The 114029-nt window shown below is 64.0% G+C and carries 104 protein-coding genes and 2 tRNA genes (2 of these 106 running past the window's edge); 57 read left to right on the forward strand and 49 right to left on the reverse strand.

What is annotated here, in order from left to right:
• The 7 genes from CLU93_RS15550 to CLU93_RS15580 all read right to left on the reverse strand — a co-directional run.
• A protein-coding gene (locus tag CLU93_RS15550; protein WP_180287863.1) for an ABC transporter permease crosses the window boundary here: on the reverse strand, window positions 1–521 show its 5' portion. 244 nt of this gene lie to the left of the window's left edge; 521 of the gene's 765 nt are visible here — the first part of the coding sequence; the start codon lies at window positions 519–521; the stop codon falls past the left edge of the window.
• Window positions 522–523: 2 nt separating this feature from the next.
• On the reverse strand, window positions 524–1768 hold the full coding sequence (locus tag CLU93_RS15555) for an ABC transporter substrate-binding protein (RefSeq protein ID WP_099762177.1): 1245 nt from the start codon (window positions 1766–1768) through the stop codon (window positions 524–526).
• A gap of 17 nt (window positions 1769–1785) precedes the next feature.
• Window positions 1786–2580 (reverse strand): ABC transporter ATP-binding protein, encoded by a 795-nt coding sequence (locus tag CLU93_RS15560; RefSeq protein WP_099762178.1) that lies wholly within the window; start codon window positions 2578–2580, stop codon window positions 1786–1788.
• Window positions 2577–3656: an acyl-CoA dehydrogenase family protein gene (locus tag CLU93_RS15565; protein WP_099762179.1), complete on the reverse strand. Its 1080-nt coding sequence runs from the start codon at window positions 3654–3656 to the stop codon at window positions 2577–2579. The genes CLU93_RS15560 and CLU93_RS15565 overlap by 4 nt, the downstream gene beginning before the upstream one ends.
• A 1-nt stretch (window position 3657) precedes the next feature.
• Complete coding sequence (locus CLU93_RS15570) at window positions 3658–4212, reverse strand: carboxymuconolactone decarboxylase family protein (protein ID WP_099762180.1); 555 nt, start codon at window positions 4210–4212, stop codon at window positions 3658–3660.
• Window positions 4213–4341: 129 nt separating this feature from the next.
• Window positions 4342–5262, reverse strand: a complete 921-nt coding sequence (locus CLU93_RS15575; protein ID WP_099762181.1) for an AraC family transcriptional regulator — start codon at window positions 5260–5262, stop codon at window positions 4342–4344.
• A gap of 93 nt (window positions 5263–5355) precedes the next feature.
• Window positions 5356–6195, reverse strand: a complete 840-nt coding sequence (locus tag CLU93_RS15580) for a symmetrical bis(5'-nucleosyl)-tetraphosphatase (protein WP_099762182.1) — start codon at window positions 6193–6195, stop codon at window positions 5356–5358.
• Between the two features lie 440 nt (window positions 6196–6635).
• On the opposite strand from CLU93_RS15580, the gene CLU93_RS15585 reads away from it, so the two are divergent.
• The 4 genes from CLU93_RS15585 (at window position 6636) to waaA (ending at window position 10757) form a co-directional block, all read left to right on the forward strand.
• Window positions 6636–6944 (forward strand): H-NS histone family protein, encoded by a 309-nt coding sequence (locus CLU93_RS15585; protein WP_099762183.1) that lies wholly within the window; start codon window positions 6636–6638, stop codon window positions 6942–6944.
• A 99-nt stretch (window positions 6945–7043) separates the two neighbouring features.
• A complete protein-coding gene (locus CLU93_RS15590) occupies window positions 7044–8438 on the forward strand; it encodes a phosphomannomutase/phosphoglucomutase (RefSeq protein WP_099762184.1) in 1395 nt (464 codons plus the stop codon).
• A 4-nt stretch (window positions 8439–8442) separates the two neighbouring features.
• Complete coding sequence (gene waaC / locus CLU93_RS15595; RefSeq protein ID WP_099762185.1) at window positions 8443–9465, forward strand: lipopolysaccharide heptosyltransferase I; 1023 nt, start codon at window positions 8443–8445, stop codon at window positions 9463–9465.
• A gap of 17 nt (window positions 9466–9482) precedes the next feature.
• On the forward strand, window positions 9483–10757 hold the full coding sequence (gene waaA / locus CLU93_RS15600; protein ID WP_099762186.1) for a lipid IV(A) 3-deoxy-D-manno-octulosonic acid transferase: 1275 nt from the start codon (window positions 9483–9485) through the stop codon (window positions 10755–10757).
• 132 nt (window positions 10758–10889) lie between these two features.
• On the opposite strand, the gene CLU93_RS15605 is transcribed toward waaA, so the two are convergent.
• From CLU93_RS15605 to miaB, 11 genes are all read right to left on the reverse strand, one after another.
• Window positions 10890–11813, reverse strand: coding sequence for a M48 family metallopeptidase (locus tag CLU93_RS15605; RefSeq protein ID WP_099762187.1), 924 nt, complete (start codon window positions 11811–11813; stop codon window positions 10890–10892).
• 44 nt (window positions 11814–11857) lie between these two features.
• The gene (locus tag CLU93_RS15610) at window positions 11858–12598 is read right to left on the reverse strand and encodes a lysophospholipid acyltransferase family protein (protein WP_099762188.1); all 741 of its coding nucleotides are present in this window, start codon (window positions 12596–12598) and stop codon (window positions 11858–11860) included.
• A 16-nt stretch (window positions 12599–12614) separates the two neighbouring features.
• Window positions 12615–13202 (reverse strand): D-glycero-beta-D-manno-heptose 1,7-bisphosphate 7-phosphatase, encoded by a 588-nt coding sequence (gene gmhB / locus CLU93_RS15615; protein ID WP_099764412.1) that lies wholly within the window; start codon window positions 13200–13202, stop codon window positions 12615–12617.
• A complete protein-coding gene (gene glyS / locus CLU93_RS15620) occupies window positions 13202–15304 on the reverse strand; it encodes a glycine--tRNA ligase subunit beta (protein ID WP_099762189.1) in 2103 nt (700 codons plus the stop codon). Before glyS ends, gmhB begins: the two co-directional genes overlap by 1 nt.
• A 39-nt stretch (window positions 15305–15343) precedes the next feature.
• Window positions 15344–16261 (reverse strand): glycine--tRNA ligase subunit alpha, encoded by a 918-nt coding sequence (gene glyQ / locus CLU93_RS15625; RefSeq protein ID WP_099762190.1) that lies wholly within the window; start codon window positions 16259–16261, stop codon window positions 15344–15346.
• Between the two features lie 146 nt (window positions 16262–16407).
• Complete coding sequence (gene lnt / locus CLU93_RS15630) at window positions 16408–17934, reverse strand: apolipoprotein N-acyltransferase (RefSeq protein ID WP_099764413.1); 1527 nt, start codon at window positions 17932–17934, stop codon at window positions 16408–16410.
• 79 nt (window positions 17935–18013) lie between these two features.
• Window positions 18014–18892 carry an HlyC/CorC family transporter gene (locus CLU93_RS15635; RefSeq protein WP_071075558.1) on the reverse strand — a complete coding sequence of 293 codons (879 nt, stop codon included), beginning with the start codon at window positions 18890–18892 and terminating at the stop codon, window positions 18014–18016.
• 117 nt (window positions 18893–19009) lie between these two features.
• Window positions 19010–19429: a DUF4259 domain-containing protein gene (locus tag CLU93_RS15640; RefSeq protein ID WP_099762191.1), complete on the reverse strand. Its 420-nt coding sequence runs from the start codon at window positions 19427–19429 to the stop codon at window positions 19010–19012.
• Window positions 19430–19433: 4 nt separating this feature from the next.
• Window positions 19434–19898: an rRNA maturation RNase YbeY gene (gene ybeY, locus CLU93_RS15645; RefSeq protein ID WP_099762192.1), complete on the reverse strand. Its 465-nt coding sequence runs from the start codon at window positions 19896–19898 to the stop codon at window positions 19434–19436.
• Entirely contained in the window at window positions 19882–20946 is a 1065-nt protein-coding gene (locus CLU93_RS15650; protein WP_096237787.1) for a PhoH family protein, read from the reverse strand. Before CLU93_RS15650 ends, ybeY begins: the two co-directional genes overlap by 17 nt.
• Window positions 20943–22310, reverse strand: a complete 1368-nt coding sequence (miaB, locus tag CLU93_RS15655) for a tRNA (N6-isopentenyl adenosine(37)-C2)-methylthiotransferase MiaB (RefSeq protein ID WP_099762193.1) — start codon at window positions 22308–22310, stop codon at window positions 20943–20945. The genes CLU93_RS15650 and miaB overlap by 4 nt, the downstream gene beginning before the upstream one ends.
• A 664-nt stretch (window positions 22311–22974) precedes the next feature.
• Between miaB and CLU93_RS15660 the strand changes: the two genes are divergently transcribed.
• Window positions 22975–23301 (forward strand): hypothetical protein, encoded by a 327-nt coding sequence (locus CLU93_RS15660; protein WP_034746769.1) that lies wholly within the window; start codon window positions 22975–22977, stop codon window positions 23299–23301.
• 141 nt (window positions 23302–23442) lie between these two features.
• Here the strand turns inward: CLU93_RS15660 and CLU93_RS15665 are convergent, their stop codons facing one another.
• The gene (locus CLU93_RS15665) at window positions 23443–24288 is read right to left on the reverse strand and encodes an HDOD domain-containing protein (protein WP_071075563.1); all 846 of its coding nucleotides are present in this window, start codon (window positions 24286–24288) and stop codon (window positions 23443–23445) included.
• Window positions 24285–24623, reverse strand: a complete 339-nt coding sequence (locus tag CLU93_RS15670; protein ID WP_257224980.1) for a hypothetical protein — start codon at window positions 24621–24623, stop codon at window positions 24285–24287. Before CLU93_RS15670 ends, CLU93_RS15665 begins: the two co-directional genes overlap by 4 nt.
• Window positions 24624–24829: 206 nt before the next feature.
• Here CLU93_RS15670 and CLU93_RS15675 point away from each other — a divergent pair, with 206 nt between their 5' ends.
• The 3 genes from CLU93_RS15675 to CLU93_RS15685 are packed head-to-tail and all read left to right on the forward strand — an operon-like array spanning window position 24830 to window position 27191.
• On the forward strand, window positions 24830–26395 hold the full coding sequence (locus CLU93_RS15675) for a sensor histidine kinase (RefSeq protein ID WP_099762195.1): 1566 nt from the start codon (window positions 24830–24832) through the stop codon (window positions 26393–26395).
• A 15-nt stretch (window positions 26396–26410) separates the two neighbouring features.
• Window positions 26411–26992: a DUF1697 domain-containing protein gene (locus CLU93_RS15680; RefSeq protein ID WP_099762196.1), complete on the forward strand. Its 582-nt coding sequence runs from the start codon at window positions 26411–26413 to the stop codon at window positions 26990–26992.
• 19 nt (window positions 26993–27011) lie between these two features.
• Complete coding sequence (locus CLU93_RS15685) at window positions 27012–27191, forward strand: hypothetical protein (RefSeq protein WP_099762197.1); 180 nt, start codon at window positions 27012–27014, stop codon at window positions 27189–27191.
• A 60-nt stretch (window positions 27192–27251) separates the two neighbouring features.
• On the opposite strand, the gene CLU93_RS15690 is transcribed toward CLU93_RS15685, so the two are convergent.
• Window positions 27252–27638, reverse strand: coding sequence for a hypothetical protein (locus CLU93_RS15690; protein WP_099762198.1), 387 nt, complete (start codon window positions 27636–27638; stop codon window positions 27252–27254).
• Between the two features lie 331 nt (window positions 27639–27969).
• Here CLU93_RS15690 and CLU93_RS15695 point away from each other — a divergent pair, with 331 nt between their 5' ends.
• From CLU93_RS15695 to CLU93_RS15710, 4 genes are read left to right on the forward strand one after another with little or no spacing between them, the layout of a single operon-like run.
• Window positions 27970–28323 carry an ArsR/SmtB family transcription factor gene (locus CLU93_RS15695; RefSeq protein WP_099762199.1) on the forward strand — a complete coding sequence of 118 codons (354 nt, stop codon included), beginning with the start codon at window positions 27970–27972 and terminating at the stop codon, window positions 28321–28323.
• A gap of 8 nt (window positions 28324–28331) precedes the next feature.
• Window positions 28332–28757 (forward strand): YeeE/YedE family protein, encoded by a 426-nt coding sequence (locus CLU93_RS15700; protein WP_099762200.1) that lies wholly within the window; start codon window positions 28332–28334, stop codon window positions 28755–28757.
• Window positions 28754–29185, forward strand: coding sequence for a DUF6691 family protein (locus tag CLU93_RS15705; RefSeq protein WP_099762201.1), 432 nt, complete (start codon window positions 28754–28756; stop codon window positions 29183–29185). Before CLU93_RS15700 ends, CLU93_RS15705 begins: the two co-directional genes overlap by 4 nt.
• A gap of 42 nt (window positions 29186–29227) precedes the next feature.
• Window positions 29228–30085: a ChaN family lipoprotein gene (locus CLU93_RS15710; RefSeq protein ID WP_099762202.1), complete on the forward strand. Its 858-nt coding sequence runs from the start codon at window positions 29228–29230 to the stop codon at window positions 30083–30085.
• A 16-nt stretch (window positions 30086–30101) separates the two neighbouring features.
• On the opposite strand, the gene CLU93_RS15715 is transcribed toward CLU93_RS15710, so the two are convergent.
• Window positions 30102–30929 (reverse strand): IclR family transcriptional regulator domain-containing protein, encoded by an 828-nt coding sequence (locus tag CLU93_RS15715; protein WP_099762203.1) that lies wholly within the window; start codon window positions 30927–30929, stop codon window positions 30102–30104.
• A 165-nt stretch (window positions 30930–31094) separates the two neighbouring features.
• On the opposite strand from CLU93_RS15715, the gene CLU93_RS15720 reads away from it, so the two are divergent.
• From CLU93_RS15720 to CLU93_RS15800, 17 genes are all read left to right on the forward strand, one after another.
• Window positions 31095–31793, forward strand: coding sequence for a 3-oxoacid CoA-transferase subunit A (locus CLU93_RS15720; RefSeq protein ID WP_099762204.1), 699 nt, complete (start codon window positions 31095–31097; stop codon window positions 31791–31793).
• Between the two features lie 10 nt (window positions 31794–31803).
• Window positions 31804–32445, forward strand: a complete 642-nt coding sequence (locus tag CLU93_RS15725) for a 3-oxoacid CoA-transferase subunit B (protein WP_257224981.1) — start codon at window positions 31804–31806, stop codon at window positions 32443–32445.
• A 34-nt stretch (window positions 32446–32479) separates the two neighbouring features.
• A complete protein-coding gene (gene pcaF / locus CLU93_RS15730; RefSeq protein ID WP_099762206.1) occupies window positions 32480–33682 on the forward strand; it encodes a 3-oxoadipyl-CoA thiolase in 1203 nt (400 codons plus the stop codon).
• Window positions 33683–33772: 90 nt separating this feature from the next.
• Complete coding sequence (locus CLU93_RS15735) at window positions 33773–34468, forward strand: fumarylacetoacetate hydrolase family protein (protein ID WP_099762207.1); 696 nt, start codon at window positions 33773–33775, stop codon at window positions 34466–34468.
• Window positions 34469–34489: 21 nt separating this feature from the next.
• The gene (locus tag CLU93_RS15740) at window positions 34490–34810 is read left to right on the forward strand and encodes a thioredoxin family protein (protein WP_373629879.1); all 321 of its coding nucleotides are present in this window, start codon (window positions 34490–34492) and stop codon (window positions 34808–34810) included.
• A gap of 579 nt (window positions 34811–35389) precedes the next feature.
• Window positions 35390–36688 carry an MFS transporter gene (locus CLU93_RS15745; protein ID WP_099762209.1) on the forward strand — a complete coding sequence of 433 codons (1299 nt, stop codon included), beginning with the start codon at window positions 35390–35392 and terminating at the stop codon, window positions 36686–36688.
• 245 nt (window positions 36689–36933) lie between these two features.
• Complete coding sequence (locus tag CLU93_RS15750) at window positions 36934–37953, forward strand: ABC transporter substrate-binding protein (protein WP_099762210.1); 1020 nt, start codon at window positions 36934–36936, stop codon at window positions 37951–37953.
• Between the two features lie 203 nt (window positions 37954–38156).
• Entirely contained in the window at window positions 38157–40331 is a 2175-nt protein-coding gene (locus CLU93_RS15755) for an ABC transporter permease (protein WP_257224982.1), read from the forward strand.
• Window positions 40328–41413: an ABC transporter ATP-binding protein gene (locus CLU93_RS15760; RefSeq protein ID WP_099762212.1), complete on the forward strand. Its 1086-nt coding sequence runs from the start codon at window positions 40328–40330 to the stop codon at window positions 41411–41413. The genes CLU93_RS15755 and CLU93_RS15760 overlap by 4 nt, the downstream gene beginning before the upstream one ends.
• A complete protein-coding gene (locus CLU93_RS15765; protein ID WP_099762213.1) occupies window positions 41410–42243 on the forward strand; it encodes an inositol monophosphatase family protein in 834 nt (277 codons plus the stop codon). The genes CLU93_RS15760 and CLU93_RS15765 overlap by 4 nt, the downstream gene beginning before the upstream one ends.
• 112 nt (window positions 42244–42355) lie before the next feature.
• A complete protein-coding gene (locus tag CLU93_RS15770) occupies window positions 42356–43450 on the forward strand; it encodes a porin (RefSeq protein WP_099762214.1) in 1095 nt (364 codons plus the stop codon).
• 70 nt (window positions 43451–43520) lie between these two features.
• Window positions 43521–44510, forward strand: coding sequence for an inositol 2-dehydrogenase (gene iolG / locus CLU93_RS15775; protein WP_099762215.1), 990 nt, complete (start codon window positions 43521–43523; stop codon window positions 44508–44510).
• A gap of 12 nt (window positions 44511–44522) precedes the next feature.
• A complete protein-coding gene (locus CLU93_RS15780; RefSeq protein ID WP_099762216.1) occupies window positions 44523–46469 on the forward strand; it encodes a bifunctional 5-dehydro-2-deoxygluconokinase/5-dehydro-2-deoxyphosphogluconate aldolase in 1947 nt (648 codons plus the stop codon).
• Entirely contained in the window at window positions 46466–48295 is a 1830-nt protein-coding gene (gene iolD, locus CLU93_RS15785) for a 3D-(3,5/4)-trihydroxycyclohexane-1,2-dione acylhydrolase (decyclizing) (protein ID WP_099762217.1), read from the forward strand. The genes CLU93_RS15780 and iolD overlap by 4 nt, the downstream gene beginning before the upstream one ends.
• A 1-nt stretch (window position 48296) precedes the next feature.
• Entirely contained in the window at window positions 48297–49211 is a 915-nt protein-coding gene (iolE, locus tag CLU93_RS15790; protein ID WP_099762218.1) for a myo-inosose-2 dehydratase, read from the forward strand.
• A complete protein-coding gene (gene iolB / locus CLU93_RS15795; RefSeq protein ID WP_099762219.1) occupies window positions 49208–50005 on the forward strand; it encodes a 5-deoxy-glucuronate isomerase in 798 nt (265 codons plus the stop codon). Before iolE ends, iolB begins: the two co-directional genes overlap by 4 nt.
• A gap of 25 nt (window positions 50006–50030) precedes the next feature.
• Window positions 50031–51530 carry a CoA-acylating methylmalonate-semialdehyde dehydrogenase gene (locus tag CLU93_RS15800; RefSeq protein WP_099762220.1) on the forward strand — a complete coding sequence of 500 codons (1500 nt, stop codon included), beginning with the start codon at window positions 50031–50033 and terminating at the stop codon, window positions 51528–51530.
• Window positions 51531–51552: 22 nt separating this feature from the next.
• Here CLU93_RS15800 and CLU93_RS15805 read toward each other — a convergent pair whose 3' ends face one another.
• The 12 genes from CLU93_RS15805 to CLU93_RS15860 form a co-directional block, all read right to left on the reverse strand.
• Window positions 51553–53139: a histidine-type phosphatase gene (locus CLU93_RS15805; protein ID WP_099762221.1), complete on the reverse strand. Its 1587-nt coding sequence runs from the start codon at window positions 53137–53139 to the stop codon at window positions 51553–51555.
• Window positions 53140–53231: 92 nt separating this feature from the next.
• Complete coding sequence (locus CLU93_RS15810) at window positions 53232–54851, reverse strand: histidine-type phosphatase (RefSeq protein WP_099762222.1); 1620 nt, start codon at window positions 54849–54851, stop codon at window positions 53232–53234.
• 86 nt (window positions 54852–54937) lie between these two features.
• Window positions 54938–56338: an alkaline phosphatase family protein gene (locus CLU93_RS15815; RefSeq protein ID WP_099762223.1), complete on the reverse strand. Its 1401-nt coding sequence runs from the start codon at window positions 56336–56338 to the stop codon at window positions 54938–54940.
• Window positions 56339–56573: 235 nt separating this feature from the next.
• Window positions 56574–57560 (reverse strand): LacI family DNA-binding transcriptional regulator, encoded by a 987-nt coding sequence (locus CLU93_RS15820; protein ID WP_306594753.1) that lies wholly within the window; start codon window positions 57558–57560, stop codon window positions 56574–56576.
• 185 nt (window positions 57561–57745) lie between these two features.
• Complete coding sequence (locus tag CLU93_RS15825) at window positions 57746–60229, reverse strand: TonB-dependent siderophore receptor (protein WP_099762225.1); 2484 nt, start codon at window positions 60227–60229, stop codon at window positions 57746–57748.
• A gap of 83 nt (window positions 60230–60312) precedes the next feature.
• The gene (locus CLU93_RS15830) at window positions 60313–61302 is read right to left on the reverse strand and encodes a FecR family protein (RefSeq protein ID WP_099762226.1); all 990 of its coding nucleotides are present in this window, start codon (window positions 61300–61302) and stop codon (window positions 60313–60315) included.
• A complete protein-coding gene (locus tag CLU93_RS15835; protein WP_218968342.1) occupies window positions 61299–61826 on the reverse strand; it encodes a sigma-70 family RNA polymerase sigma factor in 528 nt (175 codons plus the stop codon). Before CLU93_RS15835 ends, CLU93_RS15830 begins: the two co-directional genes overlap by 4 nt.
• Before the next feature lie 182 nt (window positions 61827–62008).
• A tRNA-Met gene (locus CLU93_RS15840) sits at window positions 62009–62085 on the reverse strand.
• A gap of 60 nt (window positions 62086–62145) precedes the next feature.
• Window positions 62146–62222: transfer RNA gene (locus tag CLU93_RS15845), tRNA-Met, on the reverse strand.
• A gap of 91 nt (window positions 62223–62313) precedes the next feature.
• Complete coding sequence (miaA, locus tag CLU93_RS15850) at window positions 62314–63261, reverse strand: tRNA (adenosine(37)-N6)-dimethylallyltransferase MiaA (RefSeq protein WP_099762228.1); 948 nt, start codon at window positions 63259–63261, stop codon at window positions 62314–62316.
• A 96-nt stretch (window positions 63262–63357) separates the two neighbouring features.
• Window positions 63358–65262: a DNA mismatch repair endonuclease MutL gene (gene mutL, locus CLU93_RS15855; protein WP_099762229.1), complete on the reverse strand. Its 1905-nt coding sequence runs from the start codon at window positions 65260–65262 to the stop codon at window positions 63358–63360.
• 118 nt (window positions 65263–65380) lie between these two features.
• On the reverse strand, window positions 65381–66319 hold the full coding sequence (locus tag CLU93_RS15860) for a peptidylprolyl isomerase (RefSeq protein WP_099762230.1): 939 nt from the start codon (window positions 66317–66319) through the stop codon (window positions 65381–65383).
• A 248-nt stretch (window positions 66320–66567) separates the two neighbouring features.
• Between CLU93_RS15860 and CLU93_RS15865 the strand changes: the two genes are divergently transcribed.
• The gene (locus tag CLU93_RS15865) at window positions 66568–67218 is read left to right on the forward strand and encodes a VTT domain-containing protein (protein WP_071075583.1); all 651 of its coding nucleotides are present in this window, start codon (window positions 66568–66570) and stop codon (window positions 67216–67218) included.
• Window positions 67219–67317: 99 nt separating this feature from the next.
• Here CLU93_RS15865 and CLU93_RS28605 read toward each other — a convergent pair whose 3' ends face one another.
• Entirely contained in the window at window positions 67318–67509 is a 192-nt protein-coding gene (locus tag CLU93_RS28605) for a hypothetical protein (protein ID WP_257225150.1), read from the reverse strand.
• On the opposite strand from CLU93_RS28605, the gene CLU93_RS15870 reads away from it, so the two are divergent.
• On the forward strand, window positions 67508–68419 hold the full coding sequence (locus CLU93_RS15870; RefSeq protein ID WP_373629851.1) for a carbonic anhydrase: 912 nt from the start codon (window positions 67508–67510) through the stop codon (window positions 68417–68419). The genes CLU93_RS28605 and CLU93_RS15870 overlap by 2 nt on opposite strands.
• Here the strand turns inward: CLU93_RS15870 and CLU93_RS15875 are convergent.
• The 3 genes from CLU93_RS15875 to tsaE are packed head-to-tail and all read right to left on the reverse strand — an operon-like array spanning window position 68416 to window position 71115.
• Window positions 68416–69252, reverse strand: a complete 837-nt coding sequence (locus tag CLU93_RS15875) for a D-hexose-6-phosphate mutarotase (RefSeq protein WP_257224984.1) — start codon at window positions 69250–69252, stop codon at window positions 68416–68418. The two genes, CLU93_RS15870 and CLU93_RS15875, sit on opposite strands and share 4 nt — an antisense overlap.
• Before the next feature lie 13 nt (window positions 69253–69265).
• Complete coding sequence (locus CLU93_RS15880) at window positions 69266–70663, reverse strand: N-acetylmuramoyl-L-alanine amidase (protein ID WP_099762232.1); 1398 nt, start codon at window positions 70661–70663, stop codon at window positions 69266–69268.
• Window positions 70627–71115 (reverse strand): tRNA (adenosine(37)-N6)-threonylcarbamoyltransferase complex ATPase subunit type 1 TsaE, encoded by a 489-nt coding sequence (tsaE, locus tag CLU93_RS15885; RefSeq protein ID WP_034780043.1) that lies wholly within the window; start codon window positions 71113–71115, stop codon window positions 70627–70629. The genes CLU93_RS15880 and tsaE overlap by 37 nt, the downstream gene beginning before the upstream one ends.
• A 78-nt stretch (window positions 71116–71193) precedes the next feature.
• Here tsaE and queG point away from each other — a divergent pair, with 78 nt between their 5' ends.
• Window positions 71194–72285, forward strand: coding sequence for a tRNA epoxyqueuosine(34) reductase QueG (queG, locus tag CLU93_RS15890; protein ID WP_099762233.1), 1092 nt, complete (start codon window positions 71194–71196; stop codon window positions 72283–72285).
• A gap of 7 nt (window positions 72286–72292) precedes the next feature.
• Here the strand turns inward: queG and CLU93_RS15895 are convergent, their stop codons facing one another.
• On the reverse strand, window positions 72293–72637 hold the full coding sequence (locus CLU93_RS15895) for a DUF3052 family protein (RefSeq protein WP_165829540.1): 345 nt from the start codon (window positions 72635–72637) through the stop codon (window positions 72293–72295).
• A 146-nt stretch (window positions 72638–72783) separates the two neighbouring features.
• Here CLU93_RS15895 and CLU93_RS15900 point away from each other — a divergent pair, with 146 nt between their 5' ends.
• Together CLU93_RS15900 and CLU93_RS15905 are read left to right on the forward strand one after the other, a co-directional pair.
• Window positions 72784–73425 (forward strand): PadR family transcriptional regulator, encoded by a 642-nt coding sequence (locus CLU93_RS15900; protein ID WP_099762235.1) that lies wholly within the window; start codon window positions 72784–72786, stop codon window positions 73423–73425.
• Between the two features lie 22 nt (window positions 73426–73447).
• Window positions 73448–74275 (forward strand): siderophore-interacting protein, encoded by an 828-nt coding sequence (locus CLU93_RS15905; RefSeq protein ID WP_099762236.1) that lies wholly within the window; start codon window positions 73448–73450, stop codon window positions 74273–74275.
• A gap of 188 nt (window positions 74276–74463) precedes the next feature.
• On the opposite strand, the gene CLU93_RS15910 is transcribed toward CLU93_RS15905, so the two are convergent.
• Window positions 74464–75048, reverse strand: coding sequence for a response regulator transcription factor (locus CLU93_RS15910; protein WP_099762237.1), 585 nt, complete (start codon window positions 75046–75048; stop codon window positions 74464–74466).
• Window positions 75049–75066: 18 nt separating this feature from the next.
• Window positions 75067–77052 carry a sensor histidine kinase gene (locus CLU93_RS15915; RefSeq protein ID WP_099762238.1) on the reverse strand — a complete coding sequence of 662 codons (1986 nt, stop codon included), beginning with the start codon at window positions 77050–77052 and terminating at the stop codon, window positions 75067–75069.
• Between the two features lie 185 nt (window positions 77053–77237).
• Here CLU93_RS15915 and CLU93_RS15920 point away from each other — a divergent pair, with 185 nt between their 5' ends.
• The 7 genes from CLU93_RS15920 to CLU93_RS15950 all read left to right on the forward strand — a co-directional run bounded on the left by CLU93_RS15920 (window position 77238) and on the right by CLU93_RS15950 (window position 83772).
• Window positions 77238–78230, forward strand: coding sequence for a TRAP transporter substrate-binding protein (locus CLU93_RS15920; RefSeq protein ID WP_373629880.1), 993 nt, complete (start codon window positions 77238–77240; stop codon window positions 78228–78230).
• A 115-nt stretch (window positions 78231–78345) separates the two neighbouring features.
• The gene (locus tag CLU93_RS15925) at window positions 78346–78918 is read left to right on the forward strand and encodes a TRAP transporter small permease (RefSeq protein ID WP_099762240.1); all 573 of its coding nucleotides are present in this window, start codon (window positions 78346–78348) and stop codon (window positions 78916–78918) included.
• The gene (locus tag CLU93_RS15930) at window positions 78915–80195 is read left to right on the forward strand and encodes a TRAP transporter large permease (RefSeq protein WP_099762241.1); all 1281 of its coding nucleotides are present in this window, start codon (window positions 78915–78917) and stop codon (window positions 80193–80195) included. Before CLU93_RS15925 ends, CLU93_RS15930 begins: the two co-directional genes overlap by 4 nt.
• A 425-nt stretch (window positions 80196–80620) precedes the next feature.
• On the forward strand, window positions 80621–81121 hold the full coding sequence (locus tag CLU93_RS15935; RefSeq protein ID WP_099762242.1) for a methylated-DNA--[protein]-cysteine S-methyltransferase: 501 nt from the start codon (window positions 80621–80623) through the stop codon (window positions 81119–81121).
• Window positions 81118–82035 (forward strand): site-specific tyrosine recombinase XerD, encoded by a 918-nt coding sequence (xerD, locus tag CLU93_RS15940; RefSeq protein WP_373629852.1) that lies wholly within the window; start codon window positions 81118–81120, stop codon window positions 82033–82035. Before CLU93_RS15935 ends, xerD begins: the two co-directional genes overlap by 4 nt.
• Window positions 82036–82115: 80 nt before the next feature.
• Window positions 82116–82328, forward strand: coding sequence for a hypothetical protein (locus CLU93_RS15945; protein WP_099762243.1), 213 nt, complete (start codon window positions 82116–82118; stop codon window positions 82326–82328).
• Between the two features lie 289 nt (window positions 82329–82617).
• Complete coding sequence (locus CLU93_RS15950) at window positions 82618–83772, forward strand: acyltransferase family protein (protein WP_099762244.1); 1155 nt, start codon at window positions 82618–82620, stop codon at window positions 83770–83772.
• A gap of 137 nt (window positions 83773–83909) precedes the next feature.
• Here CLU93_RS15950 and CLU93_RS15955 read toward each other — a convergent pair whose 3' ends face one another.
• Genes CLU93_RS15955 through CLU93_RS15965 form a run of 3 tightly spaced genes read right to left on the reverse strand, consistent with a single transcriptional unit; the run spans window position 83910 to window position 89395 of the window.
• Window positions 83910–85187, reverse strand: coding sequence for a TolC family protein (locus CLU93_RS15955; RefSeq protein ID WP_099762245.1), 1278 nt, complete (start codon window positions 85185–85187; stop codon window positions 83910–83912).
• Entirely contained in the window at window positions 85174–88278 is a 3105-nt protein-coding gene (locus CLU93_RS15960; protein WP_099762246.1) for an efflux RND transporter permease subunit, read from the reverse strand. Before CLU93_RS15960 ends, CLU93_RS15955 begins: the two co-directional genes overlap by 14 nt.
• The gene (locus CLU93_RS15965; RefSeq protein ID WP_099762247.1) at window positions 88271–89395 is read right to left on the reverse strand and encodes an efflux RND transporter periplasmic adaptor subunit; all 1125 of its coding nucleotides are present in this window, start codon (window positions 89393–89395) and stop codon (window positions 88271–88273) included. Before CLU93_RS15965 ends, CLU93_RS15960 begins: the two co-directional genes overlap by 8 nt.
• 228 nt (window positions 89396–89623) lie before the next feature.
• On the opposite strand from CLU93_RS15965, the gene CLU93_RS15970 reads away from it, so the two are divergent.
• Both CLU93_RS15970 and CLU93_RS15975 read left to right on the forward strand, forming a co-directional pair.
• Complete coding sequence (locus CLU93_RS15970; protein ID WP_099762248.1) at window positions 89624–90304, forward strand: response regulator transcription factor; 681 nt, start codon at window positions 89624–89626, stop codon at window positions 90302–90304.
• A complete protein-coding gene (locus tag CLU93_RS15975; RefSeq protein ID WP_099762249.1) occupies window positions 90297–91694 on the forward strand; it encodes a HAMP domain-containing sensor histidine kinase in 1398 nt (465 codons plus the stop codon). Before CLU93_RS15970 ends, CLU93_RS15975 begins: the two co-directional genes overlap by 8 nt.
• Here the strand turns inward: CLU93_RS15975 and CLU93_RS15980 are convergent.
• The 4 genes from CLU93_RS15980 to CLU93_RS15995 form a co-directional block, all read right to left on the reverse strand.
• Window positions 91686–91994, reverse strand: a complete 309-nt coding sequence (locus CLU93_RS15980) for a hypothetical protein (RefSeq protein WP_143451752.1) — start codon at window positions 91992–91994, stop codon at window positions 91686–91688. The genes CLU93_RS15975 and CLU93_RS15980 overlap by 9 nt on opposite strands.
• Entirely contained in the window at window positions 91994–92713 is a 720-nt protein-coding gene (locus tag CLU93_RS15985; RefSeq protein ID WP_207781108.1) for an MgtC/SapB family protein, read from the reverse strand. Before CLU93_RS15985 ends, CLU93_RS15980 begins: the two co-directional genes overlap by 1 nt.
• A 363-nt stretch (window positions 92714–93076) precedes the next feature.
• A complete protein-coding gene (locus tag CLU93_RS15990; RefSeq protein WP_099762252.1) occupies window positions 93077–96190 on the reverse strand; it encodes an efflux RND transporter permease subunit in 3114 nt (1037 codons plus the stop codon).
• A 3-nt stretch (window positions 96191–96193) separates the two neighbouring features.
• Window positions 96194–97426, reverse strand: coding sequence for an efflux RND transporter periplasmic adaptor subunit (locus CLU93_RS15995; RefSeq protein WP_099762253.1), 1233 nt, complete (start codon window positions 97424–97426; stop codon window positions 96194–96196).
• A 393-nt stretch (window positions 97427–97819) separates the two neighbouring features.
• Between CLU93_RS15995 and CLU93_RS16000 the strand changes: the two genes are divergently transcribed.
• On the forward strand, window positions 97820–100354 hold the full coding sequence (locus CLU93_RS16000) for a sensor domain-containing protein (RefSeq protein WP_099764416.1): 2535 nt from the start codon (window positions 97820–97822) through the stop codon (window positions 100352–100354).
• Here CLU93_RS16000 and CLU93_RS16005 read toward each other — a convergent pair.
• Window positions 100351–101313, reverse strand: a complete 963-nt coding sequence (locus CLU93_RS16005) for an endonuclease/exonuclease/phosphatase family protein (RefSeq protein ID WP_099762254.1) — start codon at window positions 101311–101313, stop codon at window positions 100351–100353. The genes CLU93_RS16000 and CLU93_RS16005 overlap by 4 nt on opposite strands.
• 37 nt (window positions 101314–101350) lie before the next feature.
• Between CLU93_RS16005 and ybaK the strand changes: the two genes are divergently transcribed.
• The 13 genes from ybaK to CLU93_RS16070 form a co-directional block, all read left to right on the forward strand.
• The gene (gene ybaK / locus CLU93_RS16010; RefSeq protein ID WP_099762255.1) at window positions 101351–101842 is read left to right on the forward strand and encodes a Cys-tRNA(Pro) deacylase; all 492 of its coding nucleotides are present in this window, start codon (window positions 101351–101353) and stop codon (window positions 101840–101842) included.
• Between the two features lie 97 nt (window positions 101843–101939).
• The gene (plsY, locus tag CLU93_RS16015) at window positions 101940–102584 is read left to right on the forward strand and encodes a glycerol-3-phosphate 1-O-acyltransferase PlsY (protein WP_243420346.1); all 645 of its coding nucleotides are present in this window, start codon (window positions 101940–101942) and stop codon (window positions 102582–102584) included.
• Between the two features lie 90 nt (window positions 102585–102674).
• Complete coding sequence (locus CLU93_RS16020; protein ID WP_099762257.1) at window positions 102675–103355, forward strand: DsbA family oxidoreductase; 681 nt, start codon at window positions 102675–102677, stop codon at window positions 103353–103355.
• Window positions 103356–103424: 69 nt separating this feature from the next.
• Window positions 103425–103715, forward strand: coding sequence for a DUF427 domain-containing protein (locus tag CLU93_RS16025; RefSeq protein ID WP_099762258.1), 291 nt, complete (start codon window positions 103425–103427; stop codon window positions 103713–103715).
• Window positions 103716–103752: 37 nt separating this feature from the next.
• Entirely contained in the window at window positions 103753–104718 is a 966-nt protein-coding gene (locus CLU93_RS16030) for a DUF2157 domain-containing protein (protein WP_099762259.1), read from the forward strand.
• Window positions 104715–106376: a GDYXXLXY domain-containing protein gene (locus CLU93_RS16035; RefSeq protein ID WP_099762260.1), complete on the forward strand. Its 1662-nt coding sequence runs from the start codon at window positions 104715–104717 to the stop codon at window positions 106374–106376. The genes CLU93_RS16030 and CLU93_RS16035 overlap by 4 nt, the downstream gene beginning before the upstream one ends.
• Before the next feature lie 102 nt (window positions 106377–106478).
• A complete protein-coding gene (locus tag CLU93_RS16040) occupies window positions 106479–107711 on the forward strand; it encodes a metal-dependent hydrolase (protein WP_099762261.1) in 1233 nt (410 codons plus the stop codon).
• A gap of 110 nt (window positions 107712–107821) precedes the next feature.
• The gene (locus CLU93_RS16045; RefSeq protein ID WP_099762262.1) at window positions 107822–109573 is read left to right on the forward strand and encodes a cation:proton antiporter domain-containing protein; all 1752 of its coding nucleotides are present in this window, start codon (window positions 107822–107824) and stop codon (window positions 109571–109573) included.
• Window positions 109574–109665: 92 nt separating this feature from the next.
• The gene (locus CLU93_RS16050) at window positions 109666–110574 is read left to right on the forward strand and encodes an ion transporter (RefSeq protein ID WP_071075614.1); all 909 of its coding nucleotides are present in this window, start codon (window positions 109666–109668) and stop codon (window positions 110572–110574) included.
• A 32-nt stretch (window positions 110575–110606) separates the two neighbouring features.
• Window positions 110607–111587, forward strand: a complete 981-nt coding sequence (locus CLU93_RS16055; protein WP_099762263.1) for a 3-oxoacyl-[acyl-carrier-protein] synthase III C-terminal domain-containing protein — start codon at window positions 110607–110609, stop codon at window positions 111585–111587.
• 10 nt (window positions 111588–111597) lie between these two features.
• Window positions 111598–112635 carry an NAD-dependent epimerase/dehydratase family protein gene (locus tag CLU93_RS16060; protein WP_099762264.1) on the forward strand — a complete coding sequence of 346 codons (1038 nt, stop codon included), beginning with the start codon at window positions 111598–111600 and terminating at the stop codon, window positions 112633–112635.
• Window positions 112628–113458, forward strand: a complete 831-nt coding sequence (locus CLU93_RS16065; RefSeq protein ID WP_099762265.1) for an MBL fold metallo-hydrolase — start codon at window positions 112628–112630, stop codon at window positions 113456–113458. Before CLU93_RS16060 ends, CLU93_RS16065 begins: the two co-directional genes overlap by 8 nt.
• Window positions 113455–114029 carry the 5' end (the start) of a F390 synthetase-related protein gene (locus CLU93_RS16070; RefSeq protein WP_099762266.1) on the forward strand. The gene runs 721 nt beyond the window's last position, so 575 of the gene's 1296 nt are visible here — the first part of the coding sequence; the start codon lies at window positions 113455–113457; its stop codon lies beyond the right edge, outside the window. Before CLU93_RS16065 ends, CLU93_RS16070 begins: the two co-directional genes overlap by 4 nt.

Consider the following 114029-nt stretch of genomic DNA (forward strand, 5'->3'; position numbering starts at 1 on the left):
AAAATCACCTTGAAGACGATCTCGCTGCGCGTGGCCGACAGGCTGCGCGCCAGCAGCAGCCAGTTCGGATCGAGCCGCGCCACGCCGGCCGCCGTATTGAGCAGGATCGGCCAGACGGCCGCAAACGCCAGCAGGAAGTACACGGGCGCGTCGCCCACCCCCAGCACCATCACGGCAATCGGCATCCACGACAACGGCGAAATCATGCGCAGCAGCTGGAACAGCGGCATGGCCGCGCCGGAAAAGCTTTTCGACATGGCCACCAGCACGCCCAGCGGCACGCCGATGATGATCGCCAGCCCCAGGCCGACAGCCACCCTTTGCAGGCTCAGTACCACGTGCAGCCAGATATCCGAGCCGCCCAGCATTTCCCGGAACGCCAGCGCCGTTGGCAAGGGCGCGAAGGCGGTGGCGATGGGCGTGGATTTCTCCAGCGCCGTCACGCCCATGGACCACAACAGCACGGCACAGGCCAATCCCACCAGGGGCAGGCCGAACTTCGTCAACAACTTCTGTGCCATCGTCAGACCGCCACGGTTTCGCTGCGCAGCAGGTTGGCCGGCAAGCCGAAGGCGGCGGGGCCACCGACTGCGGTGATTGCCTTGCGCACGAAGCGGTCATCGACCAGGTCGCGTGCGGCGAATTTCGGATCGAGATTGGCCAGGAAGCGCGTATCGCCTTCGACCTTGGTGCGGCCGATGGCGCGCACCAGTTCTTCCGTGTACGAGGCGAACGGATACGGCTGGAAGTCGATGCGGCGCTGCTGCCAGTTCTTGTGCACGATCAGGCCCTGTTTTTCGTAGCTCGCGTAATCGGTGGTGGCCAGCACCTTGGTCAGCACCTGCAGCGGATGCGGCGTGTAGCGGTGCTCGCCCACGTTCGACAGCAGCTTGGCCGTGTCGACCTGGTTCGAGCGCGTCCACAGCTGCGCCTTGACGATGGCGTTGGTGACCTTCTGCGCCCATTCGGGACGCGTGTTGATGTCGCGCTCGGACAGGAAGGTGACGCAGCACGCATGGTTTTTCCACACGTCGCCTGAGAAGCGCAGGATCTTGCCGATGCCGGCGTTTTCCGCCGCCGCATTGAACGGCTCGGCCACGATGTAGCCGGCAATCGACTTGCTGGCCAGGGCCGAGACCATTTCAGCCGGCGCCAGCACGATCAGGTTCACTTCATTCGATTTAATGGTGGCGTTGCGCGCGCGCGTGACCGGGGTCAGGCCATTCGAGGACAGGATTTGCTGCAGCAGGATGTTGTGGATCGAGTACCAGAACGGGATGGCGACCGTGCGCCCGCCCAGCTCGGAGACCTTGTTGATCTCGTTGGCCACCGTCAGCGCGGAGCCGTTGACGTGGTTCCAGGCGACGACCTTCGCCGGGAACTTGGCGCCGTAGCGCACCCACAGGGTGGCCGGCGACAGCAAATGGATGACGTTGACCTGGCCGGCGACGAAGGCTTCGATGATCTGTGCCCAGCTGCGGAACAGGCGCGGTGTTTCCGCCTGCAAGCCTTCCGCTTCGAACAGTTTGCGGGCGTGGGCGACCAGCAGCGGGGTGGCGTCGGTGATCGGCAGGTAGCCGATTTTCACGGGCTGGTCGTCGCCTTTCGGGCCTTGCTGGGCCATGGCGTCGCCGGCGAACAGCAGCGGCGAAGCGACGCTGGCCGTGGCCAGGGCCGACATGCGCAGGAAGTCGCGCCGCGTCAGGCCGCAGTCGCAATCGGACGAGGCGCAGATGTGCAGGGGTTTGTTTTGATCTTCGAATGTCATGGGAAAGTTCCGGTCGTTTAATTGGGGGCGAAGGCGGGCGTTTGATCCTGCTTTTGCAGCGCCTGCAGCGCGTCGAGGATGTCCATTTTCAGGGCGATGACGTCGGCGCTGTGGCCGATGCGCGGCTGGGCGATGGCAACGGGCCATTCGCGCACGATGTTGCCGGGTTTGCCGCCCATCAGCAAGATGCGGTCGGCCACGAGGATCGCTTCATCGATATCGTGCGTGACGAGCAGCACGGCCGTATGCCAGCGGTGTACCACGTCGACCAGCAGCGACTGCATCTCGGCGCGCGTGATGGCGTCGAGGGCGGAAAACGGCTCATCGGCGAACAGCAGTTCCGGTTCGCGCGCCAGCGCACGGGCCAGGGCCACGCGCTGCGCCATGCCGCCCGACAGCGCGGATGGATACAGCTTTTCGCGGCCTTTCAAACCCACCGCTTCGATGGCTTGCGCCACGCGCGCCTGATGCGCTTCGCGCGTGAGCTGCGGCTGGTGCTTGAAATCCAGGCCGAAGCCGGCGTTGCCAGTGACGTTCAGCCACGGCAACAGGCTCGCCTGCTGGAAGACGAGGGCGCTGCGCGGGTCCGGTTCGCGCATGGGCGCGTCGAGAAACTGGATATCTCCCGTCGATGGCGGCTGCAAGCCGGCCAGCACGCGCAGCAGGCTCGATTTGCCGCAGCCGCTGCCGCCCAGCAGACAGACGATTTCGCGCTTGCGCACGCCCAGCGAGACATGCTGGAACACGGGTGCCGTGCCCGGATAGGCGTAGCTCAGATCCTGCGCCTGCAAGGCCCAATCAGCAACGCTCATGCCGACGCTCCCGCAGCCGCCTGCTGGCTGTCGAACAGCTGTAAGGCTGCCTGCAATTGCGTCAGGCTCGGGGTGACGATGGGGATGAACGACGACTCGCGCCAGCGGCGCGCAAAGCCCTGCTGCTCCGCGTTCAGGTAGGCACGCCCGCCCATCGCCTGCAGTTCCAGCATCAGCGCCTGCTGCAGCACGTCGGCCAGCTGTATGCGCAGGCGGAACATGGCCGGCGCCTGCGTCTTGAAGCGGCCATCGTGCACGCCGGCCAGCAAGGTGTCGACAGCTGCCTCCAGGGTCGCTTGCAGCGCTTCGATGCGTGGCGTGAGCGCGTTGCGCGAGCCGGCCGAGATCTGCGCCGCCTTTGCCAGGCTGGCGCGCGCCAGGCCGATCGACAGGCCGCACTGCATGCCGAGGAACGAGGGGCGCACCTGCGGCAGCCAGGCTGGCGCGTTGTCGCTGATGATGTCCGCAGCGGGGATGTGCACCTGCGTCAGCTTGACGGAGGCCGTATTGCTGCCGCGCAGGGCGATCAGGTCCAGGTCGTCGCTGCGCTGCACGCCTGGCGTGCCGCTGTCGAAGGCGACGATGGCCGGTGGCGCACCGTCGTTGGGCGCCACGGCGGCCGCCGCGACAAAGCCCGCCTTGCGCAAGTTCGTCACCCAGGCCAGGCCGCCGTCGACCAGCAAGCCGTCATTGTGGCGCACGCCCGTGATTTGCAGCTGCTCGATGCCGGACAAGAATTTCATGGCGTTCGACAGGCCGCTGGCGCCTGCCTGCGTGCCAGCCAGCAGGCCGGGCAAGCGGCGCTCGGCCAGCGCGCGGTTCTCGCTTTGCAGCAGGAATTCGATGAAGCAGCGCTGGCCCCAGAAGACAAAGGCCGCCGTGACCGATTGCTCGGCGACGTTGGCGATGGCGTCGATGGCGTCGCGCACGTCACCGCCCGCGCCGCCGTGCTCCTGCGGCACGCCGATGGTCAGCAGCTGGTCGCCGGCCAGCGCGGGAAGTACGGTTTCTGCCAGTTCCGACGATTGGTCGAGCTGGTCGGCATGCATGTGCAGCCAGTGATGGAGGTGGCCCATGTCAGACGGCGCCAGGCAGGTAGGGCGTCAATTGCGGATTGACGGGCGTGCCGGCCAGGCTGTTGGAAAAATTGCACAGGGTGGCCAGGCTGATGCCCAGCACGACTTCCAGCGCCTGCTGCTCGTTGTAGCCGGCGGCCAGGAAGGCTTGATATTCGGCGTCGCTGACGGCGCCGCGCGTGGCGATGACGGCCGTGGCGAAGGCGGCGACGGCGTCGAGTTTGACGTCGCCCGTCTGCTGGCCGTGCTGCAGCGCGCGCACGATGTCGGGCGTCTGGCCCGCTTTTTTCAGCGAGATGGCGCTATGGCCGGCGATGCAAAAATCGCAGCCGTGGATGCGCGCGGCCGTAATTTGCACCACTTCGCGTTCCATTAACGTCAGGCTGGCGCGCGCATTGATGCCGGAGACGGTCAGGTAGGTTTCCAGCGCCAGCGGGGCATTGGCCAGCACGCCGATCAGGTTGGGCAGGAAGCCATTGTTGGCGATGGCCTTTTCCACGAAGGGGCGGCTATCGGCCGGGGCGGTATCGAGAGTGTGCAGCGTCAGACGGGACATGGGGTACCTTGCTAAGTTGGTAAGTCACCCGGGCATTATATCGGCCATATCGCGCACGCAACAGACGTCAGCGTCGTCCTTTTGTGCTCGTTCGTCTGCGATTGTGTGATCCTTGATTCCGGCAGGCTCTTAGCTGGCCAGCTGGCGCAATCGCTGGTCGCGCCGGTAGGCACCCGGTTGCTCGCCCGTGACCCGCTTGAAGGCGCGCGTAAAGGCGGCGTGCGAGCGGTAACCCACCAGTTCGGCCGCGCGTTCGACGGAGACGCCGTCGTGCAGCCGGCGTGCCGCGATCTTCATGCGCAGCAGGAGCAGGAATTGGGCCGGCGAATGGCCGCTGGCGCTGGCGAAATGCTTGCAGAAGCTGGCGCGCGACATGCACGCTGCCTTGGCCATGTTCTCGATCGACCAGTCGTCGGCGGGGGCGTCGAGCATGCGTTCGAGCAGCGGCGAAAATGCGGGCTGGTGCAGCAGCGACAGCAGGCCGGCCGCCACCTGCTCGCCCTGCGCCACGTGGCGGATCAGGTAAAAGAACAGCAGTTCGACCAGGCGTGCGATGAGCGGCGACGGTTGCTCCGGATCGCCGCCCGCTTCAAGCAGAATCAGGTCGAACAGCGCGGCGGCGGCGCTGAAGGCGGGTGCGTCGCCGCGTATCAGCAGATATGGCGGGAAGGAGTCGACGATCAGCGCGGAAAGGGCGCCGCGAAATTGAAAGAAGCCGCAGGCCAGCGCCGTCGCCGGCTGCTGCGTGGGTGTTTGCAGCGGCAGCATGGCTTGCGCGCTGACTGCCTGCAGCGGATCGCTGTGCGGGCTGAGGAAATGCGGCAAGTCGCGCAGCAGGAAGACGCCGTCGCGCGGGCCGAGCGCTATCGGCGCGGCGCCATCGAGGTGCAAATAGCAGTGGCCATCGAGCACCAGGTGAAAGCTGCCCAGTTCCCGGCCCGCCGTGGAAGCGCGCCAGCGGCCGCAGTACTGGCCCACATGCAGGACGGCGGTGTCGAGTTCCAGGCTGCCGAGCAGCCAGCGCGCCAGTCTGTCGGTATCAGGATGCATGGGATGGCACAGGCAAAAGCTGCATCATACGGCGCCGGCGCGCCAGGGCCAACGACCGATTTCGATTAAGCATATGCGCGCCATGCGTAGCACTTACCGCTTGCCACTGTGCTGCTGAAAGGCGGGACAGTCGACTTGCAGCAGCGAGCGATCTTCCAGGCACACGGCCGACAGTTTCCCGCCCCAGACGCAGCCGCTATCGAGGCCGATCAGGTCGGGTCGCAACTGCAGTCCCAGCGCCGACCAGTGGCCGAAGACGACAGTGTCGCCCGCGCTGCGCCGGCCCGGCACGTCGAACCACGGCAGCAGACCGGAGCCCGGTGGCGCGCTGCCGCTCTCCTTCATCTTGAAGTCCATCACGCCGTCCGGCGTACAAAAGCGCAGCCGCGTCATGGCGTTGACGATACAGCGCAGCCGGTCGGCGCCCTGCAGATCGTCGCGCCAGGCGGCCGGCTCGTTGCCGTACATGCTGTGCAGGAACGCCACCCAGCCATCGCTGCGCAGCATGCTCGACACTTCCTCGCTCAGGGACAAAGCCTGGGTCGCGCTCCATTGCGGCAGCAAGCCCGCATGCACGAGCACATGTCCCTGGTGCTGCAAGGCGAGCGGCCGCTGGCGCAGCCAGGTGATCAACTCGTCGCGATCGGGCGCGTCGAGGATCTCGGCCAGCGTATCGGACGCATGCTCGGGCCGGATGCCGTTGGCCACGGCCAGCAAATGCAAGTCATGGTTGCCCAGGACACTGTCGGCCAGGCCTTGCTGCGCCAACGCGTAAATGTGGCGCAGGGTGGCCAGCGAGGCCGGGCCGCGGTTGATCAAGTCGCCCGCGAACAGCAGCCGGTACGGGCCATCCGCTGCCTCCTGGATCCGTTCGATCAGTTCGACGGTTTGTGCATGGCAGCCTTGCAGATCGCCGATAAAGTAAGTTTTCATAGGTACCAGGGTGAAGTGAACTACGCGCATGCATTATAAACATGGCTGCCCTTGGTCGTCGGGAGCTTTTCTGGCTGATGCCGGATTGCGCGCATGGCCGGTCGGAAGGGAAAGGCCGGACACGATTATTTTATATGGGCATTTACTTTAGCTGAATATTTCGCTGCTTTATCGCGATTATCGCGATAATCATTGCCTGGCATATTTTCTGGAATCGATGACCGTGCCATACCAGCCAGAATGTCATTTTATTCATGTTTATTCATGTTTCCGCACGTGGTTTCGACATATTCTTCATTTAATCTTAATGTTGAACCGGTAAATGAATCGCGGTCTGTCATTCAGGCAACGAGGAATTACGTTACCGTGCGCGGATTTTTATGCAATGTAGTATATTCCACGTGATTTTATTATTTAATTGAATATAAAGGATATACAGGATGGATCTGTCAATGATGACGATGCTGGAATTGCGCAAGCTGGAAGATAATGTGAAGCAGGAATTGAACAGCCGCGAGCGTGAAGATTTGAACAAGGCGCGCGAACAGATCATGGCCATCGCGCAGCAAGCGGGTATTCCGCTGAAACAGCTGATACTCGACGGCTTGCACCCGCGCACGGGCAAAGTCGCGGTACGTTATCGCCATCCTGACAATGCTACTCAACAATGGACAGGTCGTGGTCGCCAGCCGCTGTGGGTCAGGCAGTGGGTGGAATCGGGCAAGTCCATCGATCTGCTGCGCGTATAATTCGGTATACTCTTGGCGCAGTGGCAAGCTGCCAGCCACGCGCTGTACCTTGCCAGGCACCTTATCGATACCCTTACTTATACTGATAGCGCCCACACCATGCTTCCATTGTCCAGAACGATCTTCAAGGCCTACGATATTCGCGGCATCATCGCTAAAACCCTCGATGCCAGCGTGGCCTACAAGATCGGTCAGGCATTTGGCCAGGCCGCCCTGGCCAAAGGTGAGCAGCGGGTCGTGATCGGCCGCGATGGCCGCCTGTCGGGACCGGAACTGACGGCGGCGCTGGCGCAAGGCTTGCAAGCGGCAGGCGTCGACGTGATCGACCTGGGCGTGGTGGCCACGCCGATGGTGTACTTCGGCACGAATGTGCTCGACACGCGTTCCGGCATCATGGTCACGGGCAGTCACAATCCGCCTGACTACAATGGTTTCAAGATGGTGCTGGCGGGCGAAGCGATCCACGGCGAAGCGATCCAGGCGCTGTACCACAGCATCGTCGCCCACGACGGCAGCGCCAGCGCCAAGGACGTTGCCAACCCGGGAGCCTATGCGACCCACGATATCCGCGCCGCCTACCTGCAGCGCATCCTGGGCGACGTCAAGCTGGCGCGCCCGATCAAGATCGCCGTCGATTGCGGCAATGGCGTGGCCGGCGCCTTCGCGGGCGACCTGTTCCGCGGCATGGGCTGCGAAGTCATCGAACTGTTCTGCGACGTCGATGGCAATTTCCCGAACCACCATCCGGACCCGGCGCATCCGGAAAACCTGCAAGACCTGATCCGCTGCCTGGCCGAGACGGATGCGGAGATCGGCATCGCCTTCGATGGCGATGGCGACCGTCTGGGCGTGGTCACCAAGGATGGCCAGATCATCTACCCTGACCGCCAGATGATGCTGTTTGCCGCCGACGTGCTGACCCGCCATCCGGGCGCGCAAATCCTGTATGACGTGAAATGCACGCGCCACCTGGCGCCGTGGATCAGCAAGCATGGCGGCGTGCCGCTGATGTACAAGACCGGTCACTCGCTGGTAAAAGCCAAGCTGCGTGAGACGGGTGCGCCGCTGGGCGGCGAAATGAGCGGCCATATCTTCTTCAAGGACCGCTGGTACGGTTTCGACGACGGCATGTATTCGGCCGCGCGCCTGCTGGAAATCCTGACGCGCGAGGCAGATCCATCGGCCTTGTTGAATTCCCTGCCGCAGTCCGACAGCACGCCGGAACTGCACCTGGAATTGCAGGAAGGCGAGAACGTCGCGCTGATGGACATGCTGCGCCGCGACGCCGTCTTCCCGGGTAACGAACAGATCATCACCATCGACGGCTTGCGCGTGGAGTACGCGGACGGCTTCGGCCTGGCCCGTTCGTCCAACACCACGCCGGTGATCGTCATGCGTTTTGAAGCGGAAACGCCGGCAGCGCTGGCGCGCATCCAGGGACAGTTCAAGAGCGTGATCCTGGCCGCCAAGCCTGACGCCGTACTGCCGTTCTGACAGCATGGCCGGTCAATCTGGCGCACAGGCGCCCTTGAAAATCCTGCTGGTGAGGGTATCTTCGCTGGGTGACGTGCTGCATAACCTGCCGATGGTGGCGGACATCGCCCGCCATTATCCGCATGCGACCATCGACTGGGTGGTCGAGGAAGGCTACACCAGCCTGGTGCGCCTGAACCCGCGCGTGGGTACCATCTTCCCGTTCGCGCTGCGGCGCTGGCGCAAGGGCCTGGGCAAGAAGGAGACGCGGGCGGAAATCGCCGCCTTCTTCCGCAGCCTGCGCCAGACGCGCTACGATTACGTGTTCGATACCCAGGGCTTGCTCAAGACGGGCGTCATCATGGGCGCCGCGCGCCTGGCGCCGGGCGGGCAGAAGGTCGGCCTGGCGAATGGCAGCGAAGGCTCGGGCTACGAAGGTATCTCGCGCATCTTTCACACGAAAAGCATTCCGCTCGATCCACGCACGCATGCGGTAGCGCGCGGCCGCCTGGTGGCCGCCGCGGCACTCGGCTACACGCTCGACACGCCGGCCGATTTCGGCTTGCCGGAAGTGTCAGCCAGCGAGCCGCGCCCGGACTGGATGGGTGCGGCGCCATACTGCGTGTATTTCCACGGCACCGCGCGTGACGCCAAGAAATGGGCGCCGGAGCACTGGATCGCCCTGGGCCAGGCGCTCGCGCCCATGCCGATTTTGCTGCCCTGGGGTTCGCCCAAGGAAAAGGCCGAAGCAGAAGTGCTGGCGGCCAGCCTGCCACATGCGCGCGTGCTGCCGAAGCTGTCGATGGGCGAGGCCACGCTGCTGGCGCGCCACGCGGCCCTGGTGGTCGGCGTCGACACGGGCCTGACGCATATCGCTGCCGCCTTTGTGCGTCCGACGGTGGAAATCTATGCTGATTCGCCGCTGTGGAAAACGGAAGGCAACTGGTCGCCGAAAATCATCAACCTGGGCGACAAGGGTTCGCCGCCCGGCGTGCCGGAAGTGCTGGCCGCGGCACAGCGCCTGCTGGCCGACTATCCTCCCGCCTGACTTCAACGTTACCTATCATGCGACTTCTTTATACCCTTGCCTGGTGGCTGGCCTTGCCCCTGGTGCTGGCGCGGCTGTGGCTGCGCGGACGCCAGGAACCCGGCTACCGGCAGCACTGGGGCGAGCGCCTGGGCTTTTACCCTCGCCAGCTGGCACCTGCACCAGCCACGCTCTGGCTGCACGCCGTCTCCGTCGGCGAGACGCGCGCGGCCGAGCCGCTGATCGATGCGTTGCTTGCCGCATGGCCCGCGTGCCGCATCGTCCTCACGCATATGACGCCTACAGGGCGCGCGACCGGTAAAACCTTGTTTGCCAAACATGGTGCGCGCCTCGTGCAAAGCTATCTGCCGTACGACACGGGCGCCATGCCGGCCCGTTTCATCCGTCACTTTGCGCCGCGCATCTGCATCCTGATGGAGACGGAAGTGTGGCCGAACCTGATCCATCAATGCAATCGCTACAAAGTGCCGGTGGTGCTGGCCAACGCGCGCTTGTCGCAGCGTTCGCTGGGCAAGGCGCAGCGCCTGGGCAAACTCATTGCGGACGCGGCGCGCGGCATCACCCTGGTGGCGGCGCAGACGCAGGACGATGCCGAGCGCGTGCGCGTGCTGGGCGTGCAGAACGTGGTTGTCACGGGCAGCATCAAGTTCGATGTCGTCGTGCCCGCGGCGGCCCTGACGACGGGGGCGGCGCTGCGCGCCGCCATCGGTGCGCGTCCCGTGCTGCTGTGCGCCAGCACGCGCGAAGGCGAAGAGCCATTGATTCTCGATGCCTTTGCCCGCGCCAGCTTGCCCGATGGTGTTCTGCTGCTGATCGTGCCACGCCATCCGCAGCGCTTCGACGAGGTGGAAAAACTGATCGCGGCGCAGGGCCTGGCCGTGCAGCGCAGGTCCGGCCTGGCGCAGGACGATTTTGTGGCGGCGGACACGCAGGTGCTGCTGGGCGACTCGATGGGCGAGATGTTTGCGTACTACGCGGCCTGCGATTGCGCCTTTGTCGGCGGCAGCTTGCTGCCACTGGGCGGGCAAAACCTGATCGAGCCGGCGGCCCTGGGCAAGCCCGTGCTGATCGGCCCGCACACCTTCAATTTCGCGCTGGTGACCGAACAGGCGATCACCGCCGGCGGCGCCGCGCGGGTGGCGGACGCCGATGCGCTGATGGCGCAAGCGTCAGTCCTGCTGCAAGACCCCGCGCAGCTGGCATCGATGGGACAAAAGGCGCTGGCCTTCGCGGCCCAGCACCGGGGTGCCACGCCGAGGACCATTGCGGCCATCCAACCGCTGCTGCCGTGATGGATGCACGGCCAACAATGGCGTCGGATTACGGCCTGCGGCCTAATCCGACCTACGCGACCTACTACCGTGATCAAGGTAGGTCGGATTAGCGCTTGCGCGTAATCCGACAGGCGCCGCCAACAATGTTGTTTACGCGAACAGAACGGGCAGCTCCTGCGAACGTTTTCTCAGCGCCTGCTTGGCCCCATCATAATCGGGATAAATCGATTCCACGGTGGCCCAGAAGCGGGGGCTGTGGTTCATTTCCAGCAGGTGCGACAGTTCATGCGCCACCACGTAGTCGATCAGCGGCAGGGCGAAGTGGATCAAACGCCAGTTCAGGCGGATCTTGCGCTCGATGGTGCAGCTGCCCCAGCGCGTGCCGGCCGAGGATAGCGATAATGAATCGTAGCGCACACCCAGCTTGTCCGCATACAGGTCCAGGCGCGCTTCGAACAGCTGGCGCGCTTCATGCTGGAACCAACCCTTCACTTTTTCCTTCAACTGCTGTTCGCTGCCCGTGGGCGTGACCCATACGTGCAATTCATTCGTCTCGCGCTGGAAGCTGGCGCGGTGGCGCGGCGCCTGGTGCAATCGCAAGGTGATTTCGCCACCGAGGTAGGGCAGCGCGGCGCCATCGACCCATGCCACGGGCGGGCGCTGCTGGCGCTGCACCTTGCGCTCGCCCCGTTCCAGCAGCTTCGAGACGATCCAGCCCTGCTTGGCGCGGATGGCATTGTCGATCTCGGCCAGGGTGACGCGCTTGGGCGCGGTCACGCGCAAGCCGTTATCGTCGATCATGAAGCCGATGGAACGGCGCGTGGAGCGGCGCAGGGCGAATTCGACCAGGTGGCTGCCCAGTTGCAGCTGGCGCAGCGGAGGGCCATCGGCAGGGCGTGGCGGGGAAGGCAGGGGCGACGGGGCGGGGCGAACGATGGGAGGCGCGGGTGCCACTAGCGGTGGTGCCACGGGCGGCGCTGGCGGTGCCGTGGGGCGCACCGCCGGGGGCGTGCTGGTCGAGACGTCATGCGCGAACAGATCCAGTTGCTGGTCGCCGACCTTGATGGTCTTCATCTGCTGGCGCAGGGTCGGCTCCTGGATGACCGCGCTGATGCCGTCTAGCCAGCGTTGTAGGCGTGAGGCGAAATGACGCGCATTTCTGATTCTATCCAATTTTCCACCTGTTGCATCATGCTGTCCGGGGTGTGCCCTTCCGGCGAAATCGGTTTGCCTATCGAGACGGTGATCAGTCCCGGGCGTTTGAGGAATGACTGCTTGGGCCAGCATTCGCCTGAGTTATGCGCAATGGGCACCACCACGGCGCCCGTGGCAATGGCCAGGCGCGTGCCACCGCTCTTGTACTTGCCCGCCTGGCCCACGGGGATGCGGGTGCCTTCCGGGAACATGATAATCCATTGGCCATCGGCCAGGCGGCGTTTGCCATGCGCGACCACGCTCTTGAACGCATGCTTGCCCTGTTTGCGGTCGATGGGAATCATGCGCAGCAGCGCCATGGCCCAGCCAAAGAACGGGATGTACAGGATCTCCTTCTTGAACACATACACCAGCGGACGAGGAAGGCTGGGCAGCAGGAAGATGGTTTCCCAGGCCGACTGGTGCTTTGACAGCACGATGGCCGGCGCATCCGGGAAGTTCTCGGCGCCCTTGACTTCATAGCGGATGCCGCAAATGACCTTGGCGCACCACAGGATAAACACGTTCCAGCGCGAGGTGACCCAATAGCGCTTGTTGTAGCTCAATGGCGCGGCAAAAAAGCACACGCAGGCCCAGACGATGGTGGCCACGATCATGATGGTCATGAACAGCAGGGATCGCAGGAACAGGGAAGTATTACGCAATGCGGTTCTCCGAAAATTAGATACTGAATGCCACGCTGGGCGCAGATGCTGCTGGCGCCTTGAGCAGGTGGCTGACCACGGCAGCCAGGTCGGGGAAGACCTGGGTACCGGGCGGCAGGCCACCCGTTTCATTGGTTTTTTCGCCCTTGCCCGTCAGGACCAGGTAGGGCACGCAGCCGCTGATGAAACCTGCCTGCAGGTCGCGCAGCGAATCGCCAACGGTGGGCACGCCTTTCAGGCTCGTGTTGTAGCGCTTCGAGATTTCATGGAACATGCCCGGTTTCGGCTTGCGGCAGTCGCAATTGTCCGCGCCCGCGTGCGGGCAGAAGAAGATGGCGTCGATATCGGCGCCCACCTGCTGCGCCAGGGTGTGCATCTTCTGGTGGATCGCGTTCAGCACCGTCATGTCGAAGTACTCGCGCGCGATGCCCGACTGGTTCGAGGCGACGACGACGCGATAGCCGGCCTGGTTCAGGCGGGCGATCGCTTCGAGCGAACCGGGAATCGGCAGCCATTCGGCCGGCGACTTGATGAAGTCCGGCGAGTCATGATTAATGACGCCGTCGCGGTCGAGAATAATCAGTTTCAGCGCCGGCATGCCCATCATGCCGCCAGCTTGGAAATGTCGGCCACGCGGTTCATCATGCCGTGCAGCGACGACAGCAAGGCCAGGCGGTTGTTGCGCAGGGCGACATCTTCGGCCATCACCATCACGTCGTTGAAGAAACCGTCGACGTCGTCGCGTAGCTGCGCCAGTGTTTGCAGGGTGCTGGTGAAGTCGCCCTTGGCGAAGGCCGCGTCGACTTCCGGCTGCACGCGCGAGACGGCGGCGGCGAGTTTTTTCTCCGCGTCGTCCTGCAGCAGGGCCACGTTGACGCCACTGTCGGCAACCAGCTTGAGCGCTTCCTCGTTCTTTTTCAGGATGTTGGTGATGCGCTTGTTCGCGGCGGCCAGCGAGGCGCTTTCCGGCAGGGCGGCAAACGCCTGCACGGCTTCCAGGCGCTGCACGATGTCGTCCAGGCGGTCCGGGTTTTGCGCCACGACGGCTTCGATTTCATTCGGCGAGAAACCGCGTTCGCGCAAGATGCCGCGCAGGCGCTCGAGCATGAAGGTGGTCACATCCGCGACCGGGTCCTTGAAGCCGGGCACGGCTGCGAACTGCGCGGCGGCGTCCGCCAGCAAGCCATGGATCGACAATGGCAAACGCTTTTCCAGCAGCATGCGCAGCACGCCCAGCGCATGGCGGCGCAGCGCGAACGGGTCCTTGTCGCCCGTGGGCGCCAGGCCGATAGCCCAGATGCCGACCAGGGTTTCGAGCTTGTCGGCCAGGGCCACGGCGATGCCGGTGGCGGTCGATGGCAGGCTGTCGCCGGCAAAGCGCGGCTGGTAGTGTTCGGAGGCGGCCAGCGCCACTTCTTCCGGCTCGCCGTCATGGCGCGCGTAGTACGTGCCCATGATGCCTTGCAGTTCGGGGAATTCACCCACCATGTCGGTCAGCAGATCGGCCTTGGCCAGCAGGGCGCCGCGTTCGGCCAGGGCCACGTCGCCACCCAGTTTTGCCGCGATGGCGCCGGCCAGCGATTTGACGCGCTCTGTGCGCGCAGCTTGGGTGCCCAGCTTGTTGTGGTAGACCACGTTGGCCAGCAGCGGCAAACGCGATGCCAGGGTCTTCTTCTTGTCTTGCTCGAAGAAGAACTTGGCGTCGGACAGGCGCGGGCGCACGACGCGCTCGTTGCCGCCGATGATGTGTTCTGGCGTGTCCGTCTCGATGTTGGAGACGATCAAAAAGCGCGAGCGCAGCTTGCCTTCGCTGTCCGTCAGCGCGAAATACTTCTGGTTCGTCTGCATGGTGAGGATCAGGCATTCCTGCGGCACGGCCAGGAATTCTTCCTCGAAGTGGCACTCATACACGACCGGCCATTCGACCAGGGCCGTCACTTCATCGAGCAGCGCTTCGGGCATCAGCACCTGGTCGGCACCGGCCTTGTCCAGCAGCTGGGCGCGGATGCGCTCCTTGCGTTCCTCGTTGCTGGCGATGACGCTGGCGTTGAGGATCAGCGAGGCCGCATAGTTTTCCGCGTGCGCGATGGTGATCGGTTCGCCATCGGTCAGGAAGCGGTGGCCCAGAGTGGTGCGGCCGGCCGTCAAGCCCAGCAGGGTCAGGGGCAGCACGTTGATGCCATGCAGGGCGAGCAGGCTGTGGGCCGGGCGCACGAATTGCACGGTGGTGCCGTCCGGGCGCTGATAGCTCATCAGTTTTGGAATCGGCAGCTTGGCGCAAGACTCCGTCAATGCCGCCTGCGCGCCGGTGGCGAGCTGGCTGCCCGGCGCCGTGTAGGTGTAGAAGAAGCTTTCAGCCTTGCCGTCGACGGCGCGTTCCAGGTCCGCTAGCGTCAGGTCGGGGAAGCCCAGCGCGGCCAGTTTCTTGGCCAGCGGCGGCGTGCCGTTGCCGTTCGCGTCCAGCGCCACGGAGACGGGCAAGACTTTTTCACGGATGGATTTATCGGGCGAGACTTCGCGCACGTTGGTGATGGAGACGGCCAGGCGGCGCGGCGAGGCGTAGCTGGTGGCGACGCTGTCGGCTTCCAGGAAGTCGCGCGCTTTGAGGCCATTGACGATGCCGGCGGTGAAGGCGGCGCCCAGTTTGGCCAGCGCTTTCGGCGGCAGTTCTTCGGTCAGCAGTTCGATGAGCAGTGTTTGGTTCATGGTGTTCTTGTCTGGTACGGCGGTGTATGAGCTAGGCGATCAAGCGGCGGCGGGTTGGTCTGCGGCGGGCAGCATCGGGAAACCGAGGCGCTCGCGCGAGTCGTAATACGCTTGCGCCACCAGGCGCGACAGGGTGCGCACGCGGCCGATATAGGCGGCGCGTTCCGTCACCGATATGGCGCCACGCGCATCGAGCATATTGAAGCTGTGCGAAGCCTTCATGATCTTCTCGTAGGCGGGCAGGGTCAGTTGCAGCTCGATCAGGCGCTTCGCTTCCGCTTCGTAGTTGCCGAACTGTTCGAACAGCAGGTCCGTGTTCGCGTGCTCGAAGTTGTAGGTCGATTGCTCCACCTCGTTCTGGTGGAACACGTCGCCGTAGGTCAGTTTTTTCGTGACACCGTTTTCTTCCCACTCGGTCCAGACCAGGTCATACACGTTTTCCACGCCCTGCAGATACATGGCCAGGCGTTCGATGCCGTAGGTGATTTCGCCCAGCACAGGCTTGCAATCGAGGCCGCCGACTTGCTGGAAGTAGGTAAATTGGGTCACTTCCATGCCGTTCAGCCAGACTTCCCAGCCCAGGCCCCAGGCGCCCAGGGTCGGGCTTTCCCAGTCGTCTTCGACGAAGCGCACGTCATTCTGCTGCAAGTCCAGGCCCAGGGCGGCCAGCGAACCCAGATACAGGTCGAGGATGTTTTCCGGCGCGGGCTTCAAGACCACCTGGTACTGGTAGTAGTGCTGCATGCGGTTCGGATTTTCGCCATAGCGGCCATCCTTCGGACGGCGCGACGGCTGCACATACGCGGCGCGCCAGGGTTCCGGGCCGATCGCGCGCAGGAAGGTGCCGGTGTGGAAAGTGCCGGCGCCGACTTCCATGTCGTAAGGCTGGAGCAGGGCGCAACCTTGCTTGTCCCAATAGGTTTGCAAGGTCAGGATAATTTGTTGAAATGTGAGCATCGTATGAGTTCGCCGCGCGCGAGGCTGCGCTTTGTTAAGGTTTGCTTGAAGCCCGCACGCTGCTAACAAGCGCGTCCGGGCCGGGATTTTGCTAATTTTAGCGGTTTTTACGGGCCCACTGTGACTCTTCGGGCAATATCGGCCGCTTATTGCTGCGTGGCGCGGCCACGGCGCGCGGCGCGCGACAGCAGGAAGGCCGTCAGCAAGGCCAGCGCGGCCAGGGCCAGCACCAGTTTATTGCCATACAGAATGTATGGCGTCATGCCGCCCATGCCTTGCACCTTGGCCGCCAGCGTGGCTTGCTGTTCCGGCGGCAGCAGGCTTTGCACCACGCCCTTGCCGTCGATGACGGCGGTGGCGCCCGTATTCGTCGAGCGCAGCATCGGGCGGCCCGTTTCCAGGCTGCGCATCTGCGAAATCTGCAGATGCTGCGGGATGGCGATCGAGTCGCCAAACCAGGCCAGGTTCGAGATATTGAGCAGCACCGAGGCCGACTGCTTGCCGCTGCGGTGGGCGCTGGCCAGCTGTCCCGCGATTTCTTCGCCAAACAGGTCTTCGTAGCAGATATTCGGCAGCACCAGCTGGTCGCGCACGGGCAAAGGCGCTTGTACCTCGGCGCCGCGGCCCATGTCGCCCAGCGGGATGGCCATCATGGCGACAAACCAGTGCAGGCCGGGCGGCACGAATTCGCCGAACGGTACCAGATGGTGCTTGCGGTACTGGTAGTACGGTCCCGGCGTGCCGGTGGGCGTGATCCCCACAGCCGCATTGTAGAAGCGCTGCTGTTCGTCGAGCACGGGCATGCCGAGCAAAATCGTGCTGCCCGTCTGCTGCGAATACGTCGCCAGGCTATCCAGATAGCCGGGCGGCAACTGGTGCGGCAGCACCGTGACGGCCGTTTCCGGCGTGGCGATCAGGTCGGCCGGCGCGCTGGTGATGGCATTCTGGTACATCTGCAGGGCGCCCAGCACGAAGCCGGGGTCGAATTTCTGCTGTTGCGGCACATTGCCCTGCAACAGGCGCACCGTGATCGCGCGTCCGACCGGATGGGTCCAGTTCACGTATTGCAAGCCAACGCCGGCCGCGTACAGAGCGATGACGCCGCCCAGCGCGCTCCAGCGCGTGCGGCGCAGGGGATGGACTAGCAGCAGCAGGGCGCCGGCCGACAGCGCCGCCAGCCAGCCCAGACCGTACGATCCGACGATAGGGGCAAAGCCGCCCAGCGGGCTGGCATTGTGGGCGTAGCCCGTGGCCAGCCACGGGAAACCCGTAAACAGCCAGCCGCGCGTCCATTCGAACAAGGTCCAGGTGGCGGGCAATACCAGCAAGGTCATGGCGGGCAGCGAGAGCACCCAGCGCTGGCGCAGCCAGGCGGCCGCGCCCATGGCCAGGGCCACGTAAATGGCCATCAAGAGGGCCAGCAAGGCCACGGCGATGGCGGCGATCGGTGCGGCCATGTCGCCATAGCGGTGCATCGAGATATACAGCCAGTGCGTGCCGGCCGCGCACCAGCCGAAGCCATAGGCCCAGCCGATCAGCGCGCCGGCCTTGACGTTCGATGCGCGCAGCACCTGGTAGAACAGCACGCCCAGGCTGAGGATTTGCAATGGCCAGTAGCCGAACGGGGCGAACGCCAGCACCGCGACGGCGCCGGCGATGGCGGCAGTCAGCATGCGCGCCCACGTGCTGCGGGGCGGTTTGGCGGGGGCGTTGGGGTCAGCGCGTCTGAAACGCATTTACAGCACGCGCATGTCAGAGTTCCAGTTCCGGCACGTTGGGCAGGCGCTCGACGAGCAGCACGTGCACCTGGCGCGCATCGGCGCGCAGCACCTCGAAGCGCAGATTGCCCAGGTCGAAGATGTCGCCCTTGTGCGCCATGCGGCCCAGGTACTTCGAGACCAGGCCGCCGATGGTGTCGACGTCGTCGTCCACCAGGTGGCTGCCCACTTCTTCGTTGAACTGTTCGATCTCGGTCAGTGCCTTGACGCGCCAGCGGGGGCCGAACTGGCCTTCCTTGAGCGAGAGGATGTTGTCCTCGGCTTCGTCGAAGTCGTATTCGTCCTCGATGTCGCCGACGATCTGTTCCAGCACGTCTTCGATGGTGATCAGGCCGGCGACGCCGCTGTATTCATCGACGACGATGGCCATGTGATTGTGGTTGGCGCGGAAATCGCGCAGCAGCACATTCAGGCGTTTCGATTCGGGGATGAAGATGGCGGGGCGCAGCATGTCGCGCACGTCGAAAGTCTCTTCTGCGTAATAACGCAGCAAGTCTTTCGCCAGCAGGATGCCGATGACCTTGTCGCGCTCGCCTTCGATCGCGGGGAAGCGCGAGTGGGCGGTGGACAGGACTTCCGGCATCCATTCCTCGATCGGCTTGCTGATGTCGATGACATCCATTTGCGAACGGGGAATCATGATGTCGCGCGCACAGAGATCCGATACCTGAAACACGCCTTCGATCATCGACAGGGCGTCGGCGTCGATCAGCTTGCGTTCATGCGCATCGTGTAGAACATCGAGCAATTCTGCACGGTTCTCTGGCTCGGGGGAGATGAGTGCGGTCAGGCGTTCAAACAGTGACCGGTGGGGCTTGACGTCAGTTCTGACGCCACTAGGGTGCTCGGGCATAGGAGGCGTGAGCCGTTGTTGCGAAGGGATATAGGATACACCAAAAGTGGGGGAATACCGGATTTCCCCGCTTTTGATGCAAATTTAATACGTTGAAGTGCGCCGTTGCCCGATGTTTCAGGCGTCCTGGCCCAGCACACGGGCGCGCAGGGCCGCCACGTCCGCCTGCCAGTCCGTAAAATGCTCGCTGTCCTGCCACAGCTGGCGCAGTTCCGACGACTCGGCCATGATGCGCTCGAACGCCAGGCGTGCTTTTTCCAGCAGCGGCGGCGTGACTTTCTTCTTGCAGGCGGCCACCCATTCGTCCACTTCCGCCGTGGCCGGGTCGTTTTCTCCCGGCTGGCCTTGCAGGCGCGCGATCACTTCCAGCGCGGCCAGCGCTTCGGCGGCGAACGGCGCTTCGAGTTCCGCCTCCTGGCTGTCGATGACGTTGTCGAGCGTCGTCTCGACCAGTTCCAGGGTTTTGTATTCGTGCAGATCCTGCGCCCAATCCATGGCGTAGTCGTTGCCGAAGGCGTCCAGTGCCCAGGTTCCCATGTGCTTACTCCTTGTACGGGTCGGTAATGCCGAGTTTTGCGAGGATCTCCGTTTCCAGGCCCTCCATCTCGGCCGCTTCCTCGTCATCCATGTGATCGTAGCCCTGCGCATGCAGCACGCCGTGCACGATCAGGTGGGCCGTGTGCTCTTCCACGCTTTTCTTTTGTTCCGCCGCTTCCTTTTCCAGCACGTCCGTGCACAGGATGATGTCGGCGCGCGTCGGCTCGTCGTCGCTTAACTCTTCGCCTTCGTTGTAGGCAAACGTCAGCACATTGGTGGCGTAATCTTTTTCGCGGTAGTCGCGGTTCAAGGTACGGCCTTCTTCCGCGTCGACGAAGCGGATGGTCAATTCGGCGGGCGCGAACAGGGCCGCTTTGACCCAGCGGCGCACTTTGGGCCGCGTGATCAGGGTTTCCAGGCGGGCGTCCGGGTATTGCACGGACAAGGACAGTTTATTTTTTTCGGACATTTTTGGCGGCAGCTGGTGTCAATAAGGGAAGTAACTGGGCGGCGCTGGCGCCGGCCGCTTGCGCCGTTTCATACGCATCGACGATGCGCGCGACGAGCGGGTGGCGCACCACGTCGCTGCTGTTAAATTGTGTGAAGCCGATGCCGCGTACGTCTTTCAACACGTGCACGGCGTCGATCAGGCCGCTCGTCTGGCTCTTGTGCAGGTCGACTTGCGTCACGTCGCCCGTCACCACGGCCTTGCTGCCAAAGCCGATGCGCGTCAAAAACATCTTCATCTGTTCGACGGTGGTGTTTTGCGCTTCATCGAGGATGACGAAGGCGTGGTTCAGGGTGCGTCCGCGCATGTAGGCCAGCGGGGCGATCTCGATCACCTGTTTTTCAAACAGCTTTTGTGTGCGGTCAAAACCCAGCAAATCGTACAGCGCGTCGTACAGGGGCCGCAGATACGGGTCGACCTTTTGCGCCAGGTCGCCCGGCAAAAAGCCCAGGCGCTCGCCCGCTTCGACGGCGGGGCGCGTCAGGATGATGCGCTTGACGGCGTCGCGTTCGAGCGCGTCGACGGCGCAGGCGACGGCCAGATAGGTTTTGCCGGTGCCGGCCGGACCCACGCCGAAGCTGATGTCGTGTTCGAGGATGTCGCGCAGGTAGGCGATCTGGTGCGGCGTGCGCCCGCGCAGGTCGCTGCGCCGCGTTTTCAGCACGGGGCTGGCGATGTCCGGCTCGACGAAGGTGCTGGCAGGCGCGTTGACGTGGTGTTCCGAAGCGGCGGACAGTCCCGCGCGCTGCTCCACCAGGGCCAGCTGCACTTCTTCCAGCGGCACGACCTTGTTGGCGATGGCGTAGAACTGGTCGAGGATTTCCACGGCCCGTTCGGCATTGCTGCCGCCGACGATGAATTTCTCGCCGCGGCGGAAGATCGTCACGTCGAGGGCGGCGGAAATCTGGCGCAGGTTTTCATCGAGCGGCCCGCACAGGTGCGCCAGGCGCGTGTTGTCCAGCGGCTCGGGGATGAAGTAATGCGGCTGTATCGGGGCTTTGGTTTTCAACTGGCTCTTTTCAATGCGGAAGCGCCGGCGACGAGTTCGCCGCGCAGGGTGTAGGAATGGCTTTCGGTGATGCGCACGTCGACCAGCTGGCCGATCAGGTGCAAGCCGTCCGGGCCGGCGTCGAAATTGACGACGCGGTTGTTTTCCGTGCGGCCTTGCAGTTCACTGTCATCGGTGTCCTTCTTCGAACGGCCTTCGACGAGGATGGTTTGCACGCTGCCCACCATGGCCAGGCTGTATTTGCGCGTGTTGGCGTCGATGGCCGCCTGTAGCTGCTGCAAACGGGCCAGCTTGACTTCATGCGGCGTATCGTCTGCCAGGCTGGCAGCCGGCGTGCCGGGACGCTTGCTGAAGATGAAGCTGTAGCTGTTGTCAAAGCCCACGTCGGCGATCAGTTTCATCATGGCGTCGAAGTCGGCCTGCGTCTCGCCGGGGAAGCCGACGATGAAGTCGGACGAAATGGCCATGTTCGGGCGCACGGCGCGGATGCGGCGGATGATGGACTTGTATTCGAGGCCCGTGTAGCCGCGTTTCATGGCGCCCAGGATCTTGTCGGAACCGTGCTGCGCCGGCAGGTACAGATGGTCGACCAGCTGCGGGATCTTCGCATAGGCGTCGATCAGGCGCTGCGTGAATTCCTTCGGGTGGCTGGTGACGAAGCGCATGCGCGCGATGCCGGGAATGTCGGCCACGTATTCGAGCAGCAGGGCGAAGTCGGCAATGTCTCCGCCTTCCATCACGCCACGGTAGGCGTTCACGTTCTGCCCCAGCAGGGTGATTTCCTTGACGCCCTGGGCGGCCAGGCCCGCCACTTCCGTCAGCACGTCTTCGAAGCGGCGCGACACTTCCTCGCCGCGCGTGTAGGGCACGACGCAATAGCTGCAATATTTGCTGCAGCCTTCCATGATGGAAACAAACGCCGACGCGCCGTCCACCTTGGCCGGCGGCATGTGGTCGAACTTTTCGATTTCCGGGAAGCTGATGTCGACCTGCGAAGCGCCGCTGGAGCGGCGCAACTCGATCATTTGCGGCAGGCGGTGCAGGGTTTGCGGGCCGAAGACCATGTCGACATATGGCGCGCGCTTGACGATGGCGTCGCCTTCCTGCGAGGCCACGCAGCCGCCCACGCCGATCAGCAGGTGCGGCTTGGCCAGTTTCAGCTCGCGCAGACGGCCCAGGTCGGAAAACACTTTTTCCTGCGCCTTTTCGCGCACGGAGCAAGTGTTGAGCAGGATCACATCGGCATCTTCCGGCGTGTCGGTGCGCACCAGGCCGTCGGAAGCGCCCAGCACGTCGGCCATCTTGTCCGAGTCGTACTCGTTCATCTGGCAGCCGAAGGTTTTAATGAATACTTTTTTCTGCATGGAGTCGGATGCTTATCGGTAAATGTGGCGGCAAACAAGTGGGACAAATAAGTGTGGCGGCAAGTAAGCCGGGCAGGGAGCTTGCGCCGTGCGCCGCTCGGGGCGGGAGGCGCTGGATCACCGGCCGGGCGCCTCTGGCTGCCCGCTGGCAGGCTCGCTGCAAGTTCAGGCCATAGTTTAGCGTAAATCGCCGGGACGGGCCATGTTGTGCTGAGCATGCCGACAAGATTGCAGCGTGAATACGGCGCCCGGCACGGCGATGCCGTAAAGCATTTATTGCCGTGCGACACCATTGATTTGTAACAAGTTGCTGCAAAGCCTTGTGTGCGGCCGCTGGCATCCTAATGTGTTGAAATAGCATCGTTGGCAAGCCAACTAGCAGCTTGATTGATATTTAACAATCAGGAAGTTTGCGCGAGGCGCAGATGCCGCCTGTTTGGACTAGTATATTGCTTTATATGCAATTCATTTCGGTGGGTTGCAGTGCATTTACTCACGCGGCAAGCTGCGCACGTTGGCTGTGCGAGTCCTGTGCAGGCAGTGCGACAAGGAGGGAAGGCGGAGGGGAGGCTGAGTCCGATGGAAAGACGTTTATTTAAACACTCTAAGCCAGCCTTAAGTTCGTATCTGCATTCTTTGAACATTCACTAGACGAGGAAAAATCATGGCACATCATGCATTAGCATCGCAAGAGAGTTACAACCCGAATCACCTGCTGGATATTCTGCTGAGCAAGATGCAGCTGAAAAACGACGCAGCCCTGTCGCGCTTGCTCGAAGTGGCGCCACCCGTCATCAGCAAGATCCGCCATCACCGCTTGCCGGTCGGCGCCTCGTTGCTGATCCGCATGCACGAAGTGACGGGCATGAGCATCCGTGACCTGCGCGATTTGATGGGCGACCGCCGCACCAAATATCGTCTGTCCGACGCCCAGGGCCGTCCAAAAGCGGAAGACCGCGGCGATGCGCAAGAATCGAATTACGCGCACTGATGTGGCGGTTGCACGCTGACTGTGCCGCTTGCGTCACTGCTGGCGGCAACAGGCTGGTGTGGACCGGGCAGCATGGATACACCGCAGTACCCATAACGGCTTTCGCTTCGCGGCGAGAGCCGTTGGCATGTGGCGCGGCGTTTAGCTCAGCAGTGCCGAGGTAATTTCGTCGTAGCGCAACTCCGTTTCGCGGAACAGTTGCAGATACGTCTCTTCGCTCAGGCCCAGCGCATCCCAGGCCACCGGCGAGACGCGCGGCACCATGTCGTCGCCCGCCTGCGCCAGGTCCAGCGCGCACACAATCGCATTGGCAACGTGGATCAGCGCTGCCAGGAAACCTGCGCCCGGCGTTTCCGGCTGCAGGTAGTTGGCCAGCGCCAGGCGCATGGTGTCGGAAAAATTCCAGTGTTCGGCCAGTGCCACGCCCGCCTGCACATGGTCCACGCCCAGCACGGCCTGCTCCGCTTCGAGCAGGCTGCAATCGTGCGCTGCCTGGTACACGATGACTTGCGCGTAGTGTGCGGGAAAGCTGCTGACCAGCACCAGGCGACCGATATTATGCAGCAAGCCGGCCGTGAAGGCGTAATCCTGGTTGAAGCGGATCTGCCGCGCCAGCACCTTGGCGCAGCCGGCCGTCGCTACCGAATGGCGCCAGAAGGCCTTGTCGTCGAAGCCGGGGCAGCGCCCTTCCGGGAAGCAACCCGTGATGGCGGCCGAGGTGATCAGGCTGCGCGTGGTCTGGAAACCCAGGTAGGTGATCGCCTGCTGGATGGTGGTGGCCTTGACCTGCAAGCCATATTGCGAGGAGTTGGCCAGGCGCAGGGTTTTTGCCGTCAGCGCCTGGTCGTAGGAGACTTTTTTCGCCAGCACGGAAATATCGACGTCTTCCTGGTCGATGCTATTCAACAGTTCCATGACGACGGCAGGCAAGGAAGGCAGGTCATCGAGGTGGGCGACGATATCGTCGAGCGTCAGCTGGGTGCTCATGCTGGCTCTCCCGTACCCAGGCGGTATTGCGTGACATAGTTGCGCAGCAAGGTCGTGGCGGTGTCCTCGGGATCGTCCGGATCATGCTTGCGGAACAGGTAGGCCAGCCGCGCGCTATCGGCCGCCTGCTGCGCGGCCACTTCCTCTGGCGAAGGGGGCGGCGCCTGGATCGGCAGCATGGCGATGCCGTGGCGCGGCATCAGGGACAGCATGTTTTCCGTCAGTACCGCGCCTTGCGGCAACAGCACTTGTCCATGCGCGTCGAGCAAGACATCCGACAAGACCATGCCAGGACGCACTTGTTCCAGGGGTAGATGTTGATGTATGACCGCCATGACGACTCCTTAGATGATTGCGGGATATTACCATTGCCATGACGCAATGTCTCAACCTGTATCAATGCCCTGTCGAAAACGGGGTCGCTGTAAATCTTGCCAATCAGCATGTCATACCGTACATTTGATACAGGCAGTTGCATTGCTGACGTATCTGCGCCCGCGCCGCGGGCCGGCGGCTGGCCTGGCCCGGGGAGTGTTGATCGATGGTGAGTATCCAAGTCCGGCTGACCCTGCTTTTTGTCGTGATCGTCACCCTGGTGCTGGGCATTTCTGGCAGCTATACCCAATATACACTGAGCCAGGAACTTGAATCGGGCAGCGCGCGCCTGCGCAGCGGCGTGCTCACGCGCTTGCAGACCAGCTTGCCTTCGGCCCTGTGGGATCTCGACAAATCCAAGGTCGACAGCATTGTCGCTGCCGAAATGCTGCCGCCGGAACTGGTCGGCATCCGCGTCTACGACGCTTCCGTGGGCCTGTTCGCCGGTGAAGTGCGCGACGCGGCCGGCACCCTGGTGCCTTTGACCTCCGACGTGGCCATGGGCGGCACGCCCGTTGAGGCGCCGCTGGTGTTCCGCGACGCCGTGGCCCTGGCCTCCGGCGGCAAGCCGGTGATCGTCGGCAAGGTCATCGTCAATTTCAGCCGCGCGCAGATCGATGCGGCCCTGCGCGGCGAAGTGTGGCGCAAGGTACTGGAAGTATTACTGCTTGACATCATCCTGGTGGGCGCCCTGGCGCTGAGCCTGCGCATCGTCTTCGATCCCTTGAAACAGTTGCGCGACGGCTTGATCGACCTGGCCACGCGCGGCAGCGACGAGGTCGAAGAATTGCCGGAAAACCGGCGCGACGAACTGGGCGACGTGATCCGCGGCTTCAATGCCGTGCAGCGCAAGCTCAAGTCCATCATCGAGGGCAGCCGCGAGGCGGAAGACATGGCGCGTCGTTCGCAGCAGGAGACGGCGCAGGCGATGGACGAGCTGCGCCGCGCGCAGGAATCGTTGCTGCAGTCGGAGCGCCTGGCTTCGCTGGGCAGCCTGGTCGCCGGCGTGGCGCATGAAATCAATACGCCGGTCGGCATTGCGCTGACCAGTGCCTCGGTGCTGAAGGAAGCCACCGATCACATCAGCGCAGCGGTGGCCGGCGGCAGCGTGAAGAAAACCGATATCGTGCGCTACCTGGAAACGGCCGGCGAGAGCGCGCGGCTGATCATGAACAACGCGTATCGCGCCGCGCACCTGATCCACAGCTTCAAGCAGATCGCCGTCGACCAGGTCAGCGAGGCGCGCCGCTTGTTCGAATTGCGCGACTATATCGGGGAAGTGATCTCGAGCCTGCAGCCGACCCTGAAAAAGACGCGCATCCGCATCGAAATCGATTGCCCGCCTGACATCATGCTCGACAGCTATCCGGGTGCGCTGGCGCAGGTGCTGACCAACCTGGTCTTGAACTGTGTCGAGCATGCCTTCGATGCGGACACGGCCGGCAACATCCATATCGGCGTGCGCCGCGACGGCGAGTGGATCGCCATGCAGGTGCGCGATAACGGCCGCGGCATCGCGCCCGACATGCTTGACCGCGTGTTTGACCCGTTTGTCACCACGCGGCGGGGGCAGGGCGGCACGGGCCTGGGCTTGAATATCGTGTTCAACTTGATTGCCAAGCAGTTTGGCGGCACCATCACGGTCAGCAGCACGCTGGGACAGGGCGCAACATTCCTGCTGCGCCTGCCCACGGTGACGCCGTTGCCGGACAGCACCAGCAGCCCGGCATAGGCAAGGAGAACAGACATGGCACAGCCAGAAAACAGTCAGCAAGTGGCGCTTTTGCGCGGGATCAATGTGGGCCGCGCCAAGCGCGTGGCCATGGCCGACCTGCGCAAGCTGCTGGGCGACCTGGGTTTTGCGCAGGTACGCACAGTACTCAACAGCGGCAACGTCGTGTATGAGGGGGGCGCGGTGGCGCCGGCCGAGGCCGCTGCCCGCATCGAGGAAGCGCTGGTGCTGAAACTGGGCGTCGCGGCCCGGGTGACGGTGCTGTCGGCTGGCCAGTTTGCCGAACTGATCGAACAAAACACCCTGGCGCCGGCGGCCGATGCGGCCCGTCTGCTGACCTTGGTGCTGAACAATCCGGCCGACGTGCAGCGCCTGGCGCCGCTCTTGCAGCGGCCGTGGCAGCCGGAAGCGCTGGCGCTGGGGCAATGGGCAGCGTATGCCTGGTGTCCCGATGGCGTGCTGGCCAGCAAGGTGGTGGCGGCGCTGGGCGTGCTGCTGGGCGATGGCGTCACCTCGCGCAACTGGGCCACCATGCAAAAATTACATGCGCTGCTGAACGGGCCCGAGGCGGTAGCCACCTCAGCCAAGGAGCACTGATGCCGGCCATCGAGACGCCATGAACTGGGATATCGTCAAGGGCGTGCTGATCCTGCTGCTCGCCGTCAGCGCCCTGGGCACGGCCTTCGTGCTCATGTCCGCCTCGGGCCCTGACAAGGCGGGCTGCATCGCGCGCGCCCTGAAGTCGGGTATTCCGGTGGGCAATATCGAAAGGGTGTGCCGCTTGCTGGACAAGTAAAAAAAATTCCGCGCAAGGCGGAATTTTTTTAATGCAAGGGCATCCGCCGCCGAAGTAAAGTCAGCCATCGAATTTTTCCTGTTTTTCACCGTGCATGCTCAAGGCCAGCAAACCCAGTCCCACCAGCAACATCGAGACCATGCTCGCTTCGGGCACGGGCGGCGGCACGTTCGGCTGTTGTACGGCAGGCGTGGCGGCGGCGGTGGTGGGGGGCGCCAGTGCGCTTTGGCGCGTACCGGCGTTGAGCCAGCGAGGGGTCGCATTGTGCGTCGAGTGCTGCGTCAGCAGGCGTGCATACGGCAAGTCCGGCGTTTCCCAGGCGGGATAGTCCGTCATGTTGTTGAAAGCGAGACTGTCGTCGCTCACGGCAGGCGCGCTGGCGGCCACATTGCCGGCATACGCCGACAGCGCCAGCACGGCCACGCATAGCGGCTGAAAGATCTTCATCGTTGACTCCCTGGTTCACCGTGCGGCGTGGCCGAAACCGGCCTGCGCCTGGACGGAAAATGCGCCTGTACGGGGGCGTATCACAATTTTTCTGATGAGGTCTTATTACAGCACAAGTCGTGGCAATTTTGCTACGTATATTTGCTTTAAATTACGAATATTTATCATTTTGATAGCATGATGGCTATCGCTGCCGCACACTTGGCATGAGCACGCTATCACTGAAAAATACTGTTGTTTTTTTGTACGAATCGCCAGCAGGAAAACAATATATTGATTAGTATATTGTTTATCGCATGATGATGAATATGACCGCCTGTGGGAGGGCAAGATGGAGACAGTTACACCACAACACGCCGAGTACAACCTCGACGCCATGCGTGGCTCGGCCTATAAGGCCAGCTCGCTGCTCAAGGCCATGGGCAATGCCGACCGTTTGATGCTGCTGTGCCAGCTATCGCAGGGCGAACATTGCGTCAGCGACCTCGAACAAAAAGTGGGCATCGGCCAGCCGACCCTGTCGCAGCAACTGGGCGTGCTGCGCGAAGAGATGCTGGTGGCCACGCGGCGCGATGGCAAGCAGATTTATTATCGCGTCGCCAGCGCGCCCGTGCTGGCCGTGCTGCAAGTGCTGTACGCGCAGTTCTGTGCGCCGCGTCTGCCGTTCAACGACGAAGCGGACTGAGGCCGACCATGACTATTGCTTGGCAGCACTTCACACCGTGGGCCTCGCTGGCGGGCGGCATGCTGATCGGCCTGGCGGCTGCGCTATTGATCCTGTTCAATGGGCGCATCGCCGGCATCAGCGGCATCCTCGGCGGCTTGCTGCGCCCGCGCCAGGGCGACCTGGGCTGGCGCATCGCCTTTCTTGCCGGCCTGGTCGGCACGCCCCTGCTGTATTCGCAGTGGCAAGCCTTGCCGCCCGTGCAGATCGAGGCGGGCACGTTGGCCCTGACCGTGGCGGGCTTGCTGGTGGGCGTGGGCGTGCGCTATGGCGCCGGCTGCACCAGCGGCCACGGCGTGTGCGGCCTGTCGCGCCTGTCACCGCGTTCGCTGGCGGCCACTTGTGTCTTCATGGCGGCCGGTTTCCTCACCGTCTATCTGTTGCGCCACCTATGAGTAAACTACTCCTTTCCCTGTTGAGCGGCCTCGTCTTTGGCCTGGGCCTGATCGTCTCCGGCATGAGCAACCCGGCCAAGGTGCTCGGGTTCCTCGACCTGGCCGGCGCCTGGGATCCGTCCCTGGCGCTGGTGATGGGCGGCGCCATCGCCGTGGCCATGCCCGCCTTCTGGCTGGCAGGACGGCGCAGCACGGCGCTGTTGGGCGAACCCATGCAATTGCCGGCGTCGCGGCGCATCGACCGGCGCTTGCTGCTGGGCAGCCTGGCCTTTGGCGCAGGCTGGGGCATCGCCGGTTTCTGTCCCGGTCCCGCCCTCGTCTCCCTGCTGGCGGGCCAGCCGAAGGCCTGGCTGTTTGTCGGTGCGATGCTGGCCGGCATGCTTCTGTTTGAAGTGCTGGAGCGCCGCAAGCTACCCGCGCCGGCCTGAGACGGTACAATCTGGCGCATCGCCACTTTGGATACCGCTTACATGACAACCGTGATTTTCCGCGTCGGCGCGCGCGCCGCCCTGCTGTGCAGCGTGCTGGCATTGGCCGCCTGCGGCAGCTTGCTGAAGAAGGAAGCCCCGCCCGCTCCCGCACCCGCGGCCGACACCTTTCCCAATCCGCAAGTGTTGCTGCTGGGGGAAGTGCATGACAATGCACAAGGCCAGCGCTTGCGCGTCGCCGAGTTGCAGCGCCGCCTGGCGGCCGGCTGGCGTCCCGTGATTGTCATGGAACAATTCGACCGCGAAAACCAGGCCTTGCTGACGCGCGCCGCGCGCGATTGCGCCGACCCCGATTGCATCATCCGCGTGATGGAACAGCCGCGCTGGGACTGGAGCTTGTACCGGCCCGTGCTGGACCTCGTCATCAGCTATCAATTGTCCCTGGTCGCCGGCAATCTGTCGCCGGCCGATGCCTCGCGCATCGTGCGCGACGGCATCCAGTGGTCGATGCCGCCCGCCATGGTGGCCACCTACCTGGCCGCGCCCGTGCCGGCCGATATTCTGGAAGGGCAACAGAAGGAAGTGCAGGCGGCCCGCTGCAATATGCTGCCTGAGATGATGATCAAGGGCGTCGTCAACGCCCAGGTGGCGCGCGATATCTGGATGGCCAAGCTGATCCGTGACCAGGCGCCGCGCGACGTGGTGCTGATCGCCGGCAATGACCATGTGCGCAAGGATATCGGCGTGCCCCGCTGGCTGAAGCTGGCTGACCCGCAACTGAACCTGCGCAGCATCGGCTACCTGGAGCAGGGCGGCAGCGGCTACAAGGGGACGTTCGACCTGACGCAAACGATGCCGGCGCAGCCGCGCCCGGACCCGTGCGCCAAGTTCAAGAAATAAGGTTCAAGAAATAAGCCTACTGCTGCACCCGCACCAGGGCGCTGACCCGGCTTGCCGTATCGAGCAGTTTCGGCAAGCTGTGTTCCAGCAAATGCGCCACGGATGGCCCCGCCGTCTGGCCGCTGACATTGATCCCCGCCACCACCTTGCCGGCCCGGTCGAACACGGGGGCGGCCAGGGCGATCAAGCCCTGTTCCAGCTCTTCCTGCACCAGGCACCAGCCCTGGCGCCGCACTTGCGCAATCTCTTCCATCAAGATCTCGATATCGACCTTGGTCGCCGGCGTGACTTTCAGCAGCGCCATTGTCGACAGCCGTTCGCGCAGCACCTCGGGCGCCAGGCCCGACAGCAAGACACGTCCCATCGAGGTGCAGTAGGCGGGCAGGCGGCTGCCGATGCCCAGGTTGATCGACATGGTGCGGTGCGCTGACAGGCGCACGACATACACGATGTCGTCGCCGTCGAGCACGGTGGCCGAGCACGACTGGCGCAAGGTCTGCATCAATTCTTCCAGCAGCGGCTGCGCCTGCGTCCACACGGGCAAGGACGACAGATAGGCGTAGCCGAGGTCGAGCACCTTGGGCGTCAGGCGGAACAGCCGTCCATCCGCTTCCACATAACCGAGATGCAGCAAGGTGTGCAGGATGCGCCGCGCGCCCGCGCGCGTCAGCTGCGCCCGCTCCGCCACTTCGCTCAGGGTCTGCTGCGGCGCCTGCGCGCCAAAGCTGCGCAGCACGGCCAGGCCCCGCGCGAACGATTGCACATAGCTGTCGCCGGGACGGGGGGCGCCGTCGGTATCCAGGCTTGCTTCGGCGGAAAGGGGCGTGCTGCGGCGGTCGGTCATGGCAATTCCAATGGGGCAAGGTGGCAATTATAGCCATGGAGGTGGTGAAAACGGCAAATTGACAAGCGCGCCGATCAGGCATATTCTCACGAATAAGTTCTAAATGCGAATATTTGTTCGTTATGCGAACAAATGAATTGTAGGTTTGATTTGGAGGAGACAGCAATGATCGACAAACTGCGTTCCAGCGTGCTTGATGCGCTGGCCGATATCCACGATGGCGCCACCGTCATGATTGGCGGCTTCGGCGGCGCGGGCCAGCCGGCCGAGCTGATCGACGGCTTGATCGCCCAGGGCGCGCGCGACCTCGTCATCGTCAACAACAATGCGGGCAATGGCGACACGGGCCTGGCCGCCCTGCTGAAAAACGGGCAGGTGCGCAAGATCATCTGCTCGTTTCCGCGCCAGGCCGATTCCCACGTCTTCGACGCGCTGTACCGCGCGGGCAAGCTGGAGCTGGAATTGGTGCCGCAGGGCAATCTGGCCGAGCGCATCCGCGCCGCCGGCGCCGGCATCGGCGGCTTTTTCACGCCCACGGGCTATGGCACGGACTTGGCCAAGGGCAAGGAAACACGCGAGATCGATGGCCGCATGTATGTGTTCGAGTCACCGATCCACGCCGATTTCGCGCTGATCAAGGCGGAGCAGGGCGACCGCTGGGGTAACCTGACCTACCGCAAGACGGCGCGCAACTTCGGCCCGATCATGGCCATGGCCGCGACAGTCAGCATTGCTTCCGTGCACGAGGTGCTTGACTTGGGCAGCATCGACCCCGAACACGTCATCACGCCGGGCCTGTTCGTGCAGCGCATCGTGCAAGTGCCGCGCACGGCCACCGGCCCCGCCGGCTTCAAAGCTGCCTGAGGAGTATCAAGTGAATAAATGGAATCGAGATCAAATGGCGGCCAGGGTGGCGGCCGACATCCATGAAGGTAGTGTCGTCAACCTGGGCATCGGCTTGCCGACCCTGGTGGCGAACCACTTGCCGGCCGGCGCGGACATCATCCTGCACAGCGAAAACGGCGTGATCGGCATGGGCCCCGCGCCGGTGCCGGGCGAGGAAGACTACGACCTGATCAATGCAGGCAAGCAGCCCGTCACCTTGCTGCCCGGCGGCAGCTATTTTCACCATGCCGACAGCTTCGCCATGATGCGCGGCGGCCATCTGGACATCTGCGTGCTGGGGGCGTTTCAAGTCTCTGCCACGGGCGACCTGGCCAACTGGCACACGGGCGCTCCGGACGCCATTCCCGCCGTGGGCGGGGCCATGGACCTGGCCATCGGCGCGAAAAAAACCTGGGTCATGATGGAATTGCTGACCAAGACGGGTGAAAGCAAGCTGGTGCAGGCGTGCACCTATCCGCTCACGGGCATCGCTTGCGTCAGCCGCATCTACAGCGACCTGGCCGTGCTCGATCTGGGACCAAACGGCGCCACGGTGGTCGAACTGGCCGATGGCTTGAGCTTTGAACAGCTGCAAGCGTTGACGGCCGTACCGCTGACGGATGCCCGCTAATTCAACATCAAACAACTTTCTTGGAGGAAAGAACATGACCCACGCATACATTTGCGACGCCCAGCGCACGCCCTTTGGCCGCTACGGCGGCAGCCTGTCCGGCGTGCGCGCCGACGACCTGGGCGCCGTGCCCATCCGTGCCTTGATGGCGCGCAATCCGAACGTGGACTGGAGCGCCGTTACCGACGTGCTGTACGGCTGCGCCAACCAGGCGGGCGAAGACAACCGCAATGTGGCGCGCATGGCGGCCCTGCTGGCCGGCTTGCCCGACAGCGTGCCGGGCGCCACCCTGAACCGTTTGTGCGGCTCGGGTCTGGACGCCATTGGCAGCGCCGCGCGCTTCATCAAGAGCGGCGAAGCGGGATTGATGATTGCCGGCGGCGTGGAAAGCATGAGCCGTGCACCGTTTGTCATGGGCAAGGCGGACAGCGCCTTTGCGCGCGGCATGAAAATGGAAGACACGACCATCGGCTGGCGCTTCATCAACCCCTTGATGAAGGCGCAGTACGGCGTCGATTCGATGCCGGAAACGGCGGAAAACGTGGCCAGCGATTTTGGCATCAGCCGCGCGGACCAGGATGCGTTCGCCCTGGCCAGCCAGGTCAAGGCGCTGGCAGCGCAGCAGGCGGGCATGTTCGACAGCGAAATCTGTCCCGTCAGCATCGCGCAAAAGAAAGGCGAGGCCATCGTCGTTTCCCGCGACGAGCATCCACGCGCCACCACGCTGGACACCCTGGCCAAATTGAAACCCGTCGTGCGCGCCGATGGCACGATCACGGCCGGCAACGCATCCGGCGTCAACGATGGCGCGGCGGCGCTGCTGCTGGCCGACGAGGCGAACGCGGCCCGTTTTGGCCTGACGCCGCGCGCCCGCGTCGTGGCCATGGCGACGGCCGGCGTGGCGCCGCGCATCATGGGCATCGGCCCTGCGCCCGCCACCCTGAAAGTGCTGGCCATGACGGGTTTGAGCCTGGCCGACTTCGACGTCATCGAACTGAACGAAGCGTTTGCCGCGCAAGGCCTGGCCGTGCTGCGCCAGCTGGGCTTACCCGACGACGATGCGCGCGTCAACCCGAACGGCGGCGCCATCGCCCTCGGCCATCCGCTGGGCGCCTCGGGTGCGCGCCTGGCCATGACGGCTGTCAACCAGCTGCACCGCACGGGCGGGCGTTATGCGCTGTGTACCATGTGCATCGGCGTGGGGCAGGGCATTGCGCTGGTGCTGGAACGCGTCTGACCCTGCTGAAATAAAGTTACCGTAAAATGGGGGACACTGCGGTGTCCCTTTTTCATCACCGCCTTTTTGTCGTGCCGATCAGGAGTCTTCATGTCGTATGTCATTCCCGCAGCCATCCAGCCCAGCGTTCCCGTCACCGGCAGCGTTGACACGTTTCCGGTGCACCGTATCTATTGCGTGGGCCGCAACTATGTCGAGCACGCCAAGGAAATGGGACACACGGGCCGCGAGGCACCGTTTTTCTTCATGAAACCAAACGACGCCGTGCTACCCGTGCCAGTCGGCACGACGGGCGAGTTGCCGTATCCGGCGCAAACGCAGGATTTCCAGCACGAGATGGAACTGGTGGTGGCCATCGGCAAGGGCGGCAGTGATATCGGCGTGGCCGATGCGCTGAGCCATGTCTGGGGTTATGCGCTTGGCCTGGACATGACGCGCCGCGATGTGCAGGGCGCGGCGAAAAAGCAGGGCCGTCCGTGGGAAACGGGCAAGGCGTTCGAGCACTCGGCGCCCATCGGCCCCATCACCCCGGCCGCGCTGGCGGGCGACGTCAGCCATGCTGCCATCACCCTGCACGTGAACGGCGAACTGCGTCAAAGCAGCAGCGTCGACATGCTGATCTGGAACGTGGCCGAAACCATCGCCGACCTGTCGACCTATTTCAGCTTGCAGCCCGGCGACCTGATCTACACGGGCACGCCGGCCGGCGTGGCGGCCGTGCAGCGCGGCGACGAACTGCTGGGCGCCATCGATGGCCTGGGCACTTTGCGCGTGAAAGTGGCCTAAGCTGTCAAGGAGACTGGCATGATGAACGACACGTATTCTGTAGCACAACCCACGCGCGCCGAGATCGACACCCTGGCGGGGCCGGCCCTGCTGGAATTTGGCACGGGCTGGTGCGGCCACTGCCGCGCCACCCAGGCGCCGCTGGCCACCGCGTTTGCGCAGCACCCCGGGGTGCCGCATCTCCGCGTCGAAGACGGCCCCGGCCGCGCGCTGGGGCGCCACTTCCGGGTCAAGCTGTGGCCGACCCTGATCTTTTTGAAAGATGGCCAGGAAGTGGCGCGCCTCGTGCGTCCGCTCGATAGCAGTGAAATTGAGCGGAGTTTTGCATTGATTGATGCATAGGTCGTTTTAAACCCAACGGCAGATGCCGGGGTCGGACCCTCAGGGTCCGACCCCAGTCCTTGCTGTTGGGGTTTGCACTGCATCATTTCTTGCCGCACTGCACCACTGCGCGTATGATAAGCCGCTTACAGCAAGATCAACCGCATCCTTCGTGATGCAGCGCGATCATCGCCGGCCCGCTCCACCCGGAGGGGCCGCAGGCAAGGATTCACCACAAATGACCGATGCCGCGATGCCGACGCGCGGGTCTGGTACGGAATGCCTGGCGATACGCCGGGCCTGATACACGTCGCCCATCCCCTGACGCCTTTCCTGCCGTGCCCCGGGTAACCGGATGGCGCACGACCGTTGTTTCTCTAAATCAGCACTGATCACGGCGCGTTGGCGCGCGTTGCCGGTAGTTCGCTACGGCAACAAAAACCGTTGTTTTTTTGTTTGCAAATTGAATAGAAAATGCGCGGCAAATGCATGCACGCAAGGCTATGATATGCGAACGACACGGAGACAACGTGCTGTGCTGCTGCCTGAAAAAACATCCAGAGAATGGCCTTTAGACACCCTCCCCAAGGAGCGCAGTAAATGAGCAAGCCCCCGAGCACCCCCCCCAAGAAAAATTCCCCCGGCACGGTGCTGTTCGCCAGCCTGATCGGCACCACCATCGAGTTCTTCGACTTTTATATCTACGCCACCGCTGCCGTGCTGGTGTTCCCGAAACTGTTCTTCCCCGCCGGCGACCCGTCGGCCGCCGTGCTGCAGTCGCTGGCCACGTTTGCCATCGCCTTCTTCGCCCGCCCCATCGGTTCGGCCGTGTTCGGCCACTTCGGCGACCGCATCGGCCGCAAGGCCACTCTCGTGGCGGCCTTGCTGACCATGGGTATCTCGACCGTCATCATCGGCTTGCTGCCGACGTATGCCGCCATCGGTACCCTGGCGCCGTTGCTGCTGGCGCTGTGCCGTTTCGGCCAGGGCCTGGGTCTGGGCGGAGAATGGGGCGGCGCGGTGCTGCTGGCCACGGAAAACGCGCCACCGGGCAAACGCGCCTGGTACGGCATGTTCCCGCAGCTGGGCGCACCGATCGGCTTCTTCCTGTCGGGCGGCATCTTCCTGCTGCTCAGCGAAACCCTGACCGATGAACAATTCTTCAGCTACGGCTGGCGCATCCCCTTCCTGGCCAGCGCGCTGCTGGTCATCGTCGGCCTGTATGTGCGTCTGAAGATCACGGAAACACCGGACTTCCAGAAAGTCATCGAGAAGAACGAAGTCGTCAAGCTGCCCGTCGCCACCGTGTTCCGCCAGCATGGCCGCATGCTGTTCCTGGGCACCATCATCGCCCTGGCCACCTTCGTGCTGTTCTACCTGATGACGGTGTTTGCCTTGAGCTGGGGCACGACCAAGCTGGGCTTCACGCGCAAGGAATTCCTCGTCGTGCAGCTGTTTGCCGTGCTGTTCTTTGCGCTGACGATTCCGTTTTCGGCCGTGCTGGCCGACCGCCGCGGCCGCCGCGCCACCATGATCTGGGTTTCCGTCGCCATCGCCATTTTCGGCCTGGTGCTGGCACCCATGTTCGGCTCCGGCGTGACCTGGGAAGTGACGCTCTTCATGGCTGTCGGCCTGGGCCTGATGGGCATGACCTACGGACCGCTGGGCACCATGCTGTCCGAGCTGTTCCCGCCCGAAGTGCGCTACACGGGCGCCTCGCTGACGTTCAACCTGGCCGGTATCCTCGGCGCCTCGCTGGCGCCGTACATCGCCACCTGGCTGGCCACCAACCATGGCTTGCAATACGTGGGCTATTACCTGTCGCTGGCCGCCGTGCTGACCCTGGGCGCACTGCTGATGGTGGGCAAGCCGAGGGCAGGCAAGGAAGCGTGGGAATAAACGCCCGCGCTAGCTAATCCCCCGAAGCCGCCAGCTGCATACAGCTGGCGGCTTTTTTTGTCGGTAAAACACCACGCCGCACGCCTGCCGAAATTCTTGTTGACAGTCAAAATCGGCTGGTGGTAAGGTGTGCACACGTGTGCAATGCAGTGCAAGCCCCTGGAAAGCACATCCCGGGACAGTGACACCGCAAGATAGCGGTGCGGTCTGAAGTACCACAACGACAACAAACTTGGAGTGAGACGATGAAGATGCGCAATGTTGCGATTGTTATTAGCCTGGCCCTGCCGATGACGGCCATGGCCGCCGATGAGCGCCTGTCCGTGCTGTGTTCGGCCGACATGGAATGGTGCCAGCTGATGAAGAACCGCTTTGAGGCGGAAAGCAAGATCAAGGTATCGATGATCAGGAAGAGCGCGGGCGAGGCGTACGCGAAGATCCGCGCCGAAGCGTCGAACCCGAAATCGGACATCTGGTGGGGCGGCACGGGCGACCCGCACCTGCAAGCCGCCGCCGAAGGCTATACGGAAGAATACAAGTCACCCACTCTGCCCAAGCTGCAGCCGTGGGCGCTCAAGCAGGCCGAGACGGCCAAGTACCGCACCGTCGGCATCTACATCGGCATCCTGGGGCTGGCCTACAATGAAAACGTGCTGAAGAAGAAAAACCTGCCGCCGCCCCAATGCTGGAAAGACCTCGTCAAGCCCGCCTACAAGGGCGAGATCGAGATGGCCAACCCGAATTCCTCTGGCGCCGCCTACAACGCGCTGGCCACCGTGGTGCAGCTGTTCGGCGAAGAGGAAGCCTTCGATTTCCTGGCGAAAATGGGCCAGAACGTCAGCAAGTATCCGAACGCGGGCGTGGCGCCCGGCGAAGACGTGGGCCGCGGCGAAGCGGGCGTGGCCATTGGCTTCATGCATGACCTGATGAAACTCACCGTGGCCGGCTTTCCCGTGAAAGTCTTGCCGCCCTGCGAGGGCACGGGTTACGAGATCGGTTCGATGAGCATCGTCAAGGGCGCGAAAAACATGGAGCAGGCAAAAAAATTCTATGAATTCGCCCTGCGTCCCGACGTGCAGAGCGAAGCCGTGAAAGCGCTGGCCTTCCAGATCCCGTCCAACGTGGCCGCCACCATTCCCGCCGCCTCGCCGCGCATGGAAAACATCAAAACCATCAACTACGACTTCGCCAAGTATGGCGCCTCGGACACGCGCAAGCGCCTATTACAACGCTGGACGACACAGATTTATTCTGCCGGCAATTAACGCGCGCCAAAACTTACTGCGCGTCGCGATTTGCAGCCTGCGATGCTCACTGTGCTAGCGCACAGCTGCGCGTCTCGGCCGCAACTCACTGCCGCTCGCTACAGTTTTGGCAGGCGTTAAACCTATATAAATTGTTCAAAACGTCTGGAAAACAGAGCGCACCGCGCAACAGAATTTCAGACGTTCATAGTTGGATGAAACTCATGAAAAAGATATTTTACGGCTGGCTGCTGGCCGCCCTGGCAGCGTTGTGCCTGTTGCCCTGGCAGCAGCAGGAAGCGGGACTGTTCGCCGGCGAATGGCTGCGCGACGGCCAGTTCTTCAGTGACCGTGGCGCACCGGCCGTGCTGCACGTGCTGTCGTTCGGTGCCTGGCCGCTGGGCGTGTTCTTCGCCCTGATCGCTGCCAGCGCCGCGCTGGTGGCCGGCAATCCCCACCGCAAGACCCTGGGCTTGGGCCAGATCGCCATCGGCGCCACCGGCTTGCTGTGGCTGGCATGGCTGGGCTGGGGGCCGCTTGCCGCCAGCACCGGCCTGGGCTTCGGCGCGCTGCTGCTGGCGCTGTGCCTGCTGTTCCTCCTCACGTCGGGCGCAGCCGCCTGCGGCGTGTGCCGCGGCGACGCCTTTGTGGCCGGTGCCATCGGCCTCATCATTTGCCTGATTTCCCTGTTCGTGCTGTTCCCCGTCGCGCTGATCCTGGTCAGCGCCGGCCAGCCCATGGATGATGGCGGCACGGGCGCTGCCGCCCTGGCGCGCCGCCTGGCGGACCCCGGTATCTGGAGCCTCAATTGCGTGGCCGGTCCCGGCCGCTGCGGCGTGGCCTGGAATACCCTGGCGCTGGCCTTGCTGACGGGCGTGTCGGCCACCTTCCTCGGGCTCGTATTTGCCCTGCTGGTGACGCGCACCAATGGCCGCTGGGTACGCCCCATGCGTGCCATCACCATCTTGCCGATCGTCACGCCGCCCTTCGTGCTGGGTCTGGCCCTGATCCTGCTGTTCGGCCGCAACGGTGCCATCACGGGCCTGGTCGGCGATCTGTTTGGCATCGAGCAAAGCCGCTGGCTGTACGGCATGACGGGCGTGTGGCTGTCGCAGATGCTGGCCTTTGCGCCGATCGCCTTCATGACATTAATTGGTGTGGTGGAAGGCGTCAGTCCCTCGCTGGAAGAAGCGTCGGGCACCCTGGGTGCCAGCAGCTGGCAAACCTTCGTCAAGGTGTCGCTGCCCTTGATGCGTCCCGGCATCGCCAACGCCTTCCTGCTGTGCTTTATCGAAAGCATGGCCGACTTCGGCAACCCGATGGTCTTGGGCGGCAACTTCCACGTGCTGTCGACGGAAATCTTCTTTTCCGTGGTGGGCGCTTCGAACGATCAGGGCCGCGCCGCCACCCTGGCCATCGTCCTGCTCACCTTTGCCGTGGGCGCCTTCTTCATCCAGAACCTGTGGCTGGGCAAAAAGTCGTATGTGACGGTGACGGGCAAGGCCGACCACGGCGGCCATGCCTCGCTCAACCCGCGCCTGAAAACCATGCTGTGGACCATCGCCCTGCCATGGTTCGCCTTCACGGCCCTGATCTACGGCACGGTGGTGGCGGGCGGCTTCGTGAATAACTGGGGCCAGGACAATGCCTTTACCTTGCGCCATTACATCGACGCCTTCGGCATCACGGCGGGCGCTTCCGGCTGGCACTGGACGGGCCAGGCCTGGCCATCGCTGTTTACCACGTTGACGATTTCGGCCATCGCTGCGCCCTTGACGGCCTTTGTCGGCATCCTCTCGGCCTGGCTGCTGGTGCGCCAGCAATTCGCCCTGAAAAGCGCTTTCGAGTTCGGCACCATGCTCAGCTTTGCCATTCCAGGCACCGTCATCGGCATCAGCTACATCCTGGCGTTCAACTCGGCACCGATCGAGTTGACGGGCACGGCGACGATTCTGATCCTGTGCTTTGTTTTTCGCAACATGCCGATGGGCTTGCGCACGGGCATCGCCGCCATGCGCCAGCTCGACGGCAGCCTGGACGAGGCCTCGATCACCCTGGGCGCCAGCAGCTGGACCACCATGCGCAAGGTCATCTTGCCGCTGCTGCGCCCGGCCATTGCCTCGGCCCTCGTGTATGGCTTCGTGCGCTCGATCACGTCGATCTCGGCCGTCGTCTTCCTCGTCAGCGCCGATTACGACATGGCCACGTCCTACATCATCGGCCTGGTGTCGAACGGCAACTACGGCACGGCGATTGCCTACGCCACGGTCCTGATCGTCGTCATCCTGCTGTGCATCCAATTGATCCATTTGCTGGTCGGCAAGCGCCGCCTTCGCCGCGTCAGCGCCGAAAAAACGCTGCCGGCCACCGTTCCCAACCTGGAAAAGAGCTACGCATGAACCACTTTACTACCCACGCAACAGAGATTGCCGCGCTGGAATTCGATGGCGTTACCAAGCGCTACGGCAAGGCCCTGGCCGTGAACGATGTCTCGTTCACGATCGCGCCGCGCACCATGGTCACCCTGCTGGGGCCCAGCGGCTGCGGCAAGACCTCGACCCTGCGTCTGATCGCCGGCCTGGAACGCGTCAGCGCCGGGCGCATCCTGCTGGCCGGCGAGGACGTCACATTGACCTCCGCCGCCGAGCGCGACGTCAGCATGGTGTTCCAGTCCTATGCGCTGTTTCCGCACATGACGGTGCTCGACAACGTGTGCTACGGCCTCATCGTGTCCGGCGAGACCAAGCCGCGCGCCGTGGAACGGGCGCAGGAAAGCCTGCGCCTGGTGGGCCTGGCCGATTTTGCCGCGCGCTTTCCGAACGAGTTGTCGGGTGGCCAGCAGCAGAGGGTGGCCGTGGCCCGTTCGCTGGTGCTGCAGCCCAAGGTGCTGCTGCTGGACGAGCCGCTGTCCAACCTCGACACGAAACTGCGCCGCCGCGTGCGCGACGAGATCCGCGACATCCAGGTCAAGCTGGGCCTGACTGCCGTGTATGTCACGCATGACCAGGAAGAGGCGCTGGCCATTTCCGACCAGATCATCGTCATGAACCGGCAGGTGATCGCGCAAAAGGGCACGCCGCACGAACTGTTCGAGTCGCCAGCCGACAAGTTCGTCGCCGACTTCATCTGCAACGCGAACATCGTCGATGGCGTGATCGAATCGGTGGCCGACGGCAAGGCCGTCTGCGTCATGGGCAAATTGCGGCTGCGCCTGCCATGCCGCAGCCAGCGCAGCGGCGAAGCGAGTTTCGCCGTGCGTCCGGAAGCGATCCTGCTGTCGCCCGCGCAGCCCGACAGCGCCATGGTGGTGCGCGTGGCGCGCGCCACCTATCTGGGGCGCGAAATGCAATACACGCTCGATACGCCGGTCGGCGAACTGTTTGCCGTCTCGCACGACTTGAGCCAGGTTTTCACGCAAGGCACATCGGTCGCCATGACCGTACACGAACATGGCGCAGCCATCATTGGAGGACAAGCATGACAGATATGACACAGGCAGCGGTACTGGCCGACGCGGCCACCCTGGAACGCTATGCCTACGCCCGGCACATCATCGGCCAGGCGGGCGAGATTGCGCTGGGCATGTTTCAGCGCCGCACGGAACTGGTGATCGAGGAAAAGGGCTTGCAGGATATGGTCAGCATCGCCGACCGCATGGTGGAGGATTTCCTGCGCGCGCAGATCGCCGAGCGCTTCCCCGAAGACGCCGTGGTGGGCGAGGAGCGGGGCGGCGGGGCCTCCGATGCGCGCTGCGTGTGGGTCATCGATCCCATCGATGGCACGGCCTGTTTCGTCAACGGCATGCTGGCCTGGTGCGTGTCGATCGGCGTGCTGGTCGACGGTCAGCCCGCCATCGGCGCCGTGTACGACCCGAATGCGGACGAGCTGTTCCACGCCTGCCTGGGGCAGGGGGCGTACGTGGCAGCAAAGGCGGGCGAAACGCGGCTGCGCGTCAACGACGTGGCCAGCCTGCAGGGTGGCGTGCTGGGCGTGGGCTTTTCGCACCGCGTCGGTACCGATACCTTTTTGCCGTTCCTGCTCGACGTGCTGGAAGAGGGCGGCATGTTCATCCGCAACGGTTCCGGCGCCTTGATGATCGCCTACGTGGCGGCCGGGCGCCTGATCGGTTATTTCGAGCCGCACATCAATTCCTGGGATTGCCTGGCGGGCATCGTGCTTGTCAATGAAGCGGGCGGGCGCTGCAATGATTTCCTGGCCGATAACGGCCTGGAAAAAGGCAACCCCATCCTGGTAGGCGGTCCCCGTTTGTATCCGCAACTGGAAGCACTGGCATTGCCGCGCTGCCAATAAATCATCTTCTTGAAAGGGGGGGGCAAGGGCGGCCCGCGGTGGGCGCGCGCAGGGAAACACACTGTTGAGCATCATGAGTAATCCACCACCATAAAAACAAGCAGGAGACAAAATGAAAAACGGGATGAACACCATGCAGTTGAACAAGATCGCCGCGGTATTGCTGCTGGTCGTACCAGGCTGCGTGCTGGCCGAATCGAGCGTCGTCGTGTACGGCCGCATTCATGCCGGCCTCGACCGTATCGAAACGTCGAGCTCGGCCACTGCGCCGAATGGCGAGTCGATTTCGCGCGTATCGGACAATTCCTCGAAGATCGGTTTCCGGGGAAGAGAAGACTTGGGCAATGGCAACACGGCCTTCTTCCAGATCGAGGGCAACGCCAAGCTTGACGATGGTACGGGCGCCATCAATAGCAAGGATACCTTTGTCGGGCTGGAAAACCCCGCCTATGGTCGCATCGCGCTGGGCCGCTTCGCCACGCCGATCCGCCAGATCAACGGTTACACCAACCGTTTCGTGGGCGAAGGCATCCAGGATGACGCCAACATTTCCCAGCTGGGCGGCGAAGGCTTCAACCGCCGCAGTTCGAACGCCGTCAGCTATCGCACGCCCGTAGTTCAAGGCTTCAGCGCCACTATTTACCGCGCCAGCGAAAACGAGGCATCGAATGGCGACCGCATCTATTCGGGCATCGTGCAATACGTGAACGGTCCCGTCAAGGGTGCCGTCGGCTATGAAAAGCACAAGGATTTGCGTCCCGGCTTCAGCGAAAAGATGTTCCGCGCCGTGGGCAATTACAACTTCGGCGGCGGCGACGTGGGCGTGGCCTGGAACCGCATGGTGTATGACGTGGCCGGCGGCGACTTGCAGCGCGACTACTTCACCATCACGGGCGCCTACAAGGCGGGCGGCGGTTCCTTCATCGGCCGCTTCGGCGTGGCAGGCGATGTCTCGGGCAGTGCGCCCAAGGGCAGCAGCGTGACCATCAAGGCGACCACCCTGGTGCGCGGCGACGACAGCGGCGCCAAGCAGGCGACCCTGGGCTACGAGTATTACTTGTCCAAGCGCAGCACCGTCTACGCCTACTACACGCAGACGAATAACGACAAGAATGCCAACTACACGTTTGGCGGCAATGCCTTCGCCGCCACCAAGAAGGGGGCCAAGCTCAGCGGCGTAATGCTGGGCGTCATCCACTTGTTTTAACCTTTTTTGCCCGGATTTGCACACGTGTGCATTTCCGGGTGGTGTACTACCGACTATCAAGGAGATGGAAATGATTCAAGTGGCATTGTTCGGCGCCGGGCGCATCGGCCGCATTCATGCCGGCAATCTGGTGCGCCAGCCTGGCGTGCGCCTGAAATACGTGGTCGACGTGCATGCGGGGGCGGCGGCGGAAGTGGCGGCCCTGCACGGCGCCAGCGTCGCCAGCGTGGAGGCAGTACTGGCCGACCCTGAAGTCAAAGCCGTGCTGATCGCGTCGAGCACGGATACGCATGCGGACCTGATCGTGCGCGCGGCAGCCGCCGGCAAGGCCATCTTTTGCGAAAAACCCGTCGACCTGACCCTGGCGCGCGCGCGCGCCGCCGCGGCTGCCGTGAAGGATGCTGGCGTGCTGTGCATGATCGGCTTCCAGCGCCGCTACGACCCCACGTTTGCCGCCGTCAAGCAGCGCATCGCAGCGGGCGAGATCGGCACGCCGGAAGTACTCATCGTCACCAGCCGCGATCCGGGCCCGCCGCCCGTCAGCTATATCCAGGTCTCGGGCGGCATCTTCAAGGATATGCTGATCCACGATTTCGACATCTTCCGCTGGATACTCGACGATGAAGCCGTCAGCGTGCACGCCACAGGCAGCTGCCTCGTCGACCCGGCCATCGGCGCGGCGGGCGACCTCGATTGCACGGCCGTCACCATCCGCACGGCAAAAGGCCGCTTGTGCCAGATCAACACGACGCGCCGCGCCGCCTACGGCTACGACCAGCGCTTCGAAGTGCTGGGCAGCCTGGGCATGCTGCAGGCGGGCAATCACAAGCCGACGGAAGTGACGGCCTATGGCGCCATCAACGTCAGCGTGGACAAGCCGGAAGACTTTTTCCTGGAACGCTACCGCGCCGCCTACGCCAGCGAAATGGCGCACTTTTTCGATGCCTTTGCCCATGGCGCTCCCCTGCGCACCACCGTCAACGATGGCTTGAAAGCCCTGGAACTGGCCGAAGCGGCCACCGTGTCGTGGCGCGAGCAGCGCATCGTGCAACTGTCATAAGGAAACAATGTCATGAAGAATACGATTGAATTTGCCCAGGACCGGGCGCTCGACGTGATCTGCGTGGGCCGCCTGGCCGTGGACCTGTACGCGCAGCAGATCGGCAGCACCCTGGAAGACGCGACCAGCTTTGCCAAGTACCTGGGCGGCTCGTCGGCGAATATCGCCTTCGGCACGGCCCGCCTGGGCCTGAAATCGGCCATGCTGTCGAAAGTGGGCGACGACCACATGGGCCGTTTCCTCACCGACACTTTGTCGAAAGAGGGCTGCGATGTCAGCCACGTGGGCATCGACCGCGACCGTCTCACCGCCCTCGTCATGCTGGGCATCAAGGATAAAAACACCTTTCCCCTGATTTTTTACCGTGAAAATTGCGCCGACATGGCCATCGAAGCATCCGCAGTCGACGCCGCCTTTATCGCTTCCAGCAAAGCCTTGCTGATCACCGGCACGCATTTCTCTACCGCTGCCATGCACGCCGTCAGCACGCAAGCATTGAAATTGGCCCGCGCCAACAACGTGCGCACGGTGCTCGACATCGATTACCGGCCCGTGCTGTGGGGCTTGTCGGGCAAGGCGGATGGCGAAACGCGTTTCGTTTCGAACGAAGGCGTCACCCGCCACTTGCAGGCGATCCTGCCGCAGTTCGACTTGATCGTCGGCACGGAAGAGGAATTCATGATCGCCGGCGGCGGCGCCGACATCATGGCGTCCTTGCGCGCCGTGCGGGCGGTGAGCGGCGCGACCCTCGTCGTCAAGCGAGGACCGCTGGGCTGCGCCGTCATTGAGGCGGCCATTCCTGCTGGTCTCGATGAGGCGTTCAACTATCAGGGTGTGCGCGTGGAAGTCTTGAATGTGCTGGGCGCAGGCGACGCATTTCTGTCCGGTTTTTTGAAAGGCTGGCTGCGCGGCGAGGATTACGAGGCGTGCTGCCGCTACGCGAATGGCTGCGGCGCTTTGGTCGTGTCGCGCCACGGTTGCGCACCAGCCATGCCTTCGCCCGTCGAGCTCGACTATTTCCTCGCCAACGCGGCCAAGCTGACCCGTCCTGATCAGGACGCCACCCTGGCGCGGCTGCATCGTACGACGGTGGCGCGCAAGGAGTGGAATGAGCTGTGCGTGTTCGCGTTTGACCACCGCACGCAATTTTTCGAGTTGGCCCAGCAGGGAGCTAGCGATGAAGCGCGGATTTCACAGCTGAAACAACTGTTCGTGCAAGCGGTGGGCCAGACGGAAGCGGCGCGCGGCTTGCAGGGCGGCACGGGCGTACTGATCGATGACCGTTATGGCGTCGATGCGCTCAACGATGCGACGGGGCGCGGCTGGTGGATCGGCCGTCCAGTCGAGATGCCGGGCTCGAATCCCTTGCAATTTGACTGGGGCCGCTCACTGGCCTCCCGGTTGACGCAGTGGCCCAAGGAACACGTGATCAAGTGCCTGGTGCAGTTGCATCCGGACGCTACGCCGGAAAACCGGCTGGAACAGGAAGCGCAAATCAAGGGTTTGTACGACGCAGCGCAGATCACGGGCCATGAATTGCTGCTGGAAATTATTCCTGCCAAGTCCCTGCCGCAGCACGACGATACCGTGTACCGCGCCGTCAAGCGCCTGTACAACCTGGGCATTTACCCGGAATGGTGGAAGCTGGAAAGCATGTCGGCCAAGCAATGGCAAGCCATCGATGCCCTGGTGCACGAGCGCGATCCGTATTGCCGTGGCGTCGTCTTGCTGGGCTTGAATGCGCCGATCGAGAAACTGGCTGCCAGTTTTGAGCAGGCCAGTGCCAGCACGACGTGCCGTGGCTTCATGGTGGGCCGCACCATTTTCCAGGAACCGAGCCGTCGCTGGCTGGCCGGCGACCTCGACGATGCGGGCCTGATCGCCGCCGTGCGCGCCAACTTCGAACAGCTGATCAGCTTGTGGCAGCGTACGCGCAACCGTCTGGAGCGTGCGGCATGAGCGCCACTGTTCGTTTGACCATGGCGCAGGCGCTGGTGCGCTATCTGTCGGTATTGCGTACCGATGACGGCCACCCCCTGTTCGGCGGCGCCTTCGCCATCTTCGGCCACGGCAACGTGGCGGGCCTGGGCGAGGCGCTGTACCAGTACCGGGACAGTTTTCCCACGTACCGCGCCCACAACGAGCAGGCGATGGCGCACGCGGCGATTGCCTATGCGAAAGCGCACATGCGCCGGCGCATGATGGCCGTCACCAGTTCCATCGGTCCCGGTGCCACCAATTTGCTGACGGCTGCCGCCCTGGCGCACGTGAATCGCTTGCCCGTGCTCTTGCTGCCGGGCGACGTCTTCGTGTCGCGTGCGCCGGACCCGGTGCTGCAGCAGCTGGAAGATGGTAGCGATGGCAGCGTCTCGGTCAACGATGCGTTCAAGCCGCTGTCGCGTTACTTTGACCGCATCGTGTATCCGGAGCAATTGCTGACGGCCTTGCCACGCGCCATTGCCGCCTTGACGGACCCGGCCGCCTGCGGCCCCGTCACCTTGTCGCTGCCGCAAGACGTGCAAACGATGGCGTATGACTATCCGGCCGACTTTTTCGAACCGCGCATCGTGCGTTTCCGCGCCGTGCCGCCCGTCGAGCAGGAGCTGGAAGATGCGGCGCTGCTATTGAAAAATGCGAAACAGCCGCTGATCGTGGCCGGTGGCGGCGTGCTGTACGGCAAGGCCAGCGCTGCCTTGCAGGCGTTTGCCGAGCGGCATGGCATCCCCGTGGCGGAAACCCAAGCGGGCAAGAGTGCCTTGCCGTGGGACCATCCTTTGCAACTGGGCGCCATCGGCGTGACGGGTTCGCCTGCGGCGAATGCCCTGGCGTTTGATGCGGACGTGGTGCTGGCCGTCGGCACGCGCCTGCAGGATTTCACCACGGGCTCGAACTCCCTGTTTGCGCAGGCGCAACTGGTCAGCCTGAACGTCAACAGTTTTGACGCCTTGAAACGCCGGGGCATGGGGCTGCAGGCGGATGCGACGCTTGGCTTGCAGGGCCTGTCGCGGCTACTGGGCAGCTGGAACAGCGCGGGCCACTGGCTGGACCGGGCGCAGCAGGCGGGCAATGCCTGGCGCGCGACGGTGGTGTCCATCACCGGGAAAAGGGAAGTGGCCGGCTTGCCGTATGACGGCGAAGTCATCGGCGCCGTGCAGCGTTCATCCGAGGACTCCACCACCCGCGACATCGTCGTCTGCGCGGCAGGCACCTTGCCGGCCGAACTGCACAAGCTGTGGCGCACGGAAACACCGGGCGGCTACCACATGGAATACGGCTATTCGTGCATGGGCTATGAAATCGCCGGCGGCCTCGGTGTCAAGATGGCGAAACCGGATGCCGAGGTGATCGTCATGGTGGGCGATGGCAGTTACCTGATGATGAATTCGGAAATCGCCACTTCCGTCATGCTGGACAAAAAGCTGATTATTGTCGTGCTCGACAACCGCGGCTATGGCTGCATCAACCGATTGCAGCAGGCGTGCGGCAATGCCTCGTTCAACAATATGTTGCCCGACAGCGCCCCCGTGATCGACTTTGCCCTGCATGCGCAGTCGCTGAGCGCGCTCTCCGAACACGTTGGCAATATCTCCGAACTGGAACAGGCCATGCTGCGCGCCCGCGCCGCACCGCGTACGTATCTGATCTGCATCAATACGGACGACACGCGCACGACAGAAGAGGGTGGTTGCTGGTGGGAAGTGGCCGTGCCCGAGGTTTCCACCCAGCCCGGCGTGCAAGCTGCGCGCGCCCGTTATGAACTTGACCGTCTGAAACAAAGGAATTGAGATGACTACCTGGAATGTCAAGATCGGCATCAACCCGATCTCGTGGATGAACGACGATTTGCCCAGCCTGGGCGGCGAGACGCCCCTGGAGACAGCGCTGAAAGAGGGCGCCGAGATCGGCTACGTGGGTTTCGAGCTGGGCAACAAGTTTCCGAAAGATGCCCCGGCCCTGAACGCCGTGCTGGGAAAATATAATCTTGCCTGTGTTTCCGGCTGGTATTCGGGACGGTTGGCCCATCGGTCTGTGGAAGAAGAAATCGCCTCCGTGGCATCGCACTTGCGTCTGCTGGCCGACAGCGGCGCGACCGTCATGGTGTACGGCGAAGTGGCCGACGCCATCCAGGGCGAAGCGCGCCCCCTGTACAAACGCCCGCGTTTCCAGTCGCAGCAGCAATGGCAGGCCTATGCCGACAAATTGACGGCGTTTGCCAAACACTTGCTGGCGCACGGCGTAAGGCTGGCGTATCACCATCACATGGGCGCCTATGTGGAAACCCCGGCTGACGTGGATCAACTGATGGCCCTGACCGGGCCGGAAGTGGGCTTGCTGTTCGACACGGGGCATATCACGTTTGCCGGTGGCGATGCGCTGGCCGTTTTGAACAAGCATATCGATCGCATCTGCCACGTGCATTGCAAGGATGTGCGCCCGAACGTGGTGAAACTGGCCCGCAATGGCCACTGGAGTTTCTTGCAAGCCGTCATCAATGGCGCCTTCAGCGTGCCCGGCGACGGCTGCATCGATTTCCCGGCGATCCTGACGCGTTTGTATCTGCATGGCTATGAAGGCTGGCTGGTGGTGGAAGCGGAGCAAGACCCGGCCGTGGCGCCCAGTTACCAGTATGCAAAGATGGGCCACGATTACCTGGCCAATCTCGTCGAGGCGATTCCCCGTCTGGGCAGGGAAGCGGCATGAGCCCGCTGCTGGTGAAAGCGGGGCAGGGACAGACCATCGTCGAAGTCACGCCCGAGTCGGCCGGCTGGACGCATGTGGGCTTTGCCGCCCACCGCCTGGACGCCGGCGAGCACATCAGTCTGGAGACGGGCCAGCGCGAACTGTGCATCGTCGTGCTGACGGGCACGGTCACCGTGCAGGCGGGCGAGCAGCGCTGGGAAGCCATCGGCAATCGCGCCAGTGTTTTCGAGGACGTCTCGCCCTACGCCGTGTATGTGCCGCTCGATACCCAGGTCAGCATCACGGCCGTGAGCGCCGCCGAAGTGGCCCTGTGCAGCGCCCCGGCCACCACGCACCGTCCGGCGCGTCTGATCGAACCGGCCAGCATGACGCGTTCCGTGCGCGGCAAGGGTGCGAATACCCGCTATGTGTGCGACATCCTGCCGCAGACAGCCGAGGCCGATGGTTTGCTGGTGGTCGAGGTGGTCACGCCGTCCGGCCACTCGTCGAGCTATCCGCCGCATAAACACGATAGCGACAATGTGCCGCTGGAAAGTTCGCTGGAAGAAACGTATTACCACCGCCTCAATCCGGAGCAGGGCTTTGCGTACCAACGAGTCTACACGGATGACCGTTCCATCGACGAAGCCATGGCCGTGGAAAACCACGACGTGGTGATGGTGCCCAGGGGTTACCACCCCGTCACCGTGCCGTATGGCTATGACGGCTATTACCTGAATGTGATGGCGGGCCCGAAACGCGTGTGGCATTTTAAAAACGACCCGGCCCATGAGTGGCTGATGCATACCAAATAATTTAGCAAACAAGCGAGGATTCAAGATGACAACGCAACAGATCGGCCACTTTATCGGTGGCAACCCCATGGCTTCGCGCTCCGAGCGCACGAGCGAGGTCTTCAATCCCGCCACGGGCGCCGTTACGGCCAAGGTGTCGCTGGCGACTGCCGCCGAGCTGAACGCGGCCGTGGCCGCCGCCCACGCGGCCTTTCCCGCCTGGTCGCAAACCTCGCCCCTGCGCCGTGCACGCGTCATGTTCAAGTTCAAGGAATTGCTGGAGAAAAACGCCGACAAGCTGGCAGAGCTGATCACGTTTGAGCACGGCAAAGTGTTTACGGATGCCAAGGGAGAAGTGACGCGCGGCATCGAAGTGGTGGAGTTTGCCTGCGGCATTCCGCAAATGATGAAGGGCGAGTACAGCGAGCAAGTGGCCGGCGGCATCGACGCCTGGTCGATCCGCCAGGCGCTCGGTGTCTGCGTCGGCATCACGCCCTTCAATTTCCCTGTGATGGTGCCGATGTGGATGTTCCCGATGGCGATTGCCTGCGGCAATACGTTCGTCCTCAAACCGTCCGAGCGCGACCCGTCGGCCAGCCTGCTGCTGGCGCAGCTGTTGACGGACGCGGGCTTGCCGGACGGCGTCTTCAACGTGGTGCAGGGCGACAAGGAAGCCGTCGACGGCTTGCTGCACCATCCGGACGTACGCGCCGTCAGCTTTGTCGGCTCCACGCCGATCGCCGAATATATCTACGCCACCGGCTGCGCGCAGGGCAAGCGCGTGCAAGCCTTGGGTGGCGCGAAAAACCACATGGTCGTCATGCCCGACGCGGATATCCCGCAGACGGTCGATGCCCTGATGGGCGCTGCCTTCGGTTCGGCGGGCGAGCGCTGCATGGCCATTTCCGTCGTTGTGGCCGTCGGCAATGTGGCGGACCAGCTGGTCGAAGCGTTGGTGCCGCGCATCGCAGCACTCAAGATTACGCAGGGCATGGATTTGTCGGCGGAAATGGGTCCCGTGGTGACGCAAATGCACAAGGATAAAATTACCGCTTACATCGCCACCGGCGTCAAGGAGGGCGCCAAGCTGGTCAGTGATGGACGCGGTTTCGTGCTGCCCGGCCATGAAAACGGCTTTTTCCTTGGCGGCAGCCTGTTCGACCACGTCACGCCCGAGATGACCATCTATAAAGAGGAAATCTTCGGCCCTGTCCTGTGCATCGTGCGCGTGCCCGATTTCACGACGGCGCTGGACCTGGTCAATGCGCATGAGTACGGCAACGGCACGGCAATCTACACGCGCGATGGCAACACGGCGCGCGAATACACGCACCGGGTGCAGGTGGGGATGGTCGGGGTGAATGTGCCGATCCCCGTGCCGATGGCTTTCCACAGCTTCGGCGGCTGGAAGCGCAGCCTGTTCGGCGACCACCACGCGCATGGCCCGGAATCGGTGCGTTTCTACACGAAGCAGAAGGCCGTGACCCAGCGCTGGCCGGCCTCGACGGCCGCCGGCGCCGAGTTTGCCATGCCGACCCTGAAGTAAGGTGCGAGAGCGGCGCGCAGCATCAGCGCGCCGCCACGTGTCCGTAGCAGGTTTTCAGTTTTGCATAGTCGTAGAAGACGCTGCCCGGCGCGATGCGGGCGCCGTCGCAAGCGGCCTGGAAGTCCGTTTCCTTTTCGTTGTACAGCAGGCGCACGATGAGCTGGCCCTCGCCATTGCGGTACACATCCCACTGCATGTTGGCCGCCAGCGGCGAGACGCTCTGGCCACGCCACGGATTACTCTCATCACTGTAGCTGGCCGATGCCGGCAGCGGCGCCAGCGCCTGCTGCAAGCCCATGGCCGACGCGAGCGGAATGATCATCTCGGCGTGCGTGAAGCGCAGCTTGGCAGCATGGCGCAAGTCGCCCTGGGCCAGCGCATCGACTTCCTTGAAAAAATCGTCGCGCAAGGCCAGCGCAAAGCGCCAGGTCACGCCTGCGCTGGCCGCGGTACCCGGCCCTTTCTGGTAAAAATCCTCGTGGTCGGCGACATAGGCGTAGTAGCGCGCATCCTCGGCGGGCATGTAGCGGCTGAAATCGGCCTGCACTTCATGCCGCATGCCAGCGGCGATCGCATACAGCGCATACAGTTTCGTGGCGGCCGCATTCAGGCTGCGGATGACGGTCTTGCCGCTGCCCGTCATGGTGCGCGTGAGCTTGCCGTCCGCGCTGGTGAAGGTGTAGCTGCCCCTGTCCGCATAGTTGGCGGCGCCGCGCTCCAGCTGGTCGAGGAAGGCGGGCGCAAATAGCCGTTCGAGCACGTGGCGCGCATGCGCGGCCGCTTCCGGTTTTCTGGCCGGGGCGTCCATCAGTGCATGCAGCTGCTTGCTTCTTTCATAGTACTGGTAGGCCCGGCTGGCGGCATAGGTGGCGTAATGCGGGTTGGCGCGATCGGCGACAAGATCCGTCTGCGGCGCCAGCTTGTGCGCATATAGCAGGAAGCGGTTGACGCCATCCGCCTGCAATATCGGCTGCACCGCGGGCTTGCGTCCCTGCGGATACGGCGCCGGCGCGGGCGGCAGGTATAGCAAGGGCGCCAGCGCGGGCGCGTGCTCGAGCAGCGACTGTGTGAAAAAGCGCGCGCTGTCGCGCGCGCGGTCCACGCCGGAATGGATGGTGACGATCTGGCGCGGCGCGCTGGCGGCGTTCGCGCCCACTTGCGCAAACAGGGCGGGCAGGCGCGCCAGCATGCGCGCGGCCAGTTGCCGGTGTTCTTCGATGCCCGTCTGCGACAGATTGCCGTAGCCAGGCGCCGTGATGCCGTCCACGCCGTAGCCGAGCAAGGCATTCGCCTGCATCAGGGCCAGGATATCGGGACCCAGTTCGCGTCCCAAAGGCGTGAGCGCATCCTGCGCGGCGGCCTGCTGCCACATCGCATACAGGGCAGCGTCATTCTTCATGCCGCTTAATCCGCGCGCACCGTGGCGCGCCACCAGTTGCGTGTAGATGGGCTGGAAGCCGGCCGGTGGCGCGGCATACGTGGCCGGGTCCTGCTGCGGCGCATACGGCGTCTTGGTCTGGTAATGGCCTTCGACGGCCAGGGCGGGACTGGCGCACATGGAGAAGGCCAGGGCCAGCAGCATGCTGGACAAGGGAAGCGGTGGGGGCATGGTTGTCCGTAAGTGACGTGATTGGTTCTTGCGTGCAAGCCTAGCAGCAAACGTCAAACAGGCGGGCACGGCTGCCCGCCTGCACTTCATGACTATTGCGCCACGTGGCCGTAGCAGGTCTTCAGCTTCGCATATACATAGAAATGGCTGCCGGCAGCAAAGCGGGCGCCATCGCAGGCTGCCTGGAAGTCGGTTTCCTTTTCGTTGTATAGCATTTTTACCAGCACATTGCCGCCGGCGTCGCGGTACACATCCCATTGCATGTTGGCCGCCATCGGCGCCACGTACAGGCCACGCCAGCTGCTGTCGTCATAGCTGTAGGTCTGCGCCGCCGGCAGCGCGCCGACGACGCTCTTCAGACCCATGGCAGTGGCCAGCGGAATGATGGCTTCCGCATGCGTGAAGCGCAGCGTGGCGCCGTGCGACAGGTCGCCGCGCGCGATGGCGTCCACTTCGGTGAAGAAGTCGTCGCGCAGCGCGCGCACGTAGTTCCATGTGACGCCGGCGCTTTCCGTGGTGCCGGGTCCCTTGTTGTAAAAGTCCTGGTAATCCTGTACGAAGGCCTGGTACTTGGCCGCGTCCGACGGCATGTACTGCACGAAGTCGGCTTTTACTTCGTTCGTCATGCCGGCCATGATGGCGTACAGGTTGTACAGCACCGAGGCGGCATCTGCCAGGCCCTTGATGGTGGTGCCGCCATCGCCCGTGACGGTGTTGGTGAACTTGCCGTCATCGCTGGTGAAACTGTACGTGCCCGTGTTGGCGAAGCGGTAGGTACCGTTGTCGATCTTGTCGACGAAGGTTTTTGTAAACAAGCGTTCCAGCACTTCGCGGCCGAGGGTGCGCGCCGTGGCATCCGTGTCGATGGCCGTGTACTTGGCAAGGAAGCCGGGGCTTTCCAGGTAGGCCTGATAGGCCTGGCTATCCTGGTAAGTCTGGTAATGGCGGTCGAGGGCATCGGTGACGAGGTCTGTCTTCGGTATCAGTTTGTGCGCATACAGCAGAAAGCGGTTGGTGCCATTGGGCTGCACCACGGGCTTGCCGGCCGGGTAGCCGGCGGGTGCGGGCGGCAGGGTAATCAGCGGCGCGACGTTTGGTGCCGTGGCGGCCAGCGACTGCGCAAAATACGCGGCGCTGTCCTTGGCGCGGTCCACGCCGGAACTGATGGTGACGATCTGGCGCGGCGCACTGGTGGCGTTCGCGCCCAGTTGCGCAAACAGGGCGGGCAGGCGCGCCAGCATGCGCACGGCCAGCTGCTTGTGCTCATTGATGCCCGTCTGCGACAGGTTGCCGTAGCCAGGTGCCGTGATGCCGTCCACGCCGTAGCCGAGCAGCGCGTTGGCCTTCATCAGTTTCAGGATGTCGGCGCCCAGCTTTTGTCCCAGCGGCGTGAGCGCATCGTCGGCGGCCGCCCTTTGCCAGACGTTGTAGAAGGCGGCGTCATACTTCATGCTCGACAGCCCGCGCGAGCCGTGGCGCGCCACCAGCTCGGTGAACACGGGCGCATAGCCGGCCGGCGCGGCTTCATACGTGGCGGCGTCCTGCTGCGGCGTGTATGGCGTCTTGGTCTGGTAGTAGGTGGCGGGCGGGGCAGGCGTGACGGGCGGGGTTGGCGGTGGCGTGACCGGGACAGGTGGCGTATCGTCGCCGCCGCCACAGGCGGCCAGGGCGAGCATCAGGAGGGACAGGGGAAGATGGCGTGCGTGCAGCATGGCGTTTCCTTCAGGTGTGGTTAGCCTGGGCGCGCCGCGCAGGACGGCGCACCCGGGACAGCAGTTGGCAGGACGGTGGAGGAGGCTTAGAGCTTGAGTGCCTTGGCCAGGCTGTTGGCGCGCGCATCACGCTCGCTCAAGGGTGCCAGCCCGTGGCGTTCCTCGATGAACTTCAGGATCGACACGGTTTCATACTCGGTATGGTCGATATGCCCGCCTTCGCTGAAGGGCGAGATGACCAGCGCGGGGATGCGCGTGGCCGGGCCGAAGCGGTCGCCTTTCGGTGGCGCCACGTGGTCCCAGAAGCCGCCGTTTTCATCGGTGGTGACGATGATGACGGTATCCTTCCATTGCGGGCCTTCCATGATGGCGCTGATGATGGCCACGCCCTCGTCGTCGCCAGCCGCGACGCTCGATTTATCCATCCCCGGATGCATGTTCTTCTTGCCCATGGGCTTGTAGAACGAGACGGGCGGCAGCTTGCCCGCCTGGACGTCGGCGATCATGTCGGAGCGGTCCTTCAGATGCGTGGCGCGCTGCTGCGGGCTGTCGATGAAGCGCTTGAAGTAGGTGAACGGCTGGTGATGATACGAGAAATCGTCGGCCTTCTTGCCAGATTTGGTCGAGGCGACGGCGATGTCGTAGCCGTCCGCATAATAGACCCAGGAGATACCCTTGTCCGTCAGGCGGTCGCCGATGGTGGGCATGGTTTGCGGCGGCAGGAAAGTCTGTTTCTTGGTCGGATCGAACAGCAGCGGTCCCTGCATGGTGTTGACGGCGTAGCCGTCCTGCGTCACTTCCGCTTCCTCGCCCTTCTTGTGGCCCGTGCCGCGCTCATCCTGGGCGACGATGGACTTGGGCGCGTTCGGGAACACGGGCGTGCAGGCGCAGGTCAGCCACATGTGGTTGAGGAAGGAGCCGCCATAGGCGGACTGGAAAAAGCGGTCGGCCAGAGTGTAGCGCTGTGCCAGCGCCCACAGTTTGAGCTTGCTGCCGTCGAAATAGCCCATGGGCAGGGCGCCCGTGTTGCCCTCGACGACGAAGCGGTCGTTCTTGCCACCGTTGATCTGGCGCTTGTGCGTCCAGAACGCATGCACGGGACTGGCCGTCTTGTCGCCCAGCGAGACGCTCGGTTCCATGTGGAAGGGCGCGTTGTCGATGCCGGCCTTGAAGCGTGTGTCCAGGCCGCCCTTGTCGAGCGCCACGGCGGGCAGCATGGCATAGGGCTTGCCATCGGGGCCGGTCTGCGTGGTGGTATCGGGCGCGCGGCCATTGGCGATGCCGTCGGCGCCGGGGAAGGTGCCGAACAGGTGGTCGAAGCTGCGGTTTTCCATGTACACGACGACGATCTGGCCGATCTTCGCCAGCTTCGGATCGGCGGCGACTGCGGCGGCAATATTTTGCTGCGTGCCGGCGGGAGTGGTGCAGGCCGCAAGGCCAAGCGCTCCGGCGCCGTACAGGGCGATTCTTAGAACGTGGTTCAACATAACAGTCTCCTTGATGGCGCCTCCGTGGACGGGGCGCTTTTTTTTAGTGGTATGGCCAGAACTGGCCTGTTTGAAGAAATTGCACACGTGTGCAGCACGCGTGTGCAAACAGTAACCCGGATTTTTTTTGATGTCAACAAGTACAGGAGGAGGATGAAAAAGTGTGGAAAACGGGGAACGGCGGTCGGTGGCGGGCAGGCAGATGGCATTGCGCCATCTGCTGTGCTTGAATCGATTAGCGTGTCGTGCCGCGCCGCACCAGGGTGACGGGCACTTCCTTCAGGCGGCCCGGCATGGCAAATTTTTCCATGCGCTCGACCAGGCTCTTGACGGCGCGGCGTGCCAGTTCGCCCGCATCCTGGCGGATGGTGGTCAGCTGGTAGGCGTCCAGCGCCGCCATGGGAATGTCGTCGAAGCCGATCACCTGCAGTTGCGCGGGCACGTCGATGCCGTACTTGCTGCGCGCCGCGTCGATGAAGCCGCAGGCGATCAGGTCGGTGGCGCAAAAGACGCCGTCAGGCAGCTTGCCCGAGGCGAGCAGGGCGTCGGCCGCTTCCTGGCCTGCCTGGTAGCCGATGGCGTCAGCCAGGTATTCGCCAGCCGTGCAGCGTTTCTTTGCCACGGCCGGCGCCAGGTGTTCGAGGAAGGCCTTGCCGCGCGCGATGCCGCTGAAACTGCTGGCGCGCGTGTTGATGAAGGCCAGCCGTTTGGCGCCGCTGTCGAGCAGGGTGCTGGCGGCCAGTTCGCCGCCATGGCGGTTGTCGCTGTTGACCACGTCCACGCCTTTCAGGTCGCGCGCGCGGTTGATCATGGCCACCGGTACTTGCCGCTGCAGGTATTCTGTCGCCACGGCGGACGGCGGCGAGCCGGACGTCATGATGACGCCGGAAATCTTGTAGCTGAGGAGGATGCGCAGCAATTCGCTGAGGCGTTCGGGATCTTCCGCATTCATCAGCAGCGGCACGAGCGCATGTTCGCTCAGGCTGCGCGTGACTTCGCCCAGCAGGGCCACGCGGAACGGGTCCGTGAAGCCCGTGATGACGACGCCCACCAGGTTGCTTTGTCCCTGGTTCATGCTGCGCGCCAGGATGTTGACCTGGTAGCCCAGCGACTGCGCCGCTTCCATCACGCGGGCCCGCGTTTCGGGCGCCACGCTGGCGCCCGGTGTGAACGTGCGCGAGACGGCGGAGCGCGAGACGCCGGCCCGTTTGGCGACGTCCACCGAAGTGACCCAAGACTTGTCTTTTTGTTCCATTGACGGTGTAGATGAATGAGAGGCCGATGCACGATGCGGTGCGGCGCAATGCCGCGCCATCATCTTAGCCGAAAATCCCGGCCGCGGCGCGAACTGAATGCCAGTCTCAAGGCCAGTCACGCAGCGCGGCCATCGTGCCGGTGCTCAGCTTCTCAATCGTCTTCCCACTTCGGCGTGTACTTCAGGGTGAGTTGCACGTTGCGCGGGTCGCCATAGTAGTTGTTCGAACCGGTGGTGTTGTAGGCCGGGATGATATAGCGCTTGTCGAAGACGTTGTTGACGTTGACCGACAGGGCCACCTGCGGCGTGGCTTGCCAGGCCAGGCGCGCATTCCAGATCGAGAAGCCGGCAACCTTGAACTTGTACGCGGTATCGACCGTATGGCTTTGCGTGTTGACGCCGGCGCCCACGCTGAACTTGTCCCATGCACCGGGCAGGGTATAGCTGGACCAAACACGCAGCATGTGTTTCGGCGTCCAGGTGGAAAAGACCTTGCCCTGATTGTCCGGGTCGTTCAGATAGGTCGTCGTCGTATAGGCGTAGCCGGCCGACAGCTGCAAGCCGCGCGCCACCTCGCCCGACACTTCCGCTTCCAGGCCCTGGCTGCGCACCTTGCCCGAGGCACGCGAGCAGTACCCGTCGGGGCACACCATGCCCCCATCATAGTCGGTGACGGCACGGTTCTTGTGGTCGTAGCGGAACACGGCCAGCGAGGTGTTGACCTTGCCATCCATCAGTTCCCCCTTGATGCCCGCCTCGTAGTTGCTGCCCGTGATGGGCTTGAGAACCTTGTCTTGCGCATCGCGGATGCTTTGTGGCGTGAAGATGTCGGCATAGCTGGCGTAGGCCGACCATTGCGGATCGAGTGCGTAGATCAGTGCCGCCGAGGGCGTGAACCTGGCGCTGGCGTTGAGCTGCTCTTCGGGACCTGTGGGCGTCGCGTACACGAAGTCATACCAGCTGAAACGTCCGCCCAGCACGGCTTTCAGCTTGCCGGTCAACTGGCCGTTCCAGCTGCCATACAGGCCCTTCTGGCGTATTTCGTAGGTGCTGACGGGCCGCACGCCGCGCGCGGCGATGCTGTCGAGGTCTTGCCATGGGCGGTTGTGCCTGATGTTGAAGACGTCCGCGCCGGATTCCCAGGCGCGGGCATAGACGTCGTCCGACGCCAGCGTGACATAGCTGGCGCCCACGAGGACCTCCTGCGCCATGCCCAGGCCGTCGAATTTGCCGCGTACGTAGGCATCGATGCCGCGCTTGCGGTTGTCGAAATCCATGCCAAAGTCGCCATAGCGCGCGCCGCTGCCGTCGGGATTGATGGGCATGGCCACGCGCTGGTGCACGGAACTGGTGTTTTCTTTCATGCTCACGGCCGATGCCTTCAGGCTCCACTGGCTGTTGAAATGGTGTTCCAGGTCGAGATACACGTTGGTTTGCCTGGCTTCGCTGCGGTTCCAGTCGGCGCCCGTGAAGGTGGAGCGGGGCAGGTTCAGCGCGCTGCCGTCCGCGTAGCGGGGCAGGCCGATGAAGGTGGGGCGGCCGTGGTCGTTGACGTTGCTGATGGCCAGGCCCAGGGTGGTGGCCGGTCCCAGGTCATAGTCGAGCGCCGCGTACAGGGTGCGGTTCTTGCTCCACACCTGGTCGACGAAGGAGTGGGTATCGTCTTCATCGACAATAACGCGTCCGCGCAGGCTGGCGTCCGCGTTCAAGGGGCTGCTGACGTCGAGTTGGGCACCAACATGGTCCCACGAGCCGGCGCGCGCCGTCATGCTGACGCTGCGCGTGGCGGTCGGGCGCTTGCGTACCAGGCTGACGGAACCGCCGGGGCTGCCCGTGCCGACCAGCATGCCGGAAGCGCCGCGCAGCACTTCCAGGCGGTCGTAGATGACCATGTTTTCCTGGCCCCAGTTACCCAGCGCATAGGTGTTGCGGTCGATCGGCACGCCGTCGTACTGCCACTGGTCGATCTGGAAGCCGCGCGCCGTGATGACCACGCCCGGTCCCACGCCATGCACGCCCACCACGCCGGTGACGTTATTGACGGCTTCGCGCAAGTCCGTGATGCCCTGGTCGTCCAGGCGCTGGCGCGTCAGCACGCTCACCGATTGGGGAATGTCCTTCATCGCTTGCTCGCCCTTGCCGATGCTGATCTTGCGCGCCGTGTAGGAACCGCTGCCTTCCGTGGTGGCGCCTTGCTCGGCCTGGCCGACGATGGTAATCGAGGGCATGGTGCGCTCGGCTGCCGAGGCGGCGCTGGCCGCTGCCGTGGGGGCGGACGCCGGCGCGGCCACCAGCACATAGCCGGTCGCCGTCTTGCCGATGGCGTAGCCGCTGCCGCGCAGCAGTACGGCAAAGCCGTCCTCGATGGCGTGGCTGCCCTGCAGCCCGGCACTGGTCAAGCCCTGGACCTTGGATGCATCGATGACGATGGACACGCCCGCCTGCTGGGCATAGCGATTCAGGGCGCCGGCCAGCGGACCGGCGGGGATGGCGTAGCTGGCGACCGCCGGCGCGGCCTGGGCCAGCACCTGGGTGTGCAGGCCGGCGCCGGCCAGCAGCAGGGCAGCCAGGGCGAATGGATGCAGCCGCGTGCGCAGCGCGCGCGGTGAGGAAACGTTAACGATTCGAGCGGACATGGTGACAGCCTTTTTTGATTGATCTCAGCTGCCTTGACGCACGAGATGCGCAAAGTGGAACCACGCACGCGAAATAATGCGCATTATTTTTTGGCCGGAGCGTCCACCATCACCAGATAGCGCGTCAGCATGCGGATGCGCAACTGCGGAAAATTGTCGATGAGCAGCTGCAGCGCCTTGTCCGTGTCGTCCAGCGGCAGCACGGCGGCCACGCGGATGCCCGCGATCTGCGCGCGGTCGTAATGCAGCTGGCCGGGGCGGTGACGGGCCAGCTCGTCGAGCACCTCGGTCAGCGGCAAGTCGTCGACCACCAACTGGCGCGCGCGCCACGCGTCCTGCACGCTGGCCGCATCGATGCTGGTCAGTGGTCCGACGCCATCGTCCGTGATGCGCGTGCGCTGGCCCGCCTGGACCACGACGGCCGGATGTTGCGGCACCTGCGCCAGCACCTTGGATTCCAGCATGCTCAGGATGGTGGCGCCGTCTTCGCTGCGCACGCTAAAACGCGTGCCCAGCGCGCGGATCGCCGCCTGCTTGCTGTCGACGATGAAGGGGCGCTGCGCATCCTTGGCCACGTCGACGAGGATGTCGCCACGCACCAGCTCCACATGCCGCTCGCCCGCGTTGAAACGCACGTTGACGGCGCTGCCGCCGGCCAGGGTGAGGCGGCTGCCATCGGCCAGGGTATGCGCGGACCATTGCCCGGTGGGGCTGCGCAGGTCGGCCAGCAGGTAGGCGGGGCGCTCGCCGATGAGCAGCGCACCGGTCAGCAGCACGGCCACGGCGCTGGCGGCGGCCAGCTGGCGGGAACGCTGACGGGGACGCTTTGGCGCGATGGCGGCCAGGGCGGCGCGCGCCGGCCGATGGTCGCCGCCGGCCGGCTCGCGCACGGCGCTCAATTGACGCAGCAGGTTTTCCATGCCGGCGGCCGCGCTCGCGTGCCGCGGGTCGGCCGCCTTCCACGCGGCGAAGCCGGCCTGTGCGGTGTCGCGCTCGGCCGGGTCGTCGGCGCTCAGGCGCACGATCCAGCGCGCGGCCAGTTCGGCGGCGATATCCGCGCGGGGGCTATTCATGCCGCCATGGCCGGGCAGGCGTGGCGGCAGGCCAGCAAGGCTTGCACCAGGTATTTTTGCACCATGCGCGTGGAGACGTTCAGTTGCGCGGCGACGGCGGCCTGCGGCAGCTCTTCCAGGTAGTGCAGCAAAAAGGCGTCGCGTGCCTTGCTGGACAAACCATCCAGCGCCGTGGCGATCTGCCCGAGCGCCTGCACGGCCATCAGGATCTCGTCCGGCGACGGTGCGCCGGGCAGGCTGTCGGCCAGCAGGGCCAGTTCCGCCAGATAGCTGCGCTCGAGTAGTTGCCGGCGCGCGCGGTCGAGCAGCAAGCGCTTCGCCGTGGTGGACAAGTAGGCGCGCGGCTCGCGCATGCCGAACAGCGCGTCGCGCGAGGCGATGATGCGTAAAAAGGTATCTTGCGCCACATCGGCTGCGCCATGCGGGCAGCTGAGTTTTTTGCGCAGCCAGCCGACCAGCCAGCCGTGATGCTCGCTGTAGAGCGTGTGCACTTGCTGCTGCAGGCTGGGCTGGATGGCGGACATGAGAGGCATTAATATGAATGAGAATTATTCTCATTGTAAGCGCCAGTGGCGGCTTGCCACAATCCCCGATTGCATGCGGATGGGGGAGGTGTTGCGCGCAGGCCGCATGCGTGGTGCTGCCGGAAATGAAAAAACCCGCCGCTGCACGGGGCAGGGGCGGGTTTATCAATACTGCAAATTCTTGGTGGTGATAGGTGGACTTGAACCACCGACCCCAGCATTATGAATGCTGTGCTCTAACCAACTGAGCTATATCACCAAACAGACCGGTCAGACCGGATGCTGGTTTTGATCAGTAAAAAACCTGATCGATGTTCTTTGGTGGTGATAGGTGGACTTGAACCACCGACCCCAGCATTATGAATGCTGTGCTCTAACCAACTGAGCTATATCACCCAACAGCCGAGCATTATCCAGTCTTCCGATTTCCTTGTCAATGCCGGTGCAAAAAAATGTGCGGATTTTTCTGCGTGCGCATCGGTGGTGGTTACTTTAGCAATGGCTGGATTTGTGCCAGCATGGACGAGGCTGGATCAGTGCCCAGGCAATCGATGACGCTGCGTTCCGGCATCGAGCGCAGCCAGGTCAGCTGCCGTTTGGCCAGCTGGCGCGTGGCGATGATGCCCGTCTCGCGCAAGGTGGCGCGGTCGATGCGGCCATCGAGGTATTCCCAGGCCTGGCGGTAGCCCACGCAGCGCATCGAGGGCAGGCCTGGATGCAGGTCGCCGCGCCGGCGCAGCTGTTCCACTTCATCGAGCAGGGCATCGTCTTTCAGCATGAGGTCGAAGCGCGTGGCGATGCGCGCGTGCAGCACGGCGCGGTCCGACGGTTCCAGCGCGAACGATTGCAACTGAAATGGCAGCACGGTCTTTTCGCGCCGGGCCAGCAGGGCCGACATGGGCTGGCCGGACAGGGCGATGATTTCCAGCGCGCGGCCGATGCGCTGCGCGTCCTGCGGCGCCAGGCGCGCGGCCGTGACGGGGTCTTGCTGCGCCAGACGCGCATGCATGGCGGGCCAGCCGATGGCGGCTGCATCTTCCTCCAACTGGGCGCGCAAGGCAGGATCGGCGCCGGGCAAGTCGTCGAGGCCATCGGCCAGGCCCTTGAAGTACAGCATGGTGCCGCCGACCAGCAGTGGCAGCTTGCCGCGCGCGCAGATTTCGCTCACCAGGCGCAGCGTATCGTTGCGGAACTGTGCCACGGAATACGCATCGAGCGGATCGATGATGTCGATCAAATGATGCGGTACCTGGGCCAGTTCTTCCTGCGACGGCTTGGCCGTGCCAATATCCATGCCCCGGTAAACGAGGGCGGAATCGACGGAAATGATCTCGGACGGGATGGCTTGCGCGATGGCCAGCGCACTGGCCGTCTTGCCGCTGGCCGTGGGGCCCATGATGGCGACGGCCAGGGGGAGGTGTGGAGTGTTTTTCATGGTGCTCTATGTTTTGTGTGATGCACACCCCAACGTCAAAATACCGGGGTCGGACCCTGAGGGTCCGACCCCAGCCCTTGCCGTTCGGGGTGAAAGTTATTGCCCGCGCAGGAACAGTTTATCGAGCGCGTTGATCTCGACCTGCACCCACGTCGGCCGGCCATGGTTGCACTGGTCGGCGCGCTCCGTGCTCTCCATCTGGCGTAAGAGGGCGTTCATCTCCTGCACCGACAGAATGCGGTTGGCGCGCACGGCGGTGTGGCAGGCCAGGGTGCCCAGCAATTCGTTCTGGCGCTCGATGAGCACGCGCGAGCCGCCATATTCGCGCACGTCGCGCAGCACGTCGCGCGCCAGGGTTTGCGCGTCGGCGTTTTTGAGCAGGGTCGGCACGGAGCGCACGGCCAGGGTGGTGGGCGACAGGGCGGCGATGTCGAAGCCCAGCGCTTTTAATGTGTCCTGGTTTTCATTTGCCGTCGACACTTCGATGGCATCGGCATAGAACGTCACGGGGATCAGCAAGGATTGCACCTGCATGTCCTGGCCCGACACCTGTGCCTGCAGCGCGTTCTTCAACTGCTCGTACAGGATGCGCTCGTGCGCGGCGTGCATGTCGACCAGCACCAGGCCCTTGGTGTTTTGCGCCAGGATGTAGATGCCGTGCAGCTGGGCCAGGGCAAAGCCCAGCGGATATTCTTCGCGCGCCATCGCTTCGGGCGAGGCGATGTAGGGCTCCACCTGCGTGATCGGCGAACTGGCGGCGCTGCCGCCGAACAGGGCACCGTAGGCCGCCGTGTCTTGCCCCACGCCTGGCGCGTCGGCAAAGAAGGGGCGGGCCGCGCCGGGTGCCGCTGGTGCGAAGGTATTCGTGAATTGTGTGCCGAACGAGGTTTGCGTCTGCTCGCGGCGCCAGATGCCTGGGCCGCCCGTGCCCGAGCCGCTGTCGCCACTCAGGGTGGAGGCGGCCGGCAGGGGCGCCGGCACGCTGCCAAACGCCGTGGCCGACGTTTGCGCCAGCGCGCGCTGCACCGCATGGAAGACGAATTGGTGCACGGAGCGGCTGTCGCGGAAGCGCACTTCGATCTTCGACGGGTGCACGTTGACGTCGACCAGGGCCGGGTCGAGGTCGAGCGCCAGCACGTAGGAGGGAAAACGGTCGCCATGCAGCACGTCCTGGTAGGCCATGCGCACGGCATGCACCAGCAGCTTGTCGCGCACGAAGCGCCCGTTGACATAAAAGAACTGGCCATCGGCGCGCGCCTTCGATGCCGTCGGCAAGCCGGCAAAGCCGTGGATGCGCAGGGTGCCGGCCGACTCGTCCAGCGCCAGGCGCGCTTCGGCGAAGTCATTGCCCAGGATGTGGGCGCTGCGCTTGGCCAGTTCGCTGATATTCCACTGGTCGATGGTGCGCCCGTTGTGCGACAGCGAGAACGACACGTCGGGGCGCGCCAGGGCGATGCGGCGCACGACTTCGGCGCAGTGGCCGTATTCCGTTTGCTCCGATTTGAGGAATTTGCGCCGCGCGGGCGTGTTGAAATACAGGTCTTGCACGTCGACCGTAGTGCCGTGCGCGCCCGACGACGGCGAGACGCTGCCATTGTGCGAGCCGACGATTTCCCACGCATGGGCGGCGTCCGCCGTGCGCGAGGTCACGGTGACGGCGGCCACCGAGGCGATCGAGGCCAGCGCCTCGCCGCGAAAGCCCAGGGTGCCCACGTTTTCCAGGTCGTGCAGCGAAGCGATCTTCGAGGTGGCGTGGCGCGCCAGGGCCAGCGGCAACTGATCTTTATCGATGCCGCGCCCGTTGTCGGTAATGGCGATGCGTTTCACGCCCCCTTCTTCCAGCCGTACCGTGATCTGCGTGGCGCCCGAGTCGAGCGCGTTTTCCAGCAATTCCTTGACGACAGCCGACGGCCGCTCGACCACCTCGCCAGCGGCGATTTGCGAAATCAACTGGTCAGGCAGGGCCTGGATCGGGCGGTGGGGCGTAATGGGAGCGTTCATGCCCTGATTATAACGGGTTCGCAAGGGGAGGCGCTGCTGTGCTGATGCCCGAAACCCAAAACGAAGGCCGGGGTCGTACCCTGAGGGTACGACCCCGGAATTTGCCTTTCGGGTCGCTTTACTTCCCCACCTCCCGCACCGGTATCGGCGCATTGCACAGGTCGACGTGGCCGGCCGTGACCTTGCTCCACGGGCCGCCGCGGTGGCGCTGGGCTTCCAGCACGGCCTGGTAGGCGGCGCTGTCGGTGCGCATCACTTCCAGGTTCACGCGCTGTGCCAAAGGCACGCTGGCGGCCAGGCGGACGGCCTTGATCGGCACGTTTTTCTCGGGGCTGTCATAAAAGCCCATGGGCGCCGTGCCGCGCGGCAGGGTCGACAGCAATGGCATGCCGGAGACGACTCTGCCGACGACGGTGATGTCGCGGTCCAGGTGGCGCGGCGACTGGCCGATGACGGCGTACAGCTCGGTGCCGCCGCCGCTGTCGCTGGCGCTGTCGCGGCCCACGCCGACGGTGGCATAGCAATGCGTGAGCCAGGCCGTGCCGGTTTTCGGATCGCGCGCGGACGGGAAACCGTTCGAATGACCCACTTGCGGCGCATAGCCATCGACGTCAGGCAGGCGCGTGAAGCTCTTGATGTTTTTCAAAGGGACCGTGAATTCGCCGGGCAGGGTGCGCCGGGCATGCTGGATCGGCTTGGGATTTTTCTCGTTCGGATCGCCCCACTGCGCCACCCAGTTGTCCTGCGCGCGCGTGATGGCCAGGCCGTCGTAATACTGTTCGGCGACCAGTGCCTTGATATTGGCCACGTGCCTGGGTGCGAAGTCGGGCGCCAGTTCGATCACCACGCGGCCGGCGGGAATGTCCATGTACAGGGTGTTGTCCGGGTCCAGCGCACGCCAGTCGGACGGTTTCGAAGCCTTGATCACGTCGGCCAAGGTCGCCTTGGCGGGCAGTTCGGCGGGTGCCTTGATCTGGACGGGCGCCGCGTGGGCGGACAACTGGGCAAGGCCCAGCACGCTGGCCATGCTCAGGCCGCTCAGTGTATGCAGATACATATTCTCTCCTGGTCGGCGCGGATTGCACCGGTCAGAAAGTGTATACCGGAATGGCAATATTTCGTTGGAAAAACATTGCAGATAGCAATACTGAGAGTGGCCTGCCGAGGCGGCGTTTCCTTAACCTTTACTTAAATTGCCACACGCGCAAGGGCAGCACATAATTAATCCTGAAATATCGGGCAGGGGACTGCCGTTGCGCTGGCCGGGTGGTGTATGATTCCGCCGCTACCTTTAGGGAAAAATATATGGATTTTGTGCAATTCCTCGACATGATCGTGCATGTCGACAAGACGCTGGGTCTCTTGATCGAGCAGTACGGTACCCTCGTGTATGCAGTGCTGTTTGCCATTATTTTTTGCGAGACAGGCCTCGTGGTGCTGTTCTTCTTCCCTGGGGATACTTTACTATTTATCGCCGGCGCGTTTTGCGCGACGGGACAGATGCACCTGGGCTTGCTGATTGCCTTGCTGGTGACGGCTGCCGTCACGGGCAACACGCTCAATTACTGGATAGGCGAGGCCATCGGGCAAAGGGTGTTTACCCACGATTACCGCTGGATTAACAAGGATGCCATGCGCCGCACGCATGAATTTTTTGAAAAGCACGGCGGCAAGACCATCATCCTGGCCCGTTTCGTGCCGGTGGTGCGCACCTTCGCGCCGTTCGTGGCCGGCATTTCCGACATGACGCATGCGCGCTTCCAGATGTACAACGTGACGGGCGCCCTGTTGTGGGTGGTCGGTCTGGTGACGGCGGGCTACTTCTTCGGCAATATCCCGTGGATCCGCGACCACCTGACCTTGATCGTGCTGATCGGTGTCGGCGCCGCCGTGGTGCCGGTGGTACTGGGCGGCATGTGGAAACTCTACAAGCGCATGGTCGGCAAGTCGGCGTAAGGCCGCATGGATACGGGGCAAGCGCGCTGCGGCACAGTCCGCAGCCGGCCCCGGATCCCGTTTTTCTCTGCCTCGTTTCTGTTTTACTCCCCCGCTGATTCAAGTTTTGTTGCTTTCCAGCCGTAAACCAGAGGGTGTTCTCTCTTTCTGGATTTCCATGCGACATTTGAGCGCCCTGTTAGCTTGCAGCCTTGCCGCGATGGCGGTCATGGCAAGCGCCAAAGATGCCCCCGCTGCGGCGAGCGCCAGCGCGTCCGCGCCGATGTCGGCGTCGGCGCGCGCGGCCGCCATGAAAACCCTGACCGAATCGGTGAAGGGCAAGGAGGGCAAGAAGGAGGTCAAGGCGCCTGTCGTGGTCGCGCCCACGGCGCGCGAGAAGGAAGAAGCGGCCGAAGTCGACCTGTCCGAACGTATCGCGGCGCGCCTGGCGGAAATGCGCGCCACCCAGGCGGCCCGCGCCGCCGCCCGCGCCAGGCGCGCTGCCGTGGTGAAAGCGGCGCCACCGCCACCACCTCCCGTGGCGCGCGGCACGCACTGGTCGTACGAGGGCGACAGCGGCCCGGCCAACTGGAGCAAGATCAATGTCGACTGGGCCAAGTGCGGCAATGGCAGCCGCCAGTCGCCGATCGATATCCGCGATGGCATGAAAGTGGAACTCGAGCAGATCAGCTTTGACTACCACCCGTCATCGTTCAATGTGGTCGACAATGGCCACACGGTACAGGTGGGCGTGAGCGGCGGCAATTACATCACGGTGCAGAACCGCATGTTCGAGCTGCAGCAATTCCATTTCCACCGCCCGTCCGAAGAGCGCATCAATGGCAAGGCGTTTGAAATGGTGGTGCACCTGGTGCACCGCGATGCGGAAGGCCGGCTGGCCGTGCTGGCCCTGCTGCTGGAACGCGGTGCGCCGCAAGCGACCATCCAGACGGTGTGGAATAACCTGCCGCTGGAAAAACTCGAGACCATGCAGCCGACCATCCTGCTCGATCCGGCCGAGATGCTGCCGGTGCGGCGCGATTACTACACCTACATGGGATCGATGACGGAGCCGCCGTGCAGCGAAGGCGTGTTGTGGCTGGTGATGAAGCAGCCGGTGCAGGCGTCGCCGGCGCAGATGGCGCTGTTCAGCCGTTTGTATCCGTTAAATGCGCGTCCGATTCAACCAGCCAACGGACGCATCATCAAGGAATCGAATTAAACGAATTCGAGGTGCTGGCGGCCGGTCCATTGCGCCCCAGCAGCGAGCGTATCGGGCTGGATCAGGGCCGGCTCGATGCAGATGAAGCGCTGGTATTCGTCGTCGGCCAGGTCGGGCAGGGCGGCCGCGTCTTGCGCGCCCGGGTTCCATACGACGGCATCGGTAAAGCCCTGCTGCTCCAGGCGCAGGGTGTGGTTGCCAGACTGCAGGGTCAAGGCGCCCGGCAACTGGTAGTAGATGCGATCGAGCTTGTCCGCGAATTGCAACAGCTCTTCCGCCTGCAAGGCATCTTGCGGCGTCTCGTCCGAATAGCGCACGCGCTGCAGGCCGCCTATGCGCGCCTCGCTCAATTGATCGATCGAAAAATAGCTGTGCAGGGCGGCCGAGAACGGAAACGCCTGCTCGCCCGTGTTGTGCACGGACAGACTCAGCTCCAGCGCCTGCGCCTTGACGGCCACGCGCAGGCGCAGGGTGAAGGCCCAGGGCCAGGTGGTGGCGATTGCGTCCGGCAGGTCCGTGTGCTGCAAGGTAAATACCGCATGGGCGGCGCCATCGGCGTCGCCGGTCGATTCCAGCTGCCAGGTCGCCACGCGCGCAAAACCGTGGCGCATGCCCGTGCCGCGCGCGCCGAACTGAGGGAAGATCACGGGTACGCCGCCACGGATGGCGCGGCTGCCGTCGAGGGCGGAATCGCGGCTGCAGAACAGGCGCTCCTGGCCATCGCTGGTCCGCCATGACACCAGGTGGCCGCCGTACAGGGTGACGGTAGCCTGTGCGCCATCGGCGGCGCGGATGGTCACCGCAGGCAATTGGCCAAAAGTACTCTTGTTCATGCGGGTGTCCATGTCAGGTCAATCGGCTTTTCGCCAGCGGCGGATTCTTGGCAAAGTAATTCTTGATGCCCGTGACGATGGCGTCGGCCATCTGGTCCTGGTAGCCGTTGTCGGTCAGCTTGGCTTCTTCTTCCGGATTCGAGATGAAGGCCGTCTCGATCAGGATGGAAGGGATGTCCGGCGCTTTCAGCACGGCGAAGCCGGCTTGCTCGACGGAGCCCTTGTGCAGGCGGTTGATGCCGCCGATTTCGCGCAGCACGGCCTTGCCCAGCTTCATGCTGTCATTGATCTGCGCCGTCGTCGACAGGTCGAGCAGCACGCTGGCCAGCTGCTTGTCGTGGTTTTTCACGTTCACGCCGCCGATCAGGTCGGCCTGGTTTTCCTTGTTGGCCAGCCAGCGCGCAGCCGTCGAGGTGGCGCCCTTTTCGGACAGCACGAAGACGGACGAGCCGCGCGCCGTCGGCTGGATGAACGCGTCGGCGTGGATCGAGACGAACAGGTCGGCCTGCACCTTGCGCGCCTTTTCCACGCGCATGCCCAGCGGGACGAAGAAATCGGCGTCGCGCGTGAGCATGACGCGCATGTTCGGTTGCAGTTCCAGCTTGGTTTTCAGGCGCTTGGCGATGGCCAGCACCACGTCTTTTTCGCGGCTGCCGCGGCTGCCCATGGCGCCCGGGTCTTCACCGCCGTGGCCGGGGTCGAGCGCAATGGTAATCATGCGCACCACTTTCTGGCCCGGCAGGGGGCGCGCTTCGGGGCGCTGTTCCGGGCGGATATCGGGCACGGGCGGCACGATGGTCGCCACCGGCGGCGCGATGGCCACGGGCGGCTTGCCGCTGTCGGGCAGGGGCAGCGCGGGTGGCGGCGTATGCGTGCCGGCCATCGGTGGCTTGGCCGGGTCGCTCGACCAGTCGCCCTTTTCGATCATCTGCGCGATCAGGTCCGGCTCGTGCACGGGATACAGGTCGAAGATCAGGCGGTGGTTGTAGGAGCCGGCCGGCGGCAGGGTAAACAGCTGCGGCGTGACTTCCTCTTTCAGGTCGAACACCAGGCGCACGACGTTTGGCCGATTCTGGCCCACGCGCACCTGCTTGATGTACGGGTCGTTCGACTGGATCTTCGCCACCAGGCCCTTCAAGGTGGGATTGAGCTCCAGTCCTTCGATGTCGACCACCAGCCGTTCCGGGTCCTTGACGATGAAGTGGGTCGCCTTCAGGATGCTGTCGTTTTCCAGCGTGACGCGGGTGTAGTCCTCGGCCGGCCAGACGCGCACGGCGAGAATTTGCGCCGCCATCGCCGACATGGGCGCGAACACGGACAACAGCAGGGTGCCGCCGGCCTTGAGTACCGTGCGCCGGGTGATGGGCGAGGAGATCAAAGGTTCGGGGCGAATTTGAGACGGTGAAGGCATGACAGACCCAATTCAGAAGACGCTTGCAATTCTACATCACGTCCTGTACCCGCAACGTTCAAATAAATATTCAGGTCGGCCGGCGGCAGCACCGGTTCGGCTTTCTCGGGCCATTCGACGATGCAGATATTGCGGCCGTCGAAGTCTTCGCGAAAACCGGCGTCGAGAAATTCCTCGGCGCTGCCCATGCGGTACAGGTCGAAGTGGATGACATTGACGCTCTGGCCATCGAGTTGCACCGTGTACGGTTCGGACAGCGTATAGGTGGGGCTTTTCACGTGGCCCGCATGGCCGGCCGCGTGCAGCAGGGCGCGCGTGAGGGCCGTCTTGCCGGCACCCAGGTCGCCGTGCAGGTAGATCGCCAGGCCGGGCGCCAGTGCGCGCGCCAGCGCGGCGCCCAGCGCGGCGGTGCCGGCTTCATCGTGGAGGTGGGCTTTGAAGTGTTCGGTCATTATCTTCGGTATCGCATAAAATGGAGGCTGCTGTCATTGTAACCGCCCGCGCGCCTGCCGTTTTCCGTAAAGTCCCCTATGTCTGCCACCGTCACCGATCTCGCCGCCCTGGCGCGCACCATCAAAGAATGGGGGCGCGAGCTCGGTTTTGCCGAGGTGCGCATCGCCGACGTGGACCTGTCGCACATGGAAGCGCCCTTGCAAGCCTGGCTCGATGCAGGGTACCACGGCGAAATGGAGTACATGGCCAGCCACGGCATGAAGCGCGCGCGCCCGGCCGAACTGGTGCCGGGCACGGTGCGCGCCATCAGCGCGCGCATGAATTATCTGCCGCCGGCGCTGGATCCCGACTGGCGCACGCACGAGGCGGCGCGCGACGCCGATCCGTCGGCGGCCGTCATTTCCGTGTATGCGCGGGGCCGCGACTACCACAAGGTGATGCGTTCGCGCCTGCAGCAGCTGGCCGAGCTTATCCGCGGCGAGATCGGCGACTTCGGCTACCGCGTCTTCAGCGATTCGGCGCCCGTGATGGAAGTGGCGCTGGCGCAAAAGGGCGGCCTGGGCTGGCGCGGCAAGCACACCTTGCTGATCAACCGCCAGGGCGGCTCCTTCTTTTTTCTCGGCGAGATCCTCATCGACGTGCCGCTGCCCGTCGACCCGCCGGAGACTCCGCGCTGCGGCCAGTGCTCGGCGTGCATCACGGTGTGCCCGACGCAAGCCATCCTGGGGCCGTACCAGCTCGACGCGCGCCGCTGCATTTCCTACCTGACCATCGAATTGAAGGGCGCCATTCCCGTCGAGATGCGCCCCTTGATCGGCAACAAGGTGTACGGCTGTGACGATTGCCAGACCGTCTGCCCGTGGAACAAGTTCGCCCAGCGTGCCGTGGTACCCGACTTCGACGAGCGCCACAGCCTGGGCAGCGCCGGCATGGTGCAGCTGTTCGCCTGGACGGAAGAGGAATTCAACCGCCGCATGGAAGGCAGCGCGATCCGCCGCATCGGCCACGAACGCTGGCTGCGCAACCTGGCCGTCGGCATGGGCAACGCGGCCGCCAAGGCCCGGGGCCAGGCCGACATCGTCGCGGCCCTGCTGTCGCGCCGCGAGCACCCGTCGGCCATCGTGCGCGAGCACGTCGAATGGGCGCTGGCACTGCACGGCGTCGCCTGACCTGCGTTTAAACTTGTTTCAGGCGCAGCGCCGACCACTCACTATCGATGGCGACCATCGCCACGCTGTCGAGCCCTATCGTTTGCGCAAAACTGCGGATATCGTCGCGGTGGATGTCGCTGCCCGCTTTCGCGCCGCCCTTGCGGTACGCCACCCAGACCGCGCCGCCGGGCGCCAGGCGCGCCTGCGCCAGCGGCAGATACTGCTCCAGTTCCGCACGGCTGCGCGCGAACAGCAATAGCCAGTCGGCATTTTCACCATCCCGTGCCAGCCGCTCCGCCGGCAACTGCGCCAGCAGGGCCGCATGCTCGCTGCCGTCATTGAGCACGGCCAGGGCCTTGGCATTTTTCACAACCATTTTCTCAAAGGCGGTTTTGTCAGGCATGGCATGGGCGTTTGGAGTGGGAAAAGGAGAGCATAACAAATTTCTCCTTGACTTATCGATATATCGTTATAAAATGGCGATACCTACTAACGATATATCTTTAAAGAGAAAACATGAGAAACTCACAGCACGCAGAACACGGCCATTGCGGCCAACATCACCACCACCATCATGGCGAGCATCGCCACGAATACTTCATGCACGGCCGTGGTCCGCGCGGTTTCGACGAGCGCGGCGACGGCATGGGCCATGGCGGCCCCGGTGGCCCAGGTGGACGAGGGCGCGGTGAGCGGGCCGAGCGCGTCTTCGGCCGCGGCGACCTGCCGCTGATCGTGCTGGCGCTGATCGAAATCAGCCCCCGCCACGGCTATGAAATCATCAAGGCCATCGAAGAGCGTTGCGGCGGCGCCTACGCCCCCAGTCCGGGCGCCGTGTATCCGACCCTGACCTTGCTGGAAGAGCAGGACCATGTGACGTCCTCCGAAAGCGCCAGCGGCAAGAAGCTCTATACGATCACGGAGCTGGGGCGCGCGTATCTCGACGAGAACCGTGCCCAGGTGGACGGCATCCTGGCCCGCCTCGACATGTTTGCCCGCGTCCAGGCGAAAAACGCCTTGCCCGAGCGCGTGCGCCAGGCCATGCACACGCTCAAGCATGCGCTGTTGCTGAACAAGAGCAGCTGGAGCGAGGCGGAAGCCGAGCGCGTCTCCGCCGTGCTGGAACAGGCGGCGAACGCCATCGTCGACGGCCACTGAGCCCACTTTACAAGGACAAGCAATGACTAACGCATCACCTGCAACGCCACGCCCGCACGCCATCGAGCGCGTGCGGCATGACTTGACACTGCGCGTGCTCACCGTCGTGCGCACCGAGCAACTGACGCCGCACATGCGCCGCATCACCCTGGCGGGCGACGACCTGGACGGTTTTGTCTCGCCGGCGCACGACGATCACGTAAAACTGTTCTTCCCCGCCCCGGGGCAGACTACTCCCGTGTTCCCCGTGCTGGGCAATGGCGCCAACCCGATCCAGTATGCGCCAGGCGCGCGTCCCATCGCCCGCAACTACACGCCGCGCCGCTATGACGCCGAGCGGCGCGAGCTGGAAATCGATTTTGTACTGCATGGCGATGGCCCTGCATCGCTGTGGGCGGCGCAAGCCGCGCCCGGCCAGACTCTGGGCGTGGGCGGACCGCGCGGCTCGATGCTGGTGCCGCTTGATTTCGACTGGTATGTGCTGGTGGGCGACCAGACGGCCTTGCCGGCGATTGCCCGTCGCCTGGAGCAGTTGCCGGCCACAGCACGGGCGATGGCCGTGATTGAAATCGTCGAAGACGGCGAACAGATCACGCTCGAGTGCGCCGCGCAGCTGGACCTGCGCTGGGTGGCGCGCAATGGCCGCAGCGGCCCCTTGTTACTGGAAGAATTGGCGAAGGTCGCGCTGCCATCTGAGGGCGACGGCTATGTGTGGGTGGCGTGCGAGCATGCGCAGGTGCAGGGCTTGCGCGGGCATTTTATCGACGCCGGGGTGCCGAAGCAGCACCTGCATGTGGCCAGTTACTGGAAGCATGGGGCGGCGGAGCATCACGAGCATCATGATGAGTGATGGCGGTGGCGGTGGTGATTGTGGTGGTGTCGGGTTACGCGCGTTGCGCTAACCCGACCTACATTGCAATGTAGGTTGGATTAGCGGCGCGTCAGCGCCGCGTAATCCAACATCACCTAACCCGACCTACGCTGCGAATGAGATCGTAGGTCGGATTAGCGCCGCGTAATCCGACATCACCCGCAGCATCACTTCAACAACCCCGCCAGCTCCACCGCCGTCTTGACCTGCATTTTGTCGAAGATATGCGCGCGGTGGACTTCCACGGTGCGCATGCTGATGCCCAGCTTGTCGGCCACCACCTTGTTCATCTTGCCCGCCAAAATCAGGTCCAGCACTTCGCGTTCGCGCGATGACAGGGTGGCCAGGCGCGCGTGTACGGCGGCCAGCTCGCCCGCCTGGCGCGAGTTGGCCAGGCCCTGCTGCACGCGGTCCATCAGGTCGTTGTCGTTGAACGGCTTTTCAAAGAAATCGAAGGCGCCCCGTTTCAGGCTGTCGACGGCCATCGGCACGTCGCCGTGGCCGGTGAGGAAAATCACCGGCAGGCGCGCCGTCAGGTCGCGCTTGACCAGCTGGTCGAACAGGGCGATGCCGTTCATGTCGGGCATGCGCACGTCGAGCAGCACGCAGTCGCCGGCGGCGTCGAAGTTGCCGTCGAGGCTATCGAGGAATTGCTGGGCGCTGGCGTAGATGCGCGCGTCGATGCTGCGCGAGGCGGCCAGCCAGGACAGCGAGTCGCGTACGACCTCTTCGTCGTCGATGATGTGTAGCATGGTGTCTCCGGCTCGTCGTTATTGGTTATCGGTTAGTGCTTGGTGCTGAATGCGCGGCGCGGCCGGCACGCTGAAGGTAAAGATCGTACCGCCAGCGGGGTTGGCGCCGAAGGTCAGCGCGCCGCCGTGAAATTCAATCGCGGTGCGGCAGATGTTCAGGCCCATGCCCATGCCTTCGGACTTGGTCGAGAAAAACGGCGAAAACAGCCGCTCGGCCACGTCTTGCGCAATGCCGTGGCCATGGTCGATCACGTCCACCGTCACCATGCCCTGCTGCGCGTCGTGGCTGGCCCGCAGGCGCATGATACGCCGTCCGGGCGCCGCGTCCTGCATCGCCTCGATGGCGTTGCGCGTCAGGTTCAGCAGTACTTGTTCGATCATCACGGGGTCGGCGCGCAGCAGCGGCAGGTCCGGCGGCAGCTCTTCCTGGATGGTGACATAATATTTGCGTGCCTGCAGCTCGATCAGCGCACGGATGCCGTCGATCACGGTGCGGATGGCGATATCCTGGCGCTGCGGTTCGCTCTTGCGCACGAAATCATGCACGCTGCGGATGATCTGGCCGGCCCGCTGCGCCTGCGCGCTGGCCTGTTCCAGCGCCGGCTTCAGGGTGTTCGGATCGACGGGGGCGTCGTGCTCGATGGCGCGGCGGATCAAATTCAGGGCCCCTGTCGTGTAGCTGGAAATGGCCGCCAGCGGCTGGTTCAGTTCATGTGCCAGCATCGAGGCCAGCTCGCCCATGGTGGCCAGGCGCGAACTGGTTTGCAGTTTTTCCTGCTGCTGGCGATTCAGTTCCTCGACCCGTTTGCGGTCCGAGATGTCGAGCACGGAGCCCATCCAGCCTGTCTGCTTGCCGTTCTTGTCCACCAGCGGCGCTTCGAAGATCAGCACGGCCACGCGCGTGCCGTCGGGGCGCTGGAAATAGGTTTCGAACTGCGGCGTGGGATTGCCGGCCAGCGCCTTGACGAAGCGCTGCTGGTACTCCTCCAGTGCTTCCGGCACCCAGTAGGGCATGGGTGGCAAACGGCCCAGGATTTCCTCGGCCGGATAACCGACGATCTGGCAGAAGGCGGGATTCACGTAGGTGACTCTTCCTTCCAGGTCGCGCGCGCGCATGCCCGTCACCAGCGAGTTTTCCATCGCCGTGCGAAACAGCATCTGCTGGCGCAGCGCCCCTTCAGCCACCAGGCGGCGCGAAATATGCCGCCACAGTGCCAGCAAGCTCCACAGCAAACCCAGCGACAGGGCGATGACGGAGCCGACCAGCAAATTGGGCAGCAGCTTGGGCTGGCTTTTCACGCTGTCGGTAAACAGGATGATGGTGGCGCCGGGCACGTCGAGCGCGCGCTTGTGCGTGTACACGCCGTGGCCGGGACCGGCGGCGGCGCGCCGCGCCAGCACCTTGTCGTCGCGGTCGATCAGCGAAATCTGGTTATCCTGGGCAAACCACCACGGTACCATTTCATCGAGCAGGCTGCTGATCTGGTAGGTGGCCACCAGGCTGCCCACATAGCGCTGGCCATCGAACAGGGGCTGGTGGTAATCCATCAGCATGGCGCCCGGCGGCGCGTCGGGAAAACCGCTTTGCTGCGAAGGCTGGGCGTACTGGCCCCGGTGCAGGCGGCGTGCATTGTCGGCCGCCGTCAGTGAAGCCGGTGAAAACGCCAGCGCGTGCGGCAGATTGCTGTCGCTGCTGGCCAGCACCTTGCCGCTGGTGTCGAGCCACAGCACGCGCTGCAATTCGCGGCCATTGCGCAACATCTGCTGCAGCCGTTCGTGCACTTTTTCCGCGCCCAGCGAGGCGCTGGCGATGTCCACACCCAGGTTGAACAGGCTTTCCTCGTTGCGCGCCAGCTGGAAGCGGATGGTTTGCTCCACCCACAGGGTGTCGGCGATCAGCTGCTCCTGGCGCTCGTTGCTTTCCATCTGGCGCGCCTGCCAGGGCAGCCAGAACAGGATGGACAGGAACAGCAGCAGCAGGATGACGGGCAGTAGCCAGCGCATCGGGCTCGATAGCTTGAAGCGGCGTGCAAGGGTGGGGGGAGTCGGCATGGCTGGCAGGGTAGCGGCTTATCGGGAGCTGGCTATTGTGGTTAACCACAATAGCCGGGACAGTTTCTTTGGCACAATATTGAAGTAGACAAATAATAAAGTTTTTTTCAAAAACCATCCAGGAGACAAAAATGCAGATGAAAACCATGTTCGTCGCGCTGTGCGCAGCCATCGGCGCCACTGCCGGCGTCCACGCTTATGCGCAAGCCCCCATCGTCATCAAGTTCAGCCACGTCGTGGCGACCGACACGCCGAAAGGCCAGGCCGCCGAGCGCTTCAAGCAGCTGGCCGAAAAAGCCACGAATGGCAAGGTCAAGGTCGAACTGTACCCGAACAGCCAGCTCTACAAGGACAAGGAAGAACTCGAAGCGCTGCAACTGGGCGCCGTGCAGATGCTGGCGCCGTCGCTGGCCAAGTTCGGCCCGCTGGGCGTGAAGGAATTCGAAGCCTTCGACCTGCCTTACATCTTCCCCACCAAGACGGCGCTGTACAACGTCACCGAAGGCGAAATCGGCAAGAGCCTGCTGAAGAAGCTGGAACCCAAGGGTATCACGGGCCTGGCTTACTGGGACAATGGCTTCAAGGTGATGTCGGCCAACAAGCCGCTGCACAACCCGGCCGACTTCAAGGGCTTGAAGTTGCGCATCCAGTCGTCGAAGGTGCTCGACGCGCAAATGCGCGCGCTGGGCGCCAATCCGCAGGTACTGGCCTTCTCGGAAGTGTATCAGGCGCTGCAGACGGGCGTGGTCGACGGCACGGAAAATCCGCCATCGAATATGTACACGCAAAAGATGCATGAAGTGCAAAAGCACGTGACCATATCGAACCACGGTTACCTGGGCTATGCCGTCATCGTCAACAAGAAATTCTGGGATGGCTTGCCGCCCGATATCCGCGGCCAGCTGGAAAAAGCCATGCGCGAAGCGACCACGTTTGAAAAAGCCATCGCCCAGCGTGACAACGACCAGGCCCTCGAGGCCATCAAGAAATCGGGCAAGACGCAGATCTATACCTTGACGGTGCAGGAACAGGCCGAGTGGCGCAAGGCTCTGGCGCCCGTGCAGAAGGCCATGGAAGGGCGCATCGGCAAGGATCTGATCTCGGCCATCAACAAGGAAAGCGCGAAGTAATCGCGCTGGCCGCGCCACCCGGCGCGGCTGTCAGGGACATCCTGTCTTTCTGTAGCAACGGCACCTGCGCGTCCTGCGCGGGTGCCAGCGTACCCGCATTCTTTGAAAGTCCACCATGAAATTTCTGGATCACCTGGAAGAGTGGCTGATCGCGTCCCTGATGGGCGCAGCTACCTTCATCATCTTCGTCGCGGTCGTGCACCGCTACCTGGCAGGCTTGCCGATACCGGTCGTGCAAGACTTCCTGATTCAAATCAATACCAGCTGGGCCCAGGAACTGTGCATCTACATGTTCGTCTGGATGGCCAAGTTCGGCGCCGCGTATGGTGTGCGCACGGGCATCCACGTGGGCGTCGACGTCTTGATCAACCGCATGAACCCGCGCTGGCGCGACCGTTTCGTCGTCTTCGGCCTCGGTGCCGGTGCCCTGTTTACGGGTATCGTCGGTACCCTGGGCGCCAGCTTCGTGTGGTCGATCGGCCACACGGACCAGACTTCGGCCGACATGGAAGTGCCGATGTGGCTGGTCTACCTGGCCGTGCCGCTCGGTTCTTACCTGATGTGCTTCCGCTTCCTGCAGGTGATGGTGCATTTCATCAAGACGGGCACCTTGCCCAAACATGACCACTCGCATGTCGAGGGGCTGGAAGAGGAATTGACGGCGGAAGAAAAAGGAGCCAAGGCATGAACGCGCTGATTATTTTTGTGTTGCTGCTGGCGCTGATGCTGACCGGCATGCCGATTTCCATTTCGCTGGGCCTGACGGTACTGACGTTCCTGTTTACCATGACCAGCGTGCCCATCGAATCGGTAGCCCTGAAGATTTTCACGGGCATCGAGAAGTTCGAGATCATGGCCATTCCGTTCTTCATTTTGGCGGGCAACTTCCTCACGCATGGCGGGGTGGCGCGGCGCATGATCAACTTCGCCAGTTCCATGGTGGGCCACTGGCATGGCGGCCTGGCGCTGGCCGGCGTGATGGCGTGCGCGCTGTTTGCCGCCGTTTCCGGCTCCAGTCCCGCCACGGTCGTGGCGATCGGCTCCATCATCCTGCCGGCCATGGTCAAGCAGGGCTATCCGCGCGGCTTCGGCGCCGGCGTCATCACCACCTCGGGCGCGCTGGGCATTCTGATACCGCCGTCGATCGTGATGGTGATGTATTCGGTCAGCACCAACACCTCGGTGGGCAAGCTGTTCATGGCGGGCGTGATTCCCGGCATGATGCTGGCCATGCTGCTGGGCCTGACCACGTGGTTCTTGGCGCGCAAGCACAACTATCCGCGCATGAAGAAGGCCAGCTGGGGCGAACGCTTCATCACCTTCAAGAAAAGCGCCTGGGGCCTGCTGCTGATCGTCATCGTCATGGGCGGCATCTACTCGGGCGCGTTTACGCCCACGGAAGCGGCCGCCATGGCTGCCGTGTACGCCTTCATCATCGCCGTCTTCGTCTACAAGGACTTGAAGATCAAGCAAGTGGGCAAGGTCTTGCTCGATTCGGCCGCCATGTCGGCGATGCTGTTGTACATCATCACGAACGCCGTGCTGTTCTCGTTCCTGATGACCAGCGAAAACATCCCGCAAGCGATGGCCGAGTGGATCACGGGCAAGGGCCTGGGCGTGATCAGCTTCCTGCTGGTGGTCAACGTGCTGTTGTTGTTGGCGGGTAACGTCATGGAGCCGTCATCGATCGTGCTGATCATGGCGCCGATTTTGTTCCCCGTCGCCATGAAGCTGGGCATCGATCCTGTGCACTTCGGCATCTTGATCGTGGTCAATATGGAGGTGGGCATGTGCCATCCGCCCGTGGGCCTGAATCTGTACGTGGCGTCCGGCATCACCAAGATGGGCATTTCCGAATTGACCGTGGCCGTGATGCCATGGCTGCTGACGATGCTGGCCTTCCTGATGCTGATTACCTACGTACCACAAATCTCGCTGTGGCTGCCAAATTTAATTTACAACTAAAACAGTTGTCCCCGTCATGGTGCAAAAAAAGTCGATCCGGCCGAATAAATGCGCTATGATGGGCAGCCTTAAGGGGGAAAACGTAGTTGCTTATACGCCCTGGTAGCAAGGCTGAAATACAGAATTGGCAACAAGGTTGGTGGGGGAGTAGTCTATAAAAACGGTATTGATACCGGGGATATATTGAGGAGACACACGTTTCACAGAAGTTGTTGAGTCATCGCTGTCTGCCGCCACAAGCCGGCACCGGCGGACCCAAACGACCGGGAACGTGAAGCAATATTTGAAGCGCACCGATTGGTGCGCTTTTTTTTCGTGCGCGGGAAACGTCCGCCCACCTGTCCGAAGACGGTGCATAATCGCCAGAGTGCACCATCGTGTGCCTGCAGGTTGTATATTTGCCACACTTGAATAATGATCAGCAGATGAAAAAACAACAGGACAGTGAACTGTTCAGTGCCATTGTGGCCGCGCCGTTCGGTGCCATGGGGGTGTGCGCGCGGGATGGCCAGTTGCGTGAACTGGTCTACCTGCCGCCGCACTTCGCCGAAAAGGCGGCGCAGGATGCCGTCTCCGAGCGCGCGTGCGTGCAACTGGCGCGCTATTTCCGCGACCCCGATGCGCCGTTCGACTTGCCGCTGGCCGAACTGGGCAGCGCCTACCAGCAACGCGTATGGGCGGCGATTGCCGGCATCCCGCGCGGCCGGGTGCGCACGTATGGCGACGTGGCGCGCCTGATCGGCTCGGCGCCGCGCGCCGTGGGCCAGGCCTGCGGCGCCAACTGGTATCCCGTGCTCATTCCGTGTCACCGCGTCACGGCCGCTGGCGGCCTGGGCGGCTTTGCCCACCATGACGATGCCAGCGGTTTTCACCTGGGCGTGAAGCGCTGGCTGCTGGCGCATGAAGGCGTGGCGGCTTACCTATGATGAACAGCCTGCTGGCGCCCGATAACGCCACCCTGATCGATGAATTCTGCGACAGCCTGTGGCTGGAAGACGGCCTGTCGAAAAACTCGCTCGATGCCTACCGGCGCGACATGCGTCTGTTCGCGCGCTGGCTGGAAGTGGCGCGGCCAGGGCGTGAGGGCCTGTACGAAGTGTCCACGGCCGACATCGAAGCGTATTTCGCCGCCCGCCACGACGAGAGCAAGGCGACGTCGTCGAACCGGCGCCTGTCCGTGCTCAAGCGCTTTTACCAGCTGGCCTTGCGGCACAGGCATATCGCCGCTGACCCGTGCCTGAAGATGGTCTCGGCCAGGCAGCCAGCGCGCTTCGTGCACACGCTGAGCGAAGCGCAGGTGGAAGCGCTGCTGGCGGCGCCCGACTTGAGCACGCCGCTGGGCCTGCGCGAGCGCACCATGCTGGAACTCATGTATGCGAGCGGCTTGCGCGTGTCGGAACTGGTGGACTTGAAATCCGTCGAACTGAGCCTGAACGATGGCGTGCTGCGCATCACGGGCAAGGGCAGCAAGACGCGGCTGGTGCCGTTCGGTGAGCAGGCGCGGCTGTGGATCGAGCGCTACCTGAAGGAAGCGCGCGGCATCATCCTCGACGGGCAGATGGACGATGCGCTGTTCGTCACGCGGCGCGGGGGCGCCATGACGCGGCAAATGTTCTGGGTCATCATCAAGAAACATGCGCTGAACGCCGGCCTCACGGCGCCGCTGTCGCCGCACACCCTGCGCCACGCGTTCGCCACGCATTTGCTGAACCATGGCGCGGACTTGCGTGTTGTGCAATTGTTACTGGGACACTCCGATATTTCCACCACGCAGATTTACACGCATGTGGCGCGCGAACGGCTGAAACTGCTGCATGCGCAGCATCATCCGCGAGGCTAAACATTTGGTGTTTGGTCCAATTACGTCATAATGTGTCTTATGTGCTTATCTGTAACATCTAAAAACTAAAGAGGTAGTAAATGGCCAAGACAAATTTCCAATACGAAAAACGGCAAAAAGAGCTGGAAAAGAAGAAGAAAGCCGAGGAAAAAGCCAGGCGCAAGCTGGAAGCGAAAAACAATCCCAAGGCTGCCGATGGCAGCGAGGGCGATGAGCCGGAAGCGGACGACGCCGACGCCGACGTTGACGCTGATCCGGCCGCCGAAGGCGACGCTCCTGCCCAGCCGCAGTAATTGCCCGTTCCTGACGACCGGTGCGGCACCGCCGCGCCGGCATCTCTTCGTTCTACCTTTCCCCCTCCCGCTATAAGCGCGCCTGCAATCTGCCCTGGCAGGTAGCGTCGCCACTGCCCGCAGCTCCGGCGTGACACCGTTTCTGGTCGACAACATATCGTCTCGCTCGCGCTGCTGCCAGTTGGAAGGCAGGATGAGGCGCATGGACAACAGTTATCCAATTTATAATCAATCGGACATGTTGTAATGTTACCATCCGTGTACTATATTTTAATAAGATGCACGGCTAATGAATAATCGCACCCAGCTTAATCCCCGTCATGTCATCGGACTCGATGCGCTGCGCTTCATTGCCGCCATGCTGGTGGTGGCCTACCACTACGGTTTCTGGTTCTGGGTCAATCCGTCGCCCGTTTCCTCGCCCGGCCTGCAGCATCTGATTTCCTTCCCTGAACTGTTTTCCTCTACCCATTTCGGCTGGGTCGGCGTGCAAATATTCTTTGTCATTTCCGGCTTTGTGATCGCGTTTTCCGGCGAGCGGGCAGGCGCGTATGCGTTTCTGGTCAGTCGTGTGGTGCGCCTCGGGCCCGGCGTATGGATATGCGCTAGCGCGACCCTTGTAGCTGTGCTGATCGGCGGCGAATTGAGTGTCTACCACACGCTGCGGGCTTATTTGCATAGCGTATTGTTTATCCCGGTCGCGCCGTGGATCGATTACGCCTATTGGACATTGGGCATCGAAATCGTCTTTTACTCGCTCGTTTTCCTGCTGGTCTTGCGCGGGAAATTTGTCTGGATCAACCGCCTCGCCATTGTTGTCGGCCTGGTCAGCGCCATGTTCTGGCTAATTGCATGGATGGCGAGCGTCGGGGATGCAGGGCCATTCGCCCAGCTGATGCAGCAATTGCGCCGCTCCAGAATCCTGGCATTGTTGCTGGTACATCACGGTATCTTCTTTGCGCTCGGCATTTTTCTGTGGCTGGCGCTGGTCAAGCACCGCAGCCGCGAAAACCAGCTGTGGTGCGTATTCTTTTGCGTCGCCGGCTGCCTGCAGATTGCCCTCACTGCGGCGGCGACGAACCAGACGACGGGCAGTGTCTTTTCAGCCTGGACGCCAGTGCTGTTCTGGCTGGGGGCGGTGGTCTGGGTGGTGCTTTCCGTGCGCAAGAATCATCGCGTGCACGCGCTGTCGCAGTGGTTTTTGCGTTTGTTGAAAACGGCCGGCATGATGACATTTCCCTTGTACCTGCTGCACCAGGTGGCGGGCGCGCAACTGATGAGCAGCCTGGTGCAAGCCGGTGCCGGGCGCTGGGTCGCGCTGGGCGGCGCGCTGCTCTTTTCCCTGTGTGGCGCATGGCTGGTGGCCGTGCATGCCGAGCCGACCCTGCAGCGTCTGACGAAGCAGGTGCTGCTGCGCGTCGGGACGCGTTTCAGTTTTGGCTAGGACGGCGATTTGCACGATGTCATCACACCCCCCGCTCGGCGACAAATTCCGCGTTATTCACCAACGAACTGACGCGAGATGGTGCGAGAGGCACGCGACGGCGTGCGCTGGTGCGAGGCTGTCATACTTACCTCCCGCTACAGGGTGGGCCGCTGGCCGATGGCCAGTTGCAGCTGCGTGCTGGCGATAGCCACGTCGGCGCGCGCCTGCAGATAGCCCTGCCAGGCGTCGTCGGCCGAGTGCTGCGCGGCCAGCCATTCCAGCAGCGAGGCATTACCACTGAAGTAGGACAGGCCGATGCCGTCAACGACCTTTTGCGCATCGAGCAGCACGCCGTCGCGATAGCGCGCCAGCCGCTCCTGCGCCGTGCGCAGATGCAGCTGCGCCGCGCGCACGTCCGTTTCCGCTTTCAACTCGGCCTGGCGCAAGGCCAGCATCGCTTGCGTGACGTCGGCCTCGGCCTGCACCACGTCGCCCTTGTCGCGCCGCGACAGCACGATGGGGATGGCCAGCGAGAGGGACAGCGCGCGCGAACGGGGCGATCCTTCCACCGGTGCGCCATGGGCATCGATGCCGTCGTGGTAGCCGCGGACGGCGGCCAGGCCCAGCGTCACGGTGGGATCGACGGAGCGGTTGGCGCGCACCAGCGCCGCGCCATCGCGCAGATTGTCCAAGGTGGCGCGGGCGATGCGCACATCGCTGCGTTCGCGCAGCGCCTGCGGCACGAGGGTGCCGCTTTCGCCGCCCGCAAAGGCGGTGAAGTCGCAGGCCAGCTGCGCGTCGGGAAACAGCGCATCGAGCTGGCGCCCCAGCGGCGGCGACAGTTCCAGCATGGCGCCCTGCGCCTCGCTGCGTGCCTGCGCCAGTTCGGCCTGGAACTGGTCGCGTTCCACGCGCGACTGCAGCAGCTCGATGCCGCCCACGTCGCCTGCCTTGCGCCGCACCAGGTTCGCCTCGACCACTTTCGACAGGGCCGCCATGGTGTGCTCCTTGCGCGCCAGTACCTCGCGCGTGCGGCACGCTTCCGTGAACGCGGCCGCGACCGTGCCATACAGTTCGCTCCTGAAGCCGGCTACCGTTTCCTCGGCGACGGTGACATTGCTGCGCGCCGCCTTCAAGCGCGCGGCGCGCTTGCCGCCTGTCTCGATGGTCATGCTGATGGCCGGGTTCCAGGTGACGGGACGGTGCTCGACGCTGCGCACGGTCTCTCGCGTGGCGCCCAGGGTCAATTCCGGATCGGGGCGCAGGCCGGCGATGCCGATGCCGGCCCTGGCCGAGCCGATGCTCTCGTTCTGCGCTTTCAGCTCCAGGCTGTGCGTTTCCACGGCGCTCAGGTAGGTCTCGAAGGTCAGGGGCGCGGCGAAGGCGCAGGGGGCGATCAGCCAGGCTGCCAGCATTAGATTAAAACGTGTCATGGGTTTCTCCTTCGGTATCGGTCTGGCGTTTTTGCAGATGCGCTTCGATCAGGTAATACAGGGCCGGCAACAGCAGCAGGGTCAGTGCGGTGGCCGTCACCAGGCCGCCCACCACCACGGTGGCCAGCGGGCGCTGCACGTCGCTGCCCAGGCCGGTGGCCAGCATGGCCGGCGTCAGGCCCAGCGCGGCCACGGTGGCCGTCATCAGCACGGGGCGCATGCGGTCGCGCGCGCCTTCGAGCACGGCATCGCGCAAACTGCGGCCTTCGTCGGCGCGCAGGCGGTTGATCTGCGCCAGCATCAGCACGGCATTCAGCACGGCCACGCCGAACAGGGCGATGAAGCCGACGGCGCTCGACACGTTCAATGTCATGCCGCGCAGGTGCAGCGCGGCCAGGCCACCCAGCATGGCCAGCGGCACGGCCAGCAAGACCAGTGCCGGCTGGCGCAGGTTGCGGAACTGGCCGAACAGCAGCAAAAACATGGCGCCCAGGGTCATCGGCAAGATGATGGCCAGGCGGCTTTGCGCGCGCTGCAGGTTTTCAAACTGGCCGCCCCATTCGACGCCGATGCGCTGGTGCTCGTTGGCCACGGCTTGCGCCACCAGCGGGCGCGCTTCGGCCAGGAAGCCGGCCAGGTCGCGTCCGCGGGCGTTCAGGCGCACGATGATGTGGCGCCGTCCCATCTCGCGCACGATCACGCTTTCGCCCGAGGTGGTGCTGATGTTTGCCACCTGCGCCAGCGGCACCCTGGCGCCGTTGGCGGCCGTCAGCATCAGGCTGGCGATGGCGTCCGGACTGGAACGTACCTCGGCGGGGAAGCGCACGGCGATGTCGTAGCTTTTCTCGCCCACGTAGACCTGGCCGATGGGCGCGCCGCCGATACCGGTGGCAATCAGGTCGGCCACGTCGGCCGCGTTGATGCCGTAGCGGGCCGCCTTGGCCCTGTCCAGTTCCACTTTCAGATTGGGCAGCGGCGGCTCCACGTCCACCGCCACGTCGGAGGCGCCAGGGACAGTCTTCAGGACATTGGCCACCCTGCCGGCGATGGCGCGCACTTCGTCGAGGTCGTCGCCGAAGATCTTCACCGTCAGGTCGCTGTGCGCGCCCGACAATTTATCCTGCACGCCGTCGATCATCGGTTGCATGAAGGCCACCGTGACACCGGGCATGCGGGCGAAGCGCTCGCTCATTTTGGCGATCAGCTGCTGCTTGTTCATGCCCGACTTCCAGCTTTTATAGGGATGCAGGCCCACGCTGGCTTCGATGTGCGACGGCGTCCAGTAGTCGGTGCCGTCGTCGTTGCGCCCCGTTTGCGTGACGATAGTCGACACTTCGGGGAACTCCAGCGCAGCGCGGCGCAGTTCACTGGCCATCTCGGATGCCTTGTCCAGGGTGATCCCGGGCGGCATCTGCACTTGCAGCCACAAGGAACCCTCATCGAGGTACGGTAAAAAGTCGCGCCCGATGCCCCCGCCCAGGATGGCAAGCGCTGCGAGCGATCCTGCGCACACCATCGCCACCCAGCGCTTCTTGCCCACCATGCGCTCGAGGAAGCGGCCATAGGTTGCCGCCAGCTGTTCCAGCACGCGGTTATGGAAGGTGCGGCGCGGCTTGCGCAAGGCCAGCCAGGCCAGGCCCGGAATCAGCACCAGCGCCACCACCAGCGCGCCCACGAGTGCCGCACCGACCGCATACGCCATCGGCGAGAACAGCTTGTATTCGATGCGCTGGAAGGCGAACAGGGGCAGGTAGGCGGCGATGATGACGGCCATGCCGAACATGATGGGACGCGCCACTTGCAGGGTGGCCTCGATCGCGTCCTGCACGGTGAGGGGCCGCTCCTGCTCGCGCTCACGGCGGCGCAGCATGTTTTCCAGCACTACCACGGAGCCGTCGACGAGGATGCCGAAGTCGATCGCGCCCAGCGACAGCAGGTTGGCGGGAATTTTAAAATGATGCATGAAGATGAAGGCGATCAGCAGCGCCAGCGGAATCGTCAGCGCGACGATGGCGGCCGCGCGCGGGCTGCCCAGGAACAGCAGCAGCACCAGGGCGACCAGCAGCATGCCTTCGCCCAAGGTGTAGCCCACCGTGTGCAGGGTGGCGTCGATCAGCGCGCTGCGATCCAGGTAGGCGACCACCTTGACGTCTTTCGGCAGCAGATTGTCATTCAGATCGTCCACGGCCGCATGGATGCCCGCCAGCGCCTCGGACGGGTTGAAATCCTTCAGCAGCAGGGTGATACCTTCGATGGTGTCGGGATTGTTGTCCTTGCCGAGGATGCCGCGCCGCTCCACGTTGCCGTAAGCGAGCTTGCCCAGGTCCTGCACCAGCACGGGTACGCCATCCTTGCTGCTGACGACGACGTTGCCCATGTCGTCCAGCGAATGCAGCAAGCCCACGCCGCGCACCACGTACGATTGCTGGCCGCGGTCGATGACGCTGCCGCCGCCACTGATGTTGTTGGCGTTGATGGCGTCCTTCACCTGCGCCAGCGAGAGGCCGTAGCTGTCCAGTTTTGCGGGATCGAGTTCCAGCATGAATTGCGTCGTCAGGCCGCCGAAATTGCTGACGTCGGCCACGCCGCGTACTTTTTGCAGGCGCGGGATCACGGTCCAGAACTGCAGCTCCGACAGTTCGCGCAGGGAGCGTGTTGTTGATTCCAGCGTGTAGCGGTAGATCTCGCCCGTCGGCGAAGTGTAGGGGTCGAGCCCCGGCTTGGCCTCGTACGGCAGGTTCACGCTGGCCAGGCGCTCCTGCAAGCGCTCGCGCGTGAAGTAGCCATCGCTGCCATCTTCGAACACCACCGTGATCAGCGACAGCGCGAACAGGCTGCGCGTGCGCAGCACATGCATGCCGGGCGTGCCCAGCAGGGCGCGCTCCAGCGGTATCGTGATCTGCTGTTCGATTTCCTCGGCGCCCAGGCCCGGCACCTGCGTGACGATCTGCGAGGTGACGTCGGCGATGTCGGGATAGGCTTCGATGGGCAGCTGCTTCCAGCAATACACGCCGTAGGCGGCAACGAACAGCAGCACGAGCCAGACGATGCCGCGCCGCTGGCAGCAGGTGGCGATGAAACGATCAACCATTGAGCAGCACTCCTTCCTTGACGACGATGCGTTCGCCCGCCTTCAGGCCGGAGACGATTTCCACCTGGTCGCCCCGGCTGGCGCCCACCTGCACCACGCGCGCCTCGAAACGCAGCGGGCCGCGTTCGACCATCACGCGCGTCACCAGGCCGCTTTGCAGCAGCGCCGCCGCAGGCACCATCAGGCCGCGCCGCGTGGCGCCGGCGAAACCGGCGTGGGCGAACATGCCCGGCTTGAAAATGCCGCTGCGGTTGTCGATGGCCACGCGTACCTTGACGGTGCGCGTCTCGCTATCGAGCACGGCGCCCACATAGGCCACCTTGCCTTCGAATGACTTGCCGGGCCAGGCGTCGAGCGTGATGCGGGCCGCCTGTCCGACGGCCACCTGCGCCAGGTCCCTTTCGGCCACGTTGGCCGACAGCCACACGGTGGAGAGATCCGCCACCGTCATGACGGGCGCGTTGATATCGTTCCAGTAGCCGCCCTGGGCGCCTTCCATGGCGATCACGGTGCCGGCGATCGGCGAGCGCAGGACGTAGTCGCGGCGCGAACTGCTGGCGCTGGCGCCGTACTGGGCCAGCTTGTCGGCAGTGGCCTGCGCATCGCTATTGGCCTGCTCGAAGGCCGCCTGGGCTGCCTCGTAATCCTTGCGCGCGGCGATTTCCGCCTCGAACAGGGTTTTTTGGCGCTGCAGTTCCTGGCGCGCCTGCAGCAGGGCGGATTTCGCCTTGCTATCGTCCGCGTGCGCGGCGCTCAGCTCCGCCGAATCCAGGGTGAACAGGGCATCGCCGGCCTTGACGCTGTCGCCCTGGGCGCGCTGCAGGCGCGTGATGCGGCCCGACAGGGGCGGCGTGATTTTCACCAGCTTTTCCGGCATGGCTTCGATGCTGCCCGGCGCCTCCGTCTGCGTGGCGATTTCCTGTTCCTGCACGGGCGCGATCTGCAGGCGCTGGCGCAGCGGCGACATCTTGTCGACGGTGATGCTGCCGTCGTCCAGATGCATCGATTGGGCGGGCGGCGTGGCCGCCGCCGTCGGTTTGGCGCAGCCGGCCAGGGCCGAGCAGGCGAGAGCGAGGGCGCAGCTGGCGCCCAGGGCGTTGCGGGTGGTCGTGTTCATCCCGTGTTTCCTTGTTATTGATGGTGAGGGGGCATGCGTGGATGCCGTGCCCAGGCGGGCGGTCAGAGGGGAGCGCGGGCAGTATCACTACAGCGCCGGGAAAGCATAGCAATGTGCTCCTGAAGAAGCGCCCAAGAACGCCTGAATCATTCTTCAGGTTCGGTGTGCGCACGCTGCGGCGCGGTAAAATGCCAGCATGGAAAACAAGGCGCGACGCGAAGGGCAGGCATGAGAATCCTCCTGGTGGAAGACGACCGCAAGGCGGCGCGCCTGCTGGCGCGCGGCTTGCAGGAAGAGGGCTTCGTCGTCGACGTGGCGCACAGCGCGGAAGAGGGCGAGGACGAAAGCTATGCCGTCGCTTACGACGTGATCGTGCTCGACTGGATGCTGCCGGGCAAGCAGGGCATCGATTTTTGCCGCGATTTGCGCGCGCGCGCCATCCAGACGCCCGTGCTGATGCTGACCGCGCGCGATGCCACGGCCGACCGCGTGGCGGGCCTGAACATGGGCGCCGACGACTATCTGACCAAACCGTTCGAGTTCGAGGAACTGCTGGCGCGCATCCGCGCGCTGCTGCGCCGCTCCGACATCAGCCGCCCGCTGGTGCTGGCGCTGGCCGACCTGACGCTCGATCCCGTCAGCCACCAGGCGACGCGGGCCGGCGCGCCGCTGGTGCTGACACCCAAGGAATATGCGATTCTGTTGATCCTGCTGCGCCAGGCGGGCGAGGTGGTCAGCCGCGCGCGCCTGGCCGAGCAGATCTGGCAGGCGGACCTGATCGGCATCGATAACCTGATCGACGTCCATGTGCGCAATTTGCGCGGCAAGGTCGATGTGCCCGGTCTGCCGCCCTTGATCCACACGGTGCGCGGACGCGGTTTCCGCCTGGCGGACAACGACGGTGGCTAGCTTTCGCAAACGCCTGCTGCGAGTGCACCTGGCCGTCATCCTTGTCATCGTTGCCTGTACGGCGCTGGCCGGCTACTGGGGCCTGTCGCGCGCCGTGCATGGCCAGCTCGATGCGGCCCTGCTGGCGCTGGCCGAGACGGAAATGGCCATGCTGCCGGCCGCGCCGCGCCAGCCCGTGCAGGTGCACGAGGTGGCGCCGGGCCTGGCGCCGCCTTCCCTGACGCGGCTCGACCGCCTGGTGCAGATCATCGATGGCGAAGGCCGCGTGCTGGCGCGCAGCCGCAACCTGGAGGCGGCGCAACTGCCGGCGCCGCCCATCCTGCTGGCGCGCCTGGCCGCTGGCGAGACCGTCTTCGAAACCCTGCCCAAGTTCGGCGAGGAGCCGCTGCGCATGGTGTCCATCCCCGTACCTGCGTCCGGCTTGCACCTGGCGGTGCAGGTGGCCGGTTCGCTCGATGACGTCAACCACGTGCTGGCTGCGGCCACCGTGCTGTTTGGTGCCATGGCGCTGGCCTTGCTGGCCGCCGTCGGGTTGGCTGGCGAAATGCTCACGCGCCGCGTGCTGGGCGCCATCGACGATGTGGTGGACCAGGCGCATTCGATCGGCGAAGCCAGCCTGCACCAGCGCCTGCCCCATCCCGGCACGCCCGATGAAATCGGCCGCCTGGTCGATACCCTGAACGCCATGCTGGAGCGCCTGGAACACGGCTATGATGCGCAGCGGCGCTTCACGGCCGACGCCTCGCATGAATTGCGCTCGCCCCTGTCGCGCCTGCGCACGGAAATCGAAATCACCCTGCGCCGCCCGCGCGAGGCAGCTGAATATGTCGAGGCGCTGGCGTCCTGCCTCGATGAAGTGCAGCGCCTGACGACCCTGGTGGAAGAATTGCTGATGCTCACACGCCTGGACGTGGGGCAGGAGCGCAATGCCGTGGAAACCATCGCACTCAATCCGCTCGTGCAGGCGGCCGCGCAGCGCCTGGAAAAGGCGGCAGCGCAGCGCGGCATCCGCATCGTCTTCGATGCAGGCGTGGTCGTGCACGCGCGGGTGGCGGCCGGCCCGGTGGACCTGGTGCTGGCCAATCTGCTTGATAACGCCGTGAAGTTTTCGCCGCCCGGCAGCAGCATCAGCGTGCATGTGGCGCGCGAGGGCGCGCATGCGCTGGTGGGTGTGAGCGACGCTGGACCGGGCATCGGCGTGGAAGACTTGCCGCATTTGTTCGAACGCTTTTACCGTGGCGCCCGGGCGCGCGCGGGCGAGGCGCCCGGCTTCGGCCTGGGCCTGGCCCTGTCGCAAGCGATCGTGCACGCATACGGCGGCAGTATCGAGGCGCAGAACCGCCCGGAGGGTGGCGCGCTGTTCCTCCTGCGCCTGCCCGCTTCAGATTGAGGGCGCGACGCCTTCCCAGCGCACCTGCCGCACTTGCGGCCAGGCGCCCGCGCGGTTGACGAAGCGCACCAGCACGGCGCGCTGCACGGCCTGGCACAGCACCGTGGCGATCAGCTGCACCACCTGCCGGGCCTCGTCCCAGCTGCGCAGCATCTGCGACGGGACCAGGCCAGCACCCTTGAGTTCGGCCAGCAGCAGGCGCACCACGTGGTCGGCCTGCGCCGCAGGGCAGGTGACGGTCAGGCGGTAGGTGGCCATAGCAGGACCGCGCCTGGCAAACCAATGGAAAAGTTTTTTCATCACACTCCCCGTTCGGCGACAAATTCCGCGTTATTCACCAGCGCCCAGCGCACGGCCGAGACGCTGCCTTCCAGGCTGACCTGGCTGACGATCTGTTCCAGCAATCCCAGGCTGGACAAGGGCGTGAGCAGGTCGGCGCGCACTTCGATGCGCCCGGCCTGCGCCGCGTCTTCGCTGTGCAAGGATTGCAGCATCAGCGCCGGCATGCCGCTGATCAGGCGCAGCATCAGCTTGCGCACCTGCACTTCCTGCTCCGCCTCGCACACGGCCGTCACGCGGTAGATGCTTTCCGTCTCGATGCCCGCCTCGCTGCCGTGCGCATTGATGCGTTGCGCCAGGTGGCGCAGCACCAGGTTGGCGACCAGCACGAAGCCCGTGCCGATGGCCGCTTCCAGCGCAAACCCGAGGCCGCACAGCACGCCGATGGCGGCCGAGCACCACAGGGTGGCGGCCGTGTTCAGGCCGCGCACCGTCATGCCTTCACGCATGATGACGCCGGCGCCCAGAAAGCCGATGCCCGACACCACCTGCGCGGCGATGCGCAGGTGGCCGTCGGGATCGCCTTCGAGCACGGAAACCATCACGAACAGCGAGGCGCCGACGGACACCAGCGCGTTCGTGCGCAGGCCCGCCATGCGCTGGCGCAGCTGGCGTTCGGCGCCGATCATGGCGCCCAGGGTCAATGCTGCGGCAACGCGCAGCGCAAAGTCAAATACCACCATCAGTTTCTCCCGGCTGGGGAGGAACAGGCGAGTGCAAGGCGAAGACAATTCGCCCCGAAAGGGGGCAGCAGACGATAACGGTGGAACGATGAGGAGGGAAGTGGCGGCGAATGGACATCGCCGCTGGTAAAACCGCACCTTGCCATGGGCCAGGCGGGCGGAATGCGCGCGTCTTGCCTAAGGCCGATCGCCGATGGTCAATCGACTACTGTCACTGGAACAAGCACCCACGAGTCACTCCATATCATTGATAACGGGGGACAGTCTAGCCAGTGGGGCCGCTTTGGTCAACTGAAGCTCTCTTCAGGAAGCCGCCGCGTCGTCCCCGCCAATGCGGGGACGGTGAAGGCGACCGGTCTGTCAGTGGGCGTGTGCTTTGCCATCGTCGGTGGATTCAGCATGTTCGCCGCCACCAAAAAAGCGCGCGGCGCGCTTGCCCAGGCTATCTAAATAGGTGTAGGCGACGGGCACCACCACCAAGGTCAATAGCGTCGAGGTGATCACGCCGCCGATGACGGCGCGGCCCATCGGCGCTTGCGATTCGCCGCCGTCGCCCATGCCGATGGCCATCGGCAGCATGCCGAAGACCATCGCCAGGGTCGTCATCAGGATGGGACGCAAGCGCACTTGCCCCGCTTCCATCAACGCTTCGAACTGTCCCAGGCCCTCGCGCTGGCGCTGGTTGGTGAAGTCGACCAGCAAGATCGCATTCTTGGTGACCAGGCCCATCAGCATGATGAAGCCGATCACGGAGAAGATGTTCAGGGTGCTGCCCGTCATGAGGAGGGCCAGCAGCACGCCGATCAGGGAGAGCGGCAGCGACACCATGATGGCGATCGGCTGCAAAAAGCTGCCGAACTGCGACGCCAGCACCAGGTAGATGAAGATCACGGCGATCCCCAGCGCCATCATCGCGCCGCCCATGGTCTCGGCCATCTGCTGCGCATTGCCGGCCACGTCGAAGCGCACGCCCGGTGGCAGGTCGATGGACTTGATGGCTTTCTGCACGTCGGCGTCGACGTCGCCGGCAGGACGGCCCTGCACGCCCGCATAGATGGCGACGCGGCGCTGCAAGGCCTGGCGTTTCAGCACTTGCGGGCTGGACGAGGGCACGAACTCGACTACCTGGCGCAGCGGAATCATGACCGGCTTGCCGTTCGCATCGAGCTTGCTCGACGCCAGCGACAGGTCGGCCAGGTCGGCCACTTTCTGGCGGCCCGATTTCGGCAACTGCACGTTGACGTCATAGTTTTGCCCGTCGCTGGCTAACCAGTGGCTGACCGTGTCGCCCGCAACAAAAGGCCTCAGGGCATTGCCGATCTGCTGCACCGACAATCCCAGGTCGCTGGCCAGCTCGTTGTTGATCTTCACCGTGGTCGACGGGTTGGCGCCTTCCTGGCTGTATTCCATGTCGGCCAGGCCCTTGATGGTGCGCATCTTGTCCATCAGGCGGTGCGCCACCGCATCGAGCTTGCCTTCGTCCGTGCCCAGGATGGCGATGAAGATGGGGCGGTTGCCGACCGACAGGGTGATGCCGGCAATCGGCGCCAGGCGTTCGCGGATCAGCTTTTCCAGTTCCTGCTGCGAGCGGCGCTTGTGCGTCTTGATGTCCGTCAGCTTCAGGTTCACCTCGGCCGCGTTGCGTCCATCGGGCGTGCCGATATTGGCCACCAGGCTGTCGATCTCGGGAAATTCCTTCAGCGCCGTTTCGATCTGGCGCACCTTGCTATCCGTGTATTCGAGGCTGGAGCCGACGGGCGTCTTGAAGCGCAGGTTGACCCAGCCCTGGTCCGTCTCGGGGAACATCTCGCCGCCGATCATCGGCACGAGCATCAGGCTGCCCGCGAACAGGGCGAAGGCGGTGGCCAGCGTGGTCTTGCGCCAGCGCAGGGCCACTTTCAATACCTTGCCGTACCAGACATGCAGGCGGTCGATGCCCGTCTCGATCCAGGCCATGAAGCGGCCCAGCCACGGCACGTACTTGAAACGGTCCTTGACGGGGTCGCGCCAGACGGACGACAGCATGGGGTCGAGCGTGAAGCTGACGAACAGCGAGACGAGAACGGCGACGGCCACGGTGATGCCGAACTGCAGGAAGAAGCGGCCGATGATGCCGTCCATGAAGGCCACCGGCACGAACACGGCGACGATGGCGAACGTGGTGGCCATCACGGCCAGACCAATTTCATTGGTGCCGTCGTTGGCCGCCTGGTAGTGGTTCTTGCCCATGCCCAGGTGGCGCACGATGTTTTCGCGCACCACGATGGCATCGTCGATCAACAGGCCTATGCACAGGGACAGCGCCATCAGGGTCAGGAAGTTCAGCGTGAAGCCGAACGCCTTCATGGCGATGAAGCTGGCCAGCACGGAGATCGGCAGGGTCAGTCCCGTGATGATGGTCGAGCGCCACGAGTGCAGGAACAGGAAGACGATCACCATGGTCAGCACGGCGCCTTCGATGATGGTGCGCTTGACGTTATTGAGCTGGCTTTGCACGCGCTCCGATTCGTCGTCCAGCACGCGCAGTTTGATATCGGGCGGCAGGGTCTTTTGCAGGTCCGCCGCCACTTTCAGGATGCCGGTGCCCACTTCGACCACGTTGGCGTCCTGCACCTTGGTGATTTCCATGGTCACGGCTTGCTGGCCGTTCATGCGCGAAATCGACAATTCTTCCTGCTCGCCGTCGACCACGGTGGCCACCTGGTCCAGGTAGACGGGGCCGATGGCACGGCGCGCGACGATGATCTTGCCGAATTCGCGCGCATCCTTGATCTTGCCTTCCACGCGCACCAGCTGCTCTGCCGCGCCATGGCTGATGGAGCCGGCCGGCAAGTTGGTATTCGTCGCCTGGATGGCGCGGATGACTTCATCGACGCCGATGCCCTGGGCATTGAGTTCGATCGGCTTCATGCTGATGAGGATCTGGCGCGCGCGCAGGCCGCGCAGCTTGACTTGTCCCACGCCGGCCACGCCCTGGAAGCGCTTGCTGATGATCTGCTCCGTCATGGTCGACAGCGAGCGCAGGTCGTGTCCGGTGGAGGTCAGCACGATGGTGGCGATGGGGCGTTCGTTGTCGCCTTCGGCGCGCGCGATGAACGGGTCCTTGGCTTCTTTCGGGAAGCGCGGGCGCACCAGGGCCACCTTGTCGCGCAAGTCCTGCATGGCCTTGTCCATATTCGTCGACAGCTCGAATTCCAGGTACACGCCGGCGCGTCCTTCCCACGAGTTGGCGCGGATGGTCTTGATGCCGCTGACGGTGTTGACGGCGTCTTCGATGGGGCGCGTGATGTCGTTTTCCACGGCTTCCGGCGAGGCGCCCGGGTAGTTCACTTCAATGGCGGCGAACGGAAACTGCACGCTGGGCATGCTCTCCACGCCCAGGCCCCGGTAGGAGAAGATGCCCAGCACCACCAGCGCCACCATGACCATGGTGGCGAAGACGGGGTTTTGTATGCTGACCTTGGTCATCCACATGGCTTAATCCTTCCGTGCCAGCACGGCCGCCGGCGCGGCGGGCGCGGTGGCGGGCGCGGCGAAGGTCACGCTGTGGCCCGGCTTGACGCCATCGAGTTTGGCGACGATGACTTTGGCGCCCGGCACCAGGCCGGATGTCACTTCCGCATAGCCTTCATCTTCGTTGCGCAGTCCCAGTGTGACGGGCTGGGCGACGACCTTGTTGTTTACCAGCGCATACACGACGGGGCCCTGCTTTTCATGGCGCACGGCCGTCAACGGCACCAGGGGCGCCACGGGCGAGCGTTCGGTGACGATGCTGCCCTTGGCGAACATGCCGCCGCGCAGGGCGCCATCGCCATTGTCGACGGCGATGTAGACGAGCATGGCGCGCGAGCCGCTCTCGGTGGTGGGGTTGATGCGCGTGACCTTGCCGGCAAAGTCGCGCGCGCCGAAGCCGTCGACCTTGAAGTGCACGTCCTGCCCCAGCTTGATGCGCGGAATGTCCGCGCTGGGCACGGGCGCTTCCAGGGTCAGTTGCGCCAGGTTGACGATGGTGTAGACGGGCATGTCGGGCGAGACTTTTTCGCCGGCCTGCAGGTGGCGCTTGCTGACGATGCCGGCCATCGGTGCGCGGATCACCGTGTCGGCCAGCGCGATGCGGGCGATATCGACCATGGCGGCGGCGGACTTGACGCTGGCGCGCGCCAGATCGACCGAGTTTTGCGTGGTGTCGTAGGCTGTCTGCGAAATGTATTTTTGCTTGAGCAGGGCCTGGCTGTTCGCCTCATTCTTGGCCGCCATGGACAGGCGCGCCTGCGCTTCGTCGAGCATGGCTTGCTGCTGCGTCAGGCGGGCGCGCAGGTCGGCCGCATCCAGGCGCACGAGGATTTGCCCGTTGGCCACTTGCTGGCCTTCTTGCAAGGTCGTTTCCTGGATCACGCCGGAAACCTTGGCCTTGATGGTGGCCTGGGTCACGGGTGCCAGCGAGCCGGACAGGGGCAAGCTGATTGCCAGCGCGCGCGCATCGATGGCGGCCACGTCGCCCTGCGCCAGTTCATGCACGGGGGATTTTGCCTGCTGCTTCTTCTTGCTCGCTTGCTGTTCGGCCGCCTTGGCCGCCTGTTGCTTCGACTGCATCACCGTCCAGCCGCCGCCGGCCAGGCCCAGCACGACCAGGATCAGCACGGGGGTGCGCCAGCGCCGGCGGCGCGTGGCGGCAAGGGGGGAGGCGGGGGGCAGGGTCTCGTTTTTCATAGGTTTTTTTCAGGAGCGGCGCAGGGCTTCGGCGCCAGGTCTCGGTGCGGACCCGGCCTGTCGCTGGCCGGGAGGGAATTCGGGTAGCGCATCGCCGTGGCGGCCGCAGGCAGCACGCCTGCCGCTGTGGCCGTTCACGGCGATGCGCATGTTGCCACTTTAGGAAGATTCAAGTCCAGCCGCCATCGCCGTGCGACAGATTGCACAAAATCGGGGCTGAAATGCAAAAAACGGCGACCAAAGACCACTGCCAGCATGCATGCCGTGCACGTCACGATGCTTGCGCATGCTCAAGAAGCCGATTCGCCAGCGCGCAAGAATGGTCGGGATGGTTGCGCCACCGGACAGGCCATACGCCGCCGGTTGTCGCGTCGCCACGCCACGGGGGGCCTGATGTCTGATCGGATTGTCGGAGCCGCGCCGTCGCCGGGGCGCCTGCTTGCCGCGGCCGAACCGCAGGCGGGGCCGGCCGCCAAGGCGCTCGATCTGCTGTCCATCATCGTCGCCGCTGTCGAACAGGCGCCTGGCCTGGCCGTGCGTGGCATCGACCGCGACGGCATAGTGCGCTACTGGAGCACCGGCGCGGCGCGCCTGTATGGCGTGGCGGCCGAGTTGGCGCTGGGCCAGCCGTGGGTCAGGGTGGCCGCCTCGCTGCCGGATGCCGCCAGCCTGGCCGAGGAGGGGACAGGCGAACTGGCGGCCGTGTGGGAGAGTGGCAAGGCACGCAGCACACGCCTGTGGAAGCTGGACGCCGACGGGGCCGCGCCGCGCTGCATCTGTTCCACCGTGTTTCCTGTCATTCAGTCCGGACGTGTGCGGCAAGTGGTGTGCATCGATGTCGACATCACGGCCAGCGGCCAGGATGGCGCCGCGCAAGGCGCCTTGCTGCTGATGGGCGACAATTTTCGCCAGCTGTACGACAAGTCCGCCGACGCCATCGTCTTGCTGCGCGACGAGTACATCGCCGAAGCCAATCCGGCCGCCATTGCCCTGTTTCAATGTGAAGACCGGCCACGGCTGCTGGGGCGCCGCCTCAGCGATTTTTCGCCGCTGCGCCAGCCCGATGGCGCCTTGTCATCGTTGCGCGGCACGCAGCTGGCGGCGCAAGCCCACGCCGACGGCAACTGCCGCTACGACTGGCGCTATCAGACGTGCGCGGGCCAGCTGTTCTGGGGCGAAGTGCTGCTCACGTCCGTCACGCTCGACCACACCTATCTGTTTTACGCCGTGATCCGCGATATTTCCTCGCGCAAACTGGCCGAGCGCGACCTGTACCTCTCGATGCAGGTCATCGAGCATGCCAGTGTGGCCATCGTCGTGATGGACCCGCAGCAGCGCGTCGTCAGCATGAATCCCGCGTACAGCGAAATCAGCGGCTACAGCCTGGACGACATGCTGGGCAAGCCTTTCGTCCAGCATGGCGTGGAGCCGGATGCGCCGGCGTTTTTCGAGCACGTGTGGGACGAAGTCGAGGCCAACGGCTATTGGCAAGGCGATATCGCGGGCCAGCGCAAGGCGGGCGGGCGCTACCCGGCCTGGCTGTCGCTGACGGCCATCCGCGACTCGCAAGGGCAATTGAGCAATTACCTGGCCATCCTCAGCGATATCAGCGAGCGCAAGAAAAACGAGGAGCACACGCGCCACCTGGCCGAGCACGATTTCCTGACCGACTTGCCGAACCGGGTGCTGCTGCTGGACCGGCTGTCGCAGGCGCTGGCGGCCGCGCGGCGCAAGCTGAGCATGCTGGCCATCCTGTACCTGGACCTGGACCACTTCAAGCACATCAATGACAGCATGGGCCACCACGTGGGCGATTTGCTGCTCAAGGAAGTGGCGCGGCGCCTGGTGCGCTGCGTGCGCGGCGTCGACACCGTCAGCCGGCATGGCGGCGATGAGTTCGTCATCATCCTGGCCGAGGTGGGCGGCATCGACCAGGTGGCCCATGTCGCGTCCAGCCTGCTGCATGCCGTCACGCAGCCTTATCAGCTGGGCGAATATGAGCTGCAGGTATCGACCTCGATCGGCGTGGCCATCTTTCCCAGCGATGGCGACAGCATCGAGACCCTCGTGCACAACGCCGATATCGCCATGTACCATGCCAAGGAAAGCGGGCGTAACAATTTCCAGTTTTTCAATGCCGAGATGAATGCGCAAATCATCGAGCGGGCCAGCCTGGAGCAGGGCTTGCGCGCCGCGCTGGGCCGCGATGAATTCGTGCTGGAGTTCCAGCCCGCGCTCGATGTCGCCAGCGGGCAGATCGTCGGCGCCGAAGCGCTGTTGCGCTGGCGCCACCCGCAACTGGGCATGTTGCCGCCCGAGCGCTTCATCGCCGTGGCCGAGGAGTGTGGCTTGATGGTGTCGATCGGCAACTGGGTGCTGCAGCAAGCTTGCCGGCGCGCACGCGCCTGGCATGACGCTGGCCAGGCCTGGAGAGTGGCCGTGAACCTGTCGCCGGCGCAATGCCTGCACAATAATTTATTGCTCAGCGTGCAAGAAGCGCTGGCCGCGTCGGGTTTGCCCGCCGCCAGCCTGGAACTGGAAGTGACGGAGTCCTTGCTGATGAAGGGCGGTGCGCGCCTGGCCGGTGTGCTGGCGCAGTTGCGCGCGCTGGGTGCCAGGCTGGCCATCGACGACTTCGGCACCGGCTATTCGCGCCTGGCCAATCTGCGCCATTACCCGGTGGATAAACTCAAGATCGACCCGTCGTTCCTGCCCGCCGTGGCGGACGACGCTGCGGGCGAGTCCGACACGATGGTCGCCGCCACCATCATCGCCATGGCGCGCGAACTGCAATTGACGGTGATTGCCGAAGGCGTGGAAACGGCGCAGCAGCTGGCCTATCTGCGGGGGCAGGGCTGCCAGCAATACCAGGGGCGCTATGCCAGCGCGCAAGTCGCGGGCAGTGTTCTGGCGAAGTTATTGAACTAGGTAACGTTTCCCAGCAGCTTGATGCGCGCCAGCACCTGGCCATGGTCGGAGGCGTGCGGCAGGCCCAGCAGCAAATGGTCGTTGAGATAAGTCACTTCCTGCAGCACGCCGATGGCGCGCGGCGAGGCGGCATGAAAATGCTCGGATACGAGGATGTGGTCGATCGTCATGTAGGCGCTGTCGTGGATATTCGTGTAGCCCGCGTGGCGCGCCGCATCCTGGCGCAGGGCGATGGCATTGGCATCGTACAGGCGTTCTCGCATTTCCATGCCGGGTTCGCACGGTGCGCCCGCGCCCATGACGATGGCCGTGGTGACGGCATTGGCGATGTCGTTGAAGTCACCGAGCACGATGCGCGGACGGCTGCTGTGGCCCAGTTCACTTGCCAGCACGCGCAGGGCCACCGCTTCCGCGCCGCGCCGCTGCAGCGAGCGCAGGTTGGCCAGCGCGTAGCTGGCCGCATCGTAGCCGTCGCCATGGCGGTAATCGGGCCGGCGTGATTTCAAGTGCACCACGACGACGTCGGTGAGTTGTCCGCCCGGCAAGATGACCTGCACGTGCAGCGGCGCGCGGGCGAAGCGGCAGGTGTTGTCGTCGGCCGACACGCTCACGCCGGCCGGAAAATTTGTCCAGGCAACGCCGGCGCCGGCCAGCGGCAGGCGCGACACCAGCGCCACGGTGGGCAGCATGCGTCCGGCGGCGTCCATCGCATCGTGGCCGGCCAGGGCGGCTGTGCGGTAATGGCGCGTGCGCGACAGCACGTCGCGCAAGGCCGCTTGCGAGAAAATTTCCTGGAAACCGATCACGTCGGCGTCGAGCAAGTCGATTTGCCGCGCCGTCCATTCCGCCTTGGCTTCGTATTGCGCCGGGCTCAATGGGTCCAGGTTGTCATACAATTTCGCCCCGGCGGGGGCAAGGTTGCAGACATTGAATGTGGCAAAGCGGATTTCTTGCTGCATAATTAGCACTCCTCACTGAACGATCAGCGTATCACGCATGGCTAAAAAAGAGCATATTTCCGAAACCCAGGCGACGCAGCTGCTGCGCAAGCATCACGTTTCCTTCGATGAACACCCGTATCCGTACGAGGAGCACGGCGGCACCAGCGTCTCGGCGCGCGAGCTGGGAGTGCCCGAACATGCGGTGATCAAGACCCTGGTGATGCAGGACGAGGCGGCCAAGCCGTTGATCGTGCTCATGCATGGCGATTGCAAGGTGTCGACCAAGAACCTGGCGCGTGGCATCGGCTGCAAGTCCGTCGAGCCGTGCAAGCCCGAAGTGGCGCAGCGCCATTCCGGCTACATGATCGGCGGCACCTCGCCGTTCGGCACCAAAAAAGCGATGCCCGTGTACGTGGAGCAATCCATCCTGGACTTGCCGCGCATCTATATCAATGGCGGGCGGCGCGGTTTTCTCGTCTCGCTGGCGCCGCAGGTACTCATGGATTTGCTCAAGGCCAAGCCGGTGCAGTGCGCGCTGCAGGATTAAGGAAATCGTCCAAAGCCTGTTGCGGGGCATCGAGCATGGTGTATATTCTGCTGCGCCAGCCTTGATGCTGGTGCAATAAACATAACAAAGGGAAGAAATGAATCCAGTAATCACAACCGTGGCAATGACAGTGGCCGCTTACTTGCTCGGCTCGATATCGTTTGCCGTGGTGATGAGCAAGGTCTACGGCATTGCCGATCCGCGCACTTATGGCTCGAAAAATCCGGGCGCCACCAACGTGCTGCGCAGCGGCAACAAGGGCGCCGCCGTCATGACCTTGCTGGGCGACGGCGCCAAGGGCTGGCTGGCCGTGTTCCTGGCCGACCATTTTGCCAGCGCCCTGGGCGTGGGCGACACGGCCGTGGCCCTGGTGGCCATCGCCGTCTTCCTCGGCCATCTGTGGCCCGTGTTCTTCCGCTTTGTCGGCGGCAAGGGCGTGGCCACGGCCCTCGGTGTGCTGCTGGGCATCAATCCATGGCTGGGCCTGGCGACCCTGGCCACCTGGCTGATCATCGCCTACGCGTTTCGCTATTCTTCGCTGGCAGCGCTGGTGGCGGCCCTGTTCGCGCCGTTTTACTATGGCTTGCTGTTCGGCGTCGATCCTATCTTGCTGTCTGTCATCGTCATGAGCGTGCTGCTGGCCTACCGCCACAGCCAGAACATCGCTAACCTGCTCTCTGGCAAGGAAAGCAAGATCGGCGGCAAGAAGGATGCGGCCAAGGCCGCTGGCAAGAAGAAGTAAGCGCTTGATTTCCCGCGGCCCGCACGCATATGCTGTGCTTGCGGCGCCGCGCGGTGCGGCCGCCACCGACTCGCGCAAAGGCTGCCCACCATGACTCTTTCCACCTCCTCCACCTCCTCCGCCACACCCGTTCCCATCCGTATCGATTTCGTTTCCGACGTTTCCTGCCCCTGGTGCGTGATCGGCCTGAAATCGCTGGAGCAAGCCTTGGACAAGCTGGACGGCACCGTCCAGGCCGAGATCCACTTCCAGCCCTTCGAGCTGAACGCCAACATGCCGGCCGAAGGCGAGGATATCGGCGAACACATCGCCCGCAAATACGGTTCCACCCCGGAACAGATGGCGCAGTCGCGCGAAGCGATCCGCGCGCGCGGCGAGCAGCTGGGCTTTACCTTCGCCATGGACAAGCGCGGCCGCATCTACAACACGTTTGATGCGCACCGGCTGCTGCACTGGGCTGGGCTCGAAGGGCGCCAGAAGGCACTCAAGATGGCGCTGTTCGATGCGTATTTCACGCAGGGCCAGAATCCGTCCTCGCACGAGGTGCTGCTGGCCGTGGCCGGCAAGGTGGGCCTCGATAGCGCGAAAGCGGCCGCAGTGCTGGCCTCCGATGCCTATGCGGACGAGGTGCGCGCGCAAGAGCAGTTCTACCAGCAGAACGGCATCAACTCGGTGCCGGCCGTCATCATCAACGAGCGCCACCTGATTTCCGGCGGCCAGCCTCCTGAAGTGTTTGAGCAAGCCTTGCGCCAGATCATCGCTGGCGCTTGAGCGGGGCGCCAATGGCGCGCGCCATGGCGGACTTTTTGCGCTACACTCGGCGCAGAGGAGGATAGTCAAATGCCAACAGCCAGCTGGAATGGCGCCGTCATCGCGCAAGCCACCGATGCGCAGGTGCAAGTCGTTGAAAACAATGTGTATTTTCCTTTAACGGCCGTGACGCAGGCCTACCTGCGGCCCAGCAGCCACACCAGCATCTGCCCATGGAAGGGCACGGCCAGCTATTACGACCTCGTCGTCGATGGACAGACAAATGCCGACGCCGCCTGGTATTACCCCCAGCCCAAGGATGCCGCCATGCAAATTGCCGGCCACGTTGCCTTCTGGCGCGGCGTGAGCGTCGAGCGCTGACCTGACTCCCCCTATTTCCTGACAAAGAAAGCAGACGATGGACTTACGCCTCGCCGTGTACCAACTCGCCTCGGCCCATGCGCTCGATGCCCAACAAACCCGGCAGTTGCAGGAAGTGGCCGGCTTCCAGCGCGAACCCGCGCGCCTGGCCTACTGGCTGCCGCGCGGCGTGGCCGTGCTGGGCGCCGCGCTGCTGGGCATGGGATTGATCTGCTGGGTGGCCGCCAACTGGGAAGACCTGGGTCGCATGGGCCGTTTTGCCCTGCTGCAAGGCGTGTTGGCCGCCACCTGCGTGGGTGCGTTTGCCGTACCCAAGGCGAGAGTCCCTTTGTTGCTGCTGGCCTTGCTGGCCATCGGCGGCCTGTTCGCGTATTTCGGTCAGACGTACCAGACGGGCGCCGATCCGTGGCAGCTGTTCGCCGTGTGGGCCGCGCTGGCCTTGCCCCTGTGCCTGGTGGCGCGCAGCGATGTGCTGTGGACACCGTGGATGCTGATTTTTTCGACGGCCGCCGCCTTGTGGATGCAGGCGCATGCGCACCACAGCTGGCGCATCGCTTCGGCCGATCTGAGCATTTTCGTCAGCGGCTGGCTGGCCGTGCTGCTGGCCTGTGCGTTTGTCTCGCCCCTGCTGGCGCGCTGGACGGGCGCGGGCAGCTGGGCCTTGCGCCTGGGCCTGGTGCTCGTCACCATCCTCATCACGGGCACGGCCGTCAGCGCCCTGTTCGGCAGCGAAGTCGAGTCGCCGTACTGGGCCGGGCTGGGCTTGCTGGCCGTCGCTGGCGTCCTGCTGGCCACGCGCCGCTTGTTTGACGTGTTCGGCCTGAGCGCCGTCGCGCTGGGCCTGAACACCCTGCTGGTGTGGGGGCTGGGATACATGCTGTTCAATGGTGGTGGCAATGGCGATGGCATCGGCAGGCTGGTGATGCTGGGCTTGTTTGCGGCCGTGCTGCTGGCGCTGACCGTGCAAGGCATTTTGTGGCGCACGCGCCAGGAGGCGGCATGAGCAATATCAACAGTCAGCGAGCCGATGCGCTCGCCACCCTGATCGACGACGCCACGCGCGCCGGTTTGTTGCCGTCGGGTACCAGCCGTCCCGTGCAGGATGTCCGGCCGTGGCCGCTGGTGCTGATGACGGCCTTCGGCGCCTGGCTGGCCGCCATCCCCCTGGTCCTGGCGCTGGGTGTGGGCCTGGAAAGCGTGGTGCGCCATGGTCCCGGCGCGTACATCGTGGCCGCCATCGTGCTGGTGGTGTCTGTGCTGCTGATCCGCATGCGCGGCGTGCCGCTGTTTGTCGAGCAGCTTGCCGTGCCCTGCCTGCTGGTGGGCGGCAGCTTGCTCGGCTATGCCCTGTACCGCGATTGTTCCACGCAGACGGCATCGCTGCTGCTGTGCCTGGCTTGCCTGGCGGTGGCCGCCGCCTTGCCGCGCGATTGGCTGCGTGTACTGCTGGGGCTGGTCGCCTGCGGCTTGCTGGGACTGGGCATCATCGATAGCACGCGCGACTGGATTTTCGAGAACGACCCCACGGAGCTGTATTTTGCCTGGATGCTGGCCCTGGCCATCTGGCTGGGCGCGCACTGGCTGCAAAAGCAGGCCTTCAACGATGGCCGCGGCGCGCCCGTCGCCGCCTTCCTGGAATCGCTGTCGACGGGGTGGGTATTGGCCATCTTGCTGGGACTGGTCTTCTGGTCCGGCATGACTTTCATGCTGGGCGGTGCGCTGGGCAATGGTGTTGCCGGCGACGTGGCGCGCGAAGTCACCCGGCACCAGGCCAGCGCCTGGTATGCGCAGGCGTTGAACGGCGTCTCGCTCGTGCTGGCCGCGGTCGCCGCTGCCTGGACGGGATGGCGCTGGCCGGCGCTGCGCCAGTTGCCCGCCATCGGCGTGGCGCTGGTGCTGGTGGTGCTGGCGTGGTTCATGCCGGCGCTCGGTCCCGTGCTGCTGATCCTCGCATATTGCGTGACGAGCGGGCGCACGCGCGTGGCCGTGGCGGCCGCGCTGGCGGCGGCGTGGATCATCGGCAGCTTTTATTACCAGCTGGCCTGGCCGCTGGCCAGCAAGGCGGCGCTGCTGGCCGTGGCCGGCGCCGTGCTGTGCGCCCTGTCGTGGCTGGCTACGCGCGGCGCCGTGCTGCACCTGGTGGAAAGCAAACCATCGGGCGTGGCGGCCGGACATCGCGCCGTGCGCCTGGGCGTGCTGGGGGGCTTGCTGCTGGTGCTGCTGGTCGCCAATGGCGGCATCTGGCAGAAAGAGCAGCTGATCGCCAAGGGGCAAGCCATCTTCGTGGCGCTGGAACCCGTCGATCCCCGTTCGCTGATGCAGGGCGACTACATGCGCCTCAATTTCGTCAACCTTGGCGTGCTGAGCACCCTGGCCAGCGTGGACAGGGCGCCAGGCCGGCCCCTCGTGGTGGCCAGACGCGATGCGCGCGGCGTGGCCGAGCTGCTGCGCCCGTACACCAAAGAGGCGCTGGCGCCCGGCGAATTCCTGCTCGAGCTGACGCCGAAGGATGGCAACTGGGTGCTGGTCAGCGATGCCTGGTTCTTCAAGGAAGGCGAGGCGGCGCGCTGGGAAAAGGCCCGCTATGGCGAGTTCCGCGTGCTGCCAGATGGCCGCGCCTTGCTGGTGGGCATGCGCGGGGAAGATTTACAGGCGCTGTAGCCGCTTGATTGAACAAACCCAATGGCAGAATCCGGGGTCGTACCCTGAGGGTACGACCCCAGCCTTTGCTCTTGGGGTGGCCGCATCCTGTAAAATTGCCCGATGGATAATATTACGCATTCGGTCATCGGCCTCGGGGTCGGTGAACTGCTACACCGCAGCCTGCCGCCCGAGCCGCACCCCCCCGCTCAGCGCACCCGGCGTGCGCTGTTTCTGTTTACGGCCTGGTTTGCCAGCAACGCGCCCGACCTGGACCTGGTACTGACCAAGCTGCTGCCGCGCCCGTTCGGCTACATGTTGCACCACCGTGGCCACACGCATACCTTGCTGCTGGCCTTGCCGCAGGCGCTGCTGTTGCTGGCCTTGCTGTGGCTGCTGTGGCCCGGCGCACGCCGCTTGCTGAAAAGCAGTGTGCCCGCCCGCGTGGGCCTGGCGGCCTGTCTGTTGCTGGGATTTTGCTTGCACATGGGTATGGATTTCCTCAATTCCTATGGCTTGCACCCGTTTTATCCGTTCGACAGCCGCTGGCTGTATGGCGACATGGTCTTCATTGTCGAACCCATGTTCTGGGTGCTGCTGGGCGTGCCCGTGATCATGTCCTTGCGCTACGGCATCGTCAAAAGCGTGCTGCTGGCCGCGCTGGCGGCGGCCCTGTGTTTCTTCACCTATCAATCCTACCTGGCGCCTGCCTCGCTGGCCGTGCTGCTGGGGCTGGGCGTGGTGCTGGCCGTGCTGCAAGGGCGGGCCGGCGAGCGGGGACGGGGAGCGCTGCTGCTGGCCTTCGCGCTGGCGGCCACCTTCATCGGCACGCAGGGCGTGGCCTCGGCCATTGGCCGTACGCGCATCGAGGCGGCCGTGCAGCGCCTCGATCCCGGCACGCGCGTGTGGGACGTGGCGATGACGGCGTTTCCCAGCAACCCGCTGTGCTGGATCTATGTCTCGCTCGACAGCAAGACCGACGTGTACACCCTGCGGCGCGGCACTTTGAGCCTGCTGCCCGAGTCGCTGGCGCCCGCCGCCTGCCCGGCCGGGCTGGCCGAAACCAGCAAGCAAGGGCGGCAACTGGCGCCCGGCATCGCCGTCTCCGCGCAGGCGGCGGGCAGCCTGGCCGCCTTGCGCGCGCTGCAGGAAGACAATTGCTATGTCGACGCCTGGTTCCGCTTTGCCCGCATGCCCCGGTTGCATGCGGACAAGCTGACGGATGTGCGTTTCAATCCTGGCATGCTGCCCAATTTTACGAGCGTGGAACTGGCGCAGTTCCGCAGCCGCCCGTGTCCCGCCTACGTGCCGGGCTGGGACCGCCCCCGTGCCGACATGCTGGCGCCGCCGAAATAGAGAACGGATGTGTTGCTTTTAGGAAAAAATATCGCGGGTGGGCCTGCTTCGCCGTGGCCCAGCATGCGACACTACCAATTCAGCAAGAATGATATTTAGTTAGGACTATTTTGGAAGAGCAACACGCCTTACCTTACTTGCGAGAAACCCTGCTGTTTCTCGCCCTGGCCGGGATTTTCATTCCGCTATTGCAACGCCTGAAAGTTAACCAGGTGCTCGGTTTCCTGGCCGTTGGCGCCCTGTTCGGCCCGTTCGGCTTCGGCTTGTGGGCCGGTGATTTCACGTGGCTGACGTATTTTTCGTTCGTGCGTGCCGAGCAGGTCAGCGGCCTGGCCGAGCTGGGCGTGATGTTTTTGATGTTCATGATCGGCCTGGAACTGTCGACGGAACGGCTGTGGGCGTTGCGGCGCTGGGTGTTTGGCGCGGGCGTGGGGCAGGTGGCCGTCAGTGCCTGCCTGATCGGCGGCGTCGCGTATTACTTCGGCTTGTCGCTGGAAGCGTCCATCGTGCTGGGCCTGGTGCTGTCGCTGTCGTCCACGGCCGTGGTGATGCAGCTGCTGACCGACCAGCGCTCGCTGCAGACCCCAAGCGGCCAGGCGGGCTTTTCCATTTTGATGTTCCAGGATCTGATGGTGGTGCCGCTGTTCATCCTGATCGACGTGTTCGCCAGCGGGCGCAGCGACGACCTGGCGTATCTGCTCAGCTTTGCGGCCGTGAAATCGGCGGGTGCCATCCTGCTGATCTATCTGTTGGGGCGCCGCGTGATTCGCCCCCTGTTCCAGTTTTTCGTCAAGAAGCGCCAGCCGGACGTGTTCATGGCCCTGACCTTGCTCAGCACCCTGGGCATCGCGGGCCTGACGTATCTGGCGGGCCTGTCGATGGCGCTGGGCGCCTTGCTGGCCGGCTTGCTGCTGGCGGAGACGGAATTTCGCCACGAAGTCGAAGTGACGATCGAGCCATTTAAAGGTTTGTTGATGGGCTTGTTCTTCATGTCCGTGGGCATGCAGATCGACGTGCGCGAAATCTTCAAGTCCCCGGTCTTGATTCCGCTAGCCGTGCTGAGCCTGTTTGCCTTGAAAACCCTGGTCATCAGCGTGATCTTCCGCATTGGCGGCTTTCACTGGGGGCGCGCCGTGGAAACGGGCGTGCTGCTGGGGCAGGGTGGCGAATTCGCCTTCATCGTCGTCGCGTATGCGCTGGGTACCAAGCTGATCGGCCCGCATGTGGCGCAGTTCGTCATGCTGGTGGTGGGCCTGAGCCTGTTTGCCACGCCGGCGCTGGCCAAGGCGGCGCGCGCGTTCGGCAACTGGTGGGAACGGCGCCACCACCATCAACTGGCCGACCTGGCGCACGGCGCGCCGCCGCCGCAGGGCAGCACCGTCATCATCGCCGGTTTTGGCCGTGTGGGGCAGTTGCTGGCGAAGGTGCTGACGGAACAGGATATCGCCTATGTGGCGATTGAAAATGATGCGCGCCTGGTGACAACCCTGCATCCGCGCGGTTTCCCCGTGTATTTCGGCGATGCGTCGCGCGCGGAACTGTTGCAAAAAGTCAATGCCGACCGGGCTGCTGCCGTGGTGCTGACCATGGACCATGCGGCCTCCGTGCTGCATGCCGTGAAATCGATCCGCCGCGAATATCCGCTGCTGCCCGTGTATGCGCGGGCCCGCGACGAGGCGCATGCGGTGGCCTTGATACAGGCGGGCGCCACCCTGGTCGTACCCGAGGCGCTGGAGTCTGCGCTGCAATTGACGGCCACCGTGCTGCACACGGTGGGCCTCTCGGAAGCGCGCACGACGGACATCGTGCAAGCCGAACGCGACCGGCGTAATGCCGTGTTGCTGGCGAAAAAGCTGTCGTAGCGTTGTTGTAGTGAAAGCTGTAGCGCAAGCGTGCGTGTCGCCGTGCTTTGTAAATTATCTATACAATAATAGTATATGAGCACACTACCCACATGAAAGCCGCGACGAAGAGCGCGGCGGCACCCTTGACTCCGCAGCAATTGGCGGCGCAGGAAACGCAGCAAAAATTTGGCAAGCCCGAGCGGGGCTGGCGCGAGCAGGTGTACACCGTCATTTTCGAGGCGGAAACGCGCACGGGCCGCGCTTTTGATTTGCTGCTGATCGCCGCCATCCTGATCAGCGTGACAGTGGTCGTGCTCAGCAGCGTCGCCTCCGTGGCCGAGCGCTATGGCACCTGGCTGACGGCGCTGGAATGGTTTTTCACCATTTTATTTACCATCGAATATTGTGCCCGCCTGGCGTGCCTGCAGCATCCGGTGCGCTACGCCAAGAGTTTTTTTGGCGTCATCGACTTGCTGGCCATCGTGCCGACCTACATCGGCTTGCTGTTGCCGGGCGCGCACGTGCTGATCGACGTGCGTATTTTGCGCCTGCTGCGCATGTTCCGTATCCTCAAGCTCACGTCGTATGTGCATGAATACACGGTGCTGGGGCGGGCCTTGCTGGCCAGCCGGCGCAAGATCCTCATTTTCTTGTCTTTTGTCATGATGGTGGTCTTTCTGTTGGGTACTGTGATGTATGTCGTGGAAGGGCCGGATCACGGTTTCAGCAGCATCCCCACGTCGATATACTGGGCCATCAGCACCATGACCACGGTGGGTTTTGGCGATATCACGCCGCGCACCGACATCGGGCGCACCATCGCTTCGCTGATGATGCTGCTCGGCTGGGGCATCCTGGCAGTGCCTACCGGCATTATCAGTGCCGAAATGACGGTACAGCGCAGTTCCAAGCTGGTCACCACGCGTACCTGTCCCACGTGCCTGAAAGAAGGGCTCGATGATGATGCCAATTTCTGCAAGAACTGCGGTGTCGATTTGCCGCCGCTGGCACGTGATTAATTCATAACCATATTTACTTTGTTAAGGCCAACATGATTCCAGTTCGCCTGATCGCGACGGGCAAAGCCGTGCCGTCGCATAGCGTTACTTCCGCCAGCCTGGACCTGAAATTGGGCCATCCGCCCGGCTACACCCTGCGCAAGAGCGGCGTGCTGTCGCGCTTTGTCGCCGCACCCGATGAATCGCAAAGCCAACTGGGCGCCGCCGCTCTGCTCGACGCGCTGAAGAACGCCAGTCTGCGTCCGGCCGACATCGACTTGCTGATCTGCGCCTGCGGCGTGCCCGAGCAAGCCTTGCCGAACACGGCCTGCTTCGTTGCCGAACACGCAGGCTTGCCACCCGGCACGCAAAGCTTCGACGTCAACGCCAGCTGCCTCAGTTTCATGGCCGCCTTCCGCGTGGCCGCGTCGATGCTGGCCGGCGGCGGCTACCGGCGCATCGCCATCGTCTCGTCCGACCTCGCCTCGCGCGGGGTCGACTGGAGCGAGCCGGAAGCGTCGATGATCTTTGGCGACGGCGCCGCCGCCGTCATCGTCGAGCGCGGTGACGGCAGCGCCGGCATCCGCGCCTACAAGATGGGCACGTATCCGGAAGGGCGGCGCTACTGCGAAATTCGCGGCGGCGGCACCGAGCGCAATCCGCGCAACGGCTGCGAACCGGGCGATTACCTGTTCCGCATGGATGGCAAGGCCGTATTCCGCCTGGCCGTCAAGGTGATGCCGGATTTCCTCGCGGAATTGATGGCCGAATCGGGCGCCGGCCTGGAGAAAGTCGATGTGGTCGTGCCGCACCAGGCCAGCCCGCTGGGGCTCGCGCATGCGGCGCGCATCCTCGACGTTCCCGATGCTAAAATCATCAAGATCTTTGAAACGCACGGCAACCAGGTGGCTGCCTCCTTGCCCACCGCCCTGCACGAGGCGGTGATGACGGGGCGGGCCGTGGCCGGCCAGCGTTTGCTGATGATGGGCACGGCCGCAGGCCTGACCATCGGCGGCATGATTCTTGATCTGTGAAGGTGGTGCGATGAGGCGGATACTGGTCACGGGAGCGACGGGGGGCTTGGGGCGCAATGCCGTGCGCACCCTGCTGGCGCAGGGCGTGGAAGTGCGCGCCACGGGCCGCAACGCCGCCGTGGGCCGTGAACTCGAGCGCATGGGCGCGCAATTCGTGGCGCTCGATCTGGCGCAAGCCTCGCCGCGCCAGGTCGACGAGCTGGTGCGCGGCATGGATACCGTCTGGCACTGCGCCGCGCTATCCTCGCCATGGGGCGCCGAGCGTGACTTCATCGCCGCCAACGTCACGGCCACGGGCCAGCTGCTGCGCGCGGCCGCCAGCTTGCACGTGGCGCGCTTCGTGCACATCTCCACGCCGGCCATGTATTTCGATTACCGCAACCGCTACGACGTGCCGGAAACCTTCCGTCCCGATGCTTTCGTCAACGCCTATGCGCGTTCCAAGGCGATGGCGGAAAAGCTGGTGCAGGAGTCGGTCGACCGCCAGCGCGGCATGACGTGCGTGATCCTGCGCCCGCGCGCCATCTTCGGTCCGTACGACCAGGTACTGATCCCGCGCCTGGCGCGCGTGCTGCAGGAGCGCGGCGGCAAGCTGCCGCTGCCCAATGGCGGCGCGGTCAGCATCGACATCACCTATGTCGACAACGTCGTGCACGCGATGTGGCTGGCCACCGTGCACAAGACCATCGCTTCCGGCGCCGCCTTCAACATCACGAATGGCGAACCGGCGCGCCTGTGCGACATCTTGCGCACGCTGTTTTGCGAGCACCTGCAGCAGCCGTTCCAGATCGTCAGCGTGCCCTACCGCGTGCTGGCGCTGCTTGCCCGCCTGATGCAGTTCGCTTCGCGTTTTACGGGGCGCGAGCCATCGCTCACGCCCTACAGCATCGGCGCGCTCAGTTTCGACATGACGCTCGATAATGCCAAGGCGCGCAAGGTGCTCGGCTACCGTCCCATCGTCAGCCTGCAGGAAGGCATCGCCCTGACGGCGCAGTGGATGCGCCAGGAAGCGGCGGCGCACAAGGTGGGCAAGGAGCGAAATGGCTAGCATCACCGCGTTTCGCGTCGGCCATTGCACGCATCCCTCGTGCATGGTCTTGAAAGGCAGCGGGCTGGCCAGCCGCTGCTTCCCCTCGCGCGCCTATCTGATCGAAACGCGCGCGGGCCTGTACTTGTGGGACACCGGCTACGCCGAACACTTCCGCGCCGCCACGTCGAAAGGCGTGTACCGCCTGTATGCGTGGGTGACGCCGATTTCGTTTGACGAGAATGAATCGCTGCGGGGCCAGCTGCGCGCGCAGGGCGTATCGCCCGGCGATATCCACACCTTGCTGCTGTCGCACTTCCACGCCGACCATATCGCCGGCCTGCGCGACTTTCCCGGCGCGCGGCTGATGGCCTCCCAAACGGGCTGGGACGCCGTGCGCGGCCTGTCCGGCGTGGCCGCCGTGCGCCAGGCCTTCGTGCCCGAGCTGCTGCCGCCCGATATTGCCGACCACCTGGCTTTTGTCGAAAGCGTGCCCGAGACGGCCTTGCCGGCGGCCCTGCTGCCATTCACGCACGGGCGCGACGTCAGCGGCACGGGCGAGATTTACATCGTCGACCTGCCCGGCCACGCGATCGGCCATCTGGGTGCCTTCGTGCTGCAGGACAGCGGCTGGACCTTGCTGGCGTCGGACGCGGCCTGGGTGCCGGAGAGTTTTCAGCAGCTGCGCGGGCCGTCGGAATTGTCGTTCCTCATCCAGCACAAGCGCGCGCCGTACTATGAAACTTTGAACCGGCTGCACCAGTTGCACCAGTCGGGCAATGCGCAGATCCGCATCACGCATGAAGACACCAACGATTATTTGCCAGTGGCGGGCCGCCCGTGAAGCGTATTGTCTGGTTATTGCTGTCGTACTGGCGCACGCGCCGCCTGCGTTTTACAAACCGCGCGCAGTTGGACGCCTACCAGCAGGAGCAGCTGGCGCGTTTCATCGATGTGCTGTGCGCGCGCAGCCGCTATTTCGCACCGTACCGCAAGCTGCCGCTGGCGCAGTGGCCCACCATGAACAAGGCGCTGATGCTCGAGCATTTCGATGCAATGAACACCGAGGGCGTCACCCTGGCGCAGGCGATGGACGCGGCCATGGCGGCCGAGCAGAGCCGCGACTTTACGCCCGCCGTGGGCGACATCACCGTAGGCCTGTCGTCGGGCACCTCGTCGCGGCGCGCCGTGTTTACCGTCAGCCCCCGCGAAAAGGCCCAATGGGCAGGCGTGATGCTGGCCAAGGCGCTGCCCGACGGCCTGTTTTCCGGCGAAAGAGTCGCCCTGTTCCTGCGCGCGAACAGCAATCTGTACACGGCCGTGCGCTCGCCGTGGCTCACCTTTGCCTTCTACGATCTGTTCGAACCGTTCGACAGCCTGTGCGCCCAGCTGGCGCGCTATCAACCAACTGTAAT

It is taken from the genome of Janthinobacterium sp. 35 (assembly GCF_002754575.1).
Lineage (GTDB): Bacteria > Pseudomonadota > Gammaproteobacteria > Burkholderiales > Burkholderiaceae_D > Janthinobacterium > Janthinobacterium tructae.

Coding starts and splice junctions, on each gene's coding strand:
- CLU93_RS15555 (WP_099762177.1), bottom strand. CDS start 1,768: ATGACATTCGAAGATCAAAACAAACCCCTGCACATCTGCGCCTCGTCC.
- CLU93_RS15560 (WP_099762178.1), bottom strand. CDS start 2,580: ATGAGCGTTGCTGATTGGGCCTTGCAGGCGCAGGATCTGAGCTACGCC.
- CLU93_RS15565 (WP_099762179.1), bottom strand. CDS start 3,656: ATGGGCCACCTCCATCACTGGCTGCACATGCATGCCGACCAGCTCGAC.
- CLU93_RS15570 (WP_099762180.1), bottom strand. CDS start 4,212: ATGTCCCGTCTGACGCTGCACACTCTCGATACCGCCCCGGCCGATAGC.
- CLU93_RS15575 (WP_099762181.1), bottom strand. CDS start 5,262: ATGCATCCTGATACCGACAGACTGGCGCGCTGGCTGCTCGGCAGCCTG.
- CLU93_RS15580 (WP_099762182.1), bottom strand. CDS start 6,195: ATGAAAACTTACTTTATCGGCGATCTGCAAGGCTGCCATGCACAAACC.
- CLU93_RS15585 (WP_099762183.1), top strand. CDS start 6,636: ATGGATCTGTCAATGATGACGATGCTGGAATTGCGCAAGCTGGAAGAT.
- CLU93_RS15590 (WP_099762184.1), top strand. CDS start 7,044: ATGCTTCCATTGTCCAGAACGATCTTCAAGGCCTACGATATTCGCGGC.
- waaC (WP_099762185.1), top strand. CDS start 8,443: ATGGCCGGTCAATCTGGCGCACAGGCGCCCTTGAAAATCCTGCTGGTG.
- waaA (WP_099762186.1), top strand. CDS start 9,483: ATGCGACTTCTTTATACCCTTGCCTGGTGGCTGGCCTTGCCCCTGGTG.
- CLU93_RS15605 (WP_099762187.1), bottom strand. CDS start 11,813: ATGAAGACCATCAAGGTCGGCGACCAGCAACTGGATCTGTTCGCGCAT.
- gmhB (WP_099764412.1), bottom strand. CDS start 13,202: ATGGGCATGCCGGCGCTGAAACTGATTATTCTCGACCGCGACGGCGTC.
- glyS (WP_099762189.1), bottom strand. CDS start 15,304: ATGAACCAAACACTGCTCATCGAACTGCTGACCGAAGAACTGCCGCCG.
- glyQ (WP_099762190.1), bottom strand. CDS start 16,261: ATGCTCACATTTCAACAAATTATCCTGACCTTGCAAACCTATTGGGAC.
- lnt (WP_099764413.1), bottom strand. CDS start 17,934: ATGCTGACTGCCGCCATCGCCGGCGCCGTCGCGGTGCTGGCGTTCGCC.
- CLU93_RS15635 (WP_071075558.1), bottom strand. CDS start 18,892: ATGCCCGAGCACCCTAGTGGCGTCAGAACTGACGTCAAGCCCCACCGG.
- CLU93_RS15640 (WP_099762191.1), bottom strand. CDS start 19,429: ATGGGAACCTGGGCACTGGACGCCTTCGGCAACGACTACGCCATGGAT.
- ybeY (WP_099762192.1), bottom strand. CDS start 19,898: ATGTCCGAAAAAAATAAACTGTCCTTGTCCGTGCAATACCCGGACGCC.
- miaB (WP_099762193.1), bottom strand. CDS start 22,310: ATGCAGAAAAAAGTATTCATTAAAACCTTCGGCTGCCAGATGAACGAG.
- CLU93_RS15660 (WP_034746769.1), top strand. CDS start 22,975: ATGGCACATCATGCATTAGCATCGCAAGAGAGTTACAACCCGAATCAC.
- CLU93_RS15665 (WP_071075563.1), bottom strand. CDS start 24,288: ATGAGCACCCAGCTGACGCTCGACGATATCGTCGCCCACCTCGATGAC.
- CLU93_RS15670 (WP_257224980.1), bottom strand. CDS start 24,623: ATGGCGGTCATACATCAACATCTACCCCTGGAACAAGTGCGTCCTGGC.
- CLU93_RS15675 (WP_099762195.1), top strand. CDS start 24,830: ATGGTGAGTATCCAAGTCCGGCTGACCCTGCTTTTTGTCGTGATCGTC.
- CLU93_RS15680 (WP_099762196.1), top strand. CDS start 26,411: ATGGCACAGCCAGAAAACAGTCAGCAAGTGGCGCTTTTGCGCGGGATC.
- CLU93_RS15685 (WP_099762197.1), top strand. CDS start 27,012: ATGAACTGGGATATCGTCAAGGGCGTGCTGATCCTGCTGCTCGCCGTC.
- CLU93_RS15690 (WP_099762198.1), bottom strand. CDS start 27,638: ATGAAGATCTTTCAGCCGCTATGCGTGGCCGTGCTGGCGCTGTCGGCG.
- CLU93_RS15695 (WP_099762199.1), top strand. CDS start 27,970: ATGGAGACAGTTACACCACAACACGCCGAGTACAACCTCGACGCCATG.
- CLU93_RS15700 (WP_099762200.1), top strand. CDS start 28,332: ATGACTATTGCTTGGCAGCACTTCACACCGTGGGCCTCGCTGGCGGGC.
- CLU93_RS15705 (WP_099762201.1), top strand. CDS start 28,754: ATGAGTAAACTACTCCTTTCCCTGTTGAGCGGCCTCGTCTTTGGCCTG.
- CLU93_RS15710 (WP_099762202.1), top strand. CDS start 29,228: ATGACAACCGTGATTTTCCGCGTCGGCGCGCGCGCCGCCCTGCTGTGC.
- CLU93_RS15715 (WP_099762203.1), bottom strand. CDS start 30,929: ATGACCGACCGCCGCAGCACGCCCCTTTCCGCCGAAGCAAGCCTGGAT.
- CLU93_RS15720 (WP_099762204.1), top strand. CDS start 31,095: ATGATCGACAAACTGCGTTCCAGCGTGCTTGATGCGCTGGCCGATATC.
- pcaF (WP_099762206.1), top strand. CDS start 32,480: ATGACCCACGCATACATTTGCGACGCCCAGCGCACGCCCTTTGGCCGC.
- CLU93_RS15735 (WP_099762207.1), top strand. CDS start 33,773: ATGTCGTATGTCATTCCCGCAGCCATCCAGCCCAGCGTTCCCGTCACC.
- CLU93_RS15740 (WP_373629879.1), top strand. CDS start 34,490: ATGAACGACACGTATTCTGTAGCACAACCCACGCGCGCCGAGATCGAC.
- CLU93_RS15745 (WP_099762209.1), top strand. CDS start 35,390: ATGAGCAAGCCCCCGAGCACCCCCCCCAAGAAAAATTCCCCCGGCACG.
- CLU93_RS15750 (WP_099762210.1), top strand. CDS start 36,934: ATGAAGATGCGCAATGTTGCGATTGTTATTAGCCTGGCCCTGCCGATG.
- CLU93_RS15755 (WP_257224982.1), top strand. CDS start 38,157: ATGAAAAAGATATTTTACGGCTGGCTGCTGGCCGCCCTGGCAGCGTTG.
- CLU93_RS15760 (WP_099762212.1), top strand. CDS start 40,328: ATGAACCACTTTACTACCCACGCAACAGAGATTGCCGCGCTGGAATTC.
- CLU93_RS15765 (WP_099762213.1), top strand. CDS start 41,410: ATGACAGATATGACACAGGCAGCGGTACTGGCCGACGCGGCCACCCTG.
- CLU93_RS15770 (WP_099762214.1), top strand. CDS start 42,356: ATGAAAAACGGGATGAACACCATGCAGTTGAACAAGATCGCCGCGGTA.
- iolG (WP_099762215.1), top strand. CDS start 43,521: ATGATTCAAGTGGCATTGTTCGGCGCCGGGCGCATCGGCCGCATTCAT.
- CLU93_RS15780 (WP_099762216.1), top strand. CDS start 44,523: ATGAAGAATACGATTGAATTTGCCCAGGACCGGGCGCTCGACGTGATC.
- iolD (WP_099762217.1), top strand. CDS start 46,466: ATGAGCGCCACTGTTCGTTTGACCATGGCGCAGGCGCTGGTGCGCTAT.
- iolE (WP_099762218.1), top strand. CDS start 48,297: ATGACTACCTGGAATGTCAAGATCGGCATCAACCCGATCTCGTGGATG.
- iolB (WP_099762219.1), top strand. CDS start 49,208: ATGAGCCCGCTGCTGGTGAAAGCGGGGCAGGGACAGACCATCGTCGAA.
- CLU93_RS15800 (WP_099762220.1), top strand. CDS start 50,031: ATGACAACGCAACAGATCGGCCACTTTATCGGTGGCAACCCCATGGCT.
- CLU93_RS15805 (WP_099762221.1), bottom strand. CDS start 53,139: ATGCCCCCACCGCTTCCCTTGTCCAGCATGCTGCTGGCCCTGGCCTTC.
- CLU93_RS15810 (WP_099762222.1), bottom strand. CDS start 54,851: ATGCTGCACGCACGCCATCTTCCCCTGTCCCTCCTGATGCTCGCCCTG.
- CLU93_RS15815 (WP_099762223.1), bottom strand. CDS start 56,338: ATGTTGAACCACGTTCTAAGAATCGCCCTGTACGGCGCCGGAGCGCTT.
- CLU93_RS15825 (WP_099762225.1), bottom strand. CDS start 60,229: ATGTCCGCTCGAATCGTTAACGTTTCCTCACCGCGCGCGCTGCGCACG.
- CLU93_RS15830 (WP_099762226.1), bottom strand. CDS start 61,302: ATGAATAGCCCCCGCGCGGATATCGCCGCCGAACTGGCCGCGCGCTGG.
- CLU93_RS15835 (WP_218968342.1), bottom strand. CDS start 61,826: ATGTCCGCCATCCAGCCCAGCCTGCAGCAGCAAGTGCACACGCTCTAC.
- miaA (WP_099762228.1), bottom strand. CDS start 63,261: ATGAAAAACACTCCACACCTCCCCCTGGCCGTCGCCATCATGGGCCCC.
- mutL (WP_099762229.1), bottom strand. CDS start 65,262: ATGAACGCTCCCATTACGCCCCACCGCCCGATCCAGGCCCTGCCTGAC.
- CLU93_RS15860 (WP_099762230.1), bottom strand. CDS start 66,319: ATGTATCTGCATACACTGAGCGGCCTGAGCATGGCCAGCGTGCTGGGC.
- CLU93_RS15865 (WP_071075583.1), top strand. CDS start 66,568: ATGGATTTTGTGCAATTCCTCGACATGATCGTGCATGTCGACAAGACG.
- CLU93_RS15870 (WP_373629851.1), top strand. CDS start 67,508: ATGAAAACCCTGACCGAATCGGTGAAGGGCAAGGAGGGCAAGAAGGAG.
- CLU93_RS28605 (WP_257225150.1), bottom strand. CDS start 67,509: ATGGCGGCCGCGCGCGCCGACGCCGACATCGGCGCGGACGCGCTGGCG.
- CLU93_RS15875 (WP_257224984.1), bottom strand. CDS start 69,252: ATGAACAAGAGTACTTTTGGCCAATTGCCTGCGGTGACCATCCGCGCC.
- CLU93_RS15880 (WP_099762232.1), bottom strand. CDS start 70,663: ATGCCTTCACCGTCTCAAATTCGCCCCGAACCTTTGATCTCCTCGCCC.
- tsaE (WP_034780043.1), bottom strand. CDS start 71,115: ATGACCGAACACTTCAAAGCCCACCTCCACGATGAAGCCGGCACCGCC.
- queG (WP_099762233.1), top strand. CDS start 71,194: ATGTCTGCCACCGTCACCGATCTCGCCGCCCTGGCGCGCACCATCAAA.
- CLU93_RS15900 (WP_099762235.1), top strand. CDS start 72,784: ATGAGAAACTCACAGCACGCAGAACACGGCCATTGCGGCCAACATCAC.
- CLU93_RS15905 (WP_099762236.1), top strand. CDS start 73,448: ATGACTAACGCATCACCTGCAACGCCACGCCCGCACGCCATCGAGCGC.
- CLU93_RS15910 (WP_099762237.1), bottom strand. CDS start 75,048: ATGCTACACATCATCGACGACGAAGAGGTCGTACGCGACTCGCTGTCC.
- CLU93_RS15915 (WP_099762238.1), bottom strand. CDS start 77,052: ATGCGCTGGCTACTGCCCGTCATCCTGCTGCTGCTGTTCCTGTCCATC.
- CLU93_RS15920 (WP_373629880.1), top strand. CDS start 77,238: ATGAAAACCATGTTCGTCGCGCTGTGCGCAGCCATCGGCGCCACTGCC.
- CLU93_RS15925 (WP_099762240.1), top strand. CDS start 78,346: ATGAAATTTCTGGATCACCTGGAAGAGTGGCTGATCGCGTCCCTGATG.
- CLU93_RS15930 (WP_099762241.1), top strand. CDS start 78,915: ATGAACGCGCTGATTATTTTTGTGTTGCTGCTGGCGCTGATGCTGACC.
- CLU93_RS15935 (WP_099762242.1), top strand. CDS start 80,621: ATGAAAAAACAACAGGACAGTGAACTGTTCAGTGCCATTGTGGCCGCG.
- xerD (WP_373629852.1), top strand. CDS start 81,118: ATGATGAACAGCCTGCTGGCGCCCGATAACGCCACCCTGATCGATGAA.
- CLU93_RS15945 (WP_099762243.1), top strand. CDS start 82,116: ATGGCCAAGACAAATTTCCAATACGAAAAACGGCAAAAAGAGCTGGAA.
- CLU93_RS15950 (WP_099762244.1), top strand. CDS start 82,618: ATGAATAATCGCACCCAGCTTAATCCCCGTCATGTCATCGGACTCGAT.
- CLU93_RS15955 (WP_099762245.1), bottom strand. CDS start 85,187: ATGACACGTTTTAATCTAATGCTGGCAGCCTGGCTGATCGCCCCCTGC.
- CLU93_RS15960 (WP_099762246.1), bottom strand. CDS start 88,278: ATGGTTGATCGTTTCATCGCCACCTGCTGCCAGCGGCGCGGCATCGTC.
- CLU93_RS15965 (WP_099762247.1), bottom strand. CDS start 89,395: ATGAACACGACCACCCGCAACGCCCTGGGCGCCAGCTGCGCCCTCGCT.
- CLU93_RS15970 (WP_099762248.1), top strand. CDS start 89,624: ATGAGAATCCTCCTGGTGGAAGACGACCGCAAGGCGGCGCGCCTGCTG.
- CLU93_RS15980 (WP_143451752.1), bottom strand. CDS start 91,994: ATGAAAAAACTTTTCCATTGGTTTGCCAGGCGCGGTCCTGCTATGGCC.
- CLU93_RS15990 (WP_099762252.1), bottom strand. CDS start 96,190: ATGTGGATGACCAAGGTCAGCATACAAAACCCCGTCTTCGCCACCATG.
- CLU93_RS15995 (WP_099762253.1), bottom strand. CDS start 97,426: ATGAAAAACGAGACCCTGCCCCCCGCCTCCCCCCTTGCCGCCACGCGC.
- CLU93_RS16000 (WP_099764416.1), top strand. CDS start 97,820: ATGTCTGATCGGATTGTCGGAGCCGCGCCGTCGCCGGGGCGCCTGCTT.
- CLU93_RS16005 (WP_099762254.1), bottom strand. CDS start 101,313: ATGCAGCAAGAAATCCGCTTTGCCACATTCAATGTCTGCAACCTTGCC.
- ybaK (WP_099762255.1), top strand. CDS start 101,351: ATGGCTAAAAAAGAGCATATTTCCGAAACCCAGGCGACGCAGCTGCTG.
- plsY (WP_243420346.1), top strand. CDS start 101,940: ATGAATCCAGTAATCACAACCGTGGCAATGACAGTGGCCGCTTACTTG.
- CLU93_RS16020 (WP_099762257.1), top strand. CDS start 102,675: ATGACTCTTTCCACCTCCTCCACCTCCTCCGCCACACCCGTTCCCATC.
- CLU93_RS16025 (WP_099762258.1), top strand. CDS start 103,425: ATGCCAACAGCCAGCTGGAATGGCGCCGTCATCGCGCAAGCCACCGAT.
- CLU93_RS16030 (WP_099762259.1), top strand. CDS start 103,753: ATGGACTTACGCCTCGCCGTGTACCAACTCGCCTCGGCCCATGCGCTC.
- CLU93_RS16035 (WP_099762260.1), top strand. CDS start 104,715: ATGAGCAATATCAACAGTCAGCGAGCCGATGCGCTCGCCACCCTGATC.
- CLU93_RS16040 (WP_099762261.1), top strand. CDS start 106,479: ATGGATAATATTACGCATTCGGTCATCGGCCTCGGGGTCGGTGAACTG.
- CLU93_RS16050 (WP_071075614.1), top strand. CDS start 109,666: ATGAAAGCCGCGACGAAGAGCGCGGCGGCACCCTTGACTCCGCAGCAA.
- CLU93_RS16055 (WP_099762263.1), top strand. CDS start 110,607: ATGATTCCAGTTCGCCTGATCGCGACGGGCAAAGCCGTGCCGTCGCAT.
- CLU93_RS16060 (WP_099762264.1), top strand. CDS start 111,598: ATGAGGCGGATACTGGTCACGGGAGCGACGGGGGGCTTGGGGCGCAAT.
- CLU93_RS16065 (WP_099762265.1), top strand. CDS start 112,628: ATGGCTAGCATCACCGCGTTTCGCGTCGGCCATTGCACGCATCCCTCG.